This window comes from Methylorubrum sp. POS3, assembly GCF_043352485.1.
Lineage (GTDB): Bacteria > Pseudomonadota > Alphaproteobacteria > Rhizobiales > Beijerinckiaceae > Methylobacterium > Methylobacterium suomiense.
This window is the reverse complement of sequence record NZ_JAPRBT010000001.1, coordinates 4,729,048-4,839,047: the sequence shown is the minus strand read 5'-3', so window position 1 is coordinate 4,839,047 and position 110,000 is coordinate 4,729,048. Positions and strand designations below refer to the sequence as shown.

Annotated in this window: 117 protein-coding genes and 2 tRNA genes (1 of these 119 running past the window's edge); 64 read left to right on the top strand and 55 right to left on the bottom strand. The window is 66.5% G+C overall.

What is annotated here, in order from left to right; genetic code table 11:
• Positions 1–289: 289 nt before the first annotated feature.
• Positions 290–970: a response regulator transcription factor gene (locus OWC43_RS22545; protein ID WP_393958396.1), complete on the bottom strand. Its 681-nt coding sequence runs from the start codon at positions 968–970 to the stop codon at positions 290–292.
• Positions 971–1,360: 390 nt separating this feature from the next.
• Here OWC43_RS22545 and OWC43_RS22540 point away from each other — a divergent pair, with 390 nt between their 5' ends.
• Positions 1,361–2,629: an aminotransferase class I/II-fold pyridoxal phosphate-dependent enzyme gene (locus OWC43_RS22540; RefSeq protein WP_393958395.1), complete on the top strand. Its 1,269-nt coding sequence runs from the start codon at positions 1,361–1,363 to the stop codon at positions 2,627–2,629.
• Positions 2,630–2,684: 55 nt separating this feature from the next.
• On the opposite strand, the gene OWC43_RS22535 is transcribed toward OWC43_RS22540, so the two are convergent.
• Genes OWC43_RS22535 through OWC43_RS22525 form a run of 3 tightly spaced genes read right to left on the bottom strand, consistent with a single transcriptional unit; the run spans position 2,685 to position 5,174 of the window.
• Positions 2,685–3,806, bottom strand: a complete 1,122-nt coding sequence (locus OWC43_RS22535) for an ATP-dependent RecD-like DNA helicase (protein ID WP_137830184.1) — start codon at positions 3,804–3,806, stop codon at positions 2,685–2,687.
• Positions 3,807–3,817: 11 nt separating this feature from the next.
• Entirely contained in the window at positions 3,818–4,753 is a 936-nt protein-coding gene (hemF, locus tag OWC43_RS22530) for an oxygen-dependent coproporphyrinogen oxidase (protein ID WP_393958394.1), read from the bottom strand.
• Positions 4,754–4,784: 31 nt separating this feature from the next.
• Positions 4,785–5,174, bottom strand: coding sequence for a flotillin domain-containing protein (locus OWC43_RS22525; RefSeq protein ID WP_393958622.1), 390 nt, complete (start codon positions 5,172–5,174; stop codon positions 4,785–4,787).
• A gap of 173 nt (positions 5,175–5,347) precedes the next feature.
• Between OWC43_RS22525 and OWC43_RS22520 the strand changes: the two genes are divergently transcribed.
• Together OWC43_RS22520 and OWC43_RS22515 are read left to right on the top strand one after the other, a co-directional pair.
• On the top strand, positions 5,348–6,145 hold the full coding sequence (locus tag OWC43_RS22520; RefSeq protein ID WP_393958393.1) for an FkbM family methyltransferase: 798 nt from the start codon (positions 5,348–5,350) through the stop codon (positions 6,143–6,145).
• Positions 6,146–6,643: 498 nt separating this feature from the next.
• Positions 6,644–7,330: a hypothetical protein gene (locus OWC43_RS22515; RefSeq protein WP_393958392.1), complete on the top strand. Its 687-nt coding sequence runs from the start codon at positions 6,644–6,646 to the stop codon at positions 7,328–7,330.
• A gap of 16 nt (positions 7,331–7,346) precedes the next feature.
• Here the strand turns inward: OWC43_RS22515 and OWC43_RS22510 are convergent, their stop codons facing one another.
• The 3 genes from OWC43_RS22510 to OWC43_RS22500 form a co-directional block, all read right to left on the bottom strand.
• Positions 7,347–8,372, bottom strand: a complete 1,026-nt coding sequence (locus OWC43_RS22510; RefSeq protein ID WP_393958390.1) for a glycosyltransferase family 61 protein — start codon at positions 8,370–8,372, stop codon at positions 7,347–7,349.
• A gap of 498 nt (positions 8,373–8,870) precedes the next feature.
• Complete coding sequence (locus OWC43_RS22505; RefSeq protein WP_393958389.1) at positions 8,871–9,020, bottom strand: hypothetical protein; 150 nt, start codon at positions 9,018–9,020, stop codon at positions 8,871–8,873.
• Between the two features lie 279 nt (positions 9,021–9,299).
• Positions 9,300–9,749, bottom strand: a complete 450-nt coding sequence (locus OWC43_RS22500; RefSeq protein ID WP_137830189.1) for a tRNA (cytidine(34)-2'-O)-methyltransferase — start codon at positions 9,747–9,749, stop codon at positions 9,300–9,302.
• Positions 9,750–9,865: 116 nt separating this feature from the next.
• Here OWC43_RS22500 and OWC43_RS22495 point away from each other — a divergent pair, with 116 nt between their 5' ends.
• The 5 genes from OWC43_RS22495 to OWC43_RS22475 all read left to right on the top strand — a co-directional run bounded on the left by OWC43_RS22495 (position 9,866) and on the right by OWC43_RS22475 (position 15,482).
• Positions 9,866–11,722 (top strand): ABC transporter ATP-binding protein, encoded by a 1,857-nt coding sequence (locus tag OWC43_RS22495; RefSeq protein WP_238307662.1) that lies wholly within the window; start codon positions 9,866–9,868, stop codon positions 11,720–11,722.
• Between the two features lie 207 nt (positions 11,723–11,929).
• Positions 11,930–13,327 carry an MATE family efflux transporter gene (locus OWC43_RS22490; RefSeq protein ID WP_393958388.1) on the top strand — a complete coding sequence of 466 codons (1,398 nt, stop codon included), beginning with the start codon at positions 11,930–11,932 and terminating at the stop codon, positions 13,325–13,327.
• A gap of 83 nt (positions 13,328–13,410) precedes the next feature.
• Positions 13,411–13,758: a DUF3140 domain-containing protein gene (locus tag OWC43_RS22485; protein ID WP_393958387.1), complete on the top strand. Its 348-nt coding sequence runs from the start codon at positions 13,411–13,413 to the stop codon at positions 13,756–13,758.
• Between the two features lie 286 nt (positions 13,759–14,044).
• A complete protein-coding gene (locus tag OWC43_RS22480) occupies positions 14,045–14,590 on the top strand; it encodes a flavin reductase (RefSeq protein ID WP_393958386.1) in 546 nt (181 codons plus the stop codon).
• A gap of 382 nt (positions 14,591–14,972) precedes the next feature.
• Positions 14,973–15,482: a hypothetical protein gene (locus OWC43_RS22475; RefSeq protein ID WP_393958385.1), complete on the top strand. Its 510-nt coding sequence runs from the start codon at positions 14,973–14,975 to the stop codon at positions 15,480–15,482.
• 144 nt (positions 15,483–15,626) lie between these two features.
• Here the strand turns inward: OWC43_RS22475 and OWC43_RS22470 are convergent, their stop codons facing one another.
• Complete coding sequence (locus tag OWC43_RS22470) at positions 15,627–15,860, bottom strand: hypothetical protein (protein ID WP_137829043.1); 234 nt, start codon at positions 15,858–15,860, stop codon at positions 15,627–15,629.
• Between the two features lie 360 nt (positions 15,861–16,220).
• Here OWC43_RS22470 and OWC43_RS22465 point away from each other — a divergent pair, with 360 nt between their 5' ends.
• Positions 16,221–17,234, top strand: a complete 1,014-nt coding sequence (locus tag OWC43_RS22465) for an NAD-dependent epimerase/dehydratase family protein (RefSeq protein ID WP_393958384.1) — start codon at positions 16,221–16,223, stop codon at positions 17,232–17,234.
• A gap of 194 nt (positions 17,235–17,428) precedes the next feature.
• Positions 17,429–18,745, top strand: coding sequence for a UDP-glucose/GDP-mannose dehydrogenase family protein (locus tag OWC43_RS22460; protein WP_137829045.1), 1,317 nt, complete (start codon positions 17,429–17,431; stop codon positions 18,743–18,745).
• Positions 18,746–18,789: 44 nt separating this feature from the next.
• Here OWC43_RS22460 and OWC43_RS22455 read toward each other — a convergent pair whose 3' ends face one another.
• Positions 18,790–19,161: a hypothetical protein gene (locus OWC43_RS22455; protein WP_238307714.1), complete on the bottom strand. Its 372-nt coding sequence runs from the start codon at positions 19,159–19,161 to the stop codon at positions 18,790–18,792.
• A 308-nt stretch (positions 19,162–19,469) separates the two neighbouring features.
• Between OWC43_RS22455 and OWC43_RS22450 the strand changes: the two genes are divergently transcribed.
• Both OWC43_RS22450 and OWC43_RS22445 read left to right on the top strand, forming a co-directional pair.
• Positions 19,470–19,658, top strand: a complete 189-nt coding sequence (locus OWC43_RS22450; RefSeq protein ID WP_393958383.1) for a hypothetical protein — start codon at positions 19,470–19,472, stop codon at positions 19,656–19,658.
• A 416-nt stretch (positions 19,659–20,074) separates the two neighbouring features.
• The gene (locus tag OWC43_RS22445; RefSeq protein WP_137829047.1) at positions 20,075–20,344 is read left to right on the top strand and encodes a hypothetical protein; all 270 of its coding nucleotides are present in this window, start codon (positions 20,075–20,077) and stop codon (positions 20,342–20,344) included.
• A 244-nt stretch (positions 20,345–20,588) separates the two neighbouring features.
• Here the strand turns inward: OWC43_RS22445 and ilvA are convergent, their stop codons facing one another.
• Positions 20,589–22,112, bottom strand: a complete 1,524-nt coding sequence (gene ilvA, locus OWC43_RS22440; protein WP_393958382.1) for a threonine ammonia-lyase, biosynthetic — start codon at positions 22,110–22,112, stop codon at positions 20,589–20,591.
• A gap of 224 nt (positions 22,113–22,336) precedes the next feature.
• On the opposite strand from ilvA, the gene OWC43_RS22435 reads away from it, so the two are divergent.
• Together OWC43_RS22435 and OWC43_RS22430 are read left to right on the top strand one after the other, a co-directional pair.
• On the top strand, positions 22,337–22,555 hold the full coding sequence (locus OWC43_RS22435) for a SlyX family protein (RefSeq protein ID WP_137829049.1): 219 nt from the start codon (positions 22,337–22,339) through the stop codon (positions 22,553–22,555).
• A gap of 121 nt (positions 22,556–22,676) precedes the next feature.
• Entirely contained in the window at positions 22,677–22,991 is a 315-nt protein-coding gene (locus tag OWC43_RS22430; RefSeq protein ID WP_393958381.1) for a porin, read from the top strand.
• A 31-nt stretch (positions 22,992–23,022) separates the two neighbouring features.
• Here OWC43_RS22430 and dksA read toward each other — a convergent pair whose 3' ends face one another.
• The 3 genes from dksA to OWC43_RS22415 form a co-directional block, all read right to left on the bottom strand.
• Positions 23,023–23,442: an RNA polymerase-binding protein DksA gene (gene dksA, locus OWC43_RS22425; protein ID WP_137829051.1), complete on the bottom strand. Its 420-nt coding sequence runs from the start codon at positions 23,440–23,442 to the stop codon at positions 23,023–23,025.
• Positions 23,443–23,596: 154 nt separating this feature from the next.
• Positions 23,597–24,637, bottom strand: a complete 1,041-nt coding sequence (locus OWC43_RS22420) for a hypothetical protein (protein WP_393958380.1) — start codon at positions 24,635–24,637, stop codon at positions 23,597–23,599.
• 2 nt (positions 24,638–24,639) lie between these two features.
• Positions 24,640–26,013 (bottom strand): MBOAT family O-acyltransferase, encoded by a 1,374-nt coding sequence (locus OWC43_RS22415; RefSeq protein ID WP_393958379.1) that lies wholly within the window; start codon positions 26,011–26,013, stop codon positions 24,640–24,642.
• Between the two features lie 203 nt (positions 26,014–26,216).
• Between OWC43_RS22415 and OWC43_RS22410 the strand changes: the two genes are divergently transcribed.
• Complete coding sequence (locus OWC43_RS22410; protein WP_137829054.1) at positions 26,217–26,543, top strand: GCG_CRPN prefix-to-repeats domain-containing protein; 327 nt, start codon at positions 26,217–26,219, stop codon at positions 26,541–26,543.
• A gap of 40 nt (positions 26,544–26,583) precedes the next feature.
• On the opposite strand, the gene OWC43_RS22405 is transcribed toward OWC43_RS22410, so the two are convergent.
• Complete coding sequence (locus OWC43_RS22405; RefSeq protein ID WP_137829055.1) at positions 26,584–27,018, bottom strand: flagellar assembly protein FliX; 435 nt, start codon at positions 27,016–27,018, stop codon at positions 26,584–26,586.
• Positions 27,019–27,249: 231 nt separating this feature from the next.
• Between OWC43_RS22405 and OWC43_RS22400 the strand changes: the two genes are divergently transcribed.
• The 4 genes from OWC43_RS22400 to OWC43_RS22385 all read left to right on the top strand — a co-directional run bounded on the left by OWC43_RS22400 (position 27,250) and on the right by OWC43_RS22385 (position 29,633).
• Positions 27,250–28,377, top strand: coding sequence for a flagellar basal body P-ring protein FlgI (locus tag OWC43_RS22400; protein ID WP_393958378.1), 1,128 nt, complete (start codon positions 27,250–27,252; stop codon positions 28,375–28,377).
• 26 nt (positions 28,378–28,403) lie between these two features.
• Entirely contained in the window at positions 28,404–28,760 is a 357-nt protein-coding gene (locus OWC43_RS22395) for a rod-binding protein (RefSeq protein WP_393958377.1), read from the top strand.
• Positions 28,747–29,226: a hypothetical protein gene (locus OWC43_RS22390; RefSeq protein ID WP_393958376.1), complete on the top strand. Its 480-nt coding sequence runs from the start codon at positions 28,747–28,749 to the stop codon at positions 29,224–29,226. The genes OWC43_RS22395 and OWC43_RS22390 overlap by 14 nt, the downstream gene beginning before the upstream one ends.
• 230 nt (positions 29,227–29,456) lie before the next feature.
• Positions 29,457–29,633, top strand: a complete 177-nt coding sequence (locus OWC43_RS22385) for a hypothetical protein (protein ID WP_171015450.1) — start codon at positions 29,457–29,459, stop codon at positions 29,631–29,633.
• 84 nt (positions 29,634–29,717) lie between these two features.
• On the opposite strand, the gene OWC43_RS22380 is transcribed toward OWC43_RS22385, so the two are convergent.
• The 5 genes from OWC43_RS22380 to OWC43_RS22360 form a co-directional block, all read right to left on the bottom strand.
• The gene (locus OWC43_RS22380) at positions 29,718–30,593 is read right to left on the bottom strand and encodes a 4-(cytidine 5'-diphospho)-2-C-methyl-D-erythritol kinase (RefSeq protein WP_393958375.1); all 876 of its coding nucleotides are present in this window, start codon (positions 30,591–30,593) and stop codon (positions 29,718–29,720) included.
• Positions 30,594–30,713: 120 nt separating this feature from the next.
• On the bottom strand, positions 30,714–31,046 hold the full coding sequence (locus OWC43_RS22375; RefSeq protein ID WP_137829060.1) for a GCG_CRPN prefix-to-repeats domain-containing protein: 333 nt from the start codon (positions 31,044–31,046) through the stop codon (positions 30,714–30,716).
• Positions 31,047–31,750: 704 nt separating this feature from the next.
• Positions 31,751–33,640: a tetratricopeptide repeat protein gene (locus tag OWC43_RS22370; RefSeq protein WP_137829061.1), complete on the bottom strand. Its 1,890-nt coding sequence runs from the start codon at positions 33,638–33,640 to the stop codon at positions 31,751–31,753.
• Positions 33,641–33,782: 142 nt separating this feature from the next.
• Positions 33,783–34,085: a hypothetical protein gene (locus OWC43_RS22365; protein ID WP_137829062.1), complete on the bottom strand. Its 303-nt coding sequence runs from the start codon at positions 34,083–34,085 to the stop codon at positions 33,783–33,785.
• Positions 34,086–34,104: 19 nt separating this feature from the next.
• Positions 34,105–34,314: a hypothetical protein gene (locus tag OWC43_RS22360; protein ID WP_137829063.1), complete on the bottom strand. Its 210-nt coding sequence runs from the start codon at positions 34,312–34,314 to the stop codon at positions 34,105–34,107.
• A gap of 353 nt (positions 34,315–34,667) precedes the next feature.
• Between OWC43_RS22360 and OWC43_RS22355 the strand changes: the two genes are divergently transcribed.
• Together OWC43_RS22355 and OWC43_RS22350 are read left to right on the top strand one after the other, a co-directional pair.
• Positions 34,668–34,910, top strand: coding sequence for a hypothetical protein (locus OWC43_RS22355; protein ID WP_393958374.1), 243 nt, complete (start codon positions 34,668–34,670; stop codon positions 34,908–34,910).
• Between the two features lie 70 nt (positions 34,911–34,980).
• Entirely contained in the window at positions 34,981–35,304 is a 324-nt protein-coding gene (locus OWC43_RS22350) for a hypothetical protein (protein ID WP_137829065.1), read from the top strand.
• 7 nt (positions 35,305–35,311) lie between these two features.
• Here the strand turns inward: OWC43_RS22350 and OWC43_RS22345 are convergent, their stop codons facing one another.
• Both OWC43_RS22345 and parE read right to left on the bottom strand, forming a co-directional pair.
• Complete coding sequence (locus tag OWC43_RS22345) at positions 35,312–36,607, bottom strand: LLM class flavin-dependent oxidoreductase (RefSeq protein WP_393958621.1); 1,296 nt, start codon at positions 36,605–36,607, stop codon at positions 35,312–35,314.
• A gap of 299 nt (positions 36,608–36,906) precedes the next feature.
• Positions 36,907–38,970 carry a DNA topoisomerase IV subunit B gene (parE, locus tag OWC43_RS22340; protein ID WP_393958373.1) on the bottom strand — a complete coding sequence of 688 codons (2,064 nt, stop codon included), beginning with the start codon at positions 38,968–38,970 and terminating at the stop codon, positions 36,907–36,909.
• Positions 38,971–39,257: 287 nt separating this feature from the next.
• Here parE and OWC43_RS22335 point away from each other — a divergent pair, with 287 nt between their 5' ends.
• Complete coding sequence (locus OWC43_RS22335) at positions 39,258–39,443, top strand: hypothetical protein (protein WP_137829068.1); 186 nt, start codon at positions 39,258–39,260, stop codon at positions 39,441–39,443.
• A 266-nt stretch (positions 39,444–39,709) separates the two neighbouring features.
• On the opposite strand, the gene OWC43_RS22330 is transcribed toward OWC43_RS22335, so the two are convergent.
• The 3 genes from OWC43_RS22330 to OWC43_RS22320 form a co-directional block, all read right to left on the bottom strand.
• Positions 39,710–40,063: a hypothetical protein gene (locus OWC43_RS22330; RefSeq protein WP_137829069.1), complete on the bottom strand. Its 354-nt coding sequence runs from the start codon at positions 40,061–40,063 to the stop codon at positions 39,710–39,712.
• A 363-nt stretch (positions 40,064–40,426) separates the two neighbouring features.
• On the bottom strand, positions 40,427–40,885 hold the full coding sequence (locus tag OWC43_RS22325) for a hypothetical protein (protein ID WP_393958372.1): 459 nt from the start codon (positions 40,883–40,885) through the stop codon (positions 40,427–40,429).
• A gap of 101 nt (positions 40,886–40,986) precedes the next feature.
• Positions 40,987–42,201 (bottom strand): trans-sulfuration enzyme family protein, encoded by a 1,215-nt coding sequence (locus OWC43_RS22320; RefSeq protein ID WP_393958371.1) that lies wholly within the window; start codon positions 42,199–42,201, stop codon positions 40,987–40,989.
• A gap of 108 nt (positions 42,202–42,309) precedes the next feature.
• Here OWC43_RS22320 and OWC43_RS22315 point away from each other — a divergent pair, with 108 nt between their 5' ends.
• Positions 42,310–42,825 (top strand): TspO/MBR family protein, encoded by a 516-nt coding sequence (locus tag OWC43_RS22315; protein ID WP_393958370.1) that lies wholly within the window; start codon positions 42,310–42,312, stop codon positions 42,823–42,825.
• Positions 42,826–42,829: 4 nt separating this feature from the next.
• On the opposite strand, the gene OWC43_RS22310 is transcribed toward OWC43_RS22315, so the two are convergent.
• From OWC43_RS22310 to OWC43_RS22300, 3 genes are all read right to left on the bottom strand, one after another.
• Positions 42,830–43,195, bottom strand: coding sequence for a response regulator (locus OWC43_RS22310; RefSeq protein ID WP_056243292.1), 366 nt, complete (start codon positions 43,193–43,195; stop codon positions 42,830–42,832).
• 155 nt (positions 43,196–43,350) lie between these two features.
• The gene (gene hpt, locus OWC43_RS22305) at positions 43,351–43,920 is read right to left on the bottom strand and encodes a hypoxanthine phosphoribosyltransferase (protein ID WP_137829073.1); all 570 of its coding nucleotides are present in this window, start codon (positions 43,918–43,920) and stop codon (positions 43,351–43,353) included.
• A 98-nt stretch (positions 43,921–44,018) separates the two neighbouring features.
• A complete protein-coding gene (locus tag OWC43_RS22300) occupies positions 44,019–44,771 on the bottom strand; it encodes a zinc-ribbon domain-containing protein (protein ID WP_393958369.1) in 753 nt (250 codons plus the stop codon).
• A gap of 249 nt (positions 44,772–45,020) precedes the next feature.
• On the opposite strand from OWC43_RS22300, the gene OWC43_RS22295 reads away from it, so the two are divergent.
• The 3 genes from OWC43_RS22295 (at position 45,021) to OWC43_RS22285 (ending at position 47,513) form a co-directional block, all read left to right on the top strand.
• Positions 45,021–45,656 carry a cell division ATP-binding protein FtsE gene (locus OWC43_RS22295; protein ID WP_393958620.1) on the top strand — a complete coding sequence of 212 codons (636 nt, stop codon included), beginning with the start codon at positions 45,021–45,023 and terminating at the stop codon, positions 45,654–45,656.
• Positions 45,656–46,618 (top strand): cell division protein FtsX, encoded by a 963-nt coding sequence (locus tag OWC43_RS22290; protein WP_393958368.1) that lies wholly within the window; start codon positions 45,656–45,658, stop codon positions 46,616–46,618. Before OWC43_RS22295 ends, OWC43_RS22290 begins: the two co-directional genes overlap by 1 nt.
• A 193-nt stretch (positions 46,619–46,811) precedes the next feature.
• A complete protein-coding gene (locus tag OWC43_RS22285; RefSeq protein ID WP_393958367.1) occupies positions 46,812–47,513 on the top strand; it encodes a YdcF family protein in 702 nt (233 codons plus the stop codon).
• A gap of 129 nt (positions 47,514–47,642) precedes the next feature.
• On the opposite strand, the gene OWC43_RS22280 is transcribed toward OWC43_RS22285, so the two are convergent.
• Positions 47,643–48,560: a metal ABC transporter substrate-binding protein gene (locus tag OWC43_RS22280; protein ID WP_393958366.1), complete on the bottom strand. Its 918-nt coding sequence runs from the start codon at positions 48,558–48,560 to the stop codon at positions 47,643–47,645.
• A gap of 302 nt (positions 48,561–48,862) precedes the next feature.
• On the opposite strand from OWC43_RS22280, the gene OWC43_RS22275 reads away from it, so the two are divergent.
• The 4 genes from OWC43_RS22275 (at position 48,863) to OWC43_RS22260 (ending at position 53,032) form a co-directional block, all read left to right on the top strand.
• Positions 48,863–49,387: a Spy/CpxP family protein refolding chaperone gene (locus tag OWC43_RS22275; protein ID WP_393958365.1), complete on the top strand. Its 525-nt coding sequence runs from the start codon at positions 48,863–48,865 to the stop codon at positions 49,385–49,387.
• An 87-nt stretch (positions 49,388–49,474) separates the two neighbouring features.
• Complete coding sequence (locus OWC43_RS22270; protein ID WP_393958364.1) at positions 49,475–51,265, top strand: ABC transporter ATP-binding protein; 1,791 nt, start codon at positions 49,475–49,477, stop codon at positions 51,263–51,265.
• 114 nt (positions 51,266–51,379) lie between these two features.
• Positions 51,380–52,420, top strand: coding sequence for an aldose epimerase family protein (locus OWC43_RS22265; protein WP_393958363.1), 1,041 nt, complete (start codon positions 51,380–51,382; stop codon positions 52,418–52,420).
• Positions 52,421–52,480: 60 nt separating this feature from the next.
• A complete protein-coding gene (locus OWC43_RS22260) occupies positions 52,481–53,032 on the top strand; it encodes a GbsR/MarR family transcriptional regulator (RefSeq protein ID WP_137829082.1) in 552 nt (183 codons plus the stop codon).
• A 20-nt stretch (positions 53,033–53,052) separates the two neighbouring features.
• Here OWC43_RS22260 and rsfS read toward each other — a convergent pair whose 3' ends face one another.
• The 4 genes from rsfS to proB all read right to left on the bottom strand — a co-directional run bounded on the left by rsfS (position 53,053) and on the right by proB (position 56,814).
• The gene (gene rsfS / locus OWC43_RS22255) at positions 53,053–53,355 is read right to left on the bottom strand and encodes a ribosome silencing factor (protein ID WP_308447731.1); all 303 of its coding nucleotides are present in this window, start codon (positions 53,353–53,355) and stop codon (positions 53,053–53,055) included.
• 216 nt (positions 53,356–53,571) lie between these two features.
• On the bottom strand, positions 53,572–54,156 hold the full coding sequence (locus OWC43_RS22250) for a nicotinate-nucleotide adenylyltransferase (protein ID WP_393958362.1): 585 nt from the start codon (positions 54,154–54,156) through the stop codon (positions 53,572–53,574).
• 59 nt (positions 54,157–54,215) lie between these two features.
• Positions 54,216–55,514, bottom strand: a complete 1,299-nt coding sequence (locus OWC43_RS22245) for a glutamate-5-semialdehyde dehydrogenase (RefSeq protein WP_393958360.1) — start codon at positions 55,512–55,514, stop codon at positions 54,216–54,218.
• 166 nt (positions 55,515–55,680) lie between these two features.
• On the bottom strand, positions 55,681–56,814 hold the full coding sequence (gene proB / locus OWC43_RS22240; RefSeq protein WP_137829148.1) for a glutamate 5-kinase: 1,134 nt from the start codon (positions 56,812–56,814) through the stop codon (positions 55,681–55,683).
• A gap of 188 nt (positions 56,815–57,002) precedes the next feature.
• On the opposite strand from proB, the gene OWC43_RS22235 reads away from it, so the two are divergent.
• Positions 57,003–57,392 (top strand): response regulator, encoded by a 390-nt coding sequence (locus OWC43_RS22235; RefSeq protein WP_137829086.1) that lies wholly within the window; start codon positions 57,003–57,005, stop codon positions 57,390–57,392.
• A gap of 148 nt (positions 57,393–57,540) precedes the next feature.
• Entirely contained in the window at positions 57,541–57,990 is a 450-nt protein-coding gene (locus OWC43_RS22230) for a DMT family transporter (protein WP_393958359.1), read from the top strand.
• Between the two features lie 52 nt (positions 57,991–58,042).
• On the opposite strand, the gene ettA is transcribed toward OWC43_RS22230, so the two are convergent.
• The 3 genes from ettA to OWC43_RS22215 all read right to left on the bottom strand — a co-directional run bounded on the left by ettA (position 58,043) and on the right by OWC43_RS22215 (position 61,892).
• On the bottom strand, positions 58,043–59,695 hold the full coding sequence (gene ettA, locus OWC43_RS22225) for an energy-dependent translational throttle protein EttA (RefSeq protein WP_137829087.1): 1,653 nt from the start codon (positions 59,693–59,695) through the stop codon (positions 58,043–58,045).
• Positions 59,696–59,895: 200 nt separating this feature from the next.
• On the bottom strand, positions 59,896–61,248 hold the full coding sequence (locus tag OWC43_RS22220) for an MFS transporter (protein WP_393958357.1): 1,353 nt from the start codon (positions 61,246–61,248) through the stop codon (positions 59,896–59,898).
• Complete coding sequence (locus tag OWC43_RS22215) at positions 61,245–61,892, bottom strand: PRC-barrel domain-containing protein (protein ID WP_393958356.1); 648 nt, start codon at positions 61,890–61,892, stop codon at positions 61,245–61,247. The genes OWC43_RS22220 and OWC43_RS22215 overlap by 4 nt, the downstream gene beginning before the upstream one ends.
• Before the next feature lie 306 nt (positions 61,893–62,198).
• On the opposite strand from OWC43_RS22215, the gene OWC43_RS22210 reads away from it, so the two are divergent.
• Positions 62,199–62,594 carry a hypothetical protein gene (locus tag OWC43_RS22210; protein ID WP_137829090.1) on the top strand — a complete coding sequence of 132 codons (396 nt, stop codon included), beginning with the start codon at positions 62,199–62,201 and terminating at the stop codon, positions 62,592–62,594.
• Positions 62,595–62,613: 19 nt separating this feature from the next.
• Here OWC43_RS22210 and OWC43_RS22205 read toward each other — a convergent pair whose 3' ends face one another.
• On the bottom strand, positions 62,614–63,054 hold the full coding sequence (locus OWC43_RS22205; protein WP_393958354.1) for a PRC-barrel domain-containing protein: 441 nt from the start codon (positions 63,052–63,054) through the stop codon (positions 62,614–62,616).
• A gap of 308 nt (positions 63,055–63,362) precedes the next feature.
• On the opposite strand from OWC43_RS22205, the gene OWC43_RS22200 reads away from it, so the two are divergent.
• Positions 63,363–63,695: an SWIB/MDM2 domain-containing protein gene (locus OWC43_RS22200; RefSeq protein WP_137829092.1), complete on the top strand. Its 333-nt coding sequence runs from the start codon at positions 63,363–63,365 to the stop codon at positions 63,693–63,695.
• A gap of 112 nt (positions 63,696–63,807) precedes the next feature.
• Here the strand turns inward: OWC43_RS22200 and OWC43_RS22195 are convergent, their stop codons facing one another.
• Entirely contained in the window at positions 63,808–64,599 is a 792-nt protein-coding gene (locus OWC43_RS22195) for an SDR family NAD(P)-dependent oxidoreductase (RefSeq protein ID WP_393958353.1), read from the bottom strand.
• 73 nt (positions 64,600–64,672) lie between these two features.
• On the bottom strand, positions 64,673–66,037 hold the full coding sequence (locus OWC43_RS22190) for an MFS transporter (RefSeq protein WP_393958352.1): 1,365 nt from the start codon (positions 66,035–66,037) through the stop codon (positions 64,673–64,675).
• A gap of 86 nt (positions 66,038–66,123) precedes the next feature.
• On the opposite strand from OWC43_RS22190, the gene OWC43_RS22185 reads away from it, so the two are divergent.
• Positions 66,124–67,131, top strand: coding sequence for an alpha/beta fold hydrolase (locus tag OWC43_RS22185; protein WP_137829094.1), 1,008 nt, complete (start codon positions 66,124–66,126; stop codon positions 67,129–67,131).
• 14 nt (positions 67,132–67,145) lie between these two features.
• A complete protein-coding gene (locus tag OWC43_RS22180) occupies positions 67,146–68,012 on the top strand; it encodes an NAD(P)-dependent oxidoreductase (RefSeq protein ID WP_393958351.1) in 867 nt (288 codons plus the stop codon).
• Positions 68,013–68,220: 208 nt separating this feature from the next.
• Here the strand turns inward: OWC43_RS22180 and OWC43_RS22175 are convergent, their stop codons facing one another.
• Positions 68,221–68,928 (bottom strand): glutathione binding-like protein, encoded by a 708-nt coding sequence (locus tag OWC43_RS22175; protein ID WP_393958350.1) that lies wholly within the window; start codon positions 68,926–68,928, stop codon positions 68,221–68,223.
• A gap of 201 nt (positions 68,929–69,129) precedes the next feature.
• Between OWC43_RS22175 and OWC43_RS22170 the strand changes: the two genes are divergently transcribed.
• From OWC43_RS22170 to OWC43_RS22160, 3 genes are all read left to right on the top strand, one after another.
• Positions 69,130–69,321, top strand: a complete 192-nt coding sequence (locus OWC43_RS22170) for a hypothetical protein (RefSeq protein ID WP_238307676.1) — start codon at positions 69,130–69,132, stop codon at positions 69,319–69,321.
• 73 nt (positions 69,322–69,394) lie between these two features.
• A tRNA-Pro gene (locus OWC43_RS22165) sits at positions 69,395–69,471 on the top strand.
• A 29-nt stretch (positions 69,472–69,500) separates the two neighbouring features.
• Positions 69,501–69,812, top strand: a complete 312-nt coding sequence (locus OWC43_RS22160; protein ID WP_171015452.1) for an ETC complex I subunit — start codon at positions 69,501–69,503, stop codon at positions 69,810–69,812.
• Positions 69,813–69,840: 28 nt separating this feature from the next.
• On the opposite strand, the gene OWC43_RS22155 is transcribed toward OWC43_RS22160, so the two are convergent.
• The 3 genes from OWC43_RS22155 to OWC43_RS22145 all read right to left on the bottom strand — a co-directional run bounded on the left by OWC43_RS22155 (position 69,841) and on the right by OWC43_RS22145 (position 72,313).
• A complete protein-coding gene (locus tag OWC43_RS22155) occupies positions 69,841–70,317 on the bottom strand; it encodes a nucleoside deaminase (RefSeq protein ID WP_238307677.1) in 477 nt (158 codons plus the stop codon).
• Between the two features lie 20 nt (positions 70,318–70,337).
• Positions 70,338–71,402 carry a spore photoproduct lyase family protein gene (locus OWC43_RS22150; RefSeq protein ID WP_393958349.1) on the bottom strand — a complete coding sequence of 355 codons (1,065 nt, stop codon included), beginning with the start codon at positions 71,400–71,402 and terminating at the stop codon, positions 70,338–70,340.
• Positions 71,403–71,542: 140 nt separating this feature from the next.
• Positions 71,543–72,313 (bottom strand): SHOCT domain-containing protein, encoded by a 771-nt coding sequence (locus OWC43_RS22145; RefSeq protein WP_393958348.1) that lies wholly within the window; start codon positions 72,311–72,313, stop codon positions 71,543–71,545.
• Between the two features lie 254 nt (positions 72,314–72,567).
• Here OWC43_RS22145 and glgX point away from each other — a divergent pair, with 254 nt between their 5' ends.
• The 3 genes from glgX (at position 72,568) to OWC43_RS22130 (ending at position 76,918) form a co-directional block, all read left to right on the top strand.
• Positions 72,568–74,838, top strand: a complete 2,271-nt coding sequence (glgX, locus tag OWC43_RS22140; RefSeq protein WP_393958619.1) for a glycogen debranching protein GlgX — start codon at positions 72,568–72,570, stop codon at positions 74,836–74,838.
• Between the two features lie 140 nt (positions 74,839–74,978).
• The gene (locus OWC43_RS22135; RefSeq protein ID WP_393958346.1) at positions 74,979–76,574 is read left to right on the top strand and encodes a histidine kinase famiy protein; all 1,596 of its coding nucleotides are present in this window, start codon (positions 74,979–74,981) and stop codon (positions 76,572–76,574) included.
• A 26-nt stretch (positions 76,575–76,600) separates the two neighbouring features.
• A complete protein-coding gene (locus OWC43_RS22130; protein WP_137829103.1) occupies positions 76,601–76,918 on the top strand; it encodes a plasmid stabilization protein in 318 nt (105 codons plus the stop codon).
• Between the two features lie 49 nt (positions 76,919–76,967).
• On the opposite strand, the gene OWC43_RS22125 is transcribed toward OWC43_RS22130, so the two are convergent.
• Positions 76,968–78,179, bottom strand: coding sequence for an NADP-dependent isocitrate dehydrogenase (locus tag OWC43_RS22125; RefSeq protein ID WP_137829104.1), 1,212 nt, complete (start codon positions 78,177–78,179; stop codon positions 76,968–76,970).
• Positions 78,180–78,505: 326 nt separating this feature from the next.
• On the opposite strand from OWC43_RS22125, the gene OWC43_RS22120 reads away from it, so the two are divergent.
• From OWC43_RS22120 to OWC43_RS22105, 4 genes are all read left to right on the top strand, one after another.
• Positions 78,506–79,054: a formaldehyde-activating enzyme gene (locus OWC43_RS22120; RefSeq protein ID WP_137829105.1), complete on the top strand. Its 549-nt coding sequence runs from the start codon at positions 78,506–78,508 to the stop codon at positions 79,052–79,054.
• A gap of 103 nt (positions 79,055–79,157) precedes the next feature.
• Positions 79,158–79,427: a type II toxin-antitoxin system ParD family antitoxin gene (locus tag OWC43_RS22115; protein ID WP_137829152.1), complete on the top strand. Its 270-nt coding sequence runs from the start codon at positions 79,158–79,160 to the stop codon at positions 79,425–79,427.
• Complete coding sequence (locus tag OWC43_RS22110; protein ID WP_393958344.1) at positions 79,424–79,696, top strand: type II toxin-antitoxin system RelE/ParE family toxin; 273 nt, start codon at positions 79,424–79,426, stop codon at positions 79,694–79,696. Before OWC43_RS22115 ends, OWC43_RS22110 begins: the two co-directional genes overlap by 4 nt.
• Before the next feature lie 78 nt (positions 79,697–79,774).
• Positions 79,775–80,509: an RNA methyltransferase gene (locus OWC43_RS22105; protein ID WP_393958343.1), complete on the top strand. Its 735-nt coding sequence runs from the start codon at positions 79,775–79,777 to the stop codon at positions 80,507–80,509.
• 23 nt (positions 80,510–80,532) lie between these two features.
• On the opposite strand, the gene OWC43_RS22100 is transcribed toward OWC43_RS22105, so the two are convergent.
• Entirely contained in the window at positions 80,533–81,546 is a 1,014-nt protein-coding gene (locus tag OWC43_RS22100) for an NAD(P)-dependent alcohol dehydrogenase (protein WP_393958341.1), read from the bottom strand.
• Positions 81,547–81,992: 446 nt separating this feature from the next.
• Between OWC43_RS22100 and OWC43_RS22095 the strand changes: the two genes are divergently transcribed.
• Positions 81,993–82,862 (top strand): hypothetical protein, encoded by an 870-nt coding sequence (locus OWC43_RS22095; protein ID WP_393958339.1) that lies wholly within the window; start codon positions 81,993–81,995, stop codon positions 82,860–82,862.
• A 15-nt stretch (positions 82,863–82,877) separates the two neighbouring features.
• On the opposite strand, the gene OWC43_RS22090 is transcribed toward OWC43_RS22095, so the two are convergent.
• The 5 genes from OWC43_RS22090 to OWC43_RS22070 form a co-directional block, all read right to left on the bottom strand.
• Entirely contained in the window at positions 82,878–83,417 is a 540-nt protein-coding gene (locus tag OWC43_RS22090; protein ID WP_393958338.1) for a murein L,D-transpeptidase family protein, read from the bottom strand.
• A gap of 5 nt (positions 83,418–83,422) precedes the next feature.
• The gene (locus OWC43_RS22085; protein WP_393958337.1) at positions 83,423–84,718 is read right to left on the bottom strand and encodes an O-acetylhomoserine aminocarboxypropyltransferase/cysteine synthase family protein; all 1,296 of its coding nucleotides are present in this window, start codon (positions 84,716–84,718) and stop codon (positions 83,423–83,425) included.
• A gap of 304 nt (positions 84,719–85,022) precedes the next feature.
• Complete coding sequence (locus OWC43_RS22080) at positions 85,023–85,409, bottom strand: response regulator (RefSeq protein ID WP_137829111.1); 387 nt, start codon at positions 85,407–85,409, stop codon at positions 85,023–85,025.
• Between the two features lie 115 nt (positions 85,410–85,524).
• A complete protein-coding gene (locus OWC43_RS22075; protein ID WP_393958336.1) occupies positions 85,525–86,946 on the bottom strand; it encodes a heterodisulfide reductase-related iron-sulfur binding cluster in 1,422 nt (473 codons plus the stop codon).
• A 271-nt stretch (positions 86,947–87,217) separates the two neighbouring features.
• Positions 87,218–87,571, bottom strand: coding sequence for a DUF6460 domain-containing protein (locus OWC43_RS22070; protein ID WP_393958618.1), 354 nt, complete (start codon positions 87,569–87,571; stop codon positions 87,218–87,220).
• 191 nt (positions 87,572–87,762) lie between these two features.
• Between OWC43_RS22070 and OWC43_RS22065 the strand changes: the two genes are divergently transcribed.
• From OWC43_RS22065 to pdeM, 3 genes are read left to right on the top strand one after another with little or no spacing between them, the layout of a single operon-like run.
• A complete protein-coding gene (locus tag OWC43_RS22065) occupies positions 87,763–88,713 on the top strand; it encodes an alpha/beta hydrolase (protein WP_393958335.1) in 951 nt (316 codons plus the stop codon).
• Between the two features lie 40 nt (positions 88,714–88,753).
• Positions 88,754–91,285, top strand: a complete 2,532-nt coding sequence (locus OWC43_RS22060) for a ligase-associated DNA damage response DEXH box helicase (protein ID WP_393958334.1) — start codon at positions 88,754–88,756, stop codon at positions 91,283–91,285.
• Positions 91,286–91,329: 44 nt separating this feature from the next.
• Positions 91,330–92,043 (top strand): ligase-associated DNA damage response endonuclease PdeM, encoded by a 714-nt coding sequence (pdeM, locus tag OWC43_RS22055; protein WP_393958333.1) that lies wholly within the window; start codon positions 91,330–91,332, stop codon positions 92,041–92,043.
• Positions 92,044–92,052: 9 nt separating this feature from the next.
• Here pdeM and OWC43_RS22050 read toward each other — a convergent pair whose 3' ends face one another.
• Positions 92,053–92,262 (bottom strand): NepR family anti-sigma factor, encoded by a 210-nt coding sequence (locus OWC43_RS22050; RefSeq protein ID WP_137829116.1) that lies wholly within the window; start codon positions 92,260–92,262, stop codon positions 92,053–92,055.
• 196 nt (positions 92,263–92,458) lie between these two features.
• Between OWC43_RS22050 and OWC43_RS22045 the strand changes: the two genes are divergently transcribed.
• The 7 genes from OWC43_RS22045 to OWC43_RS22015 all read left to right on the top strand — a co-directional run bounded on the left by OWC43_RS22045 (position 92,459) and on the right by OWC43_RS22015 (position 99,363).
• Complete coding sequence (locus OWC43_RS22045) at positions 92,459–93,262, top strand: response regulator (RefSeq protein ID WP_137829117.1); 804 nt, start codon at positions 92,459–92,461, stop codon at positions 93,260–93,262.
• Positions 93,263–93,866: 604 nt separating this feature from the next.
• Positions 93,867–94,934: a hypothetical protein gene (locus OWC43_RS22040; protein ID WP_393958332.1), complete on the top strand. Its 1,068-nt coding sequence runs from the start codon at positions 93,867–93,869 to the stop codon at positions 94,932–94,934.
• Between the two features lie 213 nt (positions 94,935–95,147).
• On the top strand, positions 95,148–95,879 hold the full coding sequence (gene thiE / locus OWC43_RS22035; RefSeq protein ID WP_393958331.1) for a thiamine phosphate synthase: 732 nt from the start codon (positions 95,148–95,150) through the stop codon (positions 95,877–95,879).
• Between the two features lie 494 nt (positions 95,880–96,373).
• Entirely contained in the window at positions 96,374–97,741 is a 1,368-nt protein-coding gene (locus OWC43_RS22030; RefSeq protein ID WP_393958330.1) for an 8-oxoguanine deaminase, read from the top strand.
• A 33-nt stretch (positions 97,742–97,774) separates the two neighbouring features.
• Positions 97,775–98,614 (top strand): bifunctional allantoicase/(S)-ureidoglycine aminohydrolase, encoded by an 840-nt coding sequence (locus OWC43_RS22025; protein ID WP_393958329.1) that lies wholly within the window; start codon positions 97,775–97,777, stop codon positions 98,612–98,614.
• Positions 98,611–99,138 (top strand): ureidoglycolate lyase, encoded by a 528-nt coding sequence (locus tag OWC43_RS22020; protein WP_393958328.1) that lies wholly within the window; start codon positions 98,611–98,613, stop codon positions 99,136–99,138. The genes OWC43_RS22025 and OWC43_RS22020 overlap by 4 nt, the downstream gene beginning before the upstream one ends.
• 149 nt (positions 99,139–99,287) lie before the next feature.
• Positions 99,288–99,363: transfer RNA gene (locus OWC43_RS22015), tRNA-Thr, on the top strand.
• A 403-nt stretch (positions 99,364–99,766) separates the two neighbouring features.
• Here OWC43_RS22015 and OWC43_RS22010 read toward each other — a convergent pair.
• Entirely contained in the window at positions 99,767–100,186 is a 420-nt protein-coding gene (locus OWC43_RS22010; RefSeq protein ID WP_393958327.1) for a hypothetical protein, read from the bottom strand.
• A 542-nt stretch (positions 100,187–100,728) separates the two neighbouring features.
• Here OWC43_RS22010 and OWC43_RS22005 point away from each other — a divergent pair.
• Positions 100,729–101,493, top strand: a complete 765-nt coding sequence (locus tag OWC43_RS22005; protein WP_393958326.1) for a hypothetical protein — start codon at positions 100,729–100,731, stop codon at positions 101,491–101,493.
• A gap of 436 nt (positions 101,494–101,929) precedes the next feature.
• Positions 101,930–102,991, top strand: coding sequence for an MBL fold metallo-hydrolase (locus OWC43_RS22000; RefSeq protein ID WP_238308497.1), 1,062 nt, complete (start codon positions 101,930–101,932; stop codon positions 102,989–102,991).
• A gap of 22 nt (positions 102,992–103,013) precedes the next feature.
• On the opposite strand, the gene OWC43_RS21995 is transcribed toward OWC43_RS22000, so the two are convergent.
• The gene (locus OWC43_RS21995; protein ID WP_393958324.1) at positions 103,014–103,907 is read right to left on the bottom strand and encodes a LysR family transcriptional regulator; all 894 of its coding nucleotides are present in this window, start codon (positions 103,905–103,907) and stop codon (positions 103,014–103,016) included.
• Positions 103,908–104,019: 112 nt separating this feature from the next.
• On the opposite strand from OWC43_RS21995, the gene OWC43_RS21990 reads away from it, so the two are divergent.
• Entirely contained in the window at positions 104,020–104,463 is a 444-nt protein-coding gene (locus OWC43_RS21990; RefSeq protein WP_393958323.1) for a DMT family transporter, read from the top strand.
• Positions 104,464–104,469: 6 nt separating this feature from the next.
• Here the strand turns inward: OWC43_RS21990 and OWC43_RS21985 are convergent, their stop codons facing one another.
• The 3 genes from OWC43_RS21985 to hslV form a co-directional block, all read right to left on the bottom strand.
• Positions 104,470–105,324 carry an EamA family transporter gene (locus tag OWC43_RS21985; protein ID WP_393958321.1) on the bottom strand — a complete coding sequence of 285 codons (855 nt, stop codon included), beginning with the start codon at positions 105,322–105,324 and terminating at the stop codon, positions 104,470–104,472.
• Between the two features lie 25 nt (positions 105,325–105,349).
• Entirely contained in the window at positions 105,350–106,663 is a 1,314-nt protein-coding gene (gene hslU, locus OWC43_RS21980; RefSeq protein WP_393958320.1) for an ATP-dependent protease ATPase subunit HslU, read from the bottom strand.
• A gap of 225 nt (positions 106,664–106,888) precedes the next feature.
• Positions 106,889–107,419 (bottom strand): ATP-dependent protease subunit HslV, encoded by a 531-nt coding sequence (hslV, locus tag OWC43_RS21975; RefSeq protein WP_137828257.1) that lies wholly within the window; start codon positions 107,417–107,419, stop codon positions 106,889–106,891.
• 218 nt (positions 107,420–107,637) lie between these two features.
• Here hslV and motA point away from each other — a divergent pair, with 218 nt between their 5' ends.
• From motA to OWC43_RS21955, 4 genes are all read left to right on the top strand, one after another.
• Positions 107,638–108,510 (top strand): flagellar motor stator protein MotA, encoded by an 873-nt coding sequence (gene motA / locus OWC43_RS21970; protein WP_137828227.1) that lies wholly within the window; start codon positions 107,638–107,640, stop codon positions 108,508–108,510.
• A gap of 11 nt (positions 108,511–108,521) precedes the next feature.
• Positions 108,522–109,544 carry a flagellar motor switch protein FliM gene (locus tag OWC43_RS21965; protein ID WP_137828226.1) on the top strand — a complete coding sequence of 341 codons (1,023 nt, stop codon included), beginning with the start codon at positions 108,522–108,524 and terminating at the stop codon, positions 109,542–109,544.
• Positions 109,528–109,827 (top strand): hypothetical protein, encoded by a 300-nt coding sequence (locus OWC43_RS21960; protein WP_393958319.1) that lies wholly within the window; start codon positions 109,528–109,530, stop codon positions 109,825–109,827. Before OWC43_RS21965 ends, OWC43_RS21960 begins: the two co-directional genes overlap by 17 nt.
• Before the next feature lie 103 nt (positions 109,828–109,930).
• Positions 109,931–110,000: the 5' end (the start) of a formate/nitrite transporter family protein gene (locus OWC43_RS21955; RefSeq protein ID WP_137828224.1), read on the top strand. It continues 785 nt past the right edge of the window; the window shows 70 of its 855 coding nt (coding positions 1–70); the start codon lies at positions 109,931–109,933; its stop codon lies off the right edge, out of view.

Sequence of the window (110,000 nt, the reverse complement as noted above, 5' to 3'; positions counted from 1 at the left end):
CGGGGGCGGCCCTTCTTCGCGTCCGGGGACGCGGTTCGCGTGAGCGGAAGATCGAGGAGGAATCGACGAAGCCGAAGGCGTGGCAGACACAATGGCAGCTGGCGAGTCCCGTCGCGGTCGATCGTCGACTCGCACGGTCAGAACGCCCTCTCGCTGTCCCGCGCAGGCGATGGGGACTGACCGCCCGTGCGGCCGGTCCTCCGCGAGCCGTCGGAGTGGACCCCCAAGAAAGAAGGGCCGCACCCGACAATGGGTGCGGCCCTTTTTCGTGCCGTGGTCGCGCCTTGCGTCAGCCGATGAAGGTGTAGCCGGCCATGCGCTTGGCCTCGATCGGGTCGTAGCCGAGCTGCGTCCGCAGCTTCTTGCGCAGCTTGCTGATATGGCCCTCGACCACGCTCTCCTCGACCTCGGTGTCGAGGTCGCCGTAGACGGCGGCGAAGATCTGGCCCTTGGTGACCTGCCGGCCGCGATGCTTGGCGAGATATTCGAGGATGTGGCGTTCGCGCCGCGGCAGGATCAGGCTCTTGCCGTCGATCTCGGGATCGCGCCCGTCGGCGAAGACCGTGAGGCGGCCGTCCCGGTCGGGGGCCGGCGCCTTCTCGACGCCGCGATTCATCCGCCGCCGGATCGCGCTCGCCCGGGCGATGATCTCGCGGACATGCACGGGCTTGCGCACCACGTCGTCGATCCCGACGGTGAACAGGTCCAGCGTCTGCTCCAGGGAGCGCGTCTCGTTGAGGGCGATGATCGGCGCCTGGGTGGCGGAACGGATCGCCACGGTGCAGGAGGCCCGGTCGTCGCAATCCCCGATCAGAACGCCCTCGATCGCCTCGACATCCTGACGCGACGCCGTGCCGAGCCAAAGCTGCATCGTCTCCGCGGTGACGAAACGGGCGGCGGCACCCTCCGCATCGAACCCGGCAACGTATTGGTCGGCGACGGACCGACGCTCATCGACGACGATATACACCTGCGATCTCCATGAAATGGCACAGTCCGTCCGCCGACGCGAAGCAGCTTCGCGCCGTGATGGCCCGTGATTGATTTTCGGTCGGTGTGATGCCGATGAACTGTGCGAGAACTTGAACCGCGACCTTATGCGGGTGTTTCGCGCTGCGTCCGATGCATCATTTGTATGTTCTTAGCTTTTTGGTCGTAATGGTTAACGAGTGGTTAACGGCGTACAAATGTATCAAAAGATTGTTTGTCAGCCCGCTCCGTGAGTGCCATTTCGGCCACAGCCGGCTGGTGTCGGGCCGCGAATGACGGTTCGATCGAGGCCTGCTGCGCCGCAATACGGCGCTTGACCGCGGCGGCGCGGCAGGATCGAAGAAGGACGCGTCCCGGTACGAGGAAATCCATGCCGTCCCTGTCAAACCTGTCGCCGGAGCAACTGGCGGATCTACGCTCCACCCTGCGCGACGAGTACGCGGCCCTGAAGGCCCGCGGCCTCAAACTCGACATGACCCGCGGCAAGCCGGCCTCGGACCAGCTCGATCTGGCCGCCGAGATGCTGGCGTTGCCCGGCAATCGCGACACGACCGCGGAGGACGGCACCGACGCGCGCAATTACGGCAATCTCCAGGGCCTGCCCGAGACCCGCGCCCTGTTCGCGCCCGTGCTCGGCGCGCCGCCGGATCAGATCGTGGTTGCCAACAATTCGAGCCTCGCGCTGATGCACGATGTGCTGGTCTACGCTCTGCTCAAGGGCGTGCCCGGCGGCGAGCGGCCCTGGAGCAAGCAGGAGCCGATCACGATCCTCTGCCCCGTTCCGGGATACGACCGCCATTTCGCGCTCTGCGAGGGCTTCGGCATCCGCATGATCCCCGTACCGATGACCGGGGAGGGGCCGGACATGGCCGTGGTCGAGGAAGCCGTCGCCGATCCGTCGGTGAAGGGCATCTGGTGCGTGCCGCAATACTCCAACCCGAGCGGCGAAACCTATTCGGACGAGACCGTCCGTCGGCTCGCCGCGATGACGACGGCGGCGCCCGATTTCCGCATCCTGTGGGACAATGCCTACGTCGTGCATCACCTCGCCGATGCGCGCCCGGCGCTCCTCAACATCTTGGAAACCTGCGCCGAGGCCGGCCATGCCGACCGGCCGATCGTGTTCGCCTCGACCTCGAAGGTGACGCTGGCCGGAGCCGGGCTCGCGCTGCTGGCCGCCTCGCCGGCCAACGTCAAATGGTACCTCGCTCAGTCCGGCCGCCGCAGCATCGGGCCGGACAAGCTCAACCAGCTCCGGCATGTCCGCTTCCTGCGCGACGCGGCCGGCATCGACGCCCATATGGAGCGTCACCGCGCCCTGATCGCCCCGAAATTCGCGGCGGTGGAGGAGGCGTTCGCCGCCCGGCTCGACGGCTGGGATGTGGCCCGCTGGAGCCGCCCCCTCGGCGGCTACTTCATCACCCTCGACGTGACCGACGGCACCGCCGCGCAGGTCGTGCGCCTCGCGGGCGAGGCCGGAATCGCGTTGACCCCGGCCGGTGCGACGCATCCCTACGGCCAGGATCCGCACGACCGGACCCTGCGCATCGCCCCGACCTTCCCGAGCCTCGACGCCGTGCGCAAGGCCGCCGAGGCGGTCGCGCTCTGCACGCTGCTGGCGGCGGCGGAGGCGCGCTGACGACCCCGCGTTCCCCCTCTCGACAGAGGGAGGGGGACCATTCGGGCGGGCCCGCCTACATCACAACAGTGATGGCCTGCGCCGCCCGGGTCAGGCCCGTATAGAGCCAGCGCGACCGGTGCTCCCGGAAGGCGTAGGATTCGTCGAACAGGACGACCTTGTCCCATTGCGAGCCCTGCGCCTTGTGGACCGTCAGGGCGTAGCCGTAGGTGAATTCGTCGGTCTCACGCTTCAGGAAAAGCGGGATCTCCTCCTCCGAACCCTCGATCACCTGCCGCAGCACCTTGATGTCGACCGCGCGGCGGCGCACGGCCGGATCGTCCTCCGGCACCACGTCGAGGCGGATCGTGTCGGGCCGCGGCGGAGCGCGGAGCGCCTGCACCGTCCAAGTGGAGCCGTTGAGCAGGCCCTTGGTCCGGTCGTTGCGCAGGCAGACCAGCTTCTCGCCGACGGAGGGCATCGGATCGGTATGCCCGGCGAGCTCCCGCAGGCGGTTGTTGTAGAGACGGCGCGTGCGGTTGAGGCCGACCAAGACTTGGTCGCAATCGAGCACCTGCGCCGGGTCGATGTCGCGACGGCGCACCACCCGGCTCTCGCCGTACTCACCGACCTCGAGCCGTCCGCCCTCGCGGATCGTCATCGCCATGCGCACGATCGGGTCGTCGGCGGCCTGACGGTGAACCTCGGTCAGCATCACGTCGGGCTCGGCCTCGGTGAAGAAGCCGCCGCCGCGCACCGGCGGCAATTGGGCCGGATCGCCCAGCACCAGCACCGGCTTCTCGAAGGACAGGAGATCGTTGCCGAGATCGGAATCGACCATCGAGCACTCGTCGATGACGATGAGATCGGCCTTGGCCGCAGGGCCGGAGCGGTTGAGGGTAAAGGTCGGCCCGCCCTCGTCACCCTCCTTGGTGCGGTAGATCAGCGAGTGGATCGTCGCGGCGTCGTGGCAGCCCTTCTGTCGCATCACCGAGGCCGCCTTGCCGGTGAAGGCGCCGAAGGCGACCGACCCGTCGACATCGTCGGCGATGCGTCGGGCCAGTGTGGTCTTGCCGGTGCCGGCATAGCCGAACAGGCGGAACACCTGGGAGCCGCCGTCCCGCCGCCACGCGGCGATGGCCTTCAGCGCGGCGTCCTGCTGCGGGGCGAAGCGCGTGGGAAGCGAGGTCTCGGCCATCTCGACTTGATCTACGGCCAGCGCACGGTCGGGGGCAGCGACGACAGGATCGAGGCGACGTTGCCGCCGGTCTTGAGGCCGAAGATGGTGCCGCGGTCGTAGAGCAGGTTGAACTCGACGTAGCGGCCCCGCCGCACCTGCTGTTCCAGCCGGTCGGCCTCGGTCCAGTCTTGGGCGAGATTGCGCCAGACGATCTCGGGATAGGCTTTCAGGAAGGCCTCGCCCACATCGCGGGTGAAGGCGAGGTCCGCCTTCGGATCGCCGGTCCAGTGATAATCGTAGAAGATCCCGCCGATGCCGCGGGGCTCGTTGCGGTGCTTGAGGTGGAAATACTCGTCGCACCACGCCTTGTACTTATCGTAGTTCGCGGCCGGCGCATGCGCCTCGCACGCCTCCCGCAGGCAGGCGTGGAAATGCTGCGTGTCCGGGTCTTCCTGAGTGCGGCGCCGGTCGAGCACCGGAGTCAGGTCGGCGCCGCCGCCGAACCACGCCTTCGTCGTCACGACGAAGCGGGTGTTCATGTGCACCGTCGGCACGTTCGGGTTCCAGGGATGGGCGATCAGCGAGATGCCCGTGGCGAAGAAGCGGGGATCCTCGGCCGCGCCCGGCATCTGCGCCCGGAATTCGGGGGCGAACTCGCCATGCACCGTGGAGATATGGACGCCGGCCTTCTCGAACACGCGCCCTTTCAGCATCGCCATCACGCCGCCGCCGCCCGGCACGCCGCTGTGGTCGGTGCGCTGCCACGGCGTCTTCACGAAGGTGCCGGCCTCCGCCGGGGCATCCGGATGGAACGGGCCGGCGGCCTGATCCTCCAGGGTCTCCAGGGCGGTAACGATCTTGTCGCGCAGCGTCGAGAACCAGCTCTGCGCCTCGGCCTTCAGCGCGGCGAGATCGTCGGGGGCGGGCAGGGTCGAGGGCGGGGGGGAGGCGGACGCATCGCTCATGCGAAGGCTTTCCCACCCGCGTGCGGTTCCGTCAATTCGGTCCGGCGGGCCGGGCTGTTCCGGTCGCGGAAGAGGACGCCCCCTGATTGCGAAGGCCGCCAACCAGCCTGTCGAGGCTGCCATGCCCCTCGCCGAATCCCGCCTCCGCCAGCAGCGCTCCGAGGATCGGACTGTTGTATTGGTAGCGCAGGAGATGGCCGGACAGGTTGTCGCCGAGGTTGGCCGTGTTCGGTCCGGCTCCGTTGGCGCCGATCATTCCGCCCGCGTCGAAGATCTTGATCGAGTCGATCTTCTCCACCGCCTTCATGCTCTCGCGGAGCGCTTCGGGAATCATGGCGAGACGGCGCAGGTCGGCCTCGTAGGCGCGCGTTTCGGGTTCACTTTGCGGCCGCTGCCGCCTAAGGGCGCCGCTTTCGGCGATCCCCGACGGTATTTACCGAGCTATGCTCCGTTGTTGCAGATTTGTCCTAGACAGAGAATCAGCCACGTGCGCGACTCTGTCGGAATCCGGTGAGATTTGCAACTGCCGCATCAAATGATGCGAGCGCATCTTAGCTAAATTCGAAAGCTTACAATAAGGGTGTGGAGAGCCTTATGGGTGTTATCAAGGTTGATTTTGCAGGTAAATCCTTCAACCTAGACAGTGCAGACGGGATGGATGCTGTATCAAGTCAGCTTGCTTTGGGCTCGTATGAGCCCCCATTACCTTTTCTAATGATGGCTACTTTGCTGCGTGTAGACGGAATTTTCGTTGACGTTGGTGCGAATACAGGAATCTACTCAGTACTTGCATGTATCATGACCCGTGATCGGAAGGTAATCGCGTTCGAGCCTTTGCCGAAAGCTTTGGACGCATTAAGGCGCAATCTCATGCTCAATGGCATCGCGTCGCAAGTTGAGATTCACGAAATCGCGCTGAGCGAGAAAGACGGAACGGCCGTGCTTCACATCCCTGATCCGGGACACGGATTGTTGGAGACGAGCGCATCGCTGGAACAGGGCTTCCAGCAGGTGCACTCGACGATCAGCGTCCCGGTTAGACGCTTCGACAACTTGGGAATTCAGGACCATATCGGCGTGATCAAGGTGGACATTGAGGGGCACGAGCATGCCTTTCTGCGCGGCGCCCGCGACAGCATCTTACGCGACCGCCCCATCATCTTCGCCGAGGTCGTTGGACCAGCCAAGCGCGGTGCGATCGGAGCGTTTCTGCACGGCGTCGACTACCTAGATTTCCGCCTCAGGCCCGATATGGCTATTCATGATGGCGAAGTTCTATTTGACAACGCGGCGTGGAACCACGCACTGGTGCCCACTGAACGGCTGGATAAATTCAAAGAGATCTGCGACTCGTGCAATCTTCCTGTTCTCCGCCGCTTCACCCTGAGTTGAAACCAGCAGCGTCGACCGGGGTGGAGGGATCCGATCGTTTGTTGAGCTGGCCATTGCACGGATTGCCGTGGCCTGGCTAATCCGCGTCGCATAGTCCAGGAGGGCTGCTACCGCTGGCGAAGCCGATTGCTGGCGACCTCTTGGTGGCGCATGGCGTCAACTGGATAGGCGCGCCAGGGGTTTTGGCGTTCGCGGTGCAACCCAGCTTGTCGGCGCCTTAAAAGGAAGCCCGTCATGTGGTACGCCATCCTCCTCGCCTTCGTCATCTCAGTCGCGACAGGCGCGGCCGCAGAGGACTTGGCCCGACGTAGCCTCGCTCAGCAGTCAACGAATGGACTCGATCGCCTTTCCGTGATCGGAAACCCGTCCATCCCCGCTTGCCCAACCTCGAACTGCCCCGCCCCGCCCCACCCCCCGGTCCTATCGACCCAGGTCCTACACGGGAAAACGACTAAGGGGGCTGAGCAGCACGAGTGGCTCTCGAGCGCTGGCCTTTTCGTGTCCACGGGCGCCAAGCAGCCGAAAGATCCGATAAGCGGTCAGAAGGTCACGCAGTACATCGGCGTCATGCAGGCCCCTGGGGCAGGCACCGCCTGGGCGCTGAACACTGATTCTGTTCGGAACGGATTGCCGGGGGGGCCGAATAGCTTCGGAGGCTTTGAGGGCAGCGGGTATCCAGGCAAACCCGGGGCAATCGGCAGCGAAAATGGCACGATCGGCTACGAACTCGATTTCACGAATTGGGACGCACACAGCGCCCCTGGGTCCGGCCCATTCACGGTCGGGCAATACGTGCACGCTCAAGGTTCTTTCACGTCTCTAAGTGCGGTTTACTTCGACGCGCACATGGGGAACGGCGCCAAAGCTTGGCATTCCGCCATATTTTTCAATGGCGAAGATGTCGTCGATGAAAACACTATCGTAGATGCGACACATTCTAAGGTAAGCTACAACGTTATGGGCGTGCATCAGATTGGCATTAACATGTCTCAGTCAAATGCCGATTTGAAGGCTATTGTCATGAAAGAGGGTCAGTCTGTTTGCTTTTCGGGGTTAAGCAATTGTGTCTCGATGGTTAACAATAAGCTAAGTTACCGAAATAAGGCCGGATCAGTCATCTTCAGCATAGATGAGGACGGCAACGCTTTTTTTGCAGGGCGCGTCAATCAAGGCGCCCTCCGGTAGTAAATAAGCGTAGAGATTATATCAATCCCAGTACAGCAAGGTACTGCTCTGCCGCCGCGACCGGATCCGCGAACTCCCTCGTGGTGAGGAAAGTGTCCTCAGCAGAAGGTGTCACAACGCGCAGATCGGACGGGTAATAGTAGGCTGCGTCGTTCCCGGTCAGGGCGTCGATCAGAGAGTAGTTCGAGTTGATATGGATCGTTGGGTTGACGACGACGATTCGGCTGCCGGACGGGGCGAAAATGCTCGTATGGAAGTAAGAACCAGCTGTTCCGAGGATGAGTGAGCGGGTCCCAAAAATCCTGATCTGCTCTTCAATCCCGAGGGTCTCCGGCGCGACAACATCGATGCCGGCCGCCTCAATCACGTTTATGAACGCTTGCTCGTTGCGAATTCGGCCCACACCAGACGTCAGCGCCGCCTTTGAAAAGTAAATGGGCCGGTCGTTATTGTGTGAGTCACCGGAGGCGTGCAGCCTTTCTCCCACAAAGCGACAAAAATTTCGGTACTCCGTGTGTGCCTGATACTGTTCCTCGAAACTCGTGCAAGGTATCTCGACTTCCCTGAGCCTAATCGGAGCGTTAAACATGACGAAATCATGAGGCTCAAGGCCCAGTGCCCGGCAAATTTTGGCGAAAAAGGGGAAGTTAAACCAATCTTCTGGACGTCCGTGCCCATGGCAAAGGATTTTAGTCCTATGAGTTCTCAATCGTTGTATTGCCCAAAAGCGGGGTAACGTATTAATTAAAAAATGACCATAATGGATATTGATTCGACCTACGTACACATAGTGATAATCATCTGCGTAATTTAAAACGTGACCGCTATTTATTGTTGCTTCTGTAACTTGATTATTTGGACTACGTTCTGTGCCGCGAAAATCTACAGTATCATTAATTAAGTGGCCTGATAGATTATATATACCCCACCCATGATTGAGATTGAGAGGAATATAAATAGATCCATAATATCTTGATATGCTTGGGCTATCATGTAGAATTCTGCATTCGCCCCAAAGTTCTTCACACCGAACAAGTGACATATTTAATTCCGGTAGCAATTTTGCCGCACTGATCCGCGTATGGGTGTACGATACGCGCTACTGCTTACGGGATGCGGTACCTCTCCGCCAAGCCCTTCACATATTTCAACGTGGATCAGCAAGGGTAAGGGTTGAGACATTCCGATTGAGAATCCAGCCAAGAGTTCCGCTCGCTGAGGTTGTGAGTTTTGCCTTCGGCTCGAGGCCAACTGCCGCAGACTGCCTTACCCGGCCGGTGCGCCGGCTGCCGAGACACTTAGCTTACGAGAGTGCCAAGCGCCTCGGACTAGCGTCTGGTACTCATCGTTTTCTTACTCAGATTCGAGCCCGAATACTGTCGTATTGGATGTCAATGCGCACTTCCAACGTGTATCTTCGGCCGCAATGCTCCGAGCGCTAGTGATCCTGACGGCCTGGATCGTTCCTGACCGAAAGCATGTCGGCCTCGCGCCCATTTCCGTCCGCACATTTTTTACAGAAGGACTTCGGGAATTTAATTCAGTTGACGAGTTGAGCGCCCTTGGCCTTGATGCCGGTCAGTGCAGCATTCGTGCGGGCCGCAATCATCGTCGGCTCCTTCGCTGCCAGCGCCGCGTAAAAAAGAAGCACGAACGGGGTCAATGCCCTCCCCCCCAGTCCGACCGTCATTAACGGCATCCTCGGAGCCATCATACCAACAAAGAACGCTAAGTCATGGCTCAGCTTATACTATTTCGAAACGACGTCGGGCGCTTGGCCTTCCAGGCCGTGAACCGCGTCGAGATCCGCCGTTTTGGGCAGGAGTCGATAGATCAATCTGGACGGGAGTGATTTGGATCGCGGCACTTCCTAGGTGTAAGACACCAGACTAGTGTTTTTAATCGGAATGCACGCAGGAGATGTGATGGTGGAGGGCGATTGTCAGCCGATCGCGCACAGTTCGACCGGTCAGCCTCCTTGCCGCAGCGCCTCGCCCATGATCATCGCCGCGGAGACCGCGACGTTGAGCGAGCGCATCCCCGCCCGCATCGGGACGAACACCCGGGCGTCGGCGGCTGCATGGACCGCTTCGGGCACGCCCGCCGACTCGCGCCCCATCATCACGCAATCGCCGTCGCGGAAGGCGAACTCGGTGTAGGGCAGGGCACCCGTTGTGGTCGCGAGCACGAGACGAATGCGGTGCTCCTGCCGCCACGCCTCGAAGGCGTTCCACGAGCGGTGGCGGGTGATCGGCACGTGGTCCAGATAGTCGAGGCCGGAGCGGCGCAGATGCCGGTCGGACACGTCGAACCCCGCCGGCTCGATGATCTCGACCGCGAGCCCGAGGCACGCCGCCATGCGCAGGAGGGTACCGGTGTTCTGGGGAATGTCGGGCTGGTAGAGGGCGAGGCGCAGCATCGGAAATGAGGTCGTCCGCAGGGCTGGGGCGGGCATGCCGCATGGAGGGCGGGGTTGGCCCCGGGCTTTGCGGCCTTACCTCAGGCCGGCATCCACCGCTCGGTTGACTGTTACAGATGTTCCTCGATTGGCTCGAGCGCCGCATCGACCCGTTCGCGCCCTTCGACGAACGACGCATGCCGCCCAACACCGTCCTCGGCTTCGCCGCCTTCTACCTGCGGCCGATCCGCGGCGCGCTGTTCTTCCTGTTCATCGTCGCCGTGATCGCGGGCAGCATCGAAGCCTCGCTCTATCTCCTGATGCGCTGGTTCATCGATCTGATGAACACCGCGGACCGGGCGAGCGTCGTGTCGGATCACGCGCTGCCGCTGGCCCTTGCCGGAGGACTGCTGCTGGTCGTGCGCCCGTTCACGATCTGGCTGCACGAGATCGCCTCGAACCAGCTCGTGGTGCCGCAATCGACCAACCAAATCCGCTGGCGCACGCATCTCTACACGCTGGGTCACTCGCTCTCGTATTTCCAGGCCGACTTCGCCGGGCGGCTGGCCAATCGCGTGGTGCAGGTCGGGCCGGCGGTGCGCGAACTCGCTGTCGTGTTCATCGACACGCTCCTCTACGTGGCGATCTACGCGGTGACGGCGATCGGCCTGTTCTCGTCGATCTCGCCCTGGCTGGCCCTGCCGGTGGTGGTGTGGGTCGCGGGCTATGCCGGGCTCACGGCGTGGTTCGTGCCCCGCGCCCGCACCCGCTCGCACCGCACCGCCGAGACCCGCTCGGCCCTGATCGGCCGCGTGGTCGACAGCTACACCAACATCCAGACCGTGAAGCTCTTCGCCCGTGACCGCGAGGAGCGGGCGGCGGTGCGCGACTCGGTCGATACCCACACCAAGGCCTATCTGCACCAGTTCCGCCTCACCACGCTGACGACCAGCCTGCTCGGCGGATTGAACTCCTTGCTGATCCTCTCCACCGCGACTGCCTGCCTGATGCTCTGGCAGCGGGGCGCGATGACCACCGGCGAGGCTTCCGCCGGTCTCGCCCTGATCCTGCGCCTGATGGCGATGTCGGGGTGGGTGATGCAGACCGTGCGCGGGGTGTTCGAGAATGTCGGCGTGATCCAGGAAAGCATGCAGACCATCGCCCGCCCGCACGGGCTGGTCGATGCGCCGGATGCCAAGATGCTGGTTGTCCGCGGCGGCGAGGTCGCCTTCGAGGATGTCGATTTCCACTACGGGCGCGGCGATGCCAGCATCATCGAGGCGCTCAACTTCCGCATCCGTCCGGGCGAGAAGGTCGGCCTCGTCGGGGTCAGCGGCGCGGGCAAGAGCACCATCGTCTCGCTCCTCCTGCGTCTGCACGACGTCGAGGGCGGGCGCATTCTCGTCGATGGCCAGGACATTGCCGGCGTCACGCAGGACTCGCTGCGCCAGAGCATCGCCATGGTTAGCCAGGATACCTCGCTGCTGCATCGCTCGATCCGGGACAACATCGCCTATGGCCGGCCCGACGCGACGCAGGAGGAGATCGAGGCGGCGGCCCGCCGGGCGCACGCGCACGACTTCATCCTCGATCTCGTCGACCATAGGGGGCGGCGCGGCTACGAGGCCCATGTCGGCGAGCGGGGCGTGAAGCTGTCCGGCGGCCAGCGCCAGCGTATCGCCATCGCCCGCGTCATCCTCAAGGATGCGCCGATCCTGATCCTCGACGAGGCGACCAGCGCCCTGGACTCGCAGGTCGAGGCGGCGATCCAGGAGGCGCTCGACGCGCTGATGGGCGACAAGACGGTGCTCGCCATCGCCCACCGCCTCTCGACCATCGCGGCGCTCGACCGGCTGATCGTGATCGACCGGGGTCGGATCGTGGAGGAGGGCACCCACGCCGAACTGATCCGCCGCGGCGGCCTCTATGCCGATTTGTGGCGGCGCCAATCCGGTGGCTTTCTGGGGGACCGGGCGGAGGCGCCGGTCTCGTAGGCACCATTCCGAAGGGAGTGCCCTTATTCGGCGAGCGTTTCGCCACGAGGGCACGCACAGACCCCTGCAAAAGAGGGAGCCGGTTGGCGTCGACACTCCTCCGTAATCCCCTCGCAGACATTCGCGCCGCCTCACGGGGTCCATTGGCAGGGGGTGACGTGCGAGGGCGGCCCGCCCGGCTCCGACAGGTTTGAAGGAACAGCGACCGTGATCCGCCCGAGCGGACTTGCCGAGACGGCCTCACCTCCGCAGCCGGCCTCGCCCTGGTGGGACGAAGTGCGGGCGACCTTGCGCCTGTCCGCACCGCTCGTCCTCATCAACCTCGCTCAGCACGGGCTCGTCGCCTCGAATGCAGTGCTGCTGGGGCGCCTGGGCGCCGAGCCGGTCGCCGCCGGCGCCCTGGCGACCAGCCTCTACCTGCTTCTCTTCATCGGTGGGATCGGGCTCACCTCCGCGGTGGCACCCCTGGTGGCGGAAGCGGCGGGCAGCGGCCGCGCCGGCGGGGAGGGCGCCGTGCGCCGCATCGTCCGGGCCGGTCTTTGGTTGGGCTTCCTCCTCGGGGCGGCCTTGATGCCCCTTCTGTGGCACATGGAGGCGCTGCTGGCGCCGCTCGGCCAGGATCCGTCGGTTTTGCGCGATGCCGGCACCTATATGCGGGTGTTGCAATGGTGGATGCTGCCCGCGCTCGCCTTCATGGTCTTGAAGGGTACACTCGCCGCGCTCCAGCGGCCCGCCGCTCCCCTCGTTGTGAGCGTCGGCGCTCTACCGCTCAACATCGCCCTCGGCGCGTTCTTCGCCTTCGGACCGCCGAAACTCGGCATCGTCGGCGTGGCACTCGGCACGGTTCTCACCGAATGCTTGGCGCTCGTCGGTCTGGTGATCGTCATCGGACGCGATCCGGTGCTGCGCCGTCATCGCTTCTTCACTAGTCTCTGGCGCTTCGACGCCGAGACGCTTGTTCGGATCCTGAGGGTCGGCGCGCCGATGGGCGTCGCGGGTGTCGCGGAGGCCGGCCTGTTCGAGGCGGCGACGGTGGCGATGGGCACCTTCGGGACCGTGCCGCTCGCCGCCCACGCGGTCACGCTCCAGATTGCGGCGACCTGTTTCATGGTCCCCAACGGCATCGGGCAGGCCGCGACGGTGCGCGTCGGGCGCGCACTCGGCGCGAGGGACACCGCCGGATTGAGACGGGCCGGTGCCGTGGCGATCGGGCTCGGCTTCACCTTCATGGCGGCCTGCGCCGTCCTCCAGCTCGCCGCGCCACGCTCGCTGATCGGCCTATTCCTCGACGCGGAGGCTCCCGGTGCCGCCGACGTGCTGCCGGTCGCTGTCGGCTTCCTCGCCTTCTCGGCGCTGTTCGCGGTGTCGGACGGTGTGCAATCGGTGGCACTGGGCGCGCTGCGCGGCCTGCAGGACACCGCCGTGCCGATGGTCATCGCCCTCACGGGCTATTGGGGCATCGGCGTGCCCCTCGGGGCAGCCCTCGCCTGGGGAGCCGGATGGGGCGGGCAGGGCATCTGGGCCGGATTCTGCGCCGGACTGCTCACCGTCTCGATCCTGCTCGTGACCCGCTGGCTGCGGTTGAGCGCGCGACCCCGCGTCTGAACCGCGCAGCATCGGCGCGCGCGGAACCGGGCCGATGCCATCCGGTTCCGAACCGGACCCATTTCTGACAGCGGCAGGACGCGATGGCGGGCAAGGACGATCACGCAGAAATCTGGACGGAGTTCAAGGAAGCCGTGAACATGACGGCCTCGTCCCTGGAGAAGTTTCTGGAAAGCGACGAGAGCCAATCCGTCGGCCAGAAGAAGGGGGGCGGCGAGGCGACCGGCCACAAGGAGGGAAGGCGGATCGTCGAGATCCTCCACAAGAAAAAGGCCGATCTCTCCGATGACGACTATTCTCATATGAAGAAGGTCGTCGGCTATATACACCGTCACTTGAAACAGGGCGGGCCGGACGAGAAGGAAAAGATCAAGGACTCGCCCTGGCGTCTGTCGCTGATGAATTGGGGTCACGATCCGCTGAAGGATTGATGTCGGTGATCGAACGCTGCGCCGGAGGCACGGCGTTGCGTTCCGAGTGATCGCGGTTGTGGGCCGCGGCCTTGCCCCGTTCGACGGTCGTTTTCCCCCATGACGGCATCCGAGACAAGCGGATGCCGCTTCCGTGCAAGGCGGGCGCGCCATCGGCGGGCAAGCTTGCTGCGTCTTTGCGTTGCTCGGCCTTGCCTCGGAGGACCGGCGCGCTCACAGCTTCGCCGATCTGAGGAGGCGTTCCGACATGTCCTTCTCCCGACTATCGGCCGAGAGGCGCCCGTCCATGATCTCACCCGAGCCCGCGATCGATGCGGCGGCCTATCGCGAGGCGATGGCACAGGTCGCGAGCGCGGTGCATCTCGTGACCAGCGATGGACCGGGCGGGAGGTCCGGTTTCACGGCGACGGCCGTGTGCAGTGTAAGCGACGCGCCCCCGACCCTCTTGGTGTGTCTCAACCGGTCGGCTTCCGCCTATCCGGTGTTTCAGGCGAATGACAGCTTGTGCGTCAACACGCTGGCGGCATCGCAGCAACCCCTGGCCGAAGCCTTCGGCGGCGCCCTGCCGCGCTCGGAGCGGTTCTCCGTCGCGCGCTGGGATCGCCTCGTCACAGGCGCGCCAGTGCTGTCGGGAGCGCTCGCCGCCTTCGATTGCCGCATCGCCGATCGCTCGATCGTCGGCACCCACGAAATCCTGATTTGCGAGGTCGTCGCCTTGACGATCGCGCCGGCCAACGATGAGCCGGACGGCAGCCTGCTCTATGCCGGACGACGCTATCGCACCCTGCCGCCGGCAGCGGACGCGGACGATGTCACCCCGGGGCGGGCGTGAGGAACGGTCTCGAGGCGGTGTTTCCCGTGGACGGCGCGCCGGTTCGGGGTTAATTTTCCGTTCGCTTCATCGCAGGACCATAGGGCCGTCACCGACGGATCCCGTTCTATCGCCAGTCAGGGGCGTGTCCATGTCGATCGGCCGCCTCACACGACTCGCCGTCTTCGGCTTTGTGCTGACCTGCGGACCGAGCTGGGCCCAAGAGCCGGCTGGCGGCGAGGCCTCGAGCTGGACCGACCCACCGGCTCGTACAGCACCGTCGGAGCCCGCCAGGACATCGGCCCCCTCGCCGGAGCCGCCGCGGAGCGAGCCTCGACAAGCCGAGCAGCGCCAGACTGCACCGGTCCGCGCCAATCCTGTTCCGTCCAAGGCCGACCCGGCAATGTCGGAGAGGGCGACACCGCCGGCCGAACCGACAGCGGCCGAACTGCGCCAGGACGCGATCCGCCGTGCGGTGGCACGCTCGACCGCGCAACGCGAGGCCGAGGCGGCCGCCAGGGACGCGAGAGCCGCCCGCGTTGCACGACGCAGCGTCGTCGAGCGTGCGGAACCGAAGCGGCGTTCGGCCGAGCCATCGCAGCGTTTCAGCGATCGGTTGGCCCCGCGCCCATACGAGCGTCGGACTTCGTTCGCCCGGAGCATGCGCCGTCCCGTTTACGGCTACGCCGATCCTGTGCCGTATGATCCCGGCTATGGGCGTTCCGAGGGCAGGGCCGCGATGCGGCCTTCGCCAATCTGGCAGGGCGAAGGAGAATTCGATGACAGGGCGCGCCGCCTCGCCCAGGCTCGGTCGGCGGGCTACCTCGTCATGCGCTCGCGGAGTTACGCTTATCCGGACGGCACCGTGGTCCGCCGGCTCGCGCCGATCGACGGCGACGATTTCGACGATTGATACCGAATGGTCGCCCTACGAGGCGGTCCGGATTGCAGATCCTGAACGATACACTCGAGGCTCCGCGCACGAAAAAGGGTGCCGCGAGAGGACGCAGCACCCTCGATTGTTATTCGGGTCGTCAGATCGCGCCGTGACGGATCTTCAGCGAATGCGGCCCGGCCGGCTCGGCTCGAACACGATGCGGCGGTGATAGGCGCACCAGCTCTTGCCGTCGGCCACCGGCGCGCCGCAGCACACCGCTTGGTCGCTCGGCTCGCCGATGATGAACTTGCAGACGAAGGCGCCGGACTGCGCGAAGGGCACTCGGAATTCGGCCGAGGGCTCCGCAATCGGATTGGCCTCGCCGACCTGCGGCAGGCGGAAGAGTTGGTTCATCGGTTCGACACTCGAAATTTCAGTCTCGCTGACGTCGGTGCGAGGGCGGGGCGGTGCCCGCGGGAGGGGAAGATCAGGTCCGACCCGGCTTTTCCGCTACACCGGGGCCCGCAGGCCATAGGCCGGGACCGCGCAATCGCGGAGGAAGCGAAGAATCAGGACGGCCGTTGATCGGTCGTAAGTAATCCGCTTTGCGCAACAGGCAAGCCCCGCGTCAGTCGCAGGCCCCCTGCACACAGAGCAAATGTCGAAGACCAGGCCTTTTAACGATCATGGAGTGATGGCCAGCAGGCCCGTTTCCTTGTGACCCTGAGAGTGCAATGGTGTCGGCTCTCCCTAGAACAAGGTCACCGGCTCGGTATGCACGCTCTCATCACCGGCTCGGCAGGCTTCATCGGTCACGCTCTCAGCCGTCGCTTGCTGGCCCAGGGGCATCGCGTGACCGGCTTCGACGCCATGTCGGATTACTACGACGTCGAACTGAAGCGAGCCCGCCACCGCAATCTCGCTCAATACTCGTGCTTCACCGCAGTCGAAGCGCGGCTCGAGACGCCGGGTGCGGTGCGCGATGTGATGGAAGCGGCCAAGCCCGACATCGTGTTCCACCTCGCTGCGCAGGCGGGCGTACGCTACAGCCTCGTCAATCCACAGGCCTATGTCGACGCCAATCTCGTCGGTGTCGCCAATATCCTCGAAGCGGTGCGGGCGCATCCGGTGCGGCACCTGATGCTGGCATCGACCAGTTCGGCCTATGGCGGCAATACCAGCCTTCCCTTCCGCGAAACCGACCGTGCCGTCACGCCCCTGACGTTGTACGCCGCGTCGAAGATCGCGGGGGAGGCCATGGCCCATTCCTACGCACATCTCTTCTCGGTGCCGACCACGGCGTTCCGGTTCTTCACGGTCTACGGACCCTGGGGGCGGCCGGACATGGCGCTGTTCTTGTTTACCCGTAAGATTTTGTCGGGGGAGCCGATCGAAGTCTTCGGCGAGGGGGCGGCCGAGCGCGACTTCACCTATATCGACGATCTGGTCGATGCCATCGTGCGGCTCTCGGATCATCCCCCGCCGCTCCCGTCCGAAGGTGGGCCGGTCTCGGACGCCGATACGCTCAGCAACGTGGCGCCCTACCGCCTCGTGAACATCGGCGGCGGTCGTCCGGTGCGGCTCGATGCGATGATCGGTGCTTTGGAGGCCGCTTTAGGTCGGGAGGCTTTACGGATCCTCAAGCCCCTCCCGCCGGGCGATGTCATTCGCACCCATGCCAGCACTGCCCTGCTCGATGCGCTGATCGGTAAGGTTCCGGAAACTCCGTTGGAGGTCGGTATTCCGGCTTTCGTCGAGTGGTATCGCTCTTACTACCCTGACGCATGATCGGGATTCGATCTTGTTGCGCTCCTATTGATGTGGAGTTCCGGTTCGGAAACCCCGGTATACGTAGAACGGTGTTCGCATGTGCGAAAAGTGTTTGATAGAACGGTCTGACTCGAGACGTCACTGATCGCACCCGGCTGCGGTCGGATCAGGGCCCGTCACGGGCTCGACGGACACGCCAGAGAGGGTATTCGATGCGGATTGCGATGATTGGTTCAGGCTATGTCGGCCTGGTGTCGGGTGCCTGCTTCGCCGATTTCGGCCACGACGTGGTGTGCGTCGACAACGATCCGAAGAAGATCGAAGCTCTGGAAGCCGGCCGTATGCCGATCTACGAGCCGGGTCTGGAAGCCTTGGTGGCCGACAATGTGCGCCAGAAGCGCCTCTCCTTCACCACCGATCTCAAGCCCGCCGTTGCGGGCGCGGACGCCGTTTTCATCGCGGTCGGCACGCCCTCGCGCCGTGGTGATGGCTTCGCCGATCTCTCCTATGTCTACGCCGCCGCCCGCGAAATCGCCCAAGCGGTGACCGGCTACACGGTCGTGGTGACCAAATCCACGGTGCCGGTCGGCACCGGTGATGAAGTCGAGCGCATCATCCGCGAAGCCCGGCCCGACGCCGAAGTGGGGGTTGCCTCCAACCCTGAATTCCTGCGCGAGGGCGCCGCCATCGGCGACTTCAAGCGTCCCGACCGTATCGTCATCGGCGCCGAGGATGAGCGCGCGGCCGCCGTCATGCAGGAGGTCTACCGCCCGCTCTATCTCAATGCCGCGCCGATCATCGTCACGGGCCGCCGCACGGCGGAACTGACCAAGTACGCCGCCAACGCATTCCTTGCGACCAAGATCACCTTCATCAACGAGATCGCGGATCTCTGCGAGCGGGTCGGCGCGAATGTTCAGGAGGTCGCGCGCGGTATCGGCCTCGATAACCGCATCGGCTCGAAGTTCCTGCATGCAGGCCCCGGCTACGGCGGCTCCTGCTTCCCCAAGGACACGCTCGCCCTGGTCAAGACGGCTCAGGATTACGCGACGCCGATCCGGATCGTGGAAACGGTGGTCTCGGTCAACGATCAGCGCAAGCGCGCCATGGCGCGCAAGGTCGTGGCGGCGGCGGGAGGCTCGGTGCGCGGCAAGACCGTGGCCTTGCTCGGCCTGACGTTCAAGCCGGACACGGACGACATGCGCGATGCGCCGTCGCTCTCGATCATCGCCGGACTTCAGGATGGGGGCGCCAAAGTGGTGGCCTACGATCCCGAGGGTATCGAGCAGGCGCGTCCGCTTCTCGAAGGCGTGACCTATGCCGACGACGCCTATAGCTGCGCGTCCGGCGCCGACATCCTGGTCATCGTGACGGAGTGGAGCGCGTTCCGCGCCCTCGACCTGCCGCGTCTGAAGACCCTGATGAACGCCCCCGTGCTCGTCGATCTGCGCAATGTCTACTCGCCGACCGACGCCGTGAAGCACGGTTTCCAATATGTGGGCATCGGCACCACACCGTCGAACGGCTGATGTAATTCCCGTCCCGGATCGGATCCGGGGCGGGACCTTCGCTGTCAGCGGGCGGTTCGGCGAGACAGCATGGTATAGAGCACTTGGGCGGCGATCACGCCCAGCACCGCCGCGGTCCCTTTGACCGAGAAATCGAACATCCTTCCGTGCCGACTCACGGTGAGGCCCTGCGCGATTTCGAGAAGTCCCGCCATGGCGACGCTTCCCACCATCGCCAGCAACCAACGGCGGGGATAGGACGTGGCGAGCAGGAAGCCGAACAAGGCATAGGCGATCGCACGCTCGAGATGCGGCGAGGCGATGACCGGGCGTGCCTCGATCGGCGAGAGCGTCACGAAGACGAGGATCGCCGCGACGGTCCAGGCTGCGAAGCGTACGAGGATCAGCATCGCTTTGTCGTCGCCCAGCCATGGCACGACGGTCAAGCTCCGTTTCCGGATAGGCTGACGCGCCGCGAATGCACACCTCGCCGTATTGATCCGGCGGCCCAATGCGGCCTCCAAATCTGAGGATGCACAATCTTCGCAAAAATTGTCGTCTGAAACGCTGATCGATTTGTGGCGGACATACCCAATTTGGAGGATGCATCGTCGCAGCCCGCGATGCCTCTTGTTCCTATCGTTCAAGTTGCCACAGCGCGGCATCCGCTGAACGGCCGCGGACGCATTGGGTTCGTGGCGGACGATGACGAGGGGGACAGATAATGATTCGAGAAAGCGAGGGGTTGCCCCGCTGGCTCCAGCGCCGGGAAAATCGACGCTCCGGTCGCTACGATGGCGACAAGGTCGTGCGCTGGATCGCGCGAAGAAACCTCAAGATGCGCGATCCGGTTTCGCCCGGCGAGGTTGCCGCGCCGGCCGAATGGTCACGCCTGTCGAGTTACAACGGACTTCGTCTGGTCTCTGACAACTGAAGTTCGGCCCGAAAGGTCGAGCCGTCGGGATCGAGCGTCTCGGGGGACGGACGCCCACGATCGGACGAGACGGGAAGGCCGGGGATCCGGGACCTCTGACCTAGCCACGCGACCGGCATGCTGATCGGCCGCGTGGTCCATCGCGAAGATCTCAAATCGATTTCGGATCTCGCCTACAACATGGCACTCAACGCTGGCGGATATCGGTGATGATCCAGCAGCCCGAATGCTGTGCCGGCGCCGGTCGAAAACGGCCTTGGACGGGTCGATAACAGGCGAGACGAATGCTCGGCCTCAAAGGTCATGAACGACTGTCTTGATGATGCCGGTCAAACTACTTGGCATGGCTTCCGGGCAGGTTCATGATCGATTCCGATAAGCCGCCCGATCACGCGGCGGCGTCGGAGGGTCGTCCCATGCTTGCCGCCAATCGCCTCGTCAAAGCCGCCTGGATCGCCGTCGATGTCACCAAGGAGCGGGCCGAGCGCGTGCTCGTCGTCGAAGCCTACATTGCCGTGAGCCCGCTGGAGAAGAACTACGACGCGGAGCGCTACGAGCGGGTGGTGGAAGATGTGCGGCGTGTGCTGGCCGCTCACCCTGAAATCGATCGTGCTTCGATCCTCAGCATGCATCGCGACACGGGATGCGCCGCCCTGTTCCGCGCGAAGCCGGCCACGGCGGCCTGAGGGCGGTTCCCGCAGGCTATGGCAGTCGAGAGGCACTGCGGCTGGATCGCGGGATAATTTAGCTTCCGCGCGCTTGGACGGGGTACCCGGCGGCGTGACCGACCCGACCGCCCGCCGGAAGTCCCCGTTACCTCACGGAACGCGGATTGACGGCACCGCCACGTCGAATCTCTGCCGGCCGGTGCCGCCGACACACGAGCAGAAGCGATCGCTCTGACGGTTTCGGATCGATCCCGGAGTGGACTTAAGCCTGGCCGCCATTCTCCAAGAACAGGCGGTAGGCCGGGTTGTCGGTCTCGTCGATGCAGGGATAGCCGAGCGCGTCGAGGACGGCGTCGAACCGGTCGCGCTCGGCCGGAGGCACCTCGATACCGGCGAGCACCCGGCCGTAATCGGCCCCGTGATTGCGATAGTGGAAGAGGCTGATGTTGAACCCATCGCCGAGGGCATCGAGAAACTTCATCAACGCGCCCGGTCGCTCCGGGAACTGGAAGCGGTAGAGCCGCTCATGCGGGAGGCCGGTGGCACGGCCGCCGACCATGTAGCGGACATGGACCTTGGCCATCTCATTGTCGCTCATGTCGGTGACGGCGTAGCCGTCCTTCTCCAAAGCGGCGATCAGATCGCGTTTTTCCGGCAGGCCGCCGGGGAGGTTGACGCCGACGAAGATGCGCGCCTCCGAACCCTTGGCATAGCGATAGTTGAATTCGGTGATGGCCCGCGGGCCCAAGGCCGCGATGAAGGCCCGATAGGCGCCCGCCCGCTCGGGAATGGTGACGCCGAGCAGAACCTCTCGCTGTTCGCCGATTTCCGCCCGCTCGGCGATATGGCGCAACCGATCGAAATTGAGATTGGCGCCGGACGAGATCGCCACCAGCGTGCCCGCCCCGGGATTTTGCGCGGCCCAGGCCTTCGCGCCCGCGAGGCTCAGCGCGCCGGAGGGTTCGGACACGGCGCGGGTATCATCGAACACGTCCTTCACGGCCGCGCACATCGCATCGGTGTCGACCGTGATCACCCCATCGAGATGCTCGCGGCACAGCCGGAACGTTTCCTCACCCGCTTGCCGCACGGCGACGCCGTCGGCGAACAGGCCGACGGTGGGGAGGGTCACGCGCTCGCCCGCCTCGAGGGCGGCGGCCATACAGGCGGCGTCGTCCGGTTCGACGCCGATCACCTTGGTCTCGGGCCTCAGATATTTCACGTAGACCGCGATGCCCGCGGCCAAGCCGCCGCCGCCGATCGGAACGAAGATCGCCTCGATCGGCCCGGAATGCTGATGCAGGATCTCCATCCCGATGGTGCCCTGGCCGGCGATGACCTCCGGGTCGTCGAACGGATGCAGGAAGGTCAGGCCCCATTGCGTCTCGAGGCGGCGGGCCTCGGTCAGGGCCTCGTCGAAGGCGTCGCCGTGCAGCACGACCTCCGCCCCCCGGGCCCGGCAGGCATCGACCTTGATGGCCGGTGTCGTGCGCGGCATCACGATCACGGCACGGACCCCGAGCTTGGCCGCGGCCAGGGCCACGCCCTGCGCGTGATTGCCGGCGGAGGCGCAGATCACCCCCCGAGCCAGCTGGTCAACGGGGAGCGATGCCATCTTGTTGTAGGCGCCGCGCAATTTGAAAGAGAAGACCGGCTGGAGATCCTCGCGCTTGAGCAGCACCGAGCGACCCAGCCGCTGGGTGAGCCGCGGCATCGGAAGGAGCGGGCTCTCGATCGCCACGTCGTAGACGCGGGCGGACAGGATCTTCTTGACGTAATCGGTCACGGGGCAGGCATCCGGCCGCAGCTGCGGGCCGAAGAGGATCTCCGGCCCTCTGATCGCGCGAGCGGGTCTGCCGAGAGACCGTCGAACGCGCGATGGGGAAGGACGTCGGTTTAGCCTGTTGCGCTGCGGGAGGCGAGGGGATCGGGGACGCAGGTCGGTCTTGCGCCTCGCCCCGTGCAGGTGGCTCTTGTCAGGCCTCGTGGGCGGTGGGCATGGTTTCCGGCATGAACGATGTGCCTTCCGAGATCGAGCGTCTCGCGCGCCTCGAGATCCGCCTCACCGAGCAGGAGGCGGTGATCGACGATCTGAATGCGACCATCACGGCGCAATGGAAAGTGATCGATCGGCTGACCCGGCAGCTGTCACGCCTGCAGGAGCAGGTCGAGGAGAGTGCGTTCCGGACCGCCAGCGGTGGCCCTGAACCGCCCCCGCCGCATTACTGAGACAGGTTTTGGATGCGATATTCCACCCGTCGTGTCGGCGTCCGCTCGCCCTCCGGGATGAGCCGACTCAAGACCTTGCGGGGCCGGTGATGCCGGACTTAGATTCGGGAAAGGGTACGCCATGAAGGGTTCGGTTCGGCGTATGACCCTGGCCGTTGCCCTCGCTCTCACGTCGAGCGCGGCAATCGCCTTGGATCGCGCGGCGCTGCCGTCCGAAGCGCCGATGGAGGCGTGCCCTGAGCAGGGCGCGGGATTCGCGCGGATTCCCGGGACCTCGACCTGCCTGCGCGTTTCAGGGCGCGTCGCCGCTGGAATCGATGCGGGAACACACGGAAGCGCGGCACCGGTGCGAGGTCGTTTCTCGGTCGATACGCGCTCCGACACCGATCTCGGGCCGGTGCGCTCGTTTCTCCGGCTCGACGCGGGACGCCACTGAGGATGCCCGGCAAACCGCCCGATAGTTCGGACTAATCGTCGCGATACACCCGCTCGCGGCGCTCGTGACGCTCCTGCGCTTCGAGCGAGAGCGTGGCGATGGGGCGGGCATCGAGGCGCTTGAGGGAAATCGGCTCGCCGGTTTCCTCGCAGAAGCCGTAGGAGCCGTCCTCCAGGCGGGCGAGCGCCGAGTCGATCTTACTGGTCAGCTTGCGTTGCCGGTCGCGGGCTCTGAGCTCGATGGCGCGATCCGTTTCCGAGGAAGCGCGGTCGGCGATATCGGGATGGTTCTCGTTCTCGCTTTGGAGCGCACTGAGGGTATCCTGCGCTTCGCGCAAGATTTCGCTCTTCCAGTTGAGCAGCTTGCGCCGGAAATACTCCCGTTGCCGCTCGTTCATGAAGGGCTCGTCGTCGGAGGGCCTGTAGCCGTCCTCGATCGTGACCTTCGCCATCGTATTCGCCCTCGCGCTCCCTGCCGGTCAGCGGCGATCTCGGCAGGGCTATAATCGAGCCGAGCAAGCTCCACAACGCACGGAGGCCGCCTCATGCACCGCGACGTGCATTGGCTGTGCCGTTGCGGCAAACACGTCACGGTGTTGATGGATCTCAGGGTGCGGAGGGGCGATCCCGGCGCTCACGAAGCCCATTCAGAGTTGCGGCGATCTCGTCGGCGAGCGGCCGCGCCAGGTTGTGGCGGTAATGCGTGTGGTCGAAAAACAGGGTCGGATCGTGCGAGGCCGGGCGGTCGCGACGCGCATCGACGACGCGACCGAGAGGATGGCGCGCCAGAGCCCCGATCATCGCGGCGCGGCAAGCGTCTTCGGCCTTCGCTCGTTCGGTGCCCGGCCGCCCCGTGCCAGCGACATAGACGGGTGGGAAGACTATCACGACCGGTACCTCGGCCGGCAGAGCCGCCAAGAAGGCGGCAAGGCGGTCGGCAGCGGGAAAGCCGGGGCCGGAGGTGGCGGGGTCGGGATCGTCCGGGACCGGTGTCTCCCGTACCCTGGTCAGGAACGCGGCATCCCTCTCGCCGAGCCGGATGTACTCGGGCTCGTAATCCCAGAAGCCATCCGCCCGCGCGACCTTGCGGTTCCCGGAACGCAGCCAGCCGATGCGACCGACGACCTCCTGGGCCACCGGCCAGCGCAGCAGACCGCGCAGATAGGACAGGATGTCGGGGCTATAGAGCCAGAACGGGAACGGCTTGTCGTTGGGAAGAGCCGGGTCGCTGACGCACCAGAAATCGTCGATGCCGAGCACCAGCGCCTCGGGCTTGGGATGATGGCGCAGGAACCAGCCCATCAGGGCGAGCTGCTCTGCCGGGCGGGTCGCCGTGACCGACAGCTGCACGAACGGGATGCCGGTCGCTGCGCTGAGTCGTGTGGGATCGATCAGTTGAATGCGCGAATTGCCGAAGATCGCTCCGGTGAAGGCGGGATCGCGTCCGCGCGAGGCGGCGGCCGTGCGCGGGCCCTGCGGGCGAACCGCGCCCACCGAGAACAGGGTCGACCGCCCGCTGTCGTAGGGATCGATCAGGTAGGCCAGCGCGAGGAAACCGGCGAAGAGGCCGACGGCGACGCATAGGAACAGGCGGGCGAACCCTGCCCAATCGCCCACCCTTGACCGGTCGGATGCGGAACTCCTCATGATCAGAACCGGAAGTAGATGAACTCGTAGTTCGCGTCGTCCCCGATCTTGAGAAGGACGACGACGAACAGGACGGCGAAGAGGGCGGCGAGCCAGCGGCGCGGCGAAAGCCGGTGTACGGCGGCCCAGGCGCTCGGACCCAGGGTCGCGACTGCGGCGGCCATTAGAATCGTGCGCCATTTGAAGCCTGAGCCGAGCTCGCCGAGGCCGAAGAGCCCCGCATAGATTGCCCCCGCCGCCGTAAACGAGGTCGCGCGGAACAGCACCCAGGTCAGCATGACGAACAGGGTCGTGAGCGCCCAGCCGAGCAGGATCGGCATCGGCCATCCCGCGCGCCGCCACAGGACGCCCGCGCCGAGGCCGATGCCGTGCGCGGCGCCCCAGGCGACGAAGGTCAGTCCCGCGCCATGCCACAGGCCGCCGAGCGTCATGGTGGCGAGCAGGGCGCCGACTTGCATCGCGAGGCCGCGGCGGTTCCCACCGAGGGGGATGTACAGGTAGTCGCGCAGGAAGCGCGAGAGCGTCATGTGCCAGCGACGCCAGAAATCGCGCAGGGAGGCCGCGCGATACGGAACGTCGAAGTTCTGCGGCAACACCACGCCGAACAGGAGCGCGATACCGAGCGCCATGTCGGTATAGCCGGAGAAGTCGAAGTAGATCTGGAGGCCGAAGCCGAGCGTCGCCTGCCACGCCTGCGCCGTCGTCACCGCCGCGCCGTCGGCGGCGGCCTGGAACACCGGGTTGACCATCGCCGCCAGCGGATCACCCAGGAGAACCTTCTTGGCGAGCCCGACGGTGAGCAGCATCAGACCGCGCCCGATCCGCTCGGCGGCGTCGGGCCGCTGGTAAGGACGCTCGTCGAACTGATGCACGATCTCGCTCCAGCGCACGAGCGGGCCGGCGAGAACTTGCGGGAAGAAGGCGATGTAGAGCGCGTATTTGGTGAACCCGAGGGAGGGCGCGCGCCCCGCCCTCAGGTCGGTCAGGTACATGATGTGGTGGAAGGTGAAGAACGAGATTCCGAGCGGCAGCACCAGATCGAGACGCGGTGGGCTGAGGCCTGGGATGAGAGCGGCCAAATCAGCGAAAAATCCCAGATATTTGAAGGCGGCGAGAAGAGCGAGATTGGCAGCAATGGCGGCCGGGAACAGCCAGGGATACGTCCGCTTCGCCAGAATGCGCGCGATCAGCCAATTGAGCGTGATGGAAGCGCCGAGCAGCGGCAGGAAGCGCCAGTCCCACCAGCCGTAGAACACGAGGGAGAGGCCGAGCAGCAGGGGCAGCCGCATCGCGGGCCGGTAGCGCTCGATGGCCGCATGCAGCAGGAATGCGGCGGGTAGAAAAGTCAGAAGGAAAACGAAGGAATTGAACAGCATCGCGGGCGGGTGAGATCGTCTCTCCTGGCGAGACCGGTGTGTCCGCTCACGGGCGCCGCGTTGTCATGGATCGCTACGGGACCGTCAATGGTGGCGACGACTTCCGGGTCGATCCCGATCACGTCAGCCACCGTTCACCTCTCCCGTTCTAAGCCTTGCTGTACGAGCGGGCCGAGCGGCCCGAACGGAGAGGATATCGTACGATGATGCACGCGAAGGCGTTCGCATTGGCTGCGGTGGTCGCCGGCAGCCTCGGATGGGCGGGAAGCGCCCAGGCCCTACCGCTTACCCCCGCGCCGCTCGGCGCAGGGGAGGGGGCGTTGGTGGAGCGCACGGCCGGGGGCTGCGGTCCCGGTTTCCATCCGAACCCCTGGGGCATCTGCCGCCCGAACCTGTACGGCCCGCGGCCGTATTGGGGGCGGCCGGTCTATGGCGGGCCCTACGGCTATTATCGCCCCCGGCCGGTCTACCGGCCCTACGACTATGACGGCCCGCGGCCGTTCTACCGTCCGCGTCCTGACTATTACTGAGACGATGGCGGCATCCGGTCCCTCGGCCGGGTGCCGCCCCTCAGGCGCTCCGCGCCATATCCAGCTTGGCAAGTTCCACCGCCGCCCGCACTTCGATCTCGGCCAGGAGCCCATCGAGGCGCGGATCGCCGCTCTCGGGAGTCCGCTCCGCGAGGCGCCCGGCAATGGCACGCAGATCCGACGTTGCCACCCTGCCGCCGATCAGCGCCGCCTTGAGCCGATCGAGCCCGTCGAGGAGGTCGTGACCGCGTTGCACCGAGCGACGACGGCGCTCCTGCGGGGTATCAGAACCATCCTGCCCCTGAAGCGTCAGGATCGCGTCGAGTCCGGCGAGCATGCCGGTCTGCGCCGTGCCGGCCGTGCTCGCGCGTTGTGGTTCGGTCTCTCCTGCCGTGAAGCCGCCCGGCGCGGTGGCGCGGCGCGAGCCCGACACGGAGCCCGCGGCGGCGGCGGCAAAGCGTGGGTCGACGCGCATCAATCCGGCCCCTGGAAGAGAGGGGCGAGAATCGGCCGCCACGGTTAAGCGCCGGTAAACGTCCCGGCAGTTCCTGCCGCCCCGGCAGAAAGCCGCCCGGTCCTGAAACGGTGTCGCCGTCGCGTTGTTCTGAGATAGATTAATATAAACAACAGCTTAGTGCGAGGTTCCGGCTGGCACGATCCTGGCTGTGCAGAGGACATGACGCCGAACCCGGTCGAAGTCCCTCCGATGCCGCTCCCGAAGCGCCTCCTGCCGTTCCGCCTGCTGGCCGTTCTGGCCTGCCTGCTCACGGCCGTTCCCGGTGGGGCCTTGGCTCTGTCGCGGGTCAAGGACCTTGCTTCCATCGAGGGTGTGCGCGCGAACCAGCTCGTCGGCTACGGCATCGTCGTCGGTCTCAACGGTACCGGCGATACGCTCAACAACATACCCTTCACCAAACAATCCCTGCAGGCGATGCTGGAGCGCCTGGGCGTCAACACCCGCGGCGCCACGATGCGCACGCAGAACCTCGCCGCCGTGATGGTGACCGCGAGCCTTCCGCCCTTCGCGACCCAGGGCACCCATATCGATGTGACCGTCTCCTCCCTGGGTGATGCGAAATCCCTGCAGGGCGGGACCCTGCTGGTGACGCCGTTGCTCGGGGCCGACGGAGAGGTCTACGCCCTGGCCCAGGGCTCGGTCGCCATTGCGGGCTTCTCCGCGGAAGGCGAGGCCGCCAAGATCACCCGCGGCGTGCCAACCAATGGGCGCATCTCGAACGGGGCCCTGATCGAGCGTGAGATGGCGTTCAAGCTCAATGAGGCGCGCACGCTCCGCCTGTCGCTGCGAAACCCGGACTTCACCACATCGAAGCGGATCGCTGCGGCCATCAACGATTTCATGGGGGCCGACACCGCCGAGCCGATCGATCCGGCTACCATCACTCTCCAGATTCCCGCCAAGTATCGCGGCAACATGATCCGCCTCATCACCGAGGTGGAGCAGTTGAGGGTCGAACCGGACCAGACCGCCCGAGTGGTGGTGGATGAGCGCTCCGGCATCATCGTGATGGGCCGCGACGTGCGGGTCTCCACCGTGGCCATCGCCCAGGGCAACCTCACGGTCACGATCACCGAGCAGCCGATGGTGAGCCAGCCCGGCCCGCTCTCGAACGGACAGACGGCGGTGGTGCCCCGGACCGGCGTGAAGGTCGATACGGGTGACGGCAACAAGCTGGCCCTGGTGAAGGAAGGCGTGACCCTGCGCGAACTCGTGGACGGCCTCAATGCCCTCGGCGTCGGCCCACGCGACCTGATCTCGATCCTTCAGGCGATCAAGACCGCCGGCGCGCTCCAAGCCGATATCGAACTGATGTGACCCCGACATTTCGGAGGACCGAAGCCATGTTCCCCCTCGCAACTTTCGCGGCATCGGCGGCCGTCGGTGTCGGCAAGAACCTGCTGCAATCGCTGTCGAAGACCGACACCGACACGATGGACACATCCAAGGCGGCGGTCAAAGCTCGCAAGACCGCCGATGATTTCGAGAAGATGTTCTTGGAGGATAGCCTGGAACGTCTGACACAGAGCGAGGGCACGGAAGGCCCCCTCGGCGAGAACGGCTCGGGCGGCGGGGTCTGGCGCTCGATGCTGACCAAGGAATACGCCAATGCCATCGTGAAGAGCGGTGGCGTCGGGATCAGCAACCAGGTCTATTCCGAGATGATGCGGATGCAGGAGGTCGGTCGTGGCGGCAAGTGAGACCCCCCTCCGCCTCAGCGACCGTGCCGGAGCGCAGGCCTTCGTCCAGAACCTGCTCGCCGTGATGAGCGAGCTCGAATCGGCCCTCGGCCGTGAGAGCGACGGTGTTCGTGCCGGGCGTATCGCCGAGGCGATGACGGGCGCCGCCGCCAAGGCGGACCTCGCCGCCGCCTACACGACCGGGCTGGAGACCGCGAAGGCCAATGCCATCGCGCTGGCCCGTTTCGCACCGGAAGGATTGGAGGCGCTGAAGACGGCTCAGCGACGCTTCGCGACCGTGCTGGAGACCAATCAGCAGGTTCTGGCCACCGCCCGCACCGTGTCCGAAGGGCTCATCAAGGCGCTCGCCGAAGAAGTCGGGAAAGCCCACACGCCCACCGTCTATGGTCGCCCCTCGCACAGTCCCTCGCCCTATGGCCGGGCTGGCGCGAACAGCGGACCGCTGATCCTCTCACGCAGCCTGTGACCCGGGCCGGATCGGTCGCATGGCCGATACTTCGATGATCGCGGATCGACCACCCTTGGGCGAAGGGCTGGGTGCGACAAACCAAACCTCGGCGATCGTTTGTGCCCGATATCGCGCAGCGTGCGGTAGCGAAATCTGAACACATTGTATCTTGTTGCGGCTGCCAAGCCTGCGGAACCTTCGCCATCTGTATCGCTTGCCCCCGAACACAATCTTCGGAGATAGCGCCCATGTCCAACGACGTGCTGATTCCATTGCTCGCCGTTTTCACGATCGTCGCGGTCGCGGGGTTCGCGGTCTGGCAGCGGGGCCGGGTCGCCCAGTCCAAGAAGGATCCGCAACGCTCGAGCTTCACCCAGGCTCACGGAGAAGCACCGCGCCCGAACCGGCCGGGCACGGAACACTGACGGTTCGTCCCATCAGAGCGATCGGTCTCTCGCATCCATCGGCCGAGACGGTCAGGCGAACCGAACGACGAGACGCGGACCGCGTTACGCGAGGTGGGTCGGCTCGACCCACCAACCCGGCTGTGCGGACCGCACCGCACGCGTCGCCGTCTCGGCGCATTCCCCATCGGTGAACACAGCGAACACCGTCGCGCCCGAGCCCGACATCCGGGCCAGGCGGCAGCCGGGCTGAGCCCGCAACAGCGCCAGAGCGTCCCCGACGATAGGGGCCACGGTGAGGGCCGGCTTTTCGAGATCGTTGCGGGCCGGGGTGATGGCTGCGAGCACGCTGTCGGCATCGGCACCGGCGGCGATGGAGGGATGTTTCGCCCCGTTGAGAGATTGGCCGATCGCCAGCCCGAGAGCTTTGAAGACCGGTGCGGTCGCGACGGGAACGCCGGGATTGACCAGAACCGCAGGGAGGGCGGCAAGATTGAGGACAGGGCCGACGGCTTCGCCCGCGCCCGTCATCATCCGGGCGCGTGGATCGAGGCAAACCGGTACATCGGCACCCGTGGCCCGCGCCGCCGCCATGATTGCGGGGTGGTCCAAGGGCAGGCCGTTCCGTTCCGCCAGCAGCCGCAGGGCTGCAGCGGCGTCCGAGGAGCCGCCTCCGATACCGGCTGCCACCGGCAATTCCTTGTGCAGATGAAAGGCACCGACCGTCAGACCCGGTAGGCCGGCCAGGAGATGGCGGGCGGCACGCAAGACGAGATTGTCGTCGAGGGGTCCCGCCGGTCCGGCGGTCGGGCCGGAGATGTCGAGGGTCAGACCCCGCCCAGGATCGAGCGAGAGCGTGTCCGCAACATCGGCGAAGGCCACGAGACTTTCGAGCACGTGGTAGCCGTCCTCGGGCCGACGGCCGAGCACGTGTAGAGTCAGGTTGATCTTGGCCGGAGCACGGGTGGTAAGGCGGGACACGGGCTCTCGGCCGGACGGAAGACGATGACGCCTGCCTTAGGGGTGACGGGCGGTGCGGGCAAGCCGTCGCTCGTGCGAAGGGCCCGGCGCGGGTGCGTGACCCACGCCGAAGCCGTTCCGTCACCAGCGGTGATGCCAGCCCGCGCGGTGCCAGCCCCAGCCGCCGTGATGGCCCCAGGGGCGATGCCAGCCGACATGGCGGTACCCCCACGGACGGCCCCAGCCGACATGGCGGTAACCCCAAGGGCGCCGCCAACCATAGCCGTAGCCGTACACGACCGGGCGGGCGTAATAGACCGGACGGTAGGCGTAGGGCCGCCAGTTCGGCTTGCACCAACCGGACCAGCCGCGGTGGAAACCGGGTCCGCACCCGTCGCGGGCTTCGGCGGTCGTCGCCGTGGCGGCAATGGTGCCGAGGGTGAGCAGCGTTGCGGCGGCAAGCTTCAATCGCATGATTGTCCTCCTTCGGTCATGGGTGACGCTCAGGAACGACGTCGAGAAAGCGATCGTTGCTGGATTACGAAAGTTTAATATTCCGGCCGGAACAATACAGCGATTCGTGAAGTGCCGATCGCGTTCTATTGCTGGTCGATGTCTGTGTCGCTCGAGTCGGATCAAGATGTGGTGAGATCTCGGGACTCGCGGCCGTGATCCATGCGCCGCCGTCCCAAGGCCCATTGTTCTCGTCAAACCAGCCCGATCTTGTTTTGTGAGACTTCGCGCAATGGCGTGTTCGGGCGCGGCATCGCGCCGGTCAAGTGCTTCTAGCGGCCGTCCGAGTGGCAGAGAATGGCGCGCACCGTCGTGCGGATAGGCCCGACATCCCTGCGGCCTGGGTGATCGACCCTCGGGAGCGATCCGGGGGGAGGAATGCGGGCATTCGTCGGTACGGACCTAGCCATGGCTCGACACCCGCCACAGTCAAGGCGCTGCGCGGAAGAAAGGGTCTGAGTTGGGGTATACTGTCGGCCGACCCCGAACGGCCGGCCGGGTCTCCCGCTTTGGACGGGAATAGCGGGGAAAGCCTAGAGGCGGTCCACGGACCACCACACGCTCCCTTGCGAGAACCGATATCGCCTAACCGCACGCACCCGAATTCCGGATGCGCGCGGCTGAGTCCGTCGCTGCGCTTGCAGGATGTCCGTCCGAAGACGGTCCTAACCGCCCGGCTTCTTATCGGCCGAGCCCGGCGCATCCCCCGGCGCGGGAGCCCCCTTGGGTAGTTCCGGGTTCGCCGGATTGTGCGGGGCGGCCACGGGTGCGGGGACCTGTTCCGCCGGGGCGGGCGGGTTCTCGGCCGTGGCGGTCGGCTTGTCCGGCTCGGGCAGGCCATCCTTGAGCTTCGCGTTGATCTTTTCGAGATCATCCGGCTCGGGATTGAGGTCCTTGGCATGCTGCCACTGGAACTTGCCCTCCAGCCGCCGCCCGGTGCGCCAATACGCGTCGCCGAGATGGTCGTTGATGGTCGGATCGCCGGGCTTCAGCTCGACGGCCTTCTCCAGCTCGCGCACCGCGTCGTCCCAGCGGCCGAGGCGGAAATAGGCCCAGCCGAGCGAGTCGATGATCATGCCGTCGCGGGGCGAGAGATCGACGGCCTGCTTCAGCATCTTGAAGCTCTCGTCGATGTTCATGTTCCGATCGACCCAGGAATAGGCGAGGTAATTGAGAACCTGCGCCTTGGCGTTGGGCTGGGTCGGGGGAAGCAGGGTCAGGGCCTTCTTCAGGTCGGCCTCCGCCTCGTTCCACTTGCCGGCCCGCTCGTAGGCGGTGCCGCGGAAGTAGAACAGCGTCCAGTGATTGGCCTCGACGCCCGCCGGGATCAGCTTGATCGCGCGGGTATAGGTCTCGGCAGCCTCGGCGAACTTCTTGCGCGAGCGCTGCACGTTGCCGACGGCGGAGATGACGTCGATGTTGTCGGGGTTGGCCTTGAGCACGGTGTTGAGATGCTCGAGAGCCTCGTCGCCCCGGCCCATCTGCTCGAGGTTGAGGCCGATCTGGATATCGGCATTGAGCTTGAGCGGGGAGCTCGCCGGGATCTGGGCGTAGGCCTCGTTCGACCGCTCGGTCTGCTTCATCCGATCGAGGGTGTCGGCGAGCGTCAGGCGCGCGACCGCGTGCTCGGGGGCGAGGTAAAGGGCCAAGCGAAGATAGACGACGGCGGGCAGTTCGTCGCCCTGCGTCGAGCCGGCGGAGCCGAGGCCGTACAGCACCTCCGCCGCACCTTCCTGCGCCGAGGCGATCAGCGGCGGCAGCGGTTTGCCGGCCTTGAGCTTGTCCAACGCGTCCACCACCATCGGGTGACGCGGCATCGTCTTCTCGAACTGGCTGTAGGCGTCGATCGCGAGATCGGTGCGGCCGATACCCGCCTCGAAGCGCGCATAGGCATCGACGATGCGCAGGGTGCTCTGATCGGCGTCGAAGGCCGCTTTCAGCTTCCGCTCCGCCTCGGCCTTATCGCCCACGAGGGCCGCGATCAGCCCGGCATGGTAGTCGCGGAAGACGTTGAAGTAGCGCTCGCCGCGCAGGCGGTTCAGCGTTTCGTTGGCGCGCTTGCCGTCACCCGCGCCGGCATAGGCCCAGGCAGTCAGGAGCGTGGCGGTCAGGTCGGCGGCGGCACCCTTGCCGCTGCGGGCGAAGCTCTGACGCGCAGGTCCGTACTGCCCGGCTTTCAGCTGACGCACACCCAGCGCCAGCTGGGCAAGCCCGTTCGAGCCTTCGCGAGTCGCGAGTCGCTCGGCGGCGCGGAACGCGTCGGTCATGGCGCCGTCGGCCAGGAGCGAGACGAAGGCGCGCTCCAGCAGTTCGGCGTTGCGCGGATCGCCCTTCACCGCCTCCCGGTAGAAGCTGGCCGCGGCGGCGGTGTCCTTCGAGGCGCCGGCGATATAGGCGGAGAGGAAGTTGCCCTCCAGCGATTCCGCCGGCTCGTATTCGGAGATCGGCGAGGATTCCCGCGGCTGCAGCGCGGCGGCCGGCAGAGTGCCGGCCACGGAGCCCAAGAGCATCAGGGCGAGCGCGGCAGCGCTCCGGCGGGCGGTGGTTCCGTTCATGATCACCAGACGCGGCTCCATGCGGCGCCGCGCGAGGGTTGCCCCTCTTGTCGACCGGCACCGGTTCGGCGGGGGACACTGAACTCCTTCCGCCATGACCGCAAGGCGAAAGGATGGCGCGGGGGAGAGGCGTTTTGGCCGCTCAAGAATCCCCCGCGATCTCCGCCTTGGCGTCCTCGACGAGCCCCGCAAGGCCGGCATCGACCTCGGAGCCGAGCAGCGCCCGCTCCGCATTCGTGAGATCCTTGGCCCAGGCGCCGCCCCCGAAACCCTCACGGCAGCGGGCGCGCTCGGACTCGATGGCGGCTTCGGTTCCGGCCGGGTCCGCCCGCATCGCCGCGACGAAACCGAACCATGCCGCGCGTTCCACCACCGCGAGGCGGGCGCGCAAGCGCATCTCCACCGCGCGGGCCGGATCGACCGCTCCCTCGTCGTTTTCGGCCATCGTGGATCCCCGTTTCGCCTCAGCGGCGCTGCTCGCAGCGCGTCTTCACGTAGGTCTTGGAGTCGGTTTCGGTATGCCCTGCACTGGCGGCGAGAACCGGCCCTTGGATCAGGCATTCCTGAAGGGTGTGCGCCGGGCCGACGATCACGTCCAGCGCCGTCTCGCGCGAGCAATCGGGCACCTGAACCGTGGAAGCGCAGACGAGGGCGACGACGAGGATCGGGTTCATGCGGGTCCGGCCTCCGATGGGGTCCGACCGGCAGCGATCGGGCTCGGAAGTTAGAACGGCCCGGCGGCCCGACGCTCCCAAAAAATCCCGTGATCCGGCTGCGTCACAGTCGCACGCGGACGCTCACGCGTCGTCCCGCCGATGGGATGTCCGCCGGAAGCCTAGGAACGATGCCCCGGCTCGGTTGCGCCGGGACCTGGGGGCATCGAAATCCCGACGTCGGCATCTCAAAACGCTCAGAGGCCGCGACCGGCAAGGCGTGCGCTCAAGGCCCGTCCGCGTTCTGCCCCAAAAAAGTCGCAACAGAGGCCTGTCTTCCGCGCCTCCGGACGGGGTCGTTGCGAGGAGGCGACATGTCTTTCGACGTCATCCTGACGAAATCAGCCCAGGAACTCGGCGAGAGTCGTGGTGTCTTGCCAGATCTCGAAGAGCGGGCGCGGGACGAGATCGCGGATCTCCCCGGCGATGGCCTGGAAGAATTGGAGCGGCGGCTGTTTCATGCCTTCGCCCTCGATGACGGCACCGCAGTGATCTGCTCGCTCACCGCGGACGGGGCCGTGCGCGTCGATGCCTGCGAGGCGGACGCCGCGGCCTGAACGCGATCCGGAACCCACGCGACGAGAGCTGGATTCCTCCTCCCGATCAACGACCCGTCGAGGAGGAACCATGTCCCATGACACCGTCGGCATCGAGGCCGACTTCGCCACCCGCGAATCCGCCCACGCGGCCAAGAACCGCCTCGTGCGGGCGGGCTTTGCCCGCAACAGCATCGACATCTTCCGCGACGGCGACGGCTTCGTCGTCCGTCTGCCGATCCGCGAGGAGAACCGGGCGCGCGCCGCCCGCCTGCTGAAGGGCACCGCGTTGGTCGAGCGCGCCAAGCACAGCGGCTGGGCCGCCGCCGACCGGGTCGGCAGCCAACCGCTTCTGGCGCTGGGCATCGCGGCGCTGGCGGGCTTCGCGATCTATGGGCTGACCAACCGGCGCTGAGGCCGCTTCAGCCTTCCTCGAAGTAGCGGTTGCCCGGCCGCTTCAGCCCGAGATGGTCACGCAGCGTCGTGCCTTCATACTCGGTGCGGAAGAGGCCGCGGCGCTGCAATTCGGGCACGACCCCATGGCAGACATCGTCGAGTCCCTCGGGCACGAAGGGGAACATGACGTTGAAGCCGTCGCAGCCCTCGCCGTGGAGCCATTCGGCCATTCGGTCGGCGATCTGCTCCGGCGTGCCGACGAAGGTCAGCCCGCTATAGCCGCCGACCTTCTGCGCGAGTTCGCGGACGGTCGCACCGGTACGGCGGGCATAGTCGACGATCTGCGCCTGCCCGCTCTTGCTGGCGTTCGATTCCGGAATCTCCGGCAGCGGCGCGTCGAGCTCGAAACCCGAGGCGTCGGTGCCGAGCCGGACCGAGAGATTGGCGAGCCCGCTTTCCACCGGCACCAGGGCGTCGAGCCGCGCCTTCTTCGCCTTCGCCTCCTCCTCGGTGCCACCGACCACCACGAAGGCACCGGGCAGGATCTTCAGGGCGTCCGGGTCGCGGCCCGCCGCCCGCATCCGGCCCTTTACGTCGGCATAGAACCTTTGGCCGGCCTCGAGCGTCGAGGATGAGCCGAACACCATCTCGGCGGTCTCCGCTGCGATCTGACGGCCCGCCTCGGAGGCGCCCGCCTGCACGATCACCGGCCAGCCCTGGACCGGCCGAGCCACGTTCAGCGGGCCCTTCACCTTCAAGAATTCCCCCTTGTGGTTCAGGGTGTGCAGCTTGTCGGGATCGAAGAACAGGCCGGCTTCGACATCGCGCACGAAGGCATCGTCCGCCCAGGAATCCCAGAGTCCGGTGACGACTTCGTAGAACTCGCGGGCCCGCGCATAGCGGGTGGCGTGATCGAGATGGGCGTCGCGCCCGAAATTCAGGGCTTCGTCGGGATTGCCCGACGTGACGAGATTCCAGGCCGCCCGGCCCTTGGAGATGTGGTCGAGCGAGGCGAATTTTCGGGCGACGTGATAGGGCTCGTTATAGGTGGTCGAGGCGGTGGCGATCAGCCCGATCCGTTCCGTCACCATGGCGAGCGCCGGAAGCAGGGTCAGCGGATCGAACGAGGTCACGGTGGCCGAGCGCTTGAGCGCCTCCATCGGCATGTTCATCACCGCCAGATGATCGGCCATGAAGAAGGCGTCGAACTTCGCCGCCTCCAGCGTGCGGATGAAGCGCACGAGGTGGTCGAGATTGAAGTTCGCATCCGGAAAGCTGCCCGGATAGCGCCACCACGCGGTGTGAATGCCGATGGGGCGCATGAACGCGCCGAGGTGGAGTTTTTTGCTGATCGCGTTCCCCATGCCTGCCTCCGGCTCGAGCCTGTCGCCCCGCACGATATGGCGTGGATCGCCCATCGCCGCATCGTCGGACTCGCGGATGGGGACAGGTAGGCCAAGCCGGACCCGATTGACTGCGCCGTGATCCGGGAGAATCGCCGCGTTCGCGACGTCAGCCTGCCGACGTCAGCGACGCTTTCCGCAGCACTTCAGAAAGGTTCTCCCCAACGCTTACCCGTTCGAGGAACTCGTCCCTCGAGACGATGAGGTCCCTCTCCCAATCAGATGTCCAACTCGGCCCCATCGGCAAACGCCGCCCGCTCCGTGATGAACGCGAAGCGCGCTTCCGGCTTGTTGCCCATCAGCCGTTCCACGGTGTCCCCGGTCGATTCCCGCGCCTCGTCGAGCACCGCGACGCGCAGGAGCGTGCGCTTGCGCGGGTCCATCGTTGTCTCCTTCAACTGCGCCGGCATCATCTCGCCGAGACCTTTGAAGCGGCCGATCTCGACCTTGCCGTTCTTGAACACGGTCTTGATGACCCGCTCCTTGTCGGCATCGTCGCGGGCATAGGCCGATTTGGCGCCCTGGCTGATCCGATAGAGTGGCGGGATCGCCAGATACAGGTGGCCCTTGTCGATGAGCTTGGGCATCTGACGATAGAAGAAGGTGATCAGGAGCGAGGCGATGTGGGCGCCGTCCACGTCCGCGTCGGTCATGATGATGACCTTGTCGTAGCGAAGGTCGCCCTCGCGAAAATTCGCGCCGGTGCCGCAGCCCAGCGCCAGCGTCAGGTCCGAGATGAGCTGGTTGGCGCCGAGCTTGTCGCGGCTGGCCGAGGCCACGTTCAGGATCTTGCCCCGCAGGGGGAGCACGGCCTGCGTGGCACGGTCGCGCGCCTGCTTGGCCGAGCCGCCGGCCGAGTCGCCCTCGACGATGAAGATCTCGGACCCCGCAGTGCCGGCCGCCGAGCAATCGGCGAGCTTGCCGGGAAGCCGCAGCTTGCGCGTGGCGGATTTGCGGGCGACCTCCTTCTCCTGGCGGCGGCGCAGGCGCTCTTCGGCCCGGTCGATCACCCAGTCGAGCAGCTTGTTGGCCTGGGCCGGCGAGGCGGCGAGCCAGTGATCGAAGGCGTCGCGCACCGCCGTCTCGACGATGCGGGACGCCTCCACCGTGGCGAGCTTGTCCTTGGTCTGTCCCTGGAATTCCGGCTCGCGGATGAAGACCGACAGCATGGAGGCACAGGTCGCCATCACGTCGTCGGTGGTTACCGCCGTCATGCGCTTGGCCTGATTCACCCGCTCGGCATGCTCGCGCAGGCCGCGCAGCAGCGCGACGCGCAGGCCCGATTCGTGGGTGCCGCCCTCCGGCGTCGGGATGGTGTTGCAGTAGGAATGCGAGACGCCGTCATCGGCCACCGTCCAGGCCACCGCCCATTCGAGCGAGCCGTGGGAGCCGGGCTTCGTCACCTTGCCGGAGAACATCGCGTCGAGGACGAGCTCTTTCCCCTCGATGTCGCGAGCAAGATAATCTGACAGGCCGCCGGGGAAGCGATGCACGGCCTCCGCCGGAACGTCCTCCATGCCTTCGAGGAGAGAGGGCGCGCAGCGCCAGCGGATCTCGACGCCGCCGAAGAGATAGGCCTTGGAGCGGGCCATCTTGAACAGGCGCCGCGGGTCGAATTTCAGCGAGCCGAAGATCTGCGCGTCGGGGTGGAAGCGCACCCGCGTGCCGCGCCGGTTCTGCACGCGGCCGACCGTCTCCAGCGAACCCTGTGCGTGACCGCGCGAGAAGGTCTGGCGGTAGAGGGTCTGATTGCGGGCGACTTCGACCTCCAGAACGTCGGACAGCGCGTTGACCACCGAGATGCCGACGCCGTGCAGGCCGCCGGAGGTCTCGTAGACCTTCGAATCGAACTTTCCGCCCGCGTGCAGCGTGGTCATGATGACCTCGAGCGCGGACTTGCCCGGGAATTTCGGATGCGGATCGACCGGGATGCCGCGGCCATTGTCGGTGATGACGAGAGACCCGGTCTCTTCGAGCTCGACCTCGATGAAGCTCGCATGGCCCGCGACGGCCTCGTCCATCGAATTGTCGATCACCTCGGCGAAGAGGTGGTGCAGAGCCCGCTCATCGGTGCCGCCGATATACATGCCGGGCCGGCGCCGCACCGGCTCCAGACCTTCCAGAACTTCGATCGCCGACGCGTCGTAGCCGGCCTCCGCCGTCTCCGGCACGGCCGCCGGCACCGCCGCGAGGCGACGGCGCTCCGCTTCCGCACGCACCGGCTTGGCCTCGGACGGAGGCTTCGCACCCGGACCGAACAGATCGCGCGCCGGATCGCTCACGCGACGGCTCCTCGAGTCGGGACGGAGACGGGCTGCATGGCTCTTCATACCTTCTTGATACAGGAACAAACAGGAAACAAAAAGTGTCCTGTCGGCCCTCCGGCGCCGCAGCATCGCATGCCGTCGGCGGCCCGTTCAATTCGTGGGACCGCACATCGTAGGCCGGATCCTGTCACGACAGTGATGCAAGGGGATGGTTAAGGAGTGCCTGCGGGGCCGGAGGGAACCGATGTGCGTTGGCGCACGTTGTCCCGGAAACGTCAGCTTGACCATTGGGAGATCCGCCGATGACCGCTGCTGCGCAGGCCCGCCACCTCTCCCTCGCGCGCCTGGAACGGGTGGCCGGTCAGGCCTTCGGTTACGCGGAAGACATCGAGCCGGTGGCGCCGCGATATCTCCTCTCCGCCTCGTCGAGCATCGCGCTGGCGACGGTTGCGACGGCTCTGGCGGCGACCTTCAGCTACTTCGTCTAAGGTCGTTACCCGCCGAGCCCTGAAGTGAGGGGCGGGACGAAACGAGGCGGCTTGTTCCGGGCGCCACCTTGGCCCTGGCTGTGGTCCTTGGAAGGTCATCAGGTCGATCAGACCTTGCACTTTGACTCGTTTTCGGTCCCGAGAGGTGCATCTGGATCCGTTGGACGGTGGCCTGAGACGCCATTGAGGGTTCGATCGGAAAGGCTCCTCGACGCCATTTGGCAAGCAGGACCGAGCGCTATCCTTCGGTCCTGCCCGACCGACCCCTAAATGACGAAGAAGGCCTCGACCTTTTCGCGCAGTCCGCGGGGTGATGTCCTCAGCCTGATATTCGTCGGGACTGGCGCGGCGCGTTTCACCAGCCGCAGAAACGTCTCGTAGGCCGACCGGAGATTGTTCGAGTTCGGCTCGACATCGGCTTTGACCAAGGCGCCGGCCGCCGATTTCCAGAGTTGCGATTGCGGCCCGTGCAGGGCTTCCTCGAGCCCATGGCGATGCAGGGCCGACAAGGCGTCGGGCACGTTGTCGACGAGTTTCACGCCGAAATCCGGACGTTGCGGATCGAGCCAGACAACCACCGTTTCAGGGAAATTGTTCGACGTCACGATCGAAGCTCCCATGGCTATTCGTGTTCATGCAATGCGCATTATAACACCAAGTTGCATGCGAATGCTTTGGGTTGCCTATCGTGGTAAAGGTTCGGTAACCTTCTCCCGCATAATTATATAAGTTGAGAGGAATTAACTGCCCTCGCCTGGACGTTGTGGATCGAATTCCAGGACGCCAGGGGCTCCACGCCCCCCTTACGGTGAGCACGCCGGTCCAAGTCATTTTGCTGATTGCGGGAGGCTGAGCCGATGCGGCTCAGCGACAGGTTCCCGCCGCATCGGCTCGGTCGCGGGGGCCGTGGGCAGGGCGGCGAACAGTTCCGGTTCGATCGTGTGAACCGTGACGGCGACGCAGCGACGCTCGCGACGGAGGCCTTACTTATCCTTCAGCACATCGATCGGGTTCGTGCGCTGGGCGGGCGAGGGCTCTCGGGTCAGCCCCGTGCCGCTACGTCCCTCGACGGGCGCGCGGCCGCCACCGACGGCACTCTCCGCACCTTGATCCTTGCCCTGCGACGGTACGGAGCCGCTCGCGAGCTCGAGGCAGGTCACCAACTCGACATAGGAGGGCGATCCGCCCGCCTTGAATTGCTGGGAGCATTGCGTCTTGGCGGCCTCGGGGAACTTGCCCCAATTCTTCTTCAACTCGTCATGGGCCCCCCGTTCGGAACGGAGGCAGCCATCGAGGCTCGCATTCTCGCTGATGCTCACCTGCGCCCGCTGAGCCGACTTGCAGGTGGATTCGACGTCGAGCCGGGGCGGCCCGTCCTCCGCAAGAGCCGGCCCGGACAGCACGGCGAAACCTAGGGCGGCGAGAAGGATGCGTGTCGTCATGACGGCTCGTACGAGGTTCGCGGGAGGGCAGGGCGCTCGCAACGACAACGCACCGGAAGCGACGTCGGACGTGGCCGAGCGCAAAAATCCCGCCGCTACCCTCAGGACGAAGCCGCGCCGTGCAGCGCCTCGTCGAGATCGCGGAACAGGTCGTTCGGATCCTCGATCCCCACCGAGAGGCGCAGGAGGTCGGGCGGGCAGGGGGTGCCGGTGCCCTCGACCGAGGCGCGGTGTTCGATCAGGCTCTCGACGCCCCCGAGCGAGGTCGCCCTCTTCCACAGTCGTACCCGCGCCGCGGTCGCGATCGCTGCGGCCTCACCGCCAGCGACCCGAATCGACAGCATGAAGCCGAAGCCTCCCTGCATCTGCCGCGCCGCCACCGCGTGGCCCGGATGGTCCGCGAGGCCGGGATAGAGCACGGTTCCCACCAAGGGATGACCCGACAGGCGCTCGGCGAGATGCAGCGCTCCGGCACTCTGGGCGCTCACCCGGAGGGGAAGGGTGCGCAGGCCCCGCATCAGCAGATAGGCCTCGAACGGACCGAGGATCGCCCCCCATGTCGCCCGGATGGCGATCAGGCGCTCCCAGAAGGCATCGGGCCGCGCGGCGGCCAGCACCCCGGCCACCACGTCCGAATGGCCGTTCAGGATCTTGGTCGCCGAATGCATCACGAGATCGGCCCCGAGCTCCAGTGGCCGGGTGACGATCGGACTCGACGCGGTGGAATCGACGACGAGCCGCGCACCGGCCGCATGCGCCAACTCCGCGACAGCGGCGAGGTCGACGATGGTGCAGAGCGGGTTGCCCGGGGTCTCGACCCAGACGAGGCGGGTGCGGCCGGGTACGAAAGCGGCGCGGACGGCGTCGCGATCGTCCATCGCCACGAAATCGACTGTGAGGCCGAGCCGGGGCGCTTCCTGCCGCAGCCAGCGCTTCAGGCCCCAATACATCACCTCCGGCGCGATCACGTGGTCGCCCGGAGCGAGCGCACTGAACACCGCCGCCGCCGCCGCCATGCCGGAGCCGAACAACAGCGCGCCGGCCTCCGCCCCTTCCAGGGCGGCGATGACGCCTTCGGCCTCGCGGATCGTGGCGTTGTCGGGCCGGGCATAGGAGAAGCCCGAACGGTAGCCGTTGTCGGCGTCGCGGAGATAGGTGGTCGAGAGGTGGAGCGGCGGCACCACCGCGCGGGTCACGGGATCGATATACCCCATTGCCTGCGCGGCGAGCGTGCGCGGTGACCAGTCGGCGACGTTCAACGCACCGCGTGCATGTCCCGCATCCGGATCGGTCTCGGGCGCGTTGGTCCGGCTCATGGCATCCTCGTCCGGTGCGGCTGGTTGGGGAATCCGTACCCGCCGCCTTGAGGGAAACCCCGCTTCCGGGCAAGGCAGATCATCGATGGACGGAGCATCGCACGGCGCATGACCACCCTTGAGGTTCCCGAGCGGCCGGCCCTGCCGCCGCTGCCCCGCATCGCTGCCGCGATCCTGCCGGTGGTGTTGACCGCGGCGATCGGCTCGTTGGCCACGGGCTCGAATATCGAGACGTGGTACGAGACGATCCGGAAGCCCGCCTTCAACCCGCCGAACTGGCTGTTCCCGGTGGCGTGGACGGTGCTCTACGCGATGATCGCCGTCTCGCTCTGGCGGCTCCTCGGGGCGCGGCCGGTGGTGGGGCCGTCGCGGCGGGCCTGGTGGCTGACGCTCGCCGCGTTCGGGGGCCAACTCGCCCTCAACGCTGCCTGGACTCCGGTCTTTTTCGCTGCCCACGAACTCGGGCTCGCCCTGGTCGTGGCGCTGGCAATGCTCGCCATGATCCTCTGGACGATCCGCCTCTCCTGGCGGTTCGACCGTGCCGCCGCCTTGCTGCTCGTGCCCTACGCCGCCTGGGTCAGCTTCGCCTGCCTGTTGAACGGCGTCATCTGGCAGATGAACTGACGGGTCAGGCCGCCAGCGCTCGCGACACCGTGGAGCGCAGATCGGCGAGGGAGAACGGCTTGGTCAGCACGTCGGTGACGATGGCGTCCAAGCCGCGGGCGCGCTCACGCTGGTCGGCGAAGCCGGTCATCAGCAGGATCGTTAGGTCGGGGTAGTCGCGCTTGGCCGCGAGCGCCAGGGCAATGCCGTCCATCAGCGGCATGCGGATATCGGTGAGCATCAGGTCGAACCCGCCGCCCGCCTCACTCAGACGATCGAGACCGTCGCTGCCGTCGATGGCGGTCACGACGGAATGACCGTCGAGCTCAAGACCCCTTTTGAGGAAGCCGCGCAGCGTGTCCTCGTCATCCACGAGTAGGATGCGCGCCATGATCGGCTGTCCTCTGCCCTTCCTCGGATCGTCGTCGCGTTTCCCGACTGATCAAGCGCGACCGTGGCCTGTCAAGCCCTTGCGCGCGTTCAGGTTCCCTCCGCATCCCTTATGAGCGGAAGTGTCGCTGATTTGTCGGGATAATTCAGACGTCGTCAGGCGCCGCCGAAGAGATCCGGATCGGTGCTCTCGTAATCGACCAGTCCGACGAAGGGGAGTTGGCGGAAGGCGTGGGCCGCGTCCATGCCATAGCCTACCACGAATACATCCGGGCAGGTGAAGCCGACGAAATCCGCGTCGATCGTCACCGCCCGCTTGCCGGGCTTCTCCAGCAGCACCGCGGTGAGGACCCGACGGGCCCCGCGGGCCATCAGCAGATCCTTGGCGAAGACGATGGTGCGGCCCGATTCGAGGATGTCGTCGACGAGGAGGACGTCGCGGCCGCGCACCTCGCTCTGCACATCGCGCAGGATCTCGACCTGCCCCGACGAGACGGTGGAGGTGCGATAGCTCGACAGGTGCACGAACTCGACCTGCGGCGACAAACCGGCCCGGTGCAGCGCCCGCAGCAGGTCGGCGGCGAACATGAAGCTGCCCTTGAGCACGGCCACGACCAGCAGATTGTCGGGCTTGGCCGCGACGATGTCGCTCGCGAGCTCATCGTTCCTTTGGGCGATCGTAGCCTCATCGAACAGGACGCGGACGCGTTTGGATGCAGTGCTCATGCGGACGGAAGAACCTGGGACGCTTGCGGCTGCCGCGGATGGGCGACGTTGCAGAGCAACATAGCATGTGTGGCCCGCTCCGCCACATTCCGGTTCGGTCAGTGATGCGCGGCGGGGGCTGCCGCACTCGCTTCGGCGAAGTGCACCTCGACGCTTCGGCCCTGCGCCGGAGGCGCCGACAGGCTCGCCTTGAAGCGGGCACGCTCGCCGGGCTCCAGGGCGGCGCGGGGGCCGGGGACCGTCCAGCGATAGAGCGATTGGCCGTGTTCGTCGCGAATCTCGACCTCGACCGGCGGGACCGCGACGCGGGTGCGGGCCACGGCGATGAGATCACCCTCCACCACGAGCTGGGCCGGATTGGCGCCGTCGGCCGCGGTCTGGAAGGAGGCGACATCCGAGAAATCGATGCCGCGCAGGTTCACGGCCAGGCCGATACCGGCATAGAGCGCGGCCGTCTGAGGCATGGCCCGCACCACCGTCGCTCGCCCGAGGAGCGCCAGCGGCAGCAGCGCGGCAACGGCCAGACCCGCCGCAAGCGCGGGCGAGAGTCGGCGTGGGCCCGCGCGTTTCGCCGGGCGTGAGGGCTTCGGTGGCGAACGTCGGCGCGGTGCCGGCTCCTCGGCTCGCGCCGCGTCGGCGGGTGGCTCGGGAGCGGGCTTTTCGGCGACCGTAGCCGGTTCGACGGATTCGGCTGCGGGCGACAACTCGGCCAGTATCGCAGCGGCGACGTCGTCCGGACCGATGAACCACGTCTCCCGGCACGCGGCGCAGCGGACGGAGCGACCGGATGCGCCGACCCGATCGGTATCGATGCGGTACTCGCTGGCGCAGGCCGGGCAGACGATCAGCATGGGATAACGCTCGAGGCCGGGGCGGCGGGTTGCCGCGCGCTCGAAAAGGACACAAACGTTCTCCTCGAGTAGGGTTAACCGGCCGTGAAGCCGATTTGGGGCACGCCGCCTCGTCCGTCCCGGGCGAACCATCCCGGGACGATCCGTGACAACATTCGGTGGAGCGTGCGCGCCTTGTCGGCTGGGAAGAACACGGGCAGCCTGCTGTCCGGCGCGGAGGAGCCCGTCGTCCGGTTCGAGAGTGTCGGCATGCGCTACGGTCTCGGACCGGAGGTGCTCTCCGATGCGAGCTTCGAGATCGCCCCCCATTCCTTCCAGTTTCTCACCGGGCCCTCGGGTGCGGGCAAGACCACGCTCCTGCGGCTGATCCTGCTCTCGGTGAAGCCGACCCGGGGCCTCGTCTCGGTCTTCGGCGAGGAAGTGAGCGGCATCTCGAACGAGGCCCTGACCGGTCTTCGGCGCCGGATGGGTGTGGTCTTCCAGGATTTTCGCCTGCTCGATCACCTGACCACTTACGAGAATGTGGCTTTGCCCCTGCGGGTGCAGGAGCGGGCCGAGGCGAGCTACCGGGCCGAGGTCGTCGAATTGCTGCGCTGGGTGGGGCTCGGCGAGCGCATGCATGTGCTGCCGCCGCTCCTGTCGGGCGGTGAGAAGCAGCGCGCCGCCATTGCCCGTGCGCTGATCGCCCGGCCCGAGCTGCTGCTCGCCGACGAACCGACCGGCAACGTCGATCCGAGTCTTGCCCGCCGCCTCCTACGCCTGTTCATGGAGCTGAATCGGCTCGGCACCTCGGTGCTGATCGCCACCCACGATTACGGCCTGATGGACCTCGTCGATGCGCGTCGCATGGTGCTCGGCGAGGGCCGCCTGCGGATCGAGAACTGATGAACGAGGCCCGCCCCCCCGCGTCCTCGCGCCCGGCCGAGGTCGCCGAGCCGCCCTTGCCGGCGAATCTCCGGCGCAACGCTCCTCTGGTGCCGACCGATTCCGCGGCGAGCCGTGCGCTCGCCGCCGTCATCGCCATCCTGACCTTCCTCGCCGCCCTCTGCGCGGGAGCCGCCGAGATCGCCGTTTCGAGTGCGGGGCAGTGGCAGGGCAGCGTCGCCCAGGAGGTGACAATTCAGGTCCGTCCGAGCGCCGGCCGCGACATCGAGGCGGATGTGAAGCGCGCCGAGGCGATCGCCCGCGCCCATACAGGCATCGTCGGCGCCCGCGTTTTCTCCAAGACGGAGTCCGAGCGGCTGCTCGAGCCCTGGCTCGGCAGCGGGCTCGACCTGTCGGATCTGCCGGTGCCGCGCCTGATCGCGCTGACGCTTCCGCCGGATGCGCGTCCCGACCTCGCGACACTGAGGAGCGCGCTGACCGAGGCTCTGCCCGGCGTGGCGAGCCTCGACGACCATGCTCTCTGGCTTCAACGACTGTCCGTCATGGCCAACACGCTGGCGGGGATCGGCATCGGCGTCGTCGCCCTGGTGTTGATCGCCACCGGTCTCGCCGTCGTCTTCGCCACCCGCGGCGCCATGGCCGGAAATCGAGAGGTGGTCGAGGTGCTGCACTTCGTCGGCGCCGACGATGCCTATATCGCCAAGGCTTTCCAGAGCCGCTTCTTTCGCCTGGGCCTTCGTGGCGGTGCGCTCGGGGCGGGCGCGGCGCTTCTCGTCTGCGGGGCGGCCGGACTCGCGGCCCGCATGTGGCGCTCCGGCCCGGCGGGAGAGGAGATCGCGGCCCTGTTCGGCACGTTCCAGATCGGTTGGCAGGGCTACGCCGTCATCGTGATGATCGGTGCCATCGCGTCCGTCGTCACCGCGCTCGTCTCGCGGGTGACGGTGCGGCACTTCCTGCGCTGATCAGACCGATGGCATTAACCTTTCGTCAAGCATTGAGGGTCGAATCTCCGTCACCGTGATACCGCAATGAGACGTTGTCCTATCGCCCATGTCCGCGCGAACGCCACGTCAGACGTCGGCCGACGCCCTGGTCCTGAAACCCCGGGACGCTCTCGGCTGGTCTTGGTCGCCGCCAGCGCCGGCCGCGAAGCGGATGTCTGACGCGCGCAAACCGGCTTGGCGCCGTGTCCTCCTGCGGCTGACACTGGGGCTCGGTTTTCTGGGCGCGCTGGCACTCACCGGCGGCTTTCTCGCCTTCGTCACCGCGATCGAACGGGCCGAACGCCCACCGACCGGCCGGGCCGACGCCATCGTCGTCATGACCGGTGGATCTCAACGCATCGGCGATGCCATCGATCTGCTGGCGAGCGGCCACGGCCGACGGCTGCTGATCTCCGGGGTCAACGAGCGCACCAGTCGCGACGAGATCGCCCGCCTCAATCCGAACCAGCAGCACTGGATCGATTGCTGCATCGATCTCGACTACCGGGCGCGCAACACCATCGGCAACGCGATCGAGACACGGCGCTGGATGCGCCGTCACCGCTTCGGCAGCATCGCCGTGGTGACCTCGAACTACCACATGCCGCGCACCCTGGTGGAACTGCACCATGCGCTCGACGAGGATGAGACGGTCATCCCCTATCCCGTCGTGTCCGACGGCTTCGACATCTCGCGCTGGTGGGCCGACCCGGCCGCAGCTCGGCTCGTCGGGGCCGAGTATCTGAAGTTCCTGGTCGCTTGGCTGCGCACGAAGGTCGAGTCCGACCCGGAGCAATCGCATTTCGCGGTGCTGGTCGGCCGCCGCAAGCCGATCAAGATGGTGGCCGAGCACCTGATGCGTGAGACGAACTGAACTGGTCGTCGTTGCGCGAATACCGGATCGAGCGGCTCGCCCGCGGCATGGGCAGGACACCGCCGGCTCGCATGGTCTGGTCTCGGTGGGGCTCTCTCGTCGCGGCGACCGAACGGGCCCAACCGATCGTCAGCTGAGCGCCTCACGAAACGCCCTCAGGTTCGAGCGCATCATGTCCAGATAGGTCGGCGCCGAGCCGCTCGGACCACTGAGAGCGTCCGAGAACAATCGGCCGCCGACCTTGGCGCCGCTCTCACGGGCGATCTGCTGCATCAGGCGTGGATCGGCGATGCTCTCGACGAAGACGGCTGGAATCTTGTCGCGGCGGATCTGACGAATGATGCGGGCGACGTCCTTCGGCCCCGCCTCGCTGTTGGTCGAGATGCCTTGCGGTGCCAGGAAGCGGAGACCGTAAGCCGCCGCGTAGTAGCCGAAGGAATCGTGGGTCGTGATCACGCGGCGCTGACTCTCGGGAATCTGCGACAATGCCGTGCGAATCTCGTTCTCGAGAGCGTCCAGCTGCGCGCGATAGGCTTCGGCCCGCGCAGCGTAATCCGTGGCGTGATCCGGATCGGCCTTGGCCAGGGCATCGCGGATGTTGATGACGTAGATCTTCACGTTGGCCACGCTCTGCCACGCATGCGGGTCAGGATGCTCGCCGGCTTCAGCGCCATGGGTATGATCGTGGTCGTGATCTTCACTGGCCGGGATCGTCGTGATGCCGTGCGACGCCGTGACGACCGGCGCCTTGGTGCCGGAGGCTCGGATCAGACGCTCGATCCAGCCCTCGAAGCCAAGACCGTTGACGACCACGAGATCGGCCTCGGCCACGCGGCGCGCATCACCGGGCGCCGGGCTGTAGCCGTGTGCGTCGGCGTCCGGTCCGACGAGACTCGTCACCGTAACCCGCTCGCCGCCGACCTGCGTGACGAGATCGGCCAGGATCGAGAAGGTCGCCACCACTTTCAGCTTGGCTTCGCCAGCCGCCGCGGCAACTGGCACGAGTGCCACCAGCACGACGAGGATCCTCAACAGCGCCCGACTCATTCCATCCACCCCCGATCAAGGTGGGTCCGCCATAATGTAACATTATCACATCGCCAAGGCGCAAAGCCCGATGCGCACGGCAATCGCGCACAGCGGATGCCGAGAGCGGAACAGCGGCAAAGCTCGGAGGCTGCGTGCAAATCCTGAGGCGCTGAGCCGATTGAAGTGAGCAAGGACGCTCCGGGCCCCGCACCGGTTCGGCGAACATGGACAACCTGTCATGTGACGGACACGCTGCGGTGAGGCGAGCTTGTCCATTCTTATCGGTTCGGGGGAAGGCACTGACGGGATGGAGGAGATCCATGCTGAAACGTAGGTTGGTGGGCATTGTCGCCCTGGCCTTCGCCGGGATCGGTACGGCGGCTCTGGCACAGACTTTCCCTCAGCCCGGTGGACGGTCGGATCCGTTCGCCCGTGGCCATTGGCAGGGACGCTGGAATGCCTTGTCGCCCGAGGATCGGGCAGCCTTCGCCGATGCCCGCATTGCGGCCTTGCGGGCCGGTTTGAAGCTCACGCCTGACCAAGAGAAGTTGTGGCCGCCGGTCGAGGCTGCGATTCGCGATCTCGCCAAGCAGCGCGACGCGCAACGAGCGGCCCGACGCGAGCGCGGACGCATGGTGGACGACGCCCCGGGCGCCCTGCGCGGCATGGCAGACGCGGCTACGGCCCGCGGCGAGGCGCTCCGCAAGCTGGCCGATGCCACCGCACCGCTCTTCGCCACCCTCGACGACAGCCAGAAGCGTCGCGCCATGGTGCTGGCCCGGCCTCTCCGACCCGGCGGCGAGGGCCGCGGCTGGCATCACCGCCACGGTCATGATCGCGACTAGGTCGCACCGCGCTTGATCCGCAGCCGCTGCGGCGGCAAACACCGCGGGGAGTCGGGCGAACGCCCCGCGGACACGATACGGATCGAAATGGCGCGCCGGCCGCTCCTGAGGGGCGACACCCTTCCCCTGCTCGGCCGGGTCTGGCGCGAATGGCTCTCCCCGCATCGCGGCACGCTCGCCGTCGTGCTGGTGCTGATCGCCTTGGTCGGCGCAGCCACTGGTCTCTACCCGGTCCTCATCAAGGCGGCCTTCGACGCATTCGACCACAAGGACGCATCGGGCTTGGCCTATGGTCCCCTCGTCGTCATCGCGGTGACGTCGGTGCGCGGGTTCGCCCTGTTCGGCCAGACCGTGCTGACGAACCGTGTCGTCACGCGCGTGGAGGCGGACATGCAGGCCGCCCTCTACGCCCATCTGATCGACGCCGATCTGGCGCAGTTGGGCCGAGAGAGTCCCGCCGCCTTCACCCAGCGCTTCACCACCGACTTCGCCTTCATCAAGGAGGCGCTCACCCGTATCTCGACCGTGCTCCTGCGCGATCTCGCCATGCTGATCGCGCTGGTGATCGCGCTGGTCTGGATGGACCCGCTGCTGACGCTCGCGGCCGCCGTCACGGTGCCCTTCGTCGCCGGGCCGATCGGCAAGGTCGGCAAGAAGCTGCGCCGGGTTTCGACCACGACCCAGGAACAGATGGGCCGAACCGCCAGCCTCATCACCGAAAGTCTTCAGGGTGCGCGCGTGGCCAAGACCTATGCGCTGGAAGGCTATCTCAAGGACCGCGCGGCGGGCGCCCTCGACGAGGTACGTCGCCTCAAGATGAAGGCCGCCAATGCCCGCGGACGGCTCGACCCGCTGCTCGAAGTCGGCGGCGGCGTCGCCGTCGCCGGCGTGCTGGTGCTCGTCGGTCAGCGGGTCATGTCGGGGGACCGGACGGTCGGCGATTTCACCGGCTACGTGACCGCTCTGCTCCTCGCGGCGCAGCCAGCACGGGCCCTCGGCACCCTCAACGCGATCCTTCAGGAAGCGGCGGCCGCGCTCAGCCGCTACTTCGCCCTGATGGACGAGGCGCCCACGATCCGTGAGAAGCCCGACGCGAAGCCGCTGACCGTCACCCGCGGCGAGATCCGCTTCGAGGCCGTGCAGTTCCGCTATCGGGCGGATGCCCCGGCGCTGGAGGGCATCGATCTCGTCGTCCCCGCCGGTGATACCACGGCGCTGGTCGGGCGCTCGGGCTCCGGCAAATCCTCGCTCCTCAACCTCGTGCCGCGGCTCCACGACGTCAGTGCCGGCCGGGTGCTGATCGACGGGGTCGATCTGCGCGACGTGACGCTGGCCTCGCTTCGGGCCAATGTCGCCGTGGTGTCGCAAGAGGTGGTGCTGTTCGATGACACGATCGCGGCCAATATCGGCTTCGGTCGTCCCAACGCTTCCCAGGCGGAGATCGAGGCCGCCGCCCGTGCCGCCGCGGCTCACGGTTTCATCGAGCGGCTGACCGAGGGCTACGCGTTCCGCGTCGGTCCGGGCGGGGGGCGTCTGTCCGGCGGGGAGCGCCAGCGCATCTCCCTGGCCCGCGCCTTTCTCAAGGACGCGCCGATCCTGCTCCTCGACGAGGCGACCTCGGCGCTCGATTCGGAGTCGGAGCATCTGGTGCAGGAGGCGTTGGAACGCCTGATGCGGGGCCGCACCACCCTCGTCATCGCCCATCGTCTCTCGACCGTGCGGGAGGCGGGTCGCATTGCCGTGTTGGAAGCGGGCCGCGTGGTCGAGATCGGCCGACACCGAGACCTGGTCGCGGCCGGTGGCGCCTATGCACGGCTCCACCGGCTGCAATTGTCGGACGATACGGGTCCCGACCCACACGACGCGGCGATGGCGTGAACCGCTCAGGCGTGAAACGGCTGGGCCGGGCAAGTTTCCCTTCGCAGAAAATGATGCCGCCTCTGCCACCGGCTGGAGTCTCGCGCGTATCCCTCGCGGACGAGGACACGCTGCATGACATCGGAACTCTTCGGACGGACCGCCGCAGGCGAACCGGTGACGCGCCATGCGCTCACCCGGGGGACAATGCGCGTCGAGATCATCACCTACGGCGCCGCCATCACGGCCGTCGAGGTGCCGGCGCGCGACGGGACGAGGGCGAACGTCGTGCTCGCGCTCGGCTCGGTCGAAGCCTACGAGACCCTCAGCCCGCATTTCGGTGCGGTGGCGGGCCGCTACGCCAACCGCATCGCTGGCGGGACCTTCACGATCGACGGGCATCGCTACACCCTGCCCATCAATGCGGCGCCGAACACGTTGCATGGCGGACCGAACGGGTTCGGTAAGCGCAATTGGCGCGTGGTGGCCGAGGAGCCCACCCGATTGGCGCTCGCCCGCCGCTCCCCGGACGGCGAAGAGGGTTTTCCGGGCAATCTCGACGTCGAGGTGATCTACAGCCTACCGGACGAGGGCCTTCTCCGTCTCGATTATCGGGCTTGGAGCGACCGTCCCACCATTCTGAACCTGACCAACCACAGCTACTTCAATCTCGCGGGTGAGGGCGCAGGCGACGTGTTCGACCACGAAGTCGAGATCGCCGCCGACGCCTTCACGCCGACCGACGGGACGCAGGTGCCGACCGGCGAGATCCGACCGGTCGAGGGCACGCCGTTCGACTTCCGCACACCGACACCGCTCGGCGCCCGGATCCGGACGGGCGACCCGCAGATCGTGATCGCCAAGGGCTACGACCACAATTTCGTGCTGCGCGGTCCCGTCGACACCTTGCGTCCGGCGGCACGCTGCACGCATCCGGCGAGTGGGAGACGGCTCGACGTCGCCACGACGCAGCCCGGTCTGCAGCTCTATACCGGCAACAATCTCGACGGCACGCTGGTCGGTCCATCCGGACAGACCTACCGCTCCGGGGACGGCGTCTGTTTTGAGACGCAGGGATTTCCCGACGCGCCCAACAAGCCCGGTTTCCCCAGCGCGATCCTGCGACCGGGACAGCGCTTCGTATCGAGTACGACTTATCGTTTCTCTGTGGCTTGACGAGCAGCTCAAGCGGGAAAACTGCTTGACAAAGAGCTATCGAATTCTGACATTTCAGTCATGCCAGAAATTCCGGACCGCCCGACGACATTGCCCGCTGCGGTCGAGCGCTTCGTGCTGCACTGGGGTGATCTCGGCGGGCAATGGGGCGTGAATCGCTCCGTCGCGCAGATCCATGCCCTGCTGTACCTATCGGACCGTCCGCTGGCAGCCGAGGATATCGCCGGAACGCTCGGCATCGCCCGTTCGAACGTCTCGACCTCTCTCAAGGAATTGGCTGGCTGGAACTTGATTCGGCGCGTGCCGGTCCTGGGAGAGCGGCGCGATTTCTACGTCGCCGAGACGGATCTCTGGGAGATGGTCACGCGCATCGCCGCAGGACGGAAGGAGAGGGAAATCGATCCGGCTATCGCGGCGCTCCGTGCCTGCGTGGCTGAGGCGGAGGGCGATCCGACGGTCGGGGCGGTGGCCGGACGGCGTCTCAAGGTCATGCTGGAGTTCACCGAAACGCTCGACGGCTGGTACGCGCAGATGCTGCGGATACCCCACAACACCTTGGCCAAGCTGATCCGGCTCGGCGCCGGCATCGTTCGGTACCTGCCGGTGCGATAGACGCGAGCGATCCGCGGGGCTCAGCCCGCGAGCAGTGCCCCGGTCGGGCGGTCGGCGCCCCAGATCTTCTCGAGATTGTAGAAGCCGCGTACTTCGGGGCGGAAGATGTGGACCAGCACATCGCCCGCGTCGATGAGCACCCAATCGCAGGCCGGCAAGCCTTCGACGCGGGCATTGCCGAAGCCCTGGTTCTTCATCTCTTGGATGATCTTGTCGGCGATCGAACCGACATGGCGCTGCGAGCGACCTGAAGCGATGATCATCGTGTCGGCGAGCGAGGTCTTGCCGACGAGGTCGATTTCGACGGTCTCTTCCGCCTTCATCTCGTCGAGGCAGCCGAGGGCAAGGGCCTTGAGGGCGCCGGACACGGCGGCCTGGGCATCGGAGCCTGCGGCTCCCTGTTGAAGCGTTGAAGTCAGTGTCTCGGTTCCCGCGCAAGGACGGCCCGTGGCGACATCGCCACCCCATTGAAATTGGCGGCTTTCGCGGAGCTTTTCAAGTTTGCAGAATGCCCTAGTGCCCCGTGTGACGGGACGGCGTCAACACGCGCGTGACGCTGAACGGGCGCGTTCGGCCCGCAGGGCTGTCGAGGAAAGCTCGGAACGGGGGCCGTGAAGGAACACCCAGGCGGGCGGTTCACGGAACGGGAGCGTCGCCGCGTCGGATTCGCGAACACGAGCGGCGGCGAGGCGATGCGCGGCACGGGCACTCAGCGGCGTCATCGTGTGACCGGGACGATCGATCACCGCGATCGGCATCAAGGTCGCAATCGCCTCGAAGTGGCGCCAGCGGTGGAAGCTCCCAAGGGAATCGGCGCCCATGATCCAGACGAAGCGGAGATCGGGACGTCGGCGGCGCAGCCAGCGCAGGAGATCGACGGTGTAGCGGCTACCGATGGCCGCCTCGAAGCCGGTCACATCGATGCGCGGATCGGTGGCGATGGCGCGCGCTTGGGCGATGCGTTCAGGCAGCGGCGCCAGCTGGCCGGGATCCTTGAGCGGATTGCCGGGGCTGACGAGCCACCACACCCGGTCGAGCCGCAAACGCCGTAGGGCGGTGCGGCTGACATGGAGGTGTCCCGCATGGGCCGGGTTGAACGAACCGCCGTAGAGGCCGATCCGCAATCCCCCCGGCGCCGGGGGAGGGACGTCCGTGCGCAGCGTCGCCTGCCGTCAGTGCCGGCTCACGGGCGGGTCTGGCCGCTGCCGTGGACGCGATACTTGAAGGTCGTGAGCTGCTCGACGCCGACAGGGCCACGGGCATGCATCCGCCCCGTGGCAATGCCGATCTCCGCGCCGAAACCGAACTCGCCGCCATCGGCGAATTGGGTCGAGGCGTTGTGGGCGACGATGGCCGAATCGACCTCGTTGAGGAAGCGGGTCGCTGCTTCGGTATCGTCGGTGATGATCGCATCGGTGTGGTGCGATCCATGGGACTCGATATGGGCGATGGCGGCATCCAAGCCATCGACCACGCGGGCCGAGATGATGGCATCGAGATACTCGGTCCGCCAATCGGCGTCGTTCGCCGGCGTCACCCTCGGATCGACCGCGCGGACGGCCTCGTCGCCGCGCACGGCGCAACCGGATTCGAGCAGCGCCTCGACCAGCGGCTTTAAGTGGGTTTCGGCGACCGCTGCATCGACCAGCAGCGTCTCGGCGGCGCCGCAGATGCCGGTGCGACGCATCTTGCTGTTCAGCAGGACCGTCCGGGCCATGTCCAGATCGGCGCCTTCCGCCACGTAGACGTGGCAGATCCCGTCGAGATGGGCGAAGACCGGCACCTTGGCCTCGGACTGGACGCGCTCGACCAAGCTGCGACCACCGCGGGGCACGATCACGTCGACGCAGCCATTCAGGCCCGTCAGCATCAGGCCGACCGCCGCGCGGTCCCGCGTCGGCACCAATTGGATCGCGTCGGCGGGCAGGCCGGAGCGGGCCAGTCCCTCGCTCATCGCGCGGGCAAGGGCGGTTGCGGTCCGATGGGAATCGGAGCCCGCCCGCAGGATCGCCGCGTTTCCGGCCTTGAGGCAGAGGGCACCGGCATCCGCCGTGACGTTGGGGCGGCTCTCGAAGATCACGCCGACGACACCGAGCGGCACCGAGATCCGCTCGATCAAGAGGCCGTTGGGCCGCTCGAAGGCGGCCAGCTGGCGACCGACCGGATCCGGAAGGGCCGCGACCTTTTCCACCGCATCGGCGATGGCCGTGACGCGGGCCTCGTCGAGGGTCAACCGGTCGATGATTGCGGCGGTCTGACCCGCCGCCTTGGCGGCGCTGACGTCGCGGGCATTCTCGCGCAGGATCGCCGGTGCGGCGCTCCGGATGCTCTCGGCGACGGCGCGCAGGGCCAGATCCTTGGCTTGCGCCGAGGCCAGCGCGATGCCGCGGCTCGCGGCGCGGGCGCGTCGACCGATCTCGGCCATCTGGGTCGCGAGGTCGTCGGCATCCGCAAAATCGGATTTGAGATTCAGGACCGGCACCTTCCCGCTTCCCCGATGATCATTCCATGAGGTCCATATGGATCTCGAACCGCCCCTTTGCACAACCTCAGGGGTACGAACAAGCGCGTAAGACAGATCTCAGGCACGATAGTTCATCGCGCCGTATGGCAGGGGGATGCCCAGAGTGACGGTGCGCGACCGACTCTCAGGCCCCGGCCATGGCAAGATCGTCCCGATGAATCATTTCGGTACGACCGGGCTGAAGCGTATTCAGCGCGATTTCGCGGCTCGACCGTCCGATGATGGCCGCAGCTTCGGCGCTGTCGTAATTGACGAGGCCCCGGCCGAGGACACGCCCCTCCGGCCCGCGGATCAGTACGGCGTCGCCCTTGGCGAAGCGGCCCTCGACGGCCGTGACGCCGACCGGCAGAAGGCTGGCGCCGCCCTGTAGGGCCTGAGCCGCCCCCGCATCGACGACCAGCGTCCCCGACGGTTCGAGCGCTCCGGCAATCCAGGTCTTGCGCGCGGCGGTCGGGGTCGAGCCCGAGAGGAACCACGTGCAGCGGCCGCCCTCCCGGATGCTGCGCAGGGGATTCTTTCCACGCCCGTCGGCGATGACCATGTGGGTGCCGCCGCTGGCCGCGATCTTGGCCGCCTCGACCTTCGTCCGCATCCCGCCGCGCGACAGTTCCGAGGCGGGGCCGCCGGCCATCGCCTCGATCTCGGGGGTGACGCGGTCGACCACGGGCAGATGCCGTGCCGTCGGATCGGTATGGGGCGGGGCGGTGTAGAGCCCGTCGATGTCGGAGAACAGCACCAGCACGTCGGCGCCGATCATGGTGGCGACGCGTGCCGCGAGGCGGTCATTGTCGCCGTAGCGGATCTCGATGGTCGCGACCGTGTCGTTCTCGTTGACCACGGGGACGGCGCGCACTTCCAGGAGCTTCTGCACGGTGGCGCGGGCGTTGAGATAGCGGCGGCGCTCCTCCGTATCTTTCGGCGTCACCAGCACTTGGCCCGCGATGATGCCGTGATGGCCCAGAACCTCGGTCCAGTGGCGTGCGAGCGCGATCTGCCCGACGGCGGCGGAAGCTTGGCTCTCCTCCAGGCGCAGCGGTCCCGGGGGCAGCCCCAGCACCGTGCGGCCGAGGGCGATGGCGCCGGATGAGACGACAAGGACATCGACCCCGCGGGCATGCAGGTCGGCGATGTCCTCGGCCAGGGCGGCGAGCCAGGCGTGACGCAGACGGCCCCGGGCACTGTCGACGAGCAGGGCGGAGCCGACCTTGACGACGACGCGGCGGAACTCTTCGAGGGCAGGCGGTTGAGGCACGGTCATGGCGAGGCGGTGTCGGAGATCGTGGTTCCTGTGCCCGAACCGAGCGGCCTTGACCAGACGGCCGGGGCGCATGGGTGCCGCCTCCGTACCGGACGACCCGGTTTTCCCTTCCCGACACAAACCCTCTACAACGCGGTGCGATCACGCTTGCCGCCTTTCGGGCCGGCGTCGCTGGCGGGAGAGTGCCGTTGTCCGAGAGCCACGTCCGAGAAAGCGCCCTCCAGGGGCGCCGCGTGCTCGTGGTCGAGGACGATTACTTTTGGGCGGACGAGCTGAGCGCGGGCCTGCGCCGTGTCGGCGTCGCGGTGCTGGGCCCCACGGGTACCATTACGTCGGCCCTGGACCTGCTCGCGCCGGAACCCGATCTCGATGCGGCGGTGATCGATATGAATCTTCGGGGCGAACGCGCCGATCCGGTGGCCGACCGACTCCTCGAACTGGGCGTGCCGGTCCTGCTCGTGACCGGCTACGAGACGGCCACGTTGTCGCCGGCCTACGCCGCGCTGCCTTGCCTCGAGAAACCGGTCGGGCTCGGCCCCGTCCTGGCAGCCCTGGGCCGATTGCTGCCCCCGGTTTGATTCGGTCCGGGATCGTAAGCGCTATCCGCCGATGCAGCTTTCCCGCTTGTCATCGAGCGGATCCCATACGAGTCCCACCGCGCAGCCGACACGGGATGATTGCGTCCAAAGGTCGGTGCGGGCGCCTTGGCGGTAGGAGCCCTGACCCTTGTCCTCATCCATCGCACTCTATGCCGCGGCGGCGGTCGCCGGTGTCGCCTTCGTGGTTCAGCAGGCGGCCAATGCGAAGCTGCGCGGTGCGCTCGGCTCCGGTCTCTGGGCGGGCTTCACCAATTTCGCGGTCGGCGGGGTGGCGGTGCTCGTCCTCATCGCGCTCCTGCGCGAGAGCGTCCCGCCTCTCGCCGCAGCGGGACGGGCCCCTTGGTATGCCTGGATCGGCGGCCTTCTCGGCGCGCTCTACATCGTCGGTTCGGTGTTCCTGCTGCCGCGCATCGGCGCGGCCGCTCTGATTGCGCTGATCCTGGTGGGTCAGATGCTCACGTCATTGGTTTTCGACCATTTCGGCCTGTTGGGCGTACCCGTTCATGAGGCCAACGTACCCCGGATCGTCGGGGCCGTGCTGCTGATAGCCGGTGTCGGCCTGATCAGCGCATTCTGATGAACCGGAGATCCCGGCGAGGCCCCGAAGGAACTCGCCGGGTCACGCATCGTTAGCGCGAAAACTTCTTGTACTTCAGCTTCTTGGGGATGATCGAGTCGGTGCCGAGACGGCGCTTCTTGTCGGCCTCGTAATCCGAGAAGTTGCCCTCGAACCATTCGACATGGCTGTCGCCTTCGAAGGCGAGGATATGAGTCGCGATGCGGTTCAGGAACCAGCGATCGTGGCTGATGATGACGGCGCAGCCGGCATAATCCTCCAGCCCCTCTTCGAGTGCCCGCAGGGTCTCCATGTCGAGGTCGTTGGTCGGCTCGTCGAGGAGCAGGACGTTGCCGCCCTTGCGGAGCGTCGCCGCGAGATGGACGCGGTTGCGCTCCCCACCCGAGAGCACCCCGACCTTCTTTTGCTGATCGCCGCCCTTGAAGGCGAAGGCCGCGCAATACGCGCGCGAATTGATCTCGCGCTTGTTGAAGTAGAGGATGTCGTTGCCGCCCGAGATTTCCTGCCAGACGGTCGAATTCGGGTCGAGCGCATCGCGGGACTGATCGACATAGCCGAGATGCACGCTTTCGCCGATCGCGATCGTGCCGGCATCCGGCTTCTCGTTGCCGGTGATCATCTTGAACAACGTCGTCTTGCCGGCGCCGTTCGGGCCGATCACCCCCACGATGCCGCCCGGCGGCAGCTTGAACGAGAGATCCTCGATCAGCAGGCGGTCGCCGTAGGCTTTGTTGAGGTTTGTGAACTCGATGACGTTCTGGCCCAGGCGCTCGGTGATCGGGATGACGATCTGCGCGGTGGCGTCGACCTTCTGCTGCTGCTTGGCGACCAGTTCCTCGTAGCGGGTGATACGCGCCTTCGACTTGGTCTGACGGGCCTTCGGCGAAGCCGAGATCCACTCCTGCTCGCGGGCAATCGAGCGCTGGCGGGCCATGTCCTCGCGGCCCTCCTGTTCCAGGCGCTTCTGCTTCTGCACCAGCCAGGACGAGTAATTGCCCTCGTAGGGAATGCCCTTGCCGCGATCCAGCTCGAGGATCCAGCCGGTGACGTTGTCGAGGAAGTAGCGATCGTGGGTGACGATCAGGATCGCACCCGGATATTGCCGCAGATGGCCCTCGAGCCAGTTCACGGTCTCGGCGTCGAGGTGGTTGGTCGGCTCGTCGAGGAGCAGGAGTTCCGGCTCCCACAGCAGCAGGCGGCACAGGGCGATGCGGCGGCGCTCACCGCCCGACAGCGTGGCGACGGGTTGCTCATCGCTAGGACAGCCCATGGCCTCCATGGCCTGATCGACCTTCGAGTCGAGCTCCCAGAGGTTCTGCGCCTCGATCTTGTCCTGAAGCGCGGTCATCTCGTCCGCGGTCTCGTCGGAATAGTTCATGGCGAGTTCGTTGTAGCGATCGAGCAGCGCCTGCTTCTCGGCCACGCCCTCCATCACGTTCTCGCGGACCGACTTGTCCGGATCGAGCTGCGGCTCCTGCGGCAGGTAGCCGACGCGCGCACCCTGCGCGACCCAACCGTCGCCGGTGAAGTCCTTGTCGATGCCGGCCATGATCTTGAGCAGCGTCGACTTGCCCGATCCGTTGATACCGAGCACGCCGATTTTGGCGTCGGGGTAGAACGACAGGTTGACGTTATCGAGGACCTTCTTGCCACCTTGGTAGGTCTTGTTGAGACCCCGCATGTGGTAGATGAATTCGCGGGCCATGTGCGCTCGTCCTTGCGAAGGGGGGCCGTGCCGGTCGGGCCGGATGCGCGCCGCCCCGCGCGAGGACGGCCGCCTCTCGGGACCGAGCCGCGCGGGCGCCTTCCGCTCACGGGTAAAGAATTTGCTGTCCGAGTATCAGGGCCGCCGGGCAGGGGCAAGGACGGGGTCGATTCTGCCGTCATCGCCGTGCGGCAACGAGGTCACGTCCCGGCGACGCGCTCCTCGGGAGGGCCCCGCGTTTCGGGCATGATGACGAGGACGAGGACGAGACCGGCAGCGCCGACGACGGCCAGCCCCAAAAAGGTGCTCTGGCTGCCGAGATGGTCGGCCATGAAGCCCGCCAAAGCCGTGGAGAGCGCTGCGCCGATGCCCATCCCGGTTCCGACCGCTCCCAGAGCGGTGTTGAAACGGCCGGTGCCGCGGGTGAGATCGGACACGATCAGCGGAACCATGACGCCGAGCACCGAGGCGGAGATGCCGTCGAACACTTGGATGGCCACCATCCAGTAGGGGTCGCTGACGAACGCGAAGAGCAGGCCGCGCACGGGCAGGGCCGCGAAGCCGATGACGAGGAGTGGCTTGCGACCCCAGCTCTGGGCAAGCCGTCCGACGAACGGGGCCGTGACCGCGAGAACCGCCTGAGGGACCATGATGCAGGCCGCGACCAGAGCGGTGGCGGTCTCGCTCGCCCGCAGCGTCATGACGGAGCCGACCAGGGGCAGCATGGCGGCATTGGCCAGGAAGAACAGCACCATGCAGGCGGCAAAGCACAGGAGCGCCCGGTTCTTCAGAAGTGCAACCATCCCGCCGGCCGACGGGGTCGTTGCCGGCTCGTCCGCAACTGCGGGACGGGAGAGGTCGGCGCGCCGCGACGGGATGAACCGCAGCGAGATCAGGGCCGGCACAACCAGGGCCCCCGCGAGGTAGAACACCGCGTCGTTGGAGAGGTAGTAGCCGACCGCGCCCATGCTGGCGGCGCCGAGGGCGTTGCCGATGGCCGAGAAACTCGCGTTGCGGCCGAGCCGCGCGCCCGCCCGGGCATGGCCGACGAGGCCGATCGAGATCGCCGCGATGGCCGGCGTCAGCACGCAGCTCGCCGCCGAATGGATCGCCATGGCGAGCATGACGATGAGGTAGGTCGGGAAGGCGGCGAGCATCACGGCGCTGGCCCCGACCCAGAAGGCCGAGAAGGCTGCGGCGAAGCGCTTGGAGCGCGAGGCATCGACGAAAGCGCCGCCGGGCATCTGCCCGAGCAGGCTGACGAGGCTCCCTACGGTCAGCGCGAGGCCGATATCGGACTGGGTCCACTTCTGTTGGGTGAAATAGACGGCCAGAAACGGTCCGAAGCCGGTTTGCAGGTTGGCGATGAAGAAGGTGAAGGCGTCGAGGCCGCGGGCGGCGCTCGACGGGGGAGCGGCGGGGCCGGGCTCGCCCGTTCCCCGGCCGGGTCGACGTGCGGCGCGCCAGCCGGACCGGTCCCGCGGATCGGGCCGGGATGTATCGCGTTCGCGCGGCAGGACAGCCCGCCTTTCCGTCACCGGGAGCGCCGTCATTTGTCCGGCGTCTTGTCCTGCGGCCGTGGCGGGGCCGCATCGGCGGGCTTCTCCGCAGCAGGCTTCTCGGCCGCGGGCACGGCGGCCGGCGCCGCCGGCGCCGCGGCCGCCGAATCGGTTTCGGCCGGGGCGGCCGACAGGGCCGGGCTGGAGGCGCCGAGGACCACGATCGGCTCACCGGCCTTGTATTCCGGCGAAACGCGGACCTGATTGCGGTTGAGCTGAAGCACGAGGCGACCGACCTTCCCCTCGGTCGTGAACTTCAGCACCCGCCAATCGACGGCGATCTTGCGCGATCCGACACCGAGGAAGCCGCCGAAATCGATCACGGCCGCGCGCGGGCGGCCGTCCCGATCGATGATCACGTCGATGATCCGGCCGAGATCATCACCGTTCATCGCACGCACGCTCTTGCCCAGGAGGCTCTCGTAATCCTGCGTGTCGAGAACGAGCGCCGGCGTGCCGCCGCTCTGGGTCGGCGCGGCAGCCGGTGGCGCGGCGGCGGGCGCCGCGGGAGGCGCGGCGATGGGAGGCGTCGCAGCGGGCGCATCGGCGGAACCGGTGGGGGTCGCATCGCCGGCGAAGGCCGCCGTAGAGAAGAGGGCGATCGCCGTTGTCACGATCGTCCGGATCAGTCTGCGCACCCCTTGAGTCCTTTCACCGCCTGGAAACGTCACACGCCCGAGGCCGTGGACGGTCCACGGCCGGTCGGAGCGAAGCGCGCGGATGTCGCAGCGATGCGCGGCAACCACGGCGAAGTTATGGACCGGTCGCGGCGATCCGGAGAACCCGCCCTTCCGCCTCGAATCTCGTGAGGCGGCACAAGACCCGTCGTGGACGCGAGGGTCGGATCTCTGGTCTTCGCCCCATCCCTGCCTTAGAGCCGTGCAGGAGAAGACGAGAGACAAGCGCGGCCGCCGCTGGACGCGGTCGTGACAAGGACGAATCCCATGCCCGTTCCGCCGATCGCTCGTAGAGCGGCCTTCCCCCGATTCTGCGCCCTCGCCCTCCTCGCGGCGAGTCTCGGTGGCTGCCAGGCCTTCAGCGGCGGTGCCGGCGTAATGCCGGAAACCGATATCGGGCCGCCGCCCTCGGCCCGCGGCACCGTCCCGGGCAAGACGATCCGCAACGCGCAGGTCGATGACGACGGGGCACCGTTGCCTTCGACGCCGACCCGTCGTCTCGACCTGCCGAAGAACGTGCGCGGTGAGGGCCGCACGGCCGATGCCGGATCTCGGCGCATCAGCCGCGACGAACTCGAGGGCACTCAGAGCGGAGGCGGCTCCTCGGGCGGCCTCTCGCCTTCGGTCACCCCGGGCGGCGTCGGCCTCGGCGGCAAGTTCTGACGCCATCGCCAGCCGTCCTTCAGACGGTCGGTGCTCTGCGACCACCCCAGTGGTCGTCGAGCCGGCCGCCGAAGGACGGGTCGGAGAACGGATCCTCGCCCGGTCCCTGCGTCGGAGCGCCTTCCAGCTCGGCCGGGTCGATGTCGACCACGTAGCCGCCGAGCTCGACCGAATACGTCAGCGATCGCCAGGGTAGGGGATGATAGGTCTCGCCCAGGCCGAGGAAGCCGCCGAAGGACAGGACGGCGTAGGCCACCTGTCCCGACACCTTGTCGACCATGAAGTTGTGAACAGTGCCGAGGTGACGCCCGGTACCGTCATAGACGGGCGTCCCCTCCACCTTGTCAGAGGCGATGAGCTTAGGCGTCTCGTCGATGGCAATGCCCTCGCCGGCGCTCGGATCGAGTTCCAGGCTCCCGGGCTTTCGCACGCTGCGCTCTGCGGGCAGGTCCGTCGGCATTCACCTCTCCTCGCTGGCTCCCTCGTAGGGGGACCATTCTTGAATGCGGTGCAGCGCGGGCAGTTCCCCTCGCGAAACGGGCGCGCCACCGGTTCCTGACCCCCTCGGCGTCACGCGCGGCGGGGGTGTCGCCCCTTGCGAAGCTCGAAGAAGCTGGCGAAAACCTACCTGATCTGTGGATGGGTGGCTGAATGGGGCCCTCACGCTCTTGGAACGGGCGCGGCACCGCTTAGTTGTTGCACCCTAGCGCCCCGGAACCCCCGGGCTCGTTTCGAATCTGCAGCCGGATCGCAGAACGGAGGGACACCATGGCAACGAAGACGACGGAGAAGAAGGCCGCCGCTCCGAAGAAGACCGCCGCGAAATCCACGGCCACCAAGGCCGAGGCCGGTGCCAAGCCGAACGCACTTCAGCAGCCCCTGAAGCCCTCCGCCGATCTGGCCGCCATTGTCGGCGACAAGCCGCTGCCGCGCGGCGAGGTCGTCAGCAAGGTGTGGGAGCACATCAAGAAGAACAACCTTCAGAATCCCGAGAACAAGCGTGAGATTCTGGCCGACGACAAGCTGAAGAAGATCTTCGGCAAGGACAAGTGCTCGATGTTCGAGATGAACAAGCACCTCGCAGCTCATCTGAAGGGCTAATTGTTCTCAACATTTGGTCCTGCTCGGCGTTACTTTTGCCGATCAGGACCGGCTCGTGCCTTGCCTTGAGCAGACGAGGAACCCGGTCCGTGTGGGTGGGCCGGATTTATGGTCAGGCGATGTTGCGCAAGACGCCGCCATCCACCCGCAGGGCGGCACCCGTGGTCGCGCTCGCTGCGGGTGTGCAGAGATAGGCCACCATATTGGCCACCTCTTCGGGCTGGGCCAGACGCTTCAGAAGAGAGGTCGGTCGGTTCTCAGCGATGAAGGCGCGTCCCTTCGCGTCGAGATCGCCTTCGCCGCTCCCCATGGATTCGAGAAAGTCGGCCACGCCCTCGGTCAAGGTCGGGCCCGGCAGCACACTGTTGACGGTGACGCCGCTGCCACCGACCGTCTCGGCCAAGCCGCGGGACACGGCGAGCTGCGCCGTCTTGGTCACGCCATAATGGACCATCTCCACGGGGATGTTGATCGCGGATTCGCTGGCGATGAAGACGATCCGGCCCCAGCCGCGCTCGACCATGCCCGGTCCGTAGGCGCGGGCGAGGCGGATCCCGCTCATCACGTTGACTTCGAAGAACCGTCGCCACTCCTGATCGGCGATGTCGAAGAACTGCTTCGGCTCGAAGATGCCGGCATTGTTGATCAGGATATCGACCTTCGGCAGCGATGCGACGAGTTCGGCCGCACCCTCTTCCGTTCCGACGTCACCGACGCCCGCCATGAACGCCGCCCCGGGCATCTCCCCGCGCAGCCGCTCGATGGTGGCATTCACCCGTTCCCCCGTGCGTCCGTTGATGGCGACCGCGGCACCGAGGCTGCCGAGCGTCTTGGCGATGGCGTAGCCGATGCCGCCGGTCGAACCGGTGACGAGGGCGCTGCGGCCTTTCAGGTCGATATCCATGGCTCCGCTCCGTGGCTTTCCACCCCCCGAGGGCAACGCGTGAAGCGGGGTTCGGGTGCGCGGCGGCGATGGGTCAGCTCTTGGTCCGCCGCAGACCGCTGGCGACGGCGCCGATCAGGGCCAGAGCGACGGCGCACCAGAGCGTCGGCGTGAAGGCGGCGGACGGTCCTCCGGCCGTCAGGCCGAAGGCGACGGCCACCAGCGCGGCGCCCAGCGACTGGCCGACGAGGCGGGCGCTCGATTGCATGCCGCTTGCCCCGCCGCTCCGTTCCCGCGGGGCGCTGGTAATGATGATCTTGTTGTTGGGCGATTGAAACAGTCCGAACCCGATCCCCGCGAGCGTCAACCGCCAGACGATGTCGAGTGTCGCCGGCTGGGACGGCAGCAGCGCCAGCGACGTGATGCCGAAGGCCAGAAGGACGAGGCCGAGAGCGCCGAGCAGCCCCGGGGGGTAGCGGTCGGCGAGCCGTCCGGAAAGCGGGGCGGCGATGGCGATGGCACAGGGCCATGGCGTCAGCAGGAAGCCGGTCTGCGCCACCGACAGGCCGAGACCGTCATGGAAGTAGAAGGGCAGGGCGACGTAGGCGACCATCTGCGCCGCGAAGGCACAGATCGAGGCAACCATCGAGAGGGCGAAGGGGGGAATCCGCAGCAGGTCCAGGGGCAGGAGCGGCCGGGTGAGCTGCAATTGGCTGCGCACGAACACGGCCCCGACGATAAGGGATGCGGCGACGCTCGCGAGGGCGAGACTGCGCCGGTTCGGATCGCCGAGCCCGTCCAGGCCGATGATCAGCAGACCGACGGTCAGGGCGTTCAGCGCCGCGCTCTTCAGATCGAAGATGTGCGGCGAGCGCTGCGTATCCGGGAGCGTTCGCGAACCGAGAGCCAGGGCCAGGAGGCCCACCGGAAGATTGATGAGGAACAGCCAGGGCCAGTCCGCCACGGAGAGCACCGCCGCGGCGATCGTTGGCCCGGCCGCGGAGGCGACGGCGACCACCAGGGCCACGTTGCCGACACCCCGCCCGAGCAGCCGATGCGGGTAGATGAAGCGCACGAGAGCGGTGTTGACGCTCATGATCCCGGCCGCCCCCAATCCCTGGACCACGCGCGCCGCCGTGAGGCTCGTGAGATCGGGCGCCACGGCGCAGGCCAGCGAGGCCGCCGTGAAGGTTGCGAGACCGATGAGGTAGATCCGGCGGTAGCCCAGGCTCTCACCCAGGGTCGCCAGCGGAAGGAGCGCTGCGGTCACCGCGATCTGGTAGGCGTTGACGAGAAAGATGGCCTCCGGCGCGGCGACGCCGAGATCGCGGGCGATGACGGGCAGCGCGACATTGACGATGGCACCGTCGAGAACCGCCATGGTCATGGCAAGCGCCATCGCCGAGAACGCCAGGAGGCGTTCCCGAGGCGGCAATCCGTCCGAACCGACCGGCCGCATCAGCGTCTTGCCCCACCAGAAGCGCCGTCGGGGAGGCGCGGGTACGGGCGCCGCCCTATCTGTATCCAATCGACCAAGGAGTCCTCATGCGTTCCATTTCCGCCCTGGCGCTGCTGGCGCTGGCCCTGACCGCGTCGCCGGCCTCCGCCCAGGAGGGGACGGATGTCCCGCTCGGCATCGCGCTCGAAGGCTTCGCCTATCCCCATCCGGTGAAGTACCTGCCGCTGAGCCGCGATCACGAGGCGCAGCGCCTTGCCTACATGGACGTCGCCCCGACGGGGAACGCCAATGGCCGCACGGTTTTTCTGCTGCACGGCCGCAACTTCCCTTCCAGCTACTGGGAGCCGGTGATCCGCGCCCTGGCGGAAGGTGGCTATCGGGTCGTCGTTCCGGACCAGCTCGGATTCGGCAAGTCGTCCAAGCCGGTCAAGCCCTTCACCTTCGACCGGATGGCCGCCGAAACCGTCGCACTGGCCGATTCTCTCGGCCTCCAGCGCTTCGACGTCGTCGCCCATTCCATGGGTGGGATGCTGGGCGTGCGCATGGCGCGAAATTACCCGCAGCGGGTCAATGCCCTGGTGCTCGAGGCGCCGATCGGTCTGGAGGATTACCGCTTCACGGTGCCTCCGGTCTCCGACGACCTGCTCCTTACCCGCGAGGGCGAGCTGACCGCGGACGCCTACCGCAAGCAGCTCATGACGAGCTACAGCCTCTCGCTCCCGGCCTCGGCCATCGAACCCTTCGTTCAGATCCGCGAACGGGTGAAGGGCTCGGGCGAGTATCCCCGCTGGCTGCGCTCCTTCGTGCAATCCTATCAGGCGATCTGGGGCCAGCCGGTCGTCCACGAGATCCCCCTCGTCAAGGCGCCGACGCTGTTCGTGATGGGCGCCAACGACCGCAACGCGCCCGGCAAACCCTTCGCGCCGCCGGAGTTGCGGGCGGGGATGGGTGACAACACGGCCCATGCCCGGGCGCTCGCCGCGCGGATGCCCAATGGCCGCGCGGAGGTCATCGCCAATGTCGGCCACCTCGTCCACATGGAGGCGACCGACATGTTCAACGGGCTGGTGCTCGATTTCCTGGACCGGAACTGACGCGGGAGACGGAGATGGATGTCGGTTTCATCGGGCTTGGCCGAATGGGCCGGGCCATGGCGGCGCGGCTCGTCGGCGCCGGTCATCGCGTCAGGGTGTGGAACCGCTCCCCCGAGGCGGCCCGCGCCGTCGAGGGAGCGGAGGTTGTGGGCAGCCCCGCCGAGGCTTTCTCGGGCGATGCCGCGATCACCATGCTGGCCGATGATGCGGCCCTGCGCGCCGTGGTCATCGAGGGCGGATTGCTCGACGGTGCGGCGCGTCCTGCGGTGCATGTCGGCATGTCAACGATCTCGGTGGCTCTCGCCAAGGAGTTGGCGGCGGTGCATGAGCGGGCGGGCGTTGCCTACGTGTCCGCCCCGGTCTTCGGTCGACCGGATGCGGCGGCGAACGGCGCGCTCAACATCATCGCCGCAGGTGCGGACGACGCGATCACCCCGGTGCAGCCCCTCTTCGACGCCATGGGCACGAAAACCTGGCGCTTCGGGTCCGAGCCCGAGAAGGCCAATGCGGTCAAGCTCGCCGGCAATTTCCTGCTGATTTCGGCCATCGAGGCGATGGGTGAGGCCGCGGCCTTCGCCGAGGGCCACGGCGTTGCCGGGGCCGACGTTCTCGGCATGCTGACGAGCACGCTGTTCGCCTCGCCGGTCTACAAGAACTACGGCGCGATGATCATGGAAGGGCGCTACGAGCCGCCGGGCTTCACGATGCGCCTCGGCCTCAAGGACGTGCGCCTTGCCCTCGAAGCGGGCGAGGCGGCCGCCGTACCGATGCCCTTCGCCAGCGTCCTGCGCGACAATCTGCTGGATGCCATCGCCCACGGCGACGGCGACCGGGATTTTGCCGCTTTGGCGACCGTGGCGGCGCGGCGCAGCGGGCAGTGAGTTACTAGCCCGACGTTCGTAAAATTCCGGGAGGGCCCGTAATCGTCTGGCTGCGCGTCCTTTCGCTGGACTTCCGTTGCGAGCCCGAGCGGGACGGTAGGAACCGCTCAGGCTCGGCTTCTCCATGACGGCAGGCCATCGCGTGCCCTGCCGTCTCCCCATGGGTCAGCGACATTCGGTGACGATGCCGACCCGCTGATCCCCGCGGCTACCGTTTCGTGTTGGCCGCCGTCTGGCCGAACATCACCTTCTTGGCATCCTCGCTCATCGGCTGACCGTGGTTCGGATTGGCTTCAACGGCCTTGGCGTAGGCCGCTTTCGTCGCCGGGCGCGCGGCGATGGCCTCGAACCACCGCTTCAGGTGGGGGTGATCGTCGAGGGACTGACCCTGCTTCTCCCACGGCACGATCCAGGGATAGGCCGCCATGTCGGCAATCGTGTAGTCGGAGCCGGCCACGAAGGCGCGGTCGGCGAGGCGCCGGTCGAGGACGCCGTAGAGTCGATTGGTTTCCTTGACGTACCGGCCGATGGCGTAGGGAATCTTCTCCGGGGCATATTGCGAGAAATGGTGGTTCTGGCCGAGCATCGGCCCCAGGCCGCCCATCTGCCAGAACAGCCATTGCAGCACTTCGGCTCGGCCGCGCAGGTCGCCGGGAAGGAAACGGCCTGTCTTCTCGGCGAGGTAGAGCAGGATCGCTCCGGACTCGAACAGGGAGACCGGCGCGCCGCCATCGGTCGGTTCGTGATCGACGATGGCCGGCATGCGGTTGTTCGGCGCGATTTTCAGGAATGCCGGCTCGAATTGCGCACCTTTGCCGATGTCCACCGGATGGATTCGGTAGGGTAGGCCGACCTCTTCCAGAAACAGCGTCACCTTATGGCCGTTCGGGGTCGGCCAGTAATGTAGATCGATCATGGGAAGCCTCGTCAGTCCGCGCCCCAGGGAACGGGGCGGCGGCGGGGGTGGCGGCGAAGTGGGAACGCCTGCAGGCCCGGTCAAGCTCGAATGAAAGCGCGACTTGTCCGCTCGCGGGTAAGGGAAGCTTCAAGCACCCCGTGTCTCTCTCGATCCGGCGCAGGAGGTGAGGGAGCAATGGTCTCGGCGGTATCCACGAGCATGGCGGGCCTGAGCGCGGCCTTTCAGCGCTTCGACGGCGCGGCGGCGCGCGTCGCATCCCCCCAATCCGCGACCGATCCCACCGCTGCGGTGGTGGGCACGGTCGAGGCGAAGATCGACGTGGCGATCAACACCGCCGTTCTGAAATCCTCCCTCGAAGCGGAGAAGCGCCTCCTCGATATTCTCGTGTAAGGACGAATCGCGATCAGGCCTTGCTTGCCCGGAGGGAGCCGAGGCGGTATCTCCATCGGGCCCGTCAGGGTGTCGGGGTGTAGCGCAGTCTGGTAGCGCATCTGCTTTGGGAGCAGAGGGTCGTAGGTTCGAATCCTATCGCCCCGACCATGCCCTTCCCGGAGTCGTCGAACCGTCCGATGTCGAGCGCCCGCATCTATCGCCCCGCCAAGGATCCGTCGCAATCCGGGCTGGCGCGCACCAAGCAATGGCTTTTGGAGTTCGATCAGACCGCCCCGCGCGAGACCGATCCGCTCATGGGCTGGACCGGCTCTTCGGACATGCTGCAGCAGGTGCGGCTGGAATTCGACACGGCCGAGGAGGCGGTGGCCTACGCCAAAGCCCAGGGCATCGCGTACCGCGTCGAGGAATCGAAGCCCCCGGTCATCCGGAAGGGCCTCTCCTATTCTGACAATTTCAAATTCAACCGCACCGCGCCCTGGACCCACTGAGGGTCGGGCGCGGTCCGTTCCGAGCTTATCACCCGTTGCGGTTCCGCTCGGCCCATTCGCGGAACACGTTCGCCTCGCCGGGCAACTGCAGATACGACACCCGCATCGGCTGCTCGTCGGCCGGTCGGCACAGTTCGGCGTAGATTCCAGCACTCAGCAGGCCCTCCGCCTCCGCCTCCTTCGCCGTGAAGGCGTAATAGCCGCGCTCGACGCCCGCGAGCCGCATCGCCGCGTGGCACATTGGGCAGGGCTGCCCGCTGGCATAGACGATGCTGCCATCGAGCTTCGGTCGTCCGAGCCGTTGGCTCGCCGCGCGAAGGGCCGCCATCTCGGCATGGTCGGTCGGATCGTGGCTTTTGTGGATGCCATTCGCGGCCCGGGCCACCACCTCCCCGTCGCGCACGATCACGGCCCCGTAGGGCCGTCCCCCCTCCGCCACGTTCGCCCGTGCGATCTCGACCGCCTCACGCAGATAGGCCGCGTGATCGTTTCCGTCCTCGCTCATGTCGTCATCCTATCCGTGGCTCAGAACGCGTAGCGCACCGTGCAATATGGCAGCCGCTCGGCTAGCAACGCGCGGAAGCGCGTGAGCCACTTCCCCTTCCAGCCGGTGCGGTAGCGCAGATTGTCGCCCCCGCCCTCGGAGCGCTTGGTCTCCTGGATGTCCGGACGCCACAGCAGGGCCTCCGCCTTCGGGTGCCAGCCGAGATTGACCGCGTGCAGACCCGCATTGTGGGTCAGCATGATGATCTCGCATTTGAGCTGGCGTTTGGCGGCCTCCGACAAGCGGTCGTCGATCTCGGCGAAGAGCTCCGCCCAATCCGCCTCCCAGCCTTCGTAGAGGATGACGGGCGAGAAATTGACGTGGACCTCGTAGCCGGCGGCGAGAAAGTCGTCGATGGCCGCGATCCGATCCGCGATCGGCGCCGTTCGGACGTCGACGATCTTGGCGATCCGGGCTGGCATCAGCGAGAAGCGGATCCGGGTGCGTCCTTGCGGGTCATAATCCAGAAGCTCACGGTTGACCCATTTGGTGGCGAACGAGGCTTTGGCATTCGGCAGACCCCGGAACAGGGCGACGAGGTCGCGGACATTGTCGCAGATCATGGCATCGACGGAGAGGTCGCCGTTCTCGCCGAGATCGTAGACCCAGGCCGCCTCATCGACTTGATCAGGCTCCGTCAACGGCCCCTGCTTGGCCGCATGGCGCGTGATCGCGGCGGCGACCGCCTCGATATTGACGAACAGGGAAATCGGGTTCGAGAAACCTTTGCGGCGCGGCACGTAGCAATAGGCGCAGGCCATGGCGCAGCCATTCGAGATCGACGGCGCGATGAAGTGGGCCGAGCGTCCGTTCGGGCGCATCGTGAGTCCCTTCTTGACGCCAAGCACCAGCGTCGAGCGCTTGATCCGGACCCAGTCCTCGACCGAGCCCTCGTTCCCGTGCAGCGAGGGAATGTTCCAGTGCGAGGGGACTTCGACGCGCTCGGCCTCGGGGTACCGAGCCAGGATCTCCCGGCCACGCGGGAAGCTCGGGACGGCGGGTTCGAGGAAGATACGATCGATATCGAGAAGCGCGCGGTCGGCCATGATGGTGATATGGCGCTTCGGGCGTTGCGGGTCCGGTGCTGCGGCGAAGAGACTGTGCGCAAACGTGCCCAGCCTTCGTTCCGGGCCGCGAACAGGGCGAGCGCTCGAAGAGATGTCGAACGTCGAACGATCGCCTCCGGTCAGATCCGCGCCAGCATCTGCGTCTTCTTGTCGGTGAACTCCGCGTCGGTAAGGACGCCCTTGCGGTGGAGCTCGGCGAGCCGCTCCAGAATCGTCAGAATCTCTTCGGAATCCGTGGTCGGCTGACGCGCCGGGATCGGCTCCGATCGCGGCGGGACCGCAGCCGCTCCGCCGGGCGATCCAACGGCCTCGTCCGGTTTCGCTCTTGGCAGGTCCTCCGGGGGCGGGCTGACGGGTTCCGAGTCGATCGGCTTGAGGTCCTGTAGCGCGAAGCTCCCGGTCGGTCCGCTGAAGCGGAACGAGGCGCTGCCACCCTGCTGCTGGGAAACGCCGGTCACTTCCCGGTCGCCCAGATCGTAGAGTGCAACGCGGCCGTTGGTCTCGACCGCGAGCCGGCGGCTGGCCGGAAAGAAGGCGTAACGCGTGCCGCCTTGCGCGCCGACGCTCGACGGCACGCCGAGGCCGTCCGGCCACCAATTCCCGGCCCCGGGCACGCCATGCGTTTCCGGCAGCGGAAGCGTCGCGGCGAGTTCGGTGCAGAGGGCATCGATCTTCGCTCGGAGCGCGTGGTCGTTCATGCGGCCGACCATGATCATGCCGCCGCGCGACCACTGGCCGAGTCCGCCCAGTTCGGGATGGTCGAACTGGGCCATCGTGCCGTGACCGGCTTCCAAGGCACGGATGAGATGCTGCACCGCCTCGATGCTCACGCCGTGGCGGTCCGCGATCGTCGAAAGGTTCGTCCGCCGCTCGGACGCGTCGTCACGCATGATGGTCCCCGCTTCCCGTCCGACGCCCGGCCGCGCCGCGTCGATCCTCGACCGCAGCGTGAAACGCCCTCGCGCATCAGGAGTTTCGCCCTGGCCCGTCCGGCGAAGCGGTGACGCATCGGTTCGCCGACGCGGCAAGGGCGGAAATAATTGCTGCAACGCCACGCCACGGGGGAGCTTCGCCGTGGCGTGAACGTTCACTGACGCGACGGGGCCGCCGCTCAGGGCCCGCCACGGTGACAATTGGAATGACGATGGCCGATCAGGACAGGACTGCGAGCCCCAAGCCCCGCGTCGCGCGCTCGCGCATTCGCGAAGGCTCGCCTCACCCCCGCGGCGCCACCTGGGACGGACGCGGTGTCAATTTCGCGCTGTTCTCGGCCCACGCCACCAAGGTCGAGCTCTGCCTGTTCGACGATGCGGGCGAGAAGGAGATCGAGCGGATCGAGCTGCCCGAATATACGGACGAGGTGTGGCACGGTTACCTGCCGGACGCGCGGCCGGGCACGATCTACGGCTACCGGGTTCACGGCCCCTACGAGCCGGAGGCCGGTCATCGCTTCAACCCGAACAAGTTGCTGATCGACCCCTATGCCAAGGGCTTGGTCGGTACGATCCAGTGGAACCCGGCCCTCTTCGGCTACAAGATGGAGACGGGCGACGACCTGACCTTCGACGATCGCGATTCCGCACCCTACACCCGCCGCTCACGGGTGATCGACCCGGCCTTCACCTGGGGTCGCGACGAGAAGCCCCGCGTGCCGTGGGAGCGCACGATCATCTATGAGACCCATGTGAAGGGCTTCACCAAGCTGCATCCGGCGGTGCCGGAGAAGCATCGCGGCACCTATGCCGGCATGGGTCACCCGGCGGTCCTCGACTACATCAAGAGTCTCGGCGTCACGTCGGTCGAGCTCCTGCCGGTCCACTCCTTCGTGCAGGACGATTACCTGCAGCAGAAGGACCTCATCAATTACTGGGGCTACAACACGATCTCGTTCTTCACCCCCGCCCGGCGCTACGCGGCGGTGGCGGACTTCGCCTTCTCCGAGTTCAAGGAGATGGTGGCGCGCATGCACGGCGCCGGCCTCGAGGTGATCCTCGACGTGGTCTACAACCACACGGCCGAGGGCAATGAGAAGGGCCCGACCCTCTCCTTCAAGGGCGTCGACAACGCCTCCTATTACCGCCTGCTGCCGAACCAGCCGCGGTATTACATCAACGACACCGGCACCGGGAACACCTTCAACCTGTCCCATCCGCGGGTGTTGCAGCTCGTGACCGACTCCCTGCGCTACTGGGCGACCGAGATGCGGGTCGACGGTTTCCGCTTCGATCTCGCGACGATCCTGGGCCGGGAACCCTACGGCTTCGACGAGGGCGGCGGCTTCCTCGATACCTGCCGCCAGGACCCGGTGCTCAACGACGTCAAGCTCATCGCCGAGCCGTGGGATTGCGGTCCCGGCGGTTATCAGGTCGGCGGCTTCCCTCCCGGCTGGGCCGAGTGGAACGACCGTTTTCGCGACGACGTCCGGGGGTACTGGAAGGGCGACGGAGGTCTTCTGCCGGGTCTCGCCTCGCGCATCACCGCGTCGGCCGACAAGTTCAACAAGCGCGGCCGCCGGCCCTGGGCCTCGGTCAACTTCATCACGGCCCATGACGGCTTCACGTTGAACGATACGGTCTCGTACAACGAGAAGCACAACACGGCCAATGGCGAGGATAACCGTGACGGCCACGGTCACAACCTCTCCTACAATTACGGCGTTGAAGGTCCGACCGACGATCCGGCGATCCGTTCGGTCCGTCTGCGCCAGATGCGCAATCTCCTCGCGACGCTGTTCCTCTCGAAGGGCACGCCGATGTTGCTTGCGGGCGACGAGTTCGCTCGGACGCAGCAGGGGAACAACAACGCCTATTGTCAGGACAACGAGGTGTCCTGGGTGGATTGGGGCGCGATCGGCGAGGAGGAGCGGGATCTCGCCGAGTTTACCCAGCGCCTGATCCTCCTGCGCAACGCTCTGCCGATGCTCTCGCGCGGACGCTTCGTGACGGGCGCCTACGACGAGGAGTTCGGCGTCAAGGACGTGACGTGGCTGACGCCTGCGGGCACCGAGATGGCGCCGGAGAACTGGAACGACGGCAATTCCCGTTCGCTCGCGGTGCTGCTCGACGGTCGCGCCCAGGCCTCGGGCATCCACCGGCGCGGGGAGGATGCGACCCTGCTCCTGTTCTACAACGCCTATCACGACGTCGTCGGCTTCACCTTCCCGGACACGCCGGGCGGGACCGCCTGGACGCGGCTCCTCGACACCAACCTGCCCGATGACCAGGACGTGGCGAGCTTCAAGGTCGGCGAGACCTACTCGGTGACGGGACGGTCGATGCTGATGTTCGTGCTCAAGCCCGACGAGAGCCCGGACGGCGAGCACAGCGCGACCGAGCGTTCATACCAGTTCGTGATGCAGGCGTTCGAGCGCGCGAATGTCGAGAGCGTGCGTTTCGGCATCGATACGGAGGAGTAAGTCCGGTTTGCCGGGTGGGGGGGACTCACGGCGCCCCGCCCGGCATGCCAAGAGGGTTTGGCAGCAAGGTATGCCAAGCGACTTGCGAGGGACGAGCGCGGCGATACCCGTGATCGATCCCGTGGGAGAACGGCTTTCCGATGACCGACATTCCCGAGAAGCCGTCTCACGGCGCTCATCCGCGCGTCGAGGCCAGCATCCGCGGTCGTGAATTCGAGTCCGGCAGCGGCATCTTCTTCGCCGCCGTCGAGATGACGCGCATGCCGATGACGGTGGTCGATCCGAACCTGCCCGACCAGCCGATCGTCTTCGTCAACCAAGCCTTCCTGACGATGACGGGCTACGACAAGTCCGAGGTCATCGGCCGCAATTGCCGCTTCCTGCAGGGACCGAACACCGATCCCGAGGCCAAGGCGCGGCTGAAGGCGGCGATTGCGGACCAGACGGATATCGCCCTCGAACTCCAGAATTATCGGAAGGACGGCTCGACCTTCTGGAACGCGTTGTTCGTCAGCCCGGTCTACAATGCCGCCGGCGACCTCGTATACTTCTTCGGCTCGCAACTCGACATCACCCGCCGCCGGCAAGCGGAGGAATCGCTGCATCAGGCGCAGAAGATGGAAGCGATCGGTCAGCTGACCGGCGGCATCGCCCACGATTTCAACAATCTGCTGCAAGTCATCCTCGGCTACGCGGATTCGCTGGCGACGAATCTTGACCGCCCCGATGCCGACCGTGGCCGGATGACCCGCGCCGTCGGCAATATCCGCGAGGCTGCCGAGCGTGCCTCGACGCTGACGCAACAGCTTCTATCCTTCGCCCGTAAGCAGCGGCTCGAAGGGCGAACCATCAGTCTGAATGCTTTGGTCGAGGAAATGCGCCAACTCGCGGAGCGCACCCTCGGCGAGACGATCACCATCAGGACGGATCTCGCCCCCGGCCTCTGGCCCTGCCGCCTCGATCCCACTCAGGCGGAAGTCGCTCTCCTCAACATTCTCATCAATGCCCGCGATGCCATGCCGGAGGGGGGACGCGTCGGCATCGCGACCCGCAATTGCGAACCGTCTGCTCCTGGCGGGTCGCGGTGCGTTGCCGTCGAGATCACCGATACGGGATCGGGCATACCCTCGGATGTGCTCGCTCGGGTGATGGATCCGTTCTTCACCACCAAGGAGGAGGGGAAGGGTACAGGGCTCGGGTTGTCCATGGTCTACGGCTTCGCCAAGCAGTCCGGCGGCACCGTCCAGATCGAATCCGTCGTCGGCGAGGGCACCACCGTCCGCCTTCTGTTTCCGGCAAGCGAAGAAACCCGCACCGAGGAGCGTTCGGCGTCCAACGTCACGTCACCCGAGCCACAGGGGGGCAGCGAAACGGTGCTCGTCGTGGACGATCGCGCCGACGTCGCCGAACTCGCCCGCGCCATTCTGCGCGATTACGGCTACGGCACGCTCCTGGCCCGCCATGGACGCGAGGCGCTGGAGATTCTCGACGATCACCCCGAGATCGATCTTCTGTTCTCCGATCTGATCATGCCGGGAATGGACGGGTTGACGCTGGCCCGCGAGGCCCGCCGTCGCCGCCCCTCGCTGCGGGTCCTGCTCGCGACGGGCTACGCTGAGGCCAGCCTGGAACGAACCGGATTGCCCCGCCCGGAGTTCGAGATCTTGAACAAGCCGTACCGCCGCGCCGACTTGATCCGGCGGATACGGACAATCCTCGACGCGCCGACGACGTGAGCGGCGCCGACTGACGGGAGAGATCGATGGCCCGCGGCGACAAAGGGAAATACACCGACAAGCAGGTCCGCAAGGCCGAACATATCGCCGAATCCTACGAGGCGCGCGGCGTGCCTGAGAAGGAGGCCGAGTCCCGTGCCTGGGCCACGGTCAACAAGGATGACGGCGGCGGCAAGAAGCCCGGCGGCTCCGGCCGTGGCAAGTCGACGGGACATCCGGCGGCCCACAAGGGCGGCCGAAGCGGCGGCACGGCATCAGCCTCGCGGACGCCCGAACAACGCTCGGCCTCAGCGAAGAAAGCCGCCGAGACGCGCAAGCGCAACGCTGCAGAGAAGGCCGGCTAAGACCGGCCCGAGCCCTCCCCGGCATGGGGGAGGGTTCGGGCATCTGTCTTCAGGCCATCGCGGCCTTGAGGTTCTCGTCGACCTTGTCGAGGAAGCCGTTGGTGGTGAGCCACTTCTGGTCCGGGCCGACGAGCAGCGCGAGATCCTTCGTCATGTGACCGGCCTCGACGGTGTCGACGCAGACCTTCTCCAGCGTCGCGGCGAACTTGGCCAATTCGCCGTTGTCGTCGAGCTTGGCCCGGTGCGACAAGCCGCGGGTCCAGGCGAAGATCGAGGCGATGGAGTTGGTCGAGGTCGCCTTGCCCTTCTGGTGCTCGCGGTAATGGCGGGTCACCGTGCCGTGGGCGGCCTCGGCCTCCACGGTCTGGCCGTCCGGCGTCATCAGAACCGAGGTCATCAGGCCCAGCGAGCCGAAGCCCTGCGCCGCGGTGTCCGACTGCACGTCGCCGTCGTAGTTCTTACACGCCCAGACATAGCCGCCCGACCATTTGAGGCAGGACGCCACCATGTCATCGATCAGACGGTGCTCGTAGACGAGGCCGAGGCTCTGGAATTTCGACTTGAATTCCTCGTCGAACACCTTCTGGAACAGATCCTTGAAGCGCCCATCATAGACCTTGAGGATGGTGTTCTTCGTGGACAGGTAGACCGGGTACTTGCGCGCCAGGCCATAGTTGAACGATGCACGGGCAAAATCGATGATCGATTGATCGAGATTGTACATCGACATCGCGACGCCGGCCTCGGGGAACTTGAACACTTCCTTCTCGATGACGGTGCCGTCATCGCCCTCGAACTTGATCGTCAGCCGGCCCTTGCCCGGCACCTTGAAGTCGGTGGCGCGGTACTGGTCGCCGTAGGCGTGGCGGCCGATGACGAAGGGCTGGGTCCAACCCGGAACGAGGCGCGGCACGTTCGAGCAGATGATCGGCTCACGGAAGATCACGCCGCCGAGGATGTTGCGGATCGTGCCGTTGGGCGACCGCCACATCTCCTTGAGCTTGAACTCCTCGACGCGGGCCTCGTCAGGCGTGATCGTGGCGCATTTCACACCGACGCCGTGGCGCTTGATCGCCTCCGCGGCATCGACCGTGACCTGATCGTTCGTCGCGTCGCGGTGTTCGACGCCGAGATCGTAATAATCGAGATCGAGATCGAGGTAGGGGTGGATGAGCTTGTTCTTGATCTCCGCCCAGATGATCCGAGTCATCTCATCGCCGTCGAGCTCGACGACCGGATTGGCCACCTTGATCTTCGCCATGTCGGTCCCTCAGTGACCCGGTGCCGCGTGCCCGGCCGGTTGCCGTCCCGCGCGTTCCCGGAACCTCGTCGGCGCCCCTATAACGCACCGCACCACCCCGACAAAGCCGGGCTGCGATCACCTGTTTCGGAGGCGCGATTCTGTCACCGTCCCGCTTCCGGGCGGCTTTGCGCGGGGCACGCGAGAACCGCGCCAATTCGGACGACGGGATTCAAACCGGTGTCGCTCCCGGACAAGCGCACAGACCGGTCTCGCTTTACCCGGCCTGGACAAACCTATCCGGCGCTGCGACGACCCGGGCCGGTTCAAGACCTGAAGGAGACACCATGAGCGACCGCATCATCCTGCGCGCCGGCGAAGCCCTCGTCGCCGGCGGCCCGCCCAACACGGCCTCCGAGCCGGAGGTCATCATCGGCGAGCTCGACGGGCCGGTCGGCACCGCGCTCGCGACGCTGACCGGCGATCAGGTGGTGGGTCACTCCCGCGTCTTCGCGCTCCTGAACACGGATATCATGGTTCGCCCGGTCACGCTCTGCGTGTCCAAGGTGAGCGTGACCGAGAACAAGTACACCTCGATCCTGATGGGCACGGTCCAATACGCCATCGCCAACGGCGTGCTCGATGCCGTGCGCGCCGGTTACATTCCCAAGGAAAAGGCCAACGATCTCGGCATCATCTGCTCGGTGTGGCTGAGCCCCGGCGTGATTCAGGACCAGAACATCGATCACAAGGCCCTGTTCGACATTCAGCGCCGCGGCATGACCGAGGCGATCCGCAAGGCCATGACCAACGAGCCATCGATCGACTGGCTCCTGGAGAACCAGGACAAGATCGTCCACAAATATTACCAGATGGGCCTCGACGGTAAGATCTGATCTTGTTGAACTGTTGCGCCGCCGGCTTGGCCGGCGGTGCGCGCGGCTTGGACAGCGCATCGATCACGGGTATCGTCGGAACTCACCGTCTCGCGAGAGGCCCATGCCCAGCAGCGCCGATCTCGGTCCCCATCTCGAAGGTTATGTTGCGTCCCTCGTACGCGAGGGCCGTTACAGCTCCCGATCCGATGTCCTGCGTGAAGGTGTGAGGCTGATTGAGGAGCGAGAGAAGCGCTTGGCCGCGCTCGACGCCGCCCTCGATCGTGGAATCTCGGATATCGATGCCGGCCGTGTCATCGATGCAGATGAGGTGCGCGCGCGCCTGATCACCAAATACGCTGCCCTGGATACGACATCGGCGCGGAGGGGATGAAGGTCGTCTTCTCACAGGCGGCTCAGGCTGACCTCGAGTCGATTGGCGACTACATCGCTCGCGACAATCCACGTCGGGCCATGGCCTTTGTCGATGAACTCGTCGACTGTGCCGAGCAAATCGTAGACGCTCCCGAAGGTTTTCCCCTCGTCGAACGTTATCGCTCCCGCGGGATCCGCAAGCGCGTCCACAAATCCTACCTGATTTTCTATCGAATTCGGGAATGTCGGATTGAGATCCTTCATATTCTGAATGGTGCGCAGGACTAGGATACTATGGCTCTCGCCACGGATTGATGACATCACGCGCGTGCACCGCCCTCGAACACGCCGCGCGAACGAAGCCCCATGACCGCCCCCATCATCATCCTGGTCGAACCGCAGCTTGCCGAGAACATCGGCATGACCGCCCGCGCCATGGCGAATTTCGGCCTCTCCGAGCTGCGGTTGGTCGCGCCCAAGAACGGTTGGCCGAAGAAGGGCGTGCGGGAGGCTGCCTCCGGCGCGACGCATGTGCTCGACGGGGCGAAGGTTTTCGCCACTTTGCCCGACGCCATCGCCGACTTGCAGTGCCTGCTTGCGACCACCGCCCGCGAGCGCGGGCAGATGAAGCGTGTCTTCGCGCCGGAGCCGGCCATGGCGGAGGTCGCCGGGCGGATCTCGGCCGGGGAGCGGGTCGGGCTGATGTTCGGGCGCGAGCGGGTCGGGCTGACCAACGACGAGGTGTCGCTCGCGGATGCCATCGTGACCTTCCCGGTGACGGAAGAATTCCCCTCGCTCAACCTCGCCCAGGCCGTGCTGCTGATGGGCTACGAATGGCGCCGTGCCGCAGGGCTGGCCACCCTGCGGTTCACCGGGGAGATGCTGTCGCCCCCGGCCACGCGGGAAGCGCTGCTGTCGCTGTTTGCGAGCCTCGAGGCGACGTTGGACGGGGTCGGCTTCTACCCGCCGGAGAAGCGCGACATCATCGCCCGCAACATGCGGGACATGCTCCATCGCATGAGCATGACCGAGCAGGACGTGCGGACGTTCCGCGGTGCGCTGCGGGCGCTCGCCCGGTCGGGCGGCACCCGCGGCGAGTGAGCCCCGTCATCGGTCGCCTTCGCTCACCCGATGCGGATCACGATCTTGCCGACATGGCTCGCCTCGGCGAGCGCGGCCAGAGCCGCCGGTGCCTCTTCGAAAGCGAAGGTCCGATCGACAACTGGCTTGATGTCGTGAAGGGCGATGGCCCGGTTCATGTCCTCGAACATTTCCCGCGAGCCGACGGCGACGCCGCGCACGAGGCAGCTCGCGCCGAGGATCGCCAGGGGATCGATCGCTTCGCCTTCTGCCAGAAGACCGATGAGGCCGATATGGCCGCCGGCCTTGGTCGAGGCGATGGAGCGCGGCAGCGTACCGGTGCCGCCGACTTCCACCACGTGATCGACACCCGCGCCGCCGGTCAGGCGGCGCACCTCCCGCTCCCAATCGGGATGCGCGGTGTAATTGATCGTCTCGTGGGCGCCGAGGGCCTTCGCTTTCGCGAGCTTGGCGTCGCTGGATGAGGTGGCGATCACCCGCGCACCCGCAGCCTTCGCGAATTGGATCGCGAACACAGACACGCCGCCTGTACCAAGGGCAAGCACGGTCTCGCCCGCTTTCAATGGCTTGCAGCCGTAGAGGGAATTCCAGGCGGTCACCGCCGCACAGGGGAGCGTCGCTCCCTCCTCGAAGCTCAATTCATCCGGCAACCGCACGAGCCCGTCGGCATCGAACACCTGATACTCTGTCAGCACTCCGTCGACCGCGCCGCCCAGGGCGGTCTGCCACATGTCATCGACCTGCGCCCCGCCGAGCCAGCTCTGCGAGAAGATCCCGGCGACCCGCTCGCCACCCTTGAAGCGGCGCACGCCCTCGCTGACCCCGACGACCTCGCCCGCTCCGTCCGAGACGGGAATCAACCGGTCGAGATTGATCGCGAAGGGATAGCGATCCTGCGCGATCAGCAGATCGCGATAATTGAGCGAGGCGGCGCGCATGCGCACCAGCACCTGCCCACGGCCGGGCTCGGGCGCGGGCCGCTCGACGAGGCTCCAACTGTCGAGCCCCTGGGCGGCGGACATCTCGTAAGCGCGCATCGCATCTGTTCCCTGCTTGGCGTCGCGATCGCATATGGGGAAAGAGCGCCTCCTTGGCGACCTTTCCGCCACCGCCGCATCGATGCACCCCGCGTCGCCATCACCGGCGAAGAAGCGGATACGATCGCTTGGGATATCTTTGACGCTTAATGTCTGAGATCAATAGCCTCAAAGATTCGGTCATGGCAGTTTTTATTTGGCCCACAATAAACACATATCATTATTCGTATTCGAATGAATGCTTACGCTGAATTCGATCGTGTGGAAAATACGCGAAGTCGGAGGTCCTGTGGCCAGAGTCGCGTGTGGGAGACGTATGCGCACGTCCGGCTAACCCCAGGCGCGTCGCTCGCCAACCGCATCCGGACGTAATCAGCGTTGACTGTATCTTTTTGTGTGATCTATCAGTTATAGCAAGATGCATATTTATCCTCAGCGAGGTCGCCGTGAACCGCCCGTTCGTCCGGTCCACCCTTCTTATGGCTTGGGTTTGCCTCTTCGCCGGGCCCGGCGCAGCCTCGGATCATGGCGTTGATACCGAGCATCTGTTTGGCTTCACGGAGGGATCGGATATCGGTGCGCCGCCGGAGAAGGAGCTCGAATCCGAGACCACGGCGCGGCTCGGCAAGCGCGGCGGCTCCTTCCGAGCGGTGGATTCCGCGCTGGTCCTGAAGGTGCCGTTGAGCGACCGTTTCCGCCTCGCGCCCGGTCTCGCCTTCGCCGGCTACCGGATGCGCGGCGTACCGGGTCTGGACGATCGGGAGGTTGCCGCCTTGGCGGGTGGGTTCGTCGAGACCCGGGCGCGGCTCTGGACCCGGGCGGAGGCGCCGTTCGGGCTCACGCTCAACACGGTCGTCGGTGCGAGCCGGCTCGACGCGGCCACCGGTCTCGGCGCCCGCGGCTTATCGATCGAGGCGGGTTTGCTGATGGACCGGGAGATCGTACCCGGTGACGTCGTAGCCGGCTTGAACATCGTCTACGCGTTGGGCCGGTCACGGATCGACGGGATCGCGGGCGATCAGCAGGCCTCAAATCTCGAAATTTCGGGCGCCCTGGCCAAGCGCATCGTGCCGGGCCTCTTTCTCGGCGTGGAGGCTCGGTATCTCCGTGCCTATTCCGGGCTGGGCCTCGACCGTTTCATCGGCCAAGCCGTCTATCTCGGGCCGACCGTCTACAAGGAACTGACGGAGGAGACCTGGATGTCGTTCACCTGGGGCACGCAGGTTTCGGGCAGCGAGGCGCGCGCGGGTGAGGATCGCGACCTGACCAATTTCGACCGACATCAGGTGCGGCTACGCGTGGGCACGCATTTCTAGAACGGTGAACGCAGATCAGGGTCTGATCTCGATGGGCGTGCCGACATCGACGCGGGCATAGATCTCCCGCATCTCGGCATTGGTCACGCCGATGCAGCCCTGCGTCCAGTCCATCATGCGGTGGAGGCGACCGGCCCAGGAGAATCCGTTCATCAGGCCGTGGACCATGATGTCGCCGCCGGGCGCCTCACCGCGAGCCTGTGCCGCCGCCGCATCGGCAGGGGAGGGGTAGGACACCTTGAGGGAGAGATGGGCGACGCTTTTCGGATTGCGGAAGGCGATGGAATAGATCCCCTCGGGCGTGCGCCCGTCGCCCTCGCGGGTCTTTGGGCCGGCCGGCGTGAAGCCGAGGGAAACCGGATAGGTGGCCAGCACCTGCTCGCCCCGAAGAAGCGTCAGGCGGCGAGCCGCCTTCTCGACCAAAATTCGGTCGGCCCGCTCCGGTTCGGGCAGGAGCGGGGGCTCGGTGCGGCCGATCTGGAGAAAGTCCGCCACGGCGACACCACCCGCGCCGAGCCCGATCAGGGCGGCGGCGACGAGGAGGCGACGGCGCATCGGGATCAGCCGACCTTTGCCAGAGCCTGCTCGATATCGGCGATCAGGTCCTCGGGATCTTCGAGGCCGATCGATAGCCGCACGGTCTCGGGACCGACGCAGGCCGCCGCACGCTCCTCGGGGCGCAGCTGCCGGTGGGTGGTGGTGGCCGGGTGGATCGCGAGCGTCTTGATCTCCCCGATATTCACGAGGTGCGAGACGAGTTCGAGCGCGGCGATGAAGGCGAGCGCCGCCGGCTCGCCGCCCTTCAGCGCGAAGGTGAAGATCGAGCCCGGACCCTGCGGACAGTATCGCTTGGCCAGTTCCTCACCGGTCTGGCCCGGCAGGGCCGGATAGCTGACCCATTCCACCGCAGGATGGTCCTTGAGGAAGGCCGCGATCCGCTTGGCGTTGGCGCAATGACGTTCCATGCGCAGCGGCAGGGTCTCGATGCCGGTCAGCGTCAGGAAGGCGTTCATGGGCGAGAGGCCGGGCCCGAGATCGCGCAGGCCGAACAGGCGGCAGGCCACGGCGAAGGGCGTCTCGGGGAAGCGCTCGCTGACGATCAACCCGTCATAATCGGGCCAGGGATCGTTGATGAGATTGTAGCGCGAGCCCTTCGATGCCCAATCGAACGTGCCGCCGTCGCAGATCATGCCGCCGATCACCTGCCCCGAGCCGCCCAGGAACTTCGAGGTCGAGTGCACGACGATATCTGCGCCATACGCGATCGGGCGGATGAGGGCCGGGGAGGCGAGGGTGTTGTCGATGACGAGGGGTAGGCCGTGCCGCTTGGCGACCGCGGCGATCCCCTCGATGTCCATCACGGTGGCGCAGGGATTGACGATCGACTCGCAGATGATCGCCTTGGTCTCCGGCGTGATCGCCCGCTCGAAAGCTTCGGGCGTCAGGTCGCTGGCGAATTGCGGCTTCAGATCGTAGCGACCGTCGAGCCGGCGCATCAGGCCGAGGGAGCCGCCGAACAGGCGCGGCGAGGCGACGTAGGCATCGCCCGACTGCATCAGCGTCATCATCACGAGGAGCACGGCCGACTGGCCCGAGGAGACGGCGACGGCCGCCTTGGCGCCTTCCAACGCCGCCACTCGGCGCTCCAGCGCGGCGACGGTCGGGTTCGAGCCGCGCGAGTACGAGAAGCCGGTCTTGCGCATCGCGAAGATGTCGGCGGCCTGCTCGGTGGAGTCGAAGACGAAGCCGTTGGTGAAGTAGATCGGCTGCACGCGCGCGCCCGTGGCGGGATCGGGAGCGGCCCCGGCATGGACCGCCTGCGTGGCAAGGCGGTAGGTTTTCGGCTCCGGGCTCATGGTGCGACCTGACAAGAACGGTGTGGCCGGTCTTCTGCCGCGAAAAACCTCCCGGTGGAACCCCGCCGGTGCGGAACGGGTCTGCGACGCTGGGATGCATCGCGAGCGTGGCAGGCCGGGACCTCGGACCCGCTTGGCACCGTCCTGTCAGAATGTTGCGAGCGCGGCGACCCGGAAGACGACCAGACATCCTGCGTGAACCACGCATCACGCCTTGATCGGGTTCGTTCGTGTGCGGCCTCGATAGGATGGTGTTGTCGAGGCGATGCCAGCCGGTCGTTCGCGGACGTGATCGTTCGCGGCCTCAGGCGGCGCGCTTGAGGCAGGCCTTGAGGGTGCGGACCAGCATGGTCGGCGCGTAGGGCTTGGGAATGAAGCGCGCGCCCTCCGGCATATCGCCCGGGCCGGGCGTGCCCATGCCCGAAACGATGAGCACCGGAATCTCGGGCCACCGATGGGCCACGAGACGGGCGAGGGCGAAGCCGTCCATCGATCCCATCGGCATATCGACGTCGGTCATCAGGATCCCGACATCCGGCCGGTCCTTCAACACATCGAGCGCCCGGTCGGCATGTGGCGCTTCCAGGACGGAGAAGCCGGCCTCGGCCAGGGTGTCGGACGCTTCCATCAGCAGCAGGCCATCGTCTTCGACGAGGAGGACGACGGGTTGCGCTGTGGTGTCTTCTGTCATCGCGGATGCAAACGATCTCGGGCCCGGGAGAGTTGCGGCCTAATTCGCACCTGCAGCAAGGTCAAGGAACCCCTCGCTGCTATCCCTGGGCGATAGCGCCGCGCCGGCCCCACCGTCATGCGTGCAGGGGCGCCGGTTTCGAGACCGGATGGGCTGCCGGAACCGGGGTCGTTCGGACGCGGTCGAGGGCCTCCGGACGGGGGCCGCCGGTCGCCCAATCGAGCAGCTCGACGGTGTGCAGGATCGGAATCTCCGTTCCCTTCCCGATCTGTGTGGCGCAGCCGATATTGCCCGTGGCGATCAGGTCGGGCCGCATCCGCTCGATATTGGCGACCTTGCGCTCGCGAAGCCGTCCGGCGATCTCGGGCTGGAGGATGTTGTAGGTGCCGGCCGAGCCGCAGCAGATATGGCCCTCGGGCACGTCCTTCACCGTGAAGCCCGCCGCCTTGAGCAAAGTCTTCGGCTCGGTGCGGATGGCCTGCCCATGCTGCATCGAGCAGGCGGAGTGGTAGGCAACCACGAGGTCGGTATCCTCCACCGGGGGCAGCAGACCGATCAGGGCCATGTACTCGGTCACGTCCTTGGCGATGGCCGAGACCCGCTTCGCCTTCTCGGCATAGGCGGGATCGTCGCGGAACATGAAGCCGTAATCTTTGATCGTCGTGCCGCAGCCGGAGGCGGTGACGACGATCGCGTCGAGACCCTCTCCATCCATCTCTGCGATCCAGGCATCGATGGTGCGCTTGGCATGGGCATGGGCGGAATCCTCCTTGCCCATGTGATGGGTCAGCGCTCCGCAGCAGCCCTCGCCCTTCGGCTGGACCACCTCGACGCCATGGCGGTTGAGAAGACGGATCGCTGCCTCGTTGAAATCGGGGCGCAGCACGCTCTGGGCACAGCCCCGCAAGAGCGCGACCCGGCCGCGGCGCTTGCCCGGCCCGGCATCGCGACCCGTCTGGAAGAGATCGCTCACCTCCTGCGCCGAGGTATCGGCGGGAAAGATTCCCGGCCGGTCGGTGGGATTGCGGTTGGGCAGCTGGGCCGGTGCGAGATCGAGCATGGCCGCGAGGCGGTTGCCGACGCGGGGCACGCGGGCGACCAGCGGCCGCAACGGCGCGCCGATCTTCGCGGCGAGCAGGGCGAGGCGGAAGCGGTTCGGGTAGGGAAGCACCAGGGCGAGCACCTGCCGCAGCAGCCGGTCTGTCAGGGGGCGCTTGTAGGTCTTCTCGATATGGGTGCGGGCATGATCGACGAGGTGCATGTAATGCACGCCCGACGGGCAGGTCGTCATGCAGGACAGGCAGGAGAGGCAGCGATCGACATGCTTCACCACCTCGCGGCTGGCCGCCTTGCCGCCTTCCAGCATGTCCTTGATCAGGTAGATGCGTCCTCGCGGGGAATCGAGTTCGTCGCCCAGGAGAAGATAGGTCGGGCAGGTCGCGGTACAGAATCCGCAATGCACACACGTGCGCAGGATCTTTTCCGAAGCCGCCATCGCGGGATCGGCGAGCTGCCCGGGGGAGAAGCTGGTCTGCACGGCGCGTCCTCGGCCTGATTGTTCTTTGAGACTGGCAGCTTGGTCTGGAGGCGTTCTTAGAACTGTACCAGATGCCTGCGCAATGCGTTCCGCGTCGCAGGGTCGTGGATCAGCGGTCGTCCGCAGTGCCGTTCGAGGACAGCGTGAACATCGTCCGCGATGTCGTTGTTCGACGGATGCTGCAACCGCCGATGCGCTCCGAACCGGTTGATCAGGATCGAGACCGCGGTTTCGGGCCTGCGGCGCGACGCCGACAGGCCCGACGATGCCCTCACCGATCCCGTGAGACGGTAAGAAGGCGGGCGATGAACCAGATCGGCACCACGACCGCGGCGCCCGCCAGAATCCAGCGGCCGAAATCGTGGAAGGTCTCGAAGCCCAGATCGATTAGGTGTCGCGACAGATCGTAGATATGCCAGAACAGCAGGCCCGGCGTCAGACCGAGCATCGCCATCACGGCGCCGACCAGCACCGACAGGAAGAGCAGCTTGACCGCCACCGCGGCGGGCGAGCCGCCGAGAAAGCGGTTCAGTCCCGAGCGTTGGCGCGGTGCGCCGTAGCGCGGATCGGCGTAGCCGCTCTGCCCCGGCGGTAGGCCGCGCCGCGTATCGTGATCGCCGATCATGCCGTCCGGTCCCTCATCCACGCCCAACGATCCACAGCGGCGTTGCTCTCCCGCCACAGCCGTGTGAAACCGCGCGCCCCTTCCCGTCGTTGGACGCATTCGCGGCTTCTGGCAGATGGCACCGGGACGCGTTCCGCTCAAGATGGCGGGCTGCCGACGAGCGGCCCATACGGGAACCCGAGAAAGGCCCCATGATCGACCACGCCTTGTTCGATCCGGCGACGATCGATCCGGAGACCAAGACGCTCAACGCCGAGATCGTGGCTGCCCATGCCGCGCAGCCCGACCCGTGGTCGCTGCCGATCGCGGAGGTGCGCGCCCGCCGTCGCGAGGGCACCAAGGCCTCCCCGGCCATGCCGCGCAGCGCCCGGGCCGAGACCCTGACGATCGACGGTCCTGGCGGGCCCCTCTCGCTGCGGGTGATCCGACCGAAGGGCAAGGCGCGCGGCGCCTATCTCCATATCCATCGCGGCGGCTGGGTCTGGGGCGCGGCCGACGAGCAGGACCCCTGGCTGGAGCGGATCGCCGATGCCTGCGGCTTCATCTGCCTGTCGGTCGAGTATCGTCTGGCGCCCGAGCATCCTTATCCCGCGGCGCTGGAGGATTGTGAGGCCGCCGCTCTCTGGCTCGCCGGGCCCGGCCGCCGCGAACTCGGCGTCAACGCCCTGACCATCGGCGGGGAATCGGTCGGCGCGCATCTCGCCGTCATGGTGCTCTTGCGCCTGCGTGACCGGCACGGTCTCACCCGCGCCTTTCGCGGCGCCAATCTCAATGCCGGCTTCTACGATCTCGGCCTGACGCCAAGCGTGCGGCTCTGGGGTGAGGAGCGCCTCGTCATCAACTGCACCGACCTTGAGCGCTTCGCCGACGGCTATGTCCGCGAGGGCATCGATCGCCGCCGGCCCGATGTGTCGCCGCTCTACGCCGATCTGAAGGGTCTGCCTCCGGCTCTGTTCACGGTCGGCACCGCCGATCCGCTGCTCGACGACACGCTCTACATGTCGGCCCGCTGGGCCGCCGCCGGCAATGGCGGCCACACGGCGGTCTATGCCGGGGGCTGCCACGTCTTCGTGCGCTATCCCGGCCCCCTGACCGAGCGCGCGTTGGAATTGATCGACCGCTTCCTGATGGCGCTGGCGTGACGCGGATGACGGGGCGCGCCCCGCGCCTTACCTGAGCGGCGTGCCCCCTTCCCATCTCCCGCCGCTCTTCGCCGAGTGGTTCTCCTACCGTGGCTGGCAGCCCCGTCCGCATCAGCTCGAACTGCTTGCCACGGTGCGGGGGGGACGGTCCGCTTTGCTCGTCGCTCCCACGGGTGCCGGTAAGACGCTGGCCGGATTCCTGCCGAGCCTCGTCGAGCTATCGGAGGCGGGCAAAGGTCGACGGGGGCTGCACACCCTCTACGTCTCCCCGCTCAAGGCGCTCGCCGTCGATATCGCCCGCAACCTCGACGCCCCGATTGCCGGGATGAACCTTCCGGTCACGGTCGAGACCCGTACCGGTGACACCCCCGCCCACAAGCGGACTCGCCAGATCGCCCGGCCGCCGGACATTCTACTTACGACGCCGGAGCAGCTCTCGCTGCTTCTCGCCCATCGCGAGGCGGAGGGTCTGTTCGCCGGATTGCGAACGGTGGTGCTCGACGAACTGCACGCGCTCGTGACCTCGAAACGCGGCGATCTCCTTGCCCTGGCGCTGGCCCGGCTGCGCCGGTTGGCGCCGGGCCTGCGGGCGATCGGCCTGTCGGCGACCGTGCGCGAGCCGGACGAGCTGCGAAAGTATCTGGTGTCGCATACGCCCTCACGGTCGCAAGCGGCGGAGCAGGTGGTCGCGGCGCCGACCGCGGCCCCCGCGATGGCCGACCTCGTCGTGGCCGGCGGCGGCGCCAAACCCGACCTGCACATGCTCGACATCGGGCGCACGTTGCCGCTCGCCGGCCACACCGCCCGGCACGCCATGCCGGCGATCTACGACCTGATCCGCGCGCATCGCACGGTGCTGGTCTTCGTGAACACGCGGCTTCAGGCCGAATACACCTTTCAGGAGCTGTGGCGGCTGAACGAGGACACGCTGCCGATCGCGCTCCACCACGGCTCGCTCGACGCCTCGCAGCGCCGCCGGGTCGAGGCCGCGATGGCGGCGGGGCAGTTGCGGGCCATCGTCTGCACCGCGACGCTCGACCTCGGGATCGATTGGGGCGATGTCGACCTCGTGGTCAATGTCGGCGCGCCGAAGGGCGCGAGCCGGATCATGCAGCGGATCGGCCGGGCCAACCACCGCATGGACGAGCCCTCGAAGGCCTATCTGGTCCCCGGCAATCGCTTCGAGATGCTCGAATGCCGCGCCGCCCTCGATGCCGTGGAAGAGGCGGCGCAGGACACGCCGGACGCGCGCATCGGGGCTCCCGACGTGCTGGCCCAGCACGTCCTCGGCATGGCATGCGCCGACGCCTTCGATCCGCTCGACCTCTACGACGAGATCATCTCCGCCGCTCCCTATGCCGGACTGACCTGGGAGGAGTTCGAGGCGGTGGTCGATTACGTCGCCACCGGCGGCTACGCCCTGCGCGCCTACGAGCGCTTCGCCAAGATCCTCAGAGGGGCGGACGGCAAGTGGCGGGTGCGCGACGCGCGCGTGGCGCAGCAATACCGCATGAATGTCGGCACCATCGTGGAATCGACCCATGTGAAGGTTCGGCTCGCCCGGCACCTGCGCGGCAAGCCCGGCACGGTGATCCCGAAGACCGGCAAGGTGCTCGGCGAGATCGAGGAGGACTTCTGCGAGACCCTGACGGTCGGCGACACCTTCCTGTTCGCGGGCGAGGTTCTGCGGTTCGAGGGGCTGGCGGAGGACGAGTGCATGGCGACCCGGGCCGGTCCCGGCACCGATCCGGCCATTCCCTCTTATGCCGGATCGAAATTCCCACTCTCGACCTTCCTCGCCGCACGGGTGCGGGCCATCATCGCCGACCCGTTCGAGTGGGACCGGCTGCCGCCCCAACTCGCGACCTACCTGGCGCAGCAGCGTCGCCATTCGCTGCTGCCGGGCGAGCGCGACCTGTTGGTCGAGACGTTTCCGCGGTCGGGGCGATACTACCTCACGGCCTTCCCGTTCGAGGGGCGGCTCGCGCACCAGACCCTCGGCATGTTGCTGACGCGCCGCCTCGAACGGGCGCGATTGCGTCCCCTGGGCTTTGCCGCGAACGATTACGGCATCGCGATCTGGATGACGAAGGATGTGAGCGAGCGCATTGCCCTCTCGCCGGGCTTCGTCGAGGCCTTGTTCGATGAGGACATGCTCGGCGACGATCTGGAGGCGTGGCTCGACGAGTCCGCGATGATGAAGCGGACGTTCCGGCAATGCGCCGTCATTGCCGGCCTGATCGAGCGGCGGTTTCCCGGCCAGAAGAAAACGGGTCGGCAGGTCACGATCTCCACCGATCTGATTTACGACGTGCTGCGCCGCCACCAGCCCGACCACCTTCTGCTGCGCGCCGCGCGGCAGGATGCGGCAACCGGACTCCTCGACGTGACCCGCCTCGGCATGATGCTGAGGCGCATCCGGGGGCGAATCATCCACCGATCCCTCGACCGGGTCTCGCCGCTCTCCGTATCCGTCATGCTCGAAATTGGGCGCGAGCGGGTCTACGGAGAGGGGGCCGACGATATCCTGGCCGAGGCGGAAGCCGCGTTGCTCGAAGAGGCACTCGGCTGATCGAGAAGCGCCCCTCAACCCGACGACCCGTTGAGGATGCGACCTTGGCACTGGCCAAACGACTTGAGAAAACCGTGAAGGGCACCGATCTGTCGCTCGCCGGGGAGGCATTGAGCCTCGACCGCAGCGGTGCCCTGTGGCTGCCCGAACACCGCACGCTGGTCGTGTCCGACCTTCATCTGGAAAAGGGGTCGGCCTACGCCGCCCGGTCCGGTCAGTTCCTACCGCCCTATGACACGCGGGAGACGCTGTCCTGCCTGCACGAGGCGATCCAGCGGCTCGATCCGGCCTGCGTCGTGGCGCTCGGCGATTCCTTCCACGATGCCCGAGGGCCTGAGCGGATGGAGCCGGGCGACCGGGCGATGATCGCGGCCTTGCAGGCGGGGCGTGACTGGGTCTGGATCGCGGGCAACCACGATGCCGCGGTGAGTGAGGGGGTCGGCGGTCGCTATTGCGAGACGTTGACCCTCGGCGGCCTGACCCTGCGCCATGAGCCGTTGGCGGGCGCAGGCGACGGAGAGATCGCGGGCCACCTGCATCCCTGCGGCAAGGTCAGCATGCGCGGGCGCTCGGTGCGTCGCCGGTGCTTCGTGAGCGACGGTCGCCGCCTCGTCATGCCGGCCTTCGGGGCCTATACCGGTGGTCTGAACGTGCGCGACGTCGCCTTCGAGCCGCTGTTTGCCAACGGTTTCACCGCCTACCTGCTCGGTGACGGACGCGTCTTCGCCATCGGTCGGTCCATGCTCGGTCGCGACTGAGGGTGCCGCTCAGGTCTTGTCGGCGGTGTCCGTCTCCGGGGTATCGTCGAGCCGCGCGATCAGCTCGCGAAAGCGGTCGGGAATCGGTTGCTGTACGACGGAATCGTAGAGCGCTCGCAGATGATTGCCGATCCGCTGCTGGCTCTGGTCGTTCAGCTTGCCGCGCATGGCACTGGGCCGGTCGCCGGAACTTTCGCCGGCCGGCACGTCCTCTGTCATTCTCGGTCGATCCCCTTGCCGCCGCTTCGGCTCGCGATGACTCGCCGCGATTGTGTTGCGGCTTGACATGAGTCATGGCTGCAGCAGCAACGCCGCCATACGGGTTCGGTTCCGCGAGGCTTCAGGAACGGACGGGGCCCCGCCGCGTTAGCGGCGCATTGATAACGACGAAGAGCGCAGAGGCTCAGGGGAATCCATGTCGACAGCACAACTGGTCGTGCAGCACCTGCCTTACCTGCGCCGCTACGCCCGAGCCCTCACGGGCAGCCAAGTGGCCGGCGATGCCTATGTTGCGGCCACGCTGGAGACGCTGGTCAATGAGCCGGAGACCCTCGGCCGCTCGACCAACGTCAAGGCCGATCTGTTCCGTGTCTTCACCCGGATCTGGAACTCCCTCTCCGTGAACGGCCACAGCGAGCAGGTGCAACACGATCTCCCGGCGGAAGTCCGCCTCGGCCAGATCACGCCGTTGCCGCGTCAGGCCTTCCTGCTTTCCTGTCTCGAAGGCTTCTCCGAGGAGGATGCCGGCGTCATTCTCGATGTGGACGTCGCCAAGGTGCGCGACCTCGTCGACGAGGCGGGCCGCGAGCTGGCCGCCGACATGGCCACCGAGATCCTCATCATCGAGGACGAACCGCTGATCGCGATGGACCTGGAGGCCCTGGTCGAAGGTCTGGGCCACAACGTCATCGGCGTCGCCCGCACCCGCACCGAGGCAATCAAGATCGCGTCCGACGGCAAGCGTCCCGGTCTCATCCTGGCGGACATTCAGCTCGCTGACGGCTCGTCCGGTCTCGACGCGGTGAACGACCTTCTCAAGACCTTCGAGGTGCCGGTGATCTTCATCACCGCCTATCCGGAGCGCTTCCTCACCGGCGAGCGGCCGGAGCCGGCCTTCCTCATCGCGAAGCCGTTCCAGCCCGCCAACGTCTCGGCGGTCATCAGCCAAGCGCTGTTCTTCCAGCAGAGCGCCCGCCGCCGCGAAGCCCGCAGCGCCTGATCCGAACGTTCTGACGAAACAAAGGGGCGCTGATCCGGCCGGATCGGCGCCCCTTTCGCGTTCGGCGAAGCGTCCGAGCGTGTATGCAGCGATGAGCCGGCGAAGAATCTGAAATACAGGGATGGGTGTCCGGCCCTTTGGACGTCCGGTGGCACCCCGGGACGACTGTCGTGACGCTGGAGGATCTCGGAGTTCCGGCGCACCCGGCCGCGACACAATGTCAGCCTGGAAAAGCAATTCCGACGTTTCGACGCCGTCGCGGTCGTTTCCTTCCGCTGAACCCTGCCGCCGCGAGACGGCCTATCCCCGGCCTCGTTTTCACCCTGGCAGAGGCCTTGCTTCGTCGAATCCCCGAGGGACACTGGCCGGATCGAACAAATTTCCGGACCTTGTGGGGGCGAAGATGGCGGCTGGTTCGCGGCGTTTCTTCCGCGGCGTCGGGCGGAGCTTGCGGGGATCATGGTCCGGCTGGTCGGCCGGGTTCGGTCTTTGCCTGTTCGCCGGGCTGCTGGCCACGCACAATCCAGTACGCGGGGCGGTCGATGCTTCCGAAATCGTCCCACCGACGCGGTTCACGGACCCCCTCCTCGGTCCGTCCGACGCAATGCCCGCCCGCGTCGCGCTCGGACCGCAGGGGCGCGACGTCCGACTGTCGGGGGAACTGACCGAAGGCGTGGCGGATCGCTTGGCCCGCCTCCTCGACGCGCATCCCGATGTCGAGCGCATCCATTTGACGAGCGAGGGCGGCCTCGTGGACGAAGGGGCTGCCGTCGGTGCGCTCGTGGCGCGGCGCGGCCTCGTGACATACGTCCCGGATTATTGCGTGTCCGCCTGCACCCTGGCCTTCGTGCGCGGACGGGAGCGTCTCGTTCTGGAGGGAGCACGGCTCGGTTTCCACGCCCCCTATGAAGCGGGACCCTTCGGCATCGAGATCGAGGCCGACAGCGCACCTGAGCGGGCGGCCTACCTTGCCGCCGGGATCGAGCCGGCCTTCGTCGATGCCGCGCTGAAGGTGCGCCCCGACGATCTGATGGTCCCCGACGCAGCCCGCCTCATCGCGGCCCGCGTCGCCACCGGCGTGGTGGATGTCTACCGCTTCCCCGATTCCACCCTCGATGACGGCCCGGACCCCATCCAGGCCAGGGCCTTGGTCCTGCGCAGCGTTCCGATCCTCACGGAGATCGAGAGGGCGGCCCCGGACATCGTTCGGGACCTCGTCGCATGGTATCTCGACGGCTACGCACAGGGCCGATCAGAAGGCGAAGCGATCGATGGTCTCCGGCGCAGAGCCGCCCGCGTCGTTGCGGGAGCTTTTCGAGAGGCGGAACCGACGACGCTCCTCGCCCTCGGGCGTACGACCCTGCGCATGCTCAACCGTGTCGGGCCCGAACGGGACGGCACCTGCGCCGCCGCAAGCGAGGGTTTGGGTGCCGTGTTGACCCGCAGCGGCATCGGCGAGTCCGAATTGGCCATCGCCCGGGCGATCTTTCCGCGACATCCCGTCCTCGACCCATCACCGGAAACCTCGCCGCTCGCCTCGCGCGACTGTGCCGACCTGCGCCGCGCCTTCAGCGCCGCCCTCGCCCACCCCTCGCCCGAAGCCGCACGGGCGCTGCGCCCGCTCTTCTTCCCCGAGGGATCTCTCGCCCATGTCACGGCGCAGGCAGAGTGACACGACCTGCCTCCGCGCGGCCGGAGGTTCCGGAATCGGCCATCCATGTGGGTTTGCGCGGCGCATTTCGATGAACCGACGGGGTCGATATGCGCGGGGAAGGGGCCGGATCGCTCCCACAGCCGATTGCAAGGTCCTCGGCCTCCGCTCTAGACCCATAGGCGCGCCGTCTTAGGACCGGCTGCGAGGGAAGAACGGCGTGAGGACAAGGGCATGAGCCTCGGGATCGCGAGCGGAACCGGCGCGGGTTTCGGCCTCACACGGCCGGCTCCCCCCGTCGCGGTCGATCTGCGGCTCTACGGTCTCCTCGATGTCGGGGTCTTGGGGGGCGACGCCGCGGTTCTGGCCGAACTCGCGGCGGCCTCGGTTGCCGGCGGGGTGACCCTCCTGCAGTACCGCGAGAAGGACATCGGCGATGCCCGGGCCGCGCTCGCCCGGATCCGAGAGATCCGCGCCGCGGTCGCCGGCCGCGTTCCGGTGCTGATCAACGATCGGGTCGATCTGGCGCTCGCGGCGGGCGCCGAGGGCGTGCATCTCGGACAATCGGACCTCCACCCGAAAGAGGCCCGGCGTCTCCTCGGCCCCAAGGCGATCATCGGTCTGACAGTGAAGACCGGCGCGCAGGCGGACGAGCTCTACCGCCTGCCGATCGACTATGCCTGCATCGGCGGCGTCTTCGCCACGACGAGCAAGGACAATCCCGATCCACCGGTCGGCCTCGATGGCCTGCAGCGGATCGTGTTCCGTGCCCGCCTCGCCCGTGGGCAGGCTCTGCCGCTCGGCGCCATCGCCGGCATCGATGCCGGCAACGCGGCCTCCGTGATCCGTGCCGGGGCCGATGGTGTCGCCCTGATCGGTGCGCTGTTCAAAGGCGGGGACACCGAGGGCAGGGCGCGAGATCTTCGCGCGCGGGTCGATGAAGCTCTGAACGCACGGACATCGTGAGGCGCTCGCGGGCCGGCGGGGGAACTTCGCCGGATACACGGCGTCGAACTGGCCCGGTCGAGTTGCCCGCTCAGGGGCTCATGGGGAACGCGGAGGCCGTGGCGGACGAAGCGTTCTGGGGAAGGTTAGATCAATCCAGGCGGTTTTTCCGGTGCGACGGCGTGGTCCTTGCGTTCCGTCCCTCCCATCACGGGTCGAGAACCGATCGGGAAAGCCGTTGGCATCTGTCTGCCAGAGATCGGTCGCAACAGCATCATGACGCGGGAGGATCGACCGTGGCGGGCTTCGTCTGAGAATGGGTGAACCGTCCGATGCCCTGGTGTTGTGTCGCGGCGGCGAAGTCCTGACGAATGGCGCACGGCATGACAGGGGCCCGTTATGAACCGCTGGGTCGCGTCGCACCCGGTGCCCGCTTGCGCGATGTTGCGGACCATCGCCGTGATGACCGGCCTGGGTAGCGCGAAGGTCGCGGCCCGGCTTGAGGAGGGGACGCAATGACCTCGCTGCTGCTGCGAAACGCCGATGTCCTCGTCACCATGGACAGTGCCCGTCGCGAGATCCGCGGCGGCGGCGTCTATATCGAGGACAATCGGATCGTCGCGGTCGGGCCCGCCGAGACTGTGCCGGACAGGGCGGACGAGGTGATCGACATGGCCGGGCATGTCGTGCTGCCCGGGCTCGTCAACACCCACCATCACATGTTCCAGACCCTGACCCGCGCCTTGCCGGGGGCGCAGGATGCCGAGCTGTTCGGCTGGCTCAGGGCGCTCTATCCGATCTGGGCACGGCTGACGCCGGAGATGATTTACGTCTCGACCCAGACTGCGATGGCCGAACTGATCCTGTCCGGCTGTACGACCTCCAGCGATCACCTCTACCTCTATCCGAACGGCTGCCGCCTCGACGATTCGATCGAGGCGGCGGACGGCATCGGCATGCGCTTCCACGCCGCCCGTGGCGCCATGAGCGTCGGCGAGAGCGAGGGCGGCCTGCCGCCGGACGCCCTCGTCGAGGATGAGGGCGCGATCCTCGCCGAGACCCGCCGTCTGATCGAGCGCTGGCACGATCCGGATCGCTACGCCATGCGCCGGATCGTGGTGGCGCCCTGCTCGCCCTTCTCGGTCAGCCGCGATCTGATGCGGGAATCGGCCGGACTCGCCCGAGCCTACGGCGTCGGTCTGCACACGCATCTTGCCGAGACGGCCGACGACGTCGCCTATAGCCGCGAGCGGTTCGGGATGACGCCGGCCGAATACGCGGCCGAACTCGGCTGGGTCGGGCAGGACGTGTGGCACGCACACTGCGTGAAACTCGACGAGGCCGGCATCCGCCTATTCGGACGGACCCGCACCGGCGTCGCGCACTGCCCGTGCTCGAACATGCGCCTCGCCTCGGGCATCGCGCCGATCGGCCGGATGCGTTGCGAGGGGGTCAGCGTCGGTCTCGGCGTCGACGGTTCCGCCTCCAATGACGGTTCGCATATGCTGGGTGAGGCGCGCCAAGCCATGCTGCTGGCCCGGGTCGGTTTCGGTCCCACCGCCATGACCGGCCGGGAGGCTCTCGAGATCGCAACCCGCGGCGGCGCCCAGGTGCTTGATCGCGACGATATCGGGGCTCTGGAGCCCGGCATGGCGGCGGACGTGGTCGCCTTCGATCTGCGCGGCCTGGAAACCGCCGGCGCGCTGCATGATCCCGTTGCCGCGCTCGTCTTCTGCGCACCTCAGCGGGTGGCCTGGAGCATCATCAACGGCCGCGTGATCGTGCGCGAAGGACGCCTCACCACCGTCGACAGCCGCGCATTGGCCGCCCGCCACAACAAGCTGGCGGCCGACCTCGTACGCGGCGAGGCGTGGTCCCGCTGAGCAGCAGCCTTATCCAATTCCGGAGCCGCTTCGATGACCGCCTCGTCCTACAATCCAGCCTGCGGCGGCCTGCCACCTCAGAGTGCCCTGATGACGGGCCGGGCCGTTTTCACCGAGGCCTATGCCGTGATTCCGCGCGGCGTCATGAGCGACATCGTCACCAGCCTATTGCCGTTCTGGGAGGGCACGCGGGCCTGGATGCTGTCACGTCCGCTCTCGGGATTTTCCGAGACCTTCGCGCAATATCTGATGGAGGTGGCGCCCGGCGGTGGCAGCGATCGGCCGGAGCCCGATCCGGGTGCCGAGGGCGTGCTGTTCGTGGTCGGCGGCGGGCTGCGCCTCACGCTCGACGGCATCACGCACAGCCTGCGCTCCGGCAGCTACGTCTATTGTCCGCCCGGCGTGACATGGAGCCTGCGCAACGACGGGGCGGAGCCGGCGCGCTTCCATTGGATTCGGAAAGCCTATGAGCGCGTCTCCGGGATCGAACCGCCCGCAGCCTTCGTCGCGTTCGAGCCCGACATCGACCCGGTCTCCATGCCGGACACCCAGGGAGCGTGGGCGACGACACGCTTCGTATCGCCCGACGATCTGCGACACGACATGCACGTCAACATCGTCACCTTGCAGCCTGGCGCCTCGATTCCATTCGAAGAGACGCATGTGATGGAGCACGGCCTGTTCGTGCTGGAGGGCAAGGCGGTCTACCGGCTCAACCGGGATTGGGTCGAGGTGCAGGCCGGCGACTTCCTCTGGCTGCGCGCGTTCTGCCCTCAGGCCTGTTACGCGGGCGGCCCCGGCCCGTTTCGCTACCTGCTCTACAAGGACGTGAATCGCCACGCCGCGCTGACGCCCTTCCGTTCGGCCCGATGAGCGCGCGTACGATCCGCGTCGCGCCCCTGACGCCGTCCGCATTCGCGGCGTTCGGTACGGTCATCGACAAATCCGCCGCCGCGCCGCGCCCGATGAATGCCGGTAAGGCGCGCCGCTACCATGATCTCGCGCAGGTGTTGGTGGCGGGCGACGACAGCCATGTGGTCATCGGTCATGTCGAGGCCGAGCCCTACGCCTTGCCCCTGCATCTCAACCTCGTCGAGCGCCATCCCCTCGGCGCCCAGGCCTTCGTACCGTTGAACGCGGCGCCGTTCCTGGTCGTGGTCTGCCCCGACGAAGGCGGGCGACCGGGGACGCCATTGGCGTTCCTCACTGCGCCGGGGCAGGGGATCTGCTACCGGATCGGCATTTGGCACGGTGTCCTGACCCCGCTCGGCGCGGCTCAAGACTTCCTGGTCATCGACCGCGGCGGCGTCGGCCCCAATCTCGAAGAGCACGTCTTCGATGAGCCGTGGCTCATCGTCGAAGCGGATACGGCCGACCAACGCCGCACTGTGCCCTGATCCGTCCACCCAATGAGCCGAGCGCGCAGCGGTCTCGGTGCCGTTTCGCATTCGTCGACACGCAGCCTCAGGCTTGCCAAAACCGACCCATCCGTCTAAGACCCGGCCACGATCGCGGACCGCCCAAACGGGCCTGTTCCGGCATCGACGCCGCAATAGCTCAGCTGGTAGAGCACCTCATTCGTAATGAGGGGGTCGGGGGTTCGAATCCCTCTTGCGGCACCATTCTCTACTGCCTTTCTGCTCGTCGGTTGCGCCTTTCGGTGAGCCTATAGTCAGCCCAGTGGCGAGAACCGAATATGCCGGCTCCGGGCGTGAGGCCGGGATCTGTGTCCTGGCACATGTGTCGTCGGCTCTGGCGTCAGCGAGACAATGGATCTGGTCGTCACCGATGAGGTCGCCGCCGATGCAGCAACCTCGCGTGCCGATGAGGCGAACGAGGTTCGACTTGAACACTGAGCGAGGATGACGGGGTGATGCCGGGCGCTCCTGATCCTGCCGACGCCGACTGAACCGTGCAGGACGTATCCGGCGATTTACGTTTGGCGAATGCGCTCCGGATGTCGTCCTGCCGGATCTCGTCGAACGCCCTTCTCCGGCAGAGGCAACGCAGATCGCCGGCGCCGTGTCAGGGGCAGCGCGTCAGGTCGAAGGTGTCGCCAGATTCCGGCGAGTGCCATGTCATGCTTCGGGGCTTTACGTCCATTAACGTCACGCTGTAGCCGTCCTTGAGTTCGATGCGCCACCAGCCGCGGCTGTGCTCGACCTTCGCAACCGGCGACGGCGGCGCCCCCGGAGCTGCGTAAGTCTTCGCCGTGATATGGAAGGGCAACGCGCAACTGGCGGGGCCACCGCTCCACCGTCCTTCGAACGGAGGCGCGCCTGCCATCGCCGGCGCGGCTGCAAGGCCGGCAACAATGGTCAGCGCGATCTGCAGTTTGTCCATCGTCATCCTTTTCAATTTTTTAGCGTGGCGAACGGACTGTCCGCCTCCTAGCGCTTCAACGGGCAGAGGGATCGGCTCGATTAGGGCGATGGCGTCCGACAACGTGAACGGGGCTCCGCTCTGCATAACTGCGTCTCCGATTCCCGCCGCGAGGAAGGGGCGAGCCTGTCGTGACAGCCACCCCTTAGCCGGCGCAGCCACGGGTTTAATAATATTTTTATTTCGCGCAATGCGGGTTTTGTATGAATGAGAAGGGCTCGTCTGTCCGGGCCCTGCAGATGGCCCGATGGCATGTGAGCCCGCGCAGGAGCTTGAAGCGGTGAGCGAAGGTGTAGGATGCGTTGAAGTCCGCGAGCGGCTGCCGAAGATGGCAGCTTCTGTGGTCGTGATGCTGCCGTGCTGAACCCAGCACAGGGTGCATCCTTCCCTATGCGGGTAACATTCACATCATCAAGTCTTGAACTCGTACATACTCAGATCAAGCGACGGTGGCAGTCGCATCGCTCGGCACGACCACGACCTCTTTCGCCTCCAAATTTCCCTTCCGAAACGCTACCGTGCGGTTGTGCGGTTGCCGGACTGCAACACTTAAGCAGTATTGTAGATCGGGTCACCCTGGGTGAGATAGACGCCGATCCGGTGGCGTGCTGAACAATGTATCGGCGGCAACGACCGCTCAAAGGGGGATCTTAATGAACTTTCGGGTTTGTTTAGCGGGCGCTTTGCTCGCGACGATGACGGCTGCCTGCGTTCCAACTGAAAAAGTAGCGTTCAGTGCCGGGCCTCAGCAGCAATCAGTTGTTCGCGATGGACGTAACGCAGTTATTTCAAAGAAAAAAAATTCCACCGTCATCGTTTTGTCGGCATCCCGGGCAATCGCGAGTGGTAGTCGGCCAGTCTTCGTCGTTGGAATTCAGAACAACGGCAAGATCCCAAGCGATTTTCGTGTCTCCAATGTCAGCGCCGTGCAGATCCAGGACGGCACGCCATCGAAAAGCATGGCGATCGTGCCCTATGAACAGCTCGTTTCCGAAGAGCGCACACGGCAGGTGGTCGGAGCAATTCTTATCGGCGCTGCAGCGGCCGGCAATGCTTACGCGGCCCAACAGTCGAGCTACACAAGCAGCGGGCGTTACAGCCCAATCGCCGGCGCCATCAACGGTGCGCGGGCCGATGCACATAACGCCGCGATGATTGGTGGCGCAGTTGCGGCCGGACAGGTCAATCTTGCGGCCCTCGAGCAGAACGTGATCAAAGACAACACCGTGATGCCGACGGAGTGGATTGGCGGGCAACTCCACATCGAGCCTCCGGCCGGTGCTGGCAATGTCGCCAAGGCTTACGTCATCACGGTTCCGGTCGGCGACGACATCCACGAGATCACGGTCACGCAGGGGCGCGGGGTCTAGCGCATCTGCCCGAGAGGTGAGTGCCGGCTTTCAAAAGAGCCAATGCCGCACGATCATCCAGAGCATCATGACAGGTCAAATATCCGGCATGATGCTCTGGAAATTTGCTCAAATATTTTGCTATGATCATCCCATGATCGGCCTGCGTTTCAGGCTATTCGATTGATTGTAGACTATGGTATTTATCGAATTTCAAACAAATAAAGTCAGTTTATATCATTATAAGTCTTCGTTGCGGGCGGCGGTTTTCATGTGAGCGAAATCCAGAGGTCGTTGTAACATTCAAGCGTGAAGTCAGTGCTGCCCGTGCCTGGAGTCGCCGCTGAGCGATCAGCGCTGAGAGGATTGGCTAGCCCCGACCCCGTTGACCCTCTTGTTTCCGATGAGGCTCCGCGCCGCGCTTGATCGTAACGGCTCCGGGAGCCATCTCGACAGCATGAAGAAGCGTGGCCTGCTCACGGTCGCCAGTGCGGCCACGGTGATGACTCTCGGCGGCGTCGGCTATGCCGCGCGACGGCGCGGCAAGAATCCCTACTACCAGGGTCCGAAGAGCGATCACTTCGACGGGTTGCGCTTCCACGCGCCGGACCAGCCGCCCGACAAGGATCTGTCCGATCTCGCCCGCTGGCGCATGAAGGGCACGCGGGAGGCGTGGCCGCACAGCTTCCCCAGCCCCTTCCCGCCGGACAAGCCGCCGCAGCGGGTCGAAGGGTTTCGCGTGGTCCTGATCGGGCATGCGAGCTACCTGTTCCAGATCGCGGGTCGCAACATCCTCGTCGATCCGGTCTTCTCCCGTCGGGCGAGCCCGGTCCGCTTCGCCGGGCCCAAGCGCGTCAACCCGCCGGGCATCGTCTACGGCGATCTTCCGCCGATCGATGCAGTGCTGATCACGCACAATCACTTCGACCATCTCGACGGCCCGGTCATGGCCCGGCTGTGGCAGGATCACCAGCCGCTGATCGTGGCGCCCCTCGGCAACGACGCGATCCTGCGCAGCTACGATGACACCATGCATGTCGAGACCCGCGACTGGGGTGGAACGGTCGATCTCGGCGGCGGCATCACCGCACATCTGACGCCGGCCCATCATTGGTCGGCGCGGGGTCTCAACGACCGGCGCATGGCCCTGTGGTGTGCCTTCCTCCTCACCACGCCGCGGGGCGTCCATTACCATGTCGGCGATACCGGTCTCGGCGACGGGGCCATCTTCCGCGAGATCCGCGCCCGGTTCGGACCGCCGCGCCTCGCGACCCTGCCGATCGGCGCCTACGAGCCGCGCTGGTTCATGCAGCCTCAGCACATGAACCCTGCCGACGCCGTGGAGGCTTTCTCTCTGCTCGGGGCCGATCAAGCGCTCGGACACCACTGGGGCACCTTCCGCCTCACCGATGAGGGTATCGAACGCCCGGTGGAGGCGCTCGCCGAGGCGCTCACGGCAACCGGACTGCCGGCGGCGCGTTTCTTGGCCCTGCGTCCCGGTCAGGTGTGGGAGGGGTAGAACGAGGCATCGACCCTACGCATTAGGACAGGTCTTGGGCATCGCGCTCGACTACGAGCGCTCGCAGCAACCGTTCCGTCAGACGACTCGGCGGTCGGGCGGCTGGACGTAGCAACATCGTCTCGATCGGCAGGGTCGGGCGGAAGGGACGCAAGACGATCGACAACTCCGACAGGTCGCGGGCGGGCAGAGGATCGACGATGGTGACGCCAAGTCCCTCGGCGACGAGCCCACATCGGGCAGCGGTAAACTGAGCCGCCATGACGAAGCGCGGCGCGACACCGGCCGCTGCGAAGGCTGCTTCTATCGCATCCTGGAACGGGCCGGGACCACCGGAAATCATCGGCTCCGTCGCGAGATCGGCCGCCGTGACATCGCTCCGGCTCGCGAGGCGATGGCCCCGTGGCAGGGCACAGACTGCCGCTACCGTGAGGAAGGTCTCGGCCGCCACCTCGGTGTAGCCGCAGCGCGGTCGAGCAAGTCCAAGATCGCACTGGCCGGAGGCGGCCCACGACCAGATCGTGTCCGGGCTCGGGACGTGAATGGAGATGCGTACACCCGGCACCTCGTTGTCGAGCCGTCGAATCGCCCGTGGCAATAGGCGTGACGCGAGCGAGGGTTGGCAGGCGATCCGCAACGTGCCGGTGCCGCGCTCGGCGATGCGGCGCGCGGCGTGGCTCAGGTGATCAAGGCCAGCGAAGGTCTGATCGACTTCGCGTGCGAAGGCCTCGCCCTCCTCGGTCGGCAGCGCAGCACCATGGCCCCGTACGAAGAGTGAAAAGCCAAGCTCGTTTTCGAGGGACGCGATGGCCCGGCTCACATGCGGCTGGCCGATCCCGAGAGCTTCGGCTGCGCGCGTCATGCCGCCATGTCGGATCACCGCCCGAAAGAGATCAAGATGTGCCGGATTGATCATGCCTGATTTGTATCGATGCTGCGCTGACCCACATTTGACGGCATGTGCGCGGCGTGATTGTCAATGTCGACCGCGATCTTCCGCTCCGGCGATGCAGTTGAGGCTCAAGCCGATGCTCCTCCTTATCCCCACTGGCTTCGCGGTTCTCGCCGGCATCAGCGTCGTCACGCAACAGATCCTCAACGCCAATCTGCGCACGGCCCTGTCTTCCGCAGCTTGGTCGGGCTTCGCGAGCTACTTCGTCGGACTGGCCTGCATGGCGTTCCTCGCCGTGATCTTGCGCGATCCGCCGCCTTCGGCCGGCGTGATGCTGCGCGTGCCGTGGTGGGCCTGGAGCGGTGGGCTGTTCGGGGCGATCTTCATCGGGCTCGCGATCGTGCTGGTGCCGCAGCTCGGTGCGGCGACCTTCATCGCGCTTGTCGTGACCGGGCAGATGCTCGCCTCCGCCGGATTCGACCATTTCGGCCTGCTCGGTCTCGATCGGCAACCGCTCGATGCCACGCGCTTGCTCGGTATCGCCCTGCTCGTCGGCGGTGTGGTGCTGATCCGGCGGTGAGCGGCCTCAGCCGTTGCGTCTCGTGCCGATTGCCATGCCGATGGAGGCCGCGCTGATGCAGAGGATCGCAAACCCCTGAAGCGGGCTGAGCCGCTCGCCGAGGAGCGGGAGGGCGGCCAGTGCGGCGATGGCCGGTTCCAGGCTCATCATCACACCGAAGACCGGCCGCGGCATGCGGGTCAGCGCGAACATTTCCAGCGAATAGGGCAGGGCACTCGATAGGAGGGCGACGGCGAGCCCCGCCGCGAGCGTCGACGGCATCAGGAGATCGGCGCCCGCTTGCACGATCCCCACCGGCACGACGAGCAGGGCCGCCACCGTCATGCCGAGCGCCACCGCCGACGATCCGCCGGCCCGGCCCGCCGCCTGACCGAACACGATGTAGAGCGCCCACGCCACCCCGGCCGCGAGCGCCAGCGCCGCGCCGACGGGATCGACGCTCGAGGCCTCACTCAGCGGAAGCAGCAGAACCAAGCCGAGGAGGGCGAGCCCGATCCAGAGGAAATCGGACGGGTGCCGGGAGCCCCAGAGAGCGACGGCCAGCGGACCGGTGAACTCGATCGCCACGGCAATGCCGAGCGGCACGGTGCGCAGCGATAGATAGAACAGACAGTTCATCAGCCCGAGCGCCGCGCCGTAGAGCGCCACCGCCCTCGTGTCCCGCAGGGTCAGGCTGCGTTGCCAGGGCCGCAGGATGGCGAGCAGGATCACGGCTGCGAAGCCGACCCGCAATGCGGTCGTTCCCTCCGGCCCGATGACGGGGAAGAGGTGTTTGGCGAAGGCGGCCCCGGTCTGGATCGAGACCATCGCGGCGATGAGCGCCGCGATGGGAAGCAGTGTTCCGCCCGGCTTCTCCGGCATCGAATCCGATCGGATCACGGCCTCTTCACAGGATGAATCGGCTCAGATCGGCATTCGCCGCCAGATCCTCGACGCGATCACGGACATAGGCCGCATCGATCCGCACGGTCTCGCCGGAGCGATCCGTGGCGGTGAAGGAGATGTCGTCGATCACCCGCTCCAGCACCGTCTGGAGGCGGCGGGCGCCGATATTTTCGACGGATCCGTTCACCTCGACCGCGACGCGGGCAAGAGCATCGACGGAATCGTCGGTGAAATCGAGCGTGACCCCTTCAGTCTCCATCAGAGCGACCGTCTGCTTGAGGAGACTCGCCTCGGTCGCGGTCAGGATCTGCTTGAAATCATCCACCGTCAGCGGTTGCAGCTCGACACGGATCGGCAATCGCCCCTGCAACTCCGGCAGGAGATCGGACGGCTTCGAGACATGGAAGGCGCCCGATGCGATGAACAGGATGTGGTCCGTCTTGACCGGCCCGTGCTTGGTGGCGACCGTGGTGCCCTCGATCAGCGGCAGCAGATCGCGCTGGACGCCTTCGCGGGAGACGTCGGCGCCGGAACGGCCCTCGCGGGCGCAGATCTTGTCGATCTCGTCGAGGAAGACGATGCCATTGTCCTCGACCTCGCGCACGGCCTCGCGGATCAGCGCATCGTCGTCCACCAGTTTGTCGGATTCTTCGGCGATCAGCGGCGCGTAGGCATCGGCGACCGTCATCCGCCGCGGTTTGCCCCTCTGCCCGCCCAGGGCCTTTCCGAGCATGTCGTTCAGGTTGATCGCCCCCATGGAGGCGCCGGGCACGCCGGGAATCTCGAACATCGGCATGCCCTGCGGGCCGCTCGGCGCAAGTTCGATCTCGACTTCCTTGTCGTCGAGCTCGCTCGCCCGGAGCTTCTTGCGGAAGCTCTCGCGGGTCGTCTGACTCGCCGTGGGACCGACCAGGGCGTCGAGGATACGCGCTTCGGCGGCCGCCTCCGCCTTGGCCTTCACGGCCTTGCGCTTCTCCTCGCGCGTCAGGCCGATGCCGACCTCGACGAGGTCGCGCACGATCTGCTCCACATCGCGGCCGACATAGCCGACCTCGGTGAACTTCGTCGCCTCGATCTTGAGGAAGGGCGCGTTGGCCAGCCGCGCCAGCCGACGGGCGATCTCGGTCTTGCCGCAGCCGGTGGGTCCGATCATCAGGATGTTCTTGGGCGCCACCTCCTCGCGCAGGGGACCCTTCAATTGCTGGCGGCGCCAGCGATTGCGCAGCGCGATGGCGACCGCGCGCTTGGCATCCTTCTGGCCGACGATGAAGCGGTCGAGCTCGGAGACGATCTCGCGGGGGGAGAAGGTGGTCATCGGACTCCAGGTCTGCGGCGAGGGGGCGCCGAGCTTCGATCTATGCGCGCCACCGGGCGCTTTCCAGACGCGGGCGGCGGGGCTGTTTCGGTTCGGTTCGCGTCAGTCGCGGTTCGAGGCCATTCGGCGGCGTGGGCGATCGGGGGTGTCGAGCGGCCGAAGAAGGTATTGGGGTTCGAAATGGATGCCTGGTTTCGTGAGGACCCGGATGGGCCAGCGCGCCGATTAACCGACGTCGAGCGCTTCGATGACGAGGTTGCCATTGGTGTAGACGCAGATCTCGGCGGCGATCCGCATCGACCGGCGGACGATGGCTTCGGCGTCGAGATCGCCTTCCTCCAGGGCGCGGGCGGCGGCGAGGGCATAATTGCCGCCGGAGCCGATCGCCATGACACCGCTCTCGGGCTCGAGCACGTCGCCGGATCCGGAGAGCAGCAGGCTGACGTCCTTGTCGGCCACCAGCATCATCGCTTCCAGCCGCCGCAGATAGCGGTCGGTGCGCCAATCCTTGGTGAGCTCGACGCAGGCTCGGGTGAGCTGCCCCGGATATTGCTCGAGCTTCGCTTCCAACCGCTCGAACAGGGTGAAGGCATCGGCCGTTGCGCCGGCGAAGCCACCGATGACGCTGCCCTTGGCCAGCCGCCGGACTTTGCGGGCATTGCCCTTCACGATGGTCTGGCCCAGGCTGACCTGTCCGTCGCCACCGATCACCACCCGTCCGCCCTTGCGGACCATCAGGATCGTCGTGGCGTGCATCTGGGCGGGGCCGTCATCGGCGTGGGGCAAGGAAGCGCTCCGGTTCGTCATTCCAACGTCGCGCCTGACGTATGCGCTCGCGGGCCCGTCTCCAAGGCGGCATGCGAGGTCGTTCGGCGAAGGCGCATTTGTCCGACAAAGCCCCGCGCAAGCGTGCCCGGCTATCCGCATCCGCCAAGGGCCGATCGAGCATCGTCGGCCATCCGCGGAACGAGTGCATGGGAATCATCGTCGGCCTTGTCATCGCCATCGGTTGCATGCTCGGCGGCTTCATGGCCATGGGCGGCCACCTCATCGTCATCTGGCAGCCCTGGGAATTCGTCATCATCGGCGGCATGGCGGCGGGCACGTTCGTCATCGCCAACCCGCTGAAGGTCGTGATGGATTCCGGGAAGGCAACCATGGAAGCCTTCACCGACAAGGGCCCCAAACGGCAGGATTTTCTGTCGCTGCTGGGCCTGCTGCACGCTCTCTTGCGCGAATTGAGAGCCAAGCCGCGCAACGAGGTCGAGCCGCATTTCGACGATCCGGCCAATTCCGAGATCTTCAAAAATTTCCCGGACATCACCAAGCATCCGGATCTCGTCATGTTCATCTGCGACTATTGTCGCCTGATCCTCATCGGCAATGCCCGCTCGCACGAGATCGAGGCGCTGATGGAGGAGGAGATTGGGACTTACAAGAAATACAAGCTCAAGCCCTACGGCGCGCTCAATACGGTCGCCGAGGCTTTGCCCGCCCTCGGTATCGTCGCGGCAGTGCTCGGGATCGTGAAGGCGATGGGTGCCCTCGACCAGTCGCCGCAGATCCTCGGCGGCCTCATCGGCGCGGCATTGGTGGGGACCTTCTTCGGCGTCTTCGCGTCCTACGGCGTGGTGGCCCCCCTGGCCATCAAGGTGAAGGGTGTGCGGGAGCGGCAATGCGCGCCCTACACGATCATCAAGCAGACCCTCATCGCCTACATGAACGGCGCATTACCCCAGGTGGCCATCGAGCATGGCCGCAAAGGCATCGCGGGTGCCGAGCGTCCGACCATCGACGAGGTAGAGGCCGCAACCCTGGCGGGCGGACGCGCCCCCGCCGCCGCTTGAGGGGCCTCGCCATGGACGACACGTTCCTCGACCAGATGTCGATCGATGATATTCCGTTCGACAAGGTGCCATCGCAGCCCCAGCCCGCCCTCGACGCCCTGCTGCAGGCCGTCGCGTCGAAGCCTGCCGTCGATATTCGCTCCCGCATTCAGGAGGCCGGCGGTCTGTCGCTCGACCGGCTGCCGATGCTGCATGTGGTGTTCGACCGGCTCGCCACCGCCTGCAGCGATGCGCTCAAGCACTTGGCCGCCTCGTCCACCTTCTACTCGCTCAGCGGGATCGAGAGCGGGCGATTCGGCGAGATGCTCGACGAATACGAGGCCAACGCGGTCGTCGGCATCTTCTACGTGCCGGGGTGGGATGGGCATATCGTGGTCGGGCTCGACCGCGACTTCATCTACACGATGGTCGAGGTGCTGTTCGGCTCCGACGGTTCCGAGCCACCGGTGGAGGAGGAGCGTAACTTCTCCGCCATCGAGCTGCGCCTCGCGCAGATGGTGTTCGAGCAGATCGGAAAAGCTCTCGAATCCTCGTTCGGCCTCGTCTCGCAGACTCCGTTCCGCCTGGAACGGATGGAGACGCGCATGGAATTCGCCATCATCGGCCGGCGCTCGGCGAAGTCGGTGCAGGCCAAGTTCCTGCTGCAGGCGCTGAACCGCGGCGGCGAGATGTTCCTCATCATCCCGCAGACGGTGCTCAACCCGCTGCGCCCGGCCCTCGGCAAGGTGTTGACCGGCGAATCCTCCGCCCGCGATCCGCGCTGGGCCCAGCAGATCTCGGCGGAGGTGCAGAAAACCGTCGTGAGCCTGCGGGCCGTGCTGGAGGAACGCCACCTGACGCTCGGCGAGATCGCCGGCCTGCAGGTCGGGCAGGTGATCGCGCTCGACGCGACGCCGGCCACGCGGATCAAGCTCGAAGGCAATGACCGTCCGCTGTTCTGGTGCCGGGCGGGCCAATCGCAGGGTAGCTACGTTCTGCGGGTGGAGGAGGCGATCAATCCCGAGAAGGAGGGACGCGATGGACTCCTTGGTTGACGGCGTGCTGCTTCTCGCCCTCGTGGCGACGAGCGCTTGCGTGGTGCCGATGTATCTCAAGCTCAAACGGCTCGATCGCGCGCAGGCCGAGTACGGCGCCGCGGTGGCGGCATCGGGACTCGTCCTGACCCAGGCCGGCGAGGCCGTGCGCAGCTTCTCCGGGGAGGGGCGCGAGATTCTCGAAGCGCTGAGCCTCAAGATCGAGGAGGCGCGGGCGGCCTTGGCCGATCTCGAGGCATCGCGCGCCTCGTTGCTGGCGGCGCGCAGCGAGCCGCGGGCCTGACGGGAGGTGCGCCGCATCGGCGCCGCGCAACAAAATTTCGTCAGCTTGGAGCGTGGTTTGGCTTCCATACGTTGAACATGGCCAAGCCAGGGCCGAGAGCCGCATGTCCGAAGACGAGCACCGCAACCACGGGGCGGAGAAGCGCGAGAAGGACGACGCGCAGGTCGAGAAAG

Bases quoted from the DNA above. Each gene is read 5' to 3' on its own strand.
- OWC43_RS22540 (WP_393958395.1), top strand. From the start codon at position 1,361: ATGCCGTCCCTGTCAAACCTGTCGCCGGAGCAACTGGCGGATCTACGC.
- OWC43_RS22535 (WP_137830184.1), bottom strand. From the start codon at position 3,806: ATGGCCGAGACCTCGCTTCCCACGCGCTTCGCCCCGCAGCAGGACGCC.
- hemF (WP_393958394.1), bottom strand. From the start codon at position 4,753: ATGAGCGATGCGTCCGCCTCCCCCCCGCCCTCGACCCTGCCCGCCCCC.
- OWC43_RS22520 (WP_393958393.1), top strand. From the start codon at position 5,348: ATGGGTGTTATCAAGGTTGATTTTGCAGGTAAATCCTTCAACCTAGAC.
- OWC43_RS22510 (WP_393958390.1), bottom strand. From the start codon at position 8,372: ATGTCACTTGTTCGGTGTGAAGAACTTTGGGGCGAATGCAGAATTCTA.
- OWC43_RS22505 (WP_393958389.1), bottom strand. From the start codon at position 9,020: ATGACGGTCGGACTGGGGGGGAGGGCATTGACCCCGTTCGTGCTTCTT.
- OWC43_RS22500 (WP_137830189.1), bottom strand. From the start codon at position 9,749: ATGCTGCGCCTCGCCCTCTACCAGCCCGACATTCCCCAGAACACCGGT.
- OWC43_RS22495 (WP_238307662.1), top strand. From the start codon at position 9,866: ATGTTCCTCGATTGGCTCGAGCGCCGCATCGACCCGTTCGCGCCCTTC.
- OWC43_RS22485 (WP_393958387.1), top strand. From the start codon at position 13,411: ATGGCGGGCAAGGACGATCACGCAGAAATCTGGACGGAGTTCAAGGAA.
- OWC43_RS22480 (WP_393958386.1), top strand. From the start codon at position 14,045: ATGATCTCACCCGAGCCCGCGATCGATGCGGCGGCCTATCGCGAGGCG.
- OWC43_RS22475 (WP_393958385.1), top strand. From the start codon at position 14,973: ATGTCGGAGAGGGCGACACCGCCGGCCGAACCGACAGCGGCCGAACTG.
- OWC43_RS22470 (WP_137829043.1), bottom strand. From the start codon at position 15,860: ATGAACCAACTCTTCCGCCTGCCGCAGGTCGGCGAGGCCAATCCGATT.
- OWC43_RS22465 (WP_393958384.1), top strand. From the start codon at position 16,221: ATGCACGCTCTCATCACCGGCTCGGCAGGCTTCATCGGTCACGCTCTC.
- OWC43_RS22460 (WP_137829045.1), top strand. From the start codon at position 17,429: ATGCGGATTGCGATGATTGGTTCAGGCTATGTCGGCCTGGTGTCGGGT.
- OWC43_RS22445 (WP_137829047.1), top strand. From the start codon at position 20,075: ATGCTTGCCGCCAATCGCCTCGTCAAAGCCGCCTGGATCGCCGTCGAT.
- OWC43_RS22435 (WP_137829049.1), top strand. From the start codon at position 22,337: ATGAACGATGTGCCTTCCGAGATCGAGCGTCTCGCGCGCCTCGAGATC.
- OWC43_RS22430 (WP_393958381.1), top strand. From the start codon at position 22,677: ATGAAGGGTTCGGTTCGGCGTATGACCCTGGCCGTTGCCCTCGCTCTC.
- dksA (WP_137829051.1), bottom strand. From the start codon at position 23,442: ATGGCGAAGGTCACGATCGAGGACGGCTACAGGCCCTCCGACGACGAG.
- OWC43_RS22420 (WP_393958380.1), bottom strand. From the start codon at position 24,637: ATGAGGAGTTCCGCATCCGACCGGTCAAGGGTGGGCGATTGGGCAGGG.
- OWC43_RS22415 (WP_393958379.1), bottom strand. From the start codon at position 26,013: ATGCTGTTCAATTCCTTCGTTTTCCTTCTGACTTTTCTACCCGCCGCA.
- OWC43_RS22410 (WP_137829054.1), top strand. From the start codon at position 26,217: ATGATGCACGCGAAGGCGTTCGCATTGGCTGCGGTGGTCGCCGGCAGC.
- OWC43_RS22405 (WP_137829055.1), bottom strand. From the start codon at position 27,018: ATGCGCGTCGACCCACGCTTTGCCGCCGCCGCCGCGGGCTCCGTGTCG.
- OWC43_RS22400 (WP_393958378.1), top strand. From the start codon at position 27,250: ATGCCGCTCCCGAAGCGCCTCCTGCCGTTCCGCCTGCTGGCCGTTCTG.
- OWC43_RS22395 (WP_393958377.1), top strand. From the start codon at position 28,404: ATGTTCCCCCTCGCAACTTTCGCGGCATCGGCGGCCGTCGGTGTCGGC.
- OWC43_RS22385 (WP_171015450.1), top strand. From the start codon at position 29,457: ATGTCCAACGACGTGCTGATTCCATTGCTCGCCGTTTTCACGATCGTC.
- OWC43_RS22375 (WP_137829060.1), bottom strand. From the start codon at position 31,046: ATGCGATTGAAGCTTGCCGCCGCAACGCTGCTCACCCTCGGCACCATT.
- OWC43_RS22370 (WP_137829061.1), bottom strand. From the start codon at position 33,640: ATGAACGGAACCACCGCCCGCCGGAGCGCTGCCGCGCTCGCCCTGATG.
- OWC43_RS22365 (WP_137829062.1), bottom strand. From the start codon at position 34,085: ATGGCCGAAAACGACGAGGGAGCGGTCGATCCGGCCCGCGCGGTGGAG.
- OWC43_RS22360 (WP_137829063.1), bottom strand. From the start codon at position 34,314: ATGAACCCGATCCTCGTCGTCGCCCTCGTCTGCGCTTCCACGGTTCAG.
- OWC43_RS22355 (WP_393958374.1), top strand. From the start codon at position 34,668: ATGTCTTTCGACGTCATCCTGACGAAATCAGCCCAGGAACTCGGCGAG.
- OWC43_RS22350 (WP_137829065.1), top strand. From the start codon at position 34,981: ATGTCCCATGACACCGTCGGCATCGAGGCCGACTTCGCCACCCGCGAA.
- OWC43_RS22345 (WP_393958621.1), bottom strand. From the start codon at position 36,607: ATGCGCCCCATCGGCATTCACACCGCGTGGTGGCGCTATCCGGGCAGC.
- OWC43_RS22335 (WP_137829068.1), top strand. From the start codon at position 39,258: ATGACCGCTGCTGCGCAGGCCCGCCACCTCTCCCTCGCGCGCCTGGAA.
- OWC43_RS22330 (WP_137829069.1), bottom strand. From the start codon at position 40,063: ATGGGAGCTTCGATCGTGACGTCGAACAATTTCCCTGAAACGGTGGTT.
- OWC43_RS22325 (WP_393958372.1), bottom strand. From the start codon at position 40,885: ATGACGACACGCATCCTTCTCGCCGCCCTAGGTTTCGCCGTGCTGTCC.
- OWC43_RS22320 (WP_393958371.1), bottom strand. From the start codon at position 42,201: ATGAGCCGGACCAACGCGCCCGAGACCGATCCGGATGCGGGACATGCA.
- OWC43_RS22315 (WP_393958370.1), top strand. From the start codon at position 42,310: ATGACCACCCTTGAGGTTCCCGAGCGGCCGGCCCTGCCGCCGCTGCCC.
- OWC43_RS22310 (WP_056243292.1), bottom strand. From the start codon at position 43,195: ATGGCGCGCATCCTACTCGTGGATGACGAGGACACGCTGCGCGGCTTC.
- hpt (WP_137829073.1), bottom strand. From the start codon at position 43,920: ATGAGCACTGCATCCAAACGCGTCCGCGTCCTGTTCGATGAGGCTACG.
- OWC43_RS22300 (WP_393958369.1), bottom strand. From the start codon at position 44,771: ATGCTGATCGTCTGCCCGGCCTGCGCCAGCGAGTACCGCATCGATACC.
- OWC43_RS22295 (WP_393958620.1), top strand. From the start codon at position 45,021: ATGCGCTACGGTCTCGGACCGGAGGTGCTCTCCGATGCGAGCTTCGAG.
- OWC43_RS22290 (WP_393958368.1), top strand. From the start codon at position 45,656: ATGAACGAGGCCCGCCCCCCCGCGTCCTCGCGCCCGGCCGAGGTCGCC.
- OWC43_RS22285 (WP_393958367.1), top strand. From the start codon at position 46,812: ATGTCTGACGCGCGCAAACCGGCTTGGCGCCGTGTCCTCCTGCGGCTG.
- OWC43_RS22280 (WP_393958366.1), bottom strand. From the start codon at position 48,560: ATGAGTCGGGCGCTGTTGAGGATCCTCGTCGTGCTGGTGGCACTCGTG.
- OWC43_RS22275 (WP_393958365.1), top strand. From the start codon at position 48,863: ATGCTGAAACGTAGGTTGGTGGGCATTGTCGCCCTGGCCTTCGCCGGG.
- OWC43_RS22270 (WP_393958364.1), top strand. From the start codon at position 49,475: ATGGCGCGCCGGCCGCTCCTGAGGGGCGACACCCTTCCCCTGCTCGGC.
- OWC43_RS22265 (WP_393958363.1), top strand. From the start codon at position 51,380: ATGACATCGGAACTCTTCGGACGGACCGCCGCAGGCGAACCGGTGACG.
- OWC43_RS22260 (WP_137829082.1), top strand. From the start codon at position 52,481: ATGCCAGAAATTCCGGACCGCCCGACGACATTGCCCGCTGCGGTCGAG.
- rsfS (WP_308447731.1), bottom strand. From the start codon at position 53,355: ATGAAGGCGGAAGAGACCGTCGAAATCGACCTCGTCGGCAAGACCTCG.
- proB (WP_137829148.1), bottom strand. From the start codon at position 56,814: ATGACCGTGCCTCAACCGCCTGCCCTCGAAGAGTTCCGCCGCGTCGTC.
- ettA (WP_137829087.1), bottom strand. From the start codon at position 59,695: ATGGCCCGCGAATTCATCTACCACATGCGGGGTCTCAACAAGACCTAC.
- OWC43_RS22220 (WP_393958357.1), bottom strand. From the start codon at position 61,248: ATGACGGCGCTCCCGGTGACGGAAAGGCGGGCTGTCCTGCCGCGCGAA.
- OWC43_RS22210 (WP_137829090.1), top strand. From the start codon at position 62,199: ATGCCCGTTCCGCCGATCGCTCGTAGAGCGGCCTTCCCCCGATTCTGC.
- OWC43_RS22205 (WP_393958354.1), bottom strand. From the start codon at position 63,054: ATGCCGACGGACCTGCCCGCAGAGCGCAGCGTGCGAAAGCCCGGGAGC.
- OWC43_RS22200 (WP_137829092.1), top strand. From the start codon at position 63,363: ATGGCAACGAAGACGACGGAGAAGAAGGCCGCCGCTCCGAAGAAGACC.
- OWC43_RS22195 (WP_393958353.1), bottom strand. From the start codon at position 64,599: ATGGATATCGACCTGAAAGGCCGCAGCGCCCTCGTCACCGGTTCGACC.
- OWC43_RS22190 (WP_393958352.1), bottom strand. From the start codon at position 66,037: ATGCGGCCGGTCGGTTCGGACGGATTGCCGCCTCGGGAACGCCTCCTG.
- OWC43_RS22185 (WP_137829094.1), top strand. From the start codon at position 66,124: ATGCGTTCCATTTCCGCCCTGGCGCTGCTGGCGCTGGCCCTGACCGCG.
- OWC43_RS22180 (WP_393958351.1), top strand. From the start codon at position 67,146: ATGGATGTCGGTTTCATCGGGCTTGGCCGAATGGGCCGGGCCATGGCG.
- OWC43_RS22175 (WP_393958350.1), bottom strand. From the start codon at position 68,928: ATGATCGATCTACATTACTGGCCGACCCCGAACGGCCATAAGGTGACG.
- OWC43_RS22170 (WP_238307676.1), top strand. From the start codon at position 69,130: ATGGCGGGCCTGAGCGCGGCCTTTCAGCGCTTCGACGGCGCGGCGGCG.
- OWC43_RS22160 (WP_171015452.1), top strand. From the start codon at position 69,501: ATGTCGAGCGCCCGCATCTATCGCCCCGCCAAGGATCCGTCGCAATCC.
- OWC43_RS22155 (WP_238307677.1), bottom strand. From the start codon at position 70,317: ATGAGCGAGGACGGAAACGATCACGCGGCCTATCTGCGTGAGGCGGTC.
- OWC43_RS22150 (WP_393958349.1), bottom strand. From the start codon at position 71,402: ATGGCCGACCGCGCGCTTCTCGATATCGATCGTATCTTCCTCGAACCC.
- OWC43_RS22145 (WP_393958348.1), bottom strand. From the start codon at position 72,313: ATGCGTGACGACGCGTCCGAGCGGCGGACGAACCTTTCGACGATCGCG.
- glgX (WP_393958619.1), top strand. From the start codon at position 72,568: ATGGCCGATCAGGACAGGACTGCGAGCCCCAAGCCCCGCGTCGCGCGC.
- OWC43_RS22135 (WP_393958346.1), top strand. From the start codon at position 74,979: ATGACCGACATTCCCGAGAAGCCGTCTCACGGCGCTCATCCGCGCGTC.
- OWC43_RS22130 (WP_137829103.1), top strand. From the start codon at position 76,601: ATGGCCCGCGGCGACAAAGGGAAATACACCGACAAGCAGGTCCGCAAG.
- OWC43_RS22125 (WP_137829104.1), bottom strand. From the start codon at position 78,179: ATGGCGAAGATCAAGGTGGCCAATCCGGTCGTCGAGCTCGACGGCGAT.
- OWC43_RS22120 (WP_137829105.1), top strand. From the start codon at position 78,506: ATGAGCGACCGCATCATCCTGCGCGCCGGCGAAGCCCTCGTCGCCGGC.
- OWC43_RS22115 (WP_137829152.1), top strand. From the start codon at position 79,158: ATGCCCAGCAGCGCCGATCTCGGTCCCCATCTCGAAGGTTATGTTGCG.
- OWC43_RS22110 (WP_393958344.1), top strand. From the start codon at position 79,424: ATGAAGGTCGTCTTCTCACAGGCGGCTCAGGCTGACCTCGAGTCGATT.
- OWC43_RS22105 (WP_393958343.1), top strand. From the start codon at position 79,775: ATGACCGCCCCCATCATCATCCTGGTCGAACCGCAGCTTGCCGAGAAC.
- OWC43_RS22100 (WP_393958341.1), bottom strand. From the start codon at position 81,546: ATGCGCGCTTACGAGATGTCCGCCGCCCAGGGGCTCGACAGTTGGAGC.
- OWC43_RS22090 (WP_393958338.1), bottom strand. From the start codon at position 83,417: ATGCGCCGTCGCCTCCTCGTCGCCGCCGCCCTGATCGGGCTCGGCGCG.
- OWC43_RS22085 (WP_393958337.1), bottom strand. From the start codon at position 84,718: ATGAGCCCGGAGCCGAAAACCTACCGCCTTGCCACGCAGGCGGTCCAT.
- OWC43_RS22080 (WP_137829111.1), bottom strand. From the start codon at position 85,409: ATGACAGAAGACACCACAGCGCAACCCGTCGTCCTCCTCGTCGAAGAC.
- OWC43_RS22070 (WP_393958618.1), bottom strand. From the start codon at position 87,571: ATGATCGGCGATCACGATACGCGGCGCGGCCTACCGCCGGGGCAGAGC.
- OWC43_RS22065 (WP_393958335.1), top strand. From the start codon at position 87,763: ATGATCGACCACGCCTTGTTCGATCCGGCGACGATCGATCCGGAGACC.
- OWC43_RS22050 (WP_137829116.1), bottom strand. From the start codon at position 92,262: ATGACAGAGGACGTGCCGGCCGGCGAAAGTTCCGGCGACCGGCCCAGT.
- OWC43_RS22045 (WP_137829117.1), top strand. From the start codon at position 92,459: ATGTCGACAGCACAACTGGTCGTGCAGCACCTGCCTTACCTGCGCCGC.
- OWC43_RS22040 (WP_393958332.1), top strand. From the start codon at position 93,867: ATGCCCGCCCGCGTCGCGCTCGGACCGCAGGGGCGCGACGTCCGACTG.
- thiE (WP_393958331.1), top strand. From the start codon at position 95,148: ATGAGCCTCGGGATCGCGAGCGGAACCGGCGCGGGTTTCGGCCTCACA.
- OWC43_RS22030 (WP_393958330.1), top strand. From the start codon at position 96,374: ATGACCTCGCTGCTGCTGCGAAACGCCGATGTCCTCGTCACCATGGAC.
- OWC43_RS22025 (WP_393958329.1), top strand. From the start codon at position 97,775: ATGACCGCCTCGTCCTACAATCCAGCCTGCGGCGGCCTGCCACCTCAG.
- OWC43_RS22020 (WP_393958328.1), top strand. From the start codon at position 98,611: ATGAGCGCGCGTACGATCCGCGTCGCGCCCCTGACGCCGTCCGCATTC.
- OWC43_RS22000 (WP_238308497.1), top strand. From the start codon at position 101,930: ATGAAGAAGCGTGGCCTGCTCACGGTCGCCAGTGCGGCCACGGTGATG.
- OWC43_RS21995 (WP_393958324.1), bottom strand. From the start codon at position 103,907: ATGATCAATCCGGCACATCTTGATCTCTTTCGGGCGGTGATCCGACAT.
- OWC43_RS21990 (WP_393958323.1), top strand. From the start codon at position 104,020: ATGCTCCTCCTTATCCCCACTGGCTTCGCGGTTCTCGCCGGCATCAGC.
- OWC43_RS21985 (WP_393958321.1), bottom strand. From the start codon at position 105,324: ATGCCGGAGAAGCCGGGCGGAACACTGCTTCCCATCGCGGCGCTCATC.
- hslU (WP_393958320.1), bottom strand. From the start codon at position 106,663: ATGACCACCTTCTCCCCCCGCGAGATCGTCTCCGAGCTCGACCGCTTC.
- hslV (WP_137828257.1), bottom strand. From the start codon at position 107,419: ATGCACGCCACGACGATCCTGATGGTCCGCAAGGGCGGACGGGTGGTG.
- motA (WP_137828227.1), top strand. From the start codon at position 107,638: ATGGGAATCATCGTCGGCCTTGTCATCGCCATCGGTTGCATGCTCGGC.
- OWC43_RS21965 (WP_137828226.1), top strand. From the start codon at position 108,522: ATGGACGACACGTTCCTCGACCAGATGTCGATCGATGATATTCCGTTC.
- OWC43_RS21960 (WP_393958319.1), top strand. From the start codon at position 109,528: ATGGACTCCTTGGTTGACGGCGTGCTGCTTCTCGCCCTCGTGGCGACG.